The following is a 115343-nucleotide window of genomic DNA, read 5'->3' as shown; positions in this document are numbered from 1 at the left end:
CGCTTCGCCGCGACCCTTCGCCTGCGCGGGGGGCTCGGCCGCGGCCGCTCCGCCCTTCGGGCCGGCGGCCGCGGCGCCGTTCGCCGCGGCGCCCGCGCCGGCGCGGGAGATGCCGTGCTTCGCGAGGACCATCGACTCGATCTTCTCGAGCGCCGCCGGGTGCTGCTCGAGATAGGAGCGGGCGTTCTCCCGGCCCTGGCCGATGCGCTCGCCCTGGAACGAGAACCAGGAGCCGCTCTTCTCGATGATGCTCGCCTCGGTCGCGAGGTCGATGACGTCGCCGCTGTGGCTGATGCCCTGGCCGTAGAGGATGTCGAACTCCACCTCGCGGAAGGGGGGCGCCATCTTGTTCTTCACGACCTTGACGCGGGTCCGGTTGCCCACGACCGCCGGCTCCTTGCCGCCCGCGGCCGCCTCCTTGATGGCGCCGATGCGGCGGATGTCGAGCCGGACCGAGGCGTAGAACTTGAGGGCGTTGCCGCCGCTCGTCGTCTCGGGGCTGCCGAACATGACGCCGATCTTCATGCGGATCTGGTTGATGAACATCAGCAGGCACTGCGAGCGGGAGGTCGTCCCGGTCAGCTTGCGGAGCGCCTGGCTCATCAGCCGGGCCTGGAGGCCGACGTGGCTGTCGCCCATGTCGCCCTCGATCTCCGCCTTGGGGACGAGCGCGGCGACGGAGTCGACGACGATGATGTCGACGGCGTTCGAGCGGACCAGCATGTCGGCGATCTCGAGCGCCTGCTCGCCGTAGTCGGGCTGCGAGATGAGCAGCTCGTCGGTCTTCACGCCGAGCTTCTTGGCGTAGTTCACGTCGAGGGCGTGCTCGGCGTCGATGAACGCCGCCGTCCCGCCCGCCCGCTGGATGGCCGCGATGGCGTGGAGGGTGAGGGTCGTCTTGCCGCTCGACTCCGGCCCGTAGATCTCGACGATGCGGCCGCGCGGGTAGCCGCCGATGCCGAGGGCGATGTCCAGGCCGAGCGAGCCGCTCGGCACGGCCGCGACCTCGTCGTGCAGCGTCTGCCCGTCCTTGAGGCGCATGATCGCCCCTTTGCCGTACTCCTTCTCGACGCTCGCGATCGCGAGCTCCAGGGCGGCAGACTTCTGCTTGGTGTTCTTCTCGTCGCTCATGCGTACCTCGGGGCGGGGGGCCGAAGGGAGGGGAGACCGAAGGGGATCACGCTGCCGGATCCCCGACGTGCGGGGCAACAGTTTCCGGCAGCTTTACTGTCCGGTTGTTCAGGAAGCAAGACCCCCGCACCCCGGATAGGACCGAAAACGTCCGCGCGCCGGCCCGGCCGGGCCGGGCCGGACGGCCGTCGCGCGCGGCCGCCGCGCCGGGCGCCGCGACAGCCTCGCGCCCGGTCGGACCGACGCCGGACGGGGCGAGGACGTCGCGGTCGGAAGGGCCGTTTCCCGGCTGCCGTGGAGTCTCACAACCCGGGCAACAATCGTGATCGTCGCACACCGGGAACGCTGGCGGACTCTTCATGTGTGGGCCACACCTTCCACGTGGGGGGCGGGGGCCGCTTTTTCCCGGGGTTTTCCCTGGGCCGGTACGAGTTCGTCCTGCGGGTGGCCGCAGGCGAGACGGGGGAGGTCTGGGCGGGTCGGCTCAGGCGCGAGCACGGGTTTCAGAAGCTCTTTGCCATCAAGGTGCTTCACCCCGAGCTCTCGCCCGACCCCGACGCCGTGCGGATGTTCCTCGAGGAAGCCGCGCTCGCGGCGCGCATCCGGCACCCGAACGTGGTGCCCGTCGTGGATCTCGGCGAGGAGGGCGGCACCCTCTTCTATGTCATGGAATGGGTCAGCGGCGAGCCCCTCTCGGCGGTGCTGCGCGCCGCGCGCCGGCGCCCGGCGCCGGTGCTCGCCGCGGCCCGGCTGGCGTACCAGATCTGCGCGGCGCTCGACGTGGCGCACGAGCTCCGGGACGAGGTCGGAAACCCCCGGGAGCTCCTCCACTACGACGTCTCGCCCGACAACGTCCTCATCACGTCCGAGGGGCTCGTCCGCCTGGTCGATTTCGGCATCGCGAGGTTCGAGGAGGAGCGGCTGTCGGAGCGCCGGCCTTCGCTCCGGGGCGACGGCGGGCGCGCCTTCGCCGCGGCGGCGGGCGGCGAGGGGGGCGCGCTCCTGTTCAGGAGCAGCGCGCCGTACATGGCGCCGGAGCACATCCGGGGGCAGCCGTGCGACCGGCGGGCCGATCTCTTCGGGGTGGGGGTGCTGCTCTACGAGCTCCTCTCGGGCGCGCACCCCTTCCAGGCCGACGACAGCGAGAGCACGATGACCCACATCGCGAGCGAGCGGCCCGCCGCGCCGCTGTCGTCGCGCGCCGTCCCGTCCCGCCGCGGGTTCGCCGAGCGGCTGAGCGCGGCGCCGCCGCCCGAGCCGATCCCGCCCGCGCTCGATCGCCTCGTCTCCGAGGCGCTCGCCAAGTCGCCCACCGCGCGCACGGCGACGGCCGCGCAGCTGATGCGCGCGCTCGAGGAGGCGGTGCCGGGCGCCGCGCACCCGGGCAACGACGCGCTGGTCGCCGCCTGGATCGGGCAGGTGCTCGGGAACGCGTCCCACCTCCGCACGCAGCAGCTGCGCGCCGCGCTCGAGTCGCTCGATCCGGGGGACGGCGCGGCCGACGAGGCGGAGCCGCTGCCCGCCTGGCGGCGGTGGGCGCAGGCGGCGTGGGCGTTCGGGGCCGCGGTCCTCGGGGTCGCGCTCGCCGGGACCACGGCGGTGAGGGACAGCCCGCTCCCGCCGGCCTCGTTCGCCGCGCCGGCCGGGCCGCGCGCGGACAGCGCCGCGAGCAGCCTCGGCGCGCCCCCGCGCCGCCGAGGCGCGGCGAGCACGCCGCACCGGAGATGAGCCGGCGCCGGCGCGAGGTCCCGCGCCGTCGAGGGAGCGGGGCCGCGCGCGTCAGGGGTCGACGGTGCCCTCGAGGATCGCGCGCGGGCCGTCGATGAGCATGAAGGTCGCTTCCTCCTCGCCGACCCTGGCGAAGAGGGCGTCGATGCCGCCGCGGACGTCGGCGACGTCCCTTTCGGCGTGGGCGTCGCTGCACGCGGCGTAGTAGTAGCCCTCCTCGAGCAGCTGCTCCGCGGCGCGGCGGGGGGTGCGCCCGTACTTGCCGGTGAGGGCCGCGACGTCGAGGAGGAGGACGGCGCCGGCGTCGAGGAGCGGATCCAGCGAGGAGCAGTCGTCGAAGACGGGCTCGTAGCGCTCCGGGTGGGCGATGACGGGGCGGAGCTTGCGGCGGCTGAGGTCGAAGAGCCGCTCGGCGACGCGGACGGGGAAGCTCCGGGTCGGGAGCTCGACGAGCGCCGCGCGGCCGCCGGGGTAGGGGAGGGCGCTGCCGTCGAGGAGGCGCTGGAAGACGACGTCATCGAAGAAGTGCTCCGACGAGAGGTCGAGCGCGGGCAGGCCGCGCGCGTCGTCGGCGCGGCGCAGCGCGGCGCACGTCGCGTCGTAGGCGGCGCGGAGGCTCTGCCGGGTGTTGTCGAACATCCCGGGGCGCATGTGCGGCGTGGCCACCACGGTGTCGAACCCGGCGCCGCGGAGCGCGGTGAGGAGGGCGAAGCTCTCCTCGACGGTGCGGGCGCCGTCGTCGATGCCGGCGACCCAGTGGCAGTGGAGATCGATGAAGCCGCGCATCGTGCGCTCGAACTTAGCAAAGTTGGCCGCCCTCGTGCGCTGCGACCATCCTTCGCGTGGAGGAGGTGTTCGTGTCGCTCTCGTTATCGAACCAGCAGCTTGTGCCGGAGCCCGGGTCGAATGGCGGTGCAGGGGGCCAGCGCGGCGACCAGCAGGGGAGCCGCGCGGAGCGGCCCGAAGGCCGAGGCGCGCTCTCGGCCGAGGGGGACGCGGCGGCCGCCGGGGAGGGGGCTCCCGCCTCCGAGCGGCGGCGCCGCCGCAGCGACGACCCGATCACCGCGCTGCACTATCAGCTCTCGACGACGCGCTCGGAGGCGAACCTGGACGTCGTGGTCCTCGTGGACGACAGCGGCTGCCTGGTCGCCGGGGCGGGCGCGTGGCCCGCGTGCGAGGAGCTCGCCGCCTACGCCCCGCTCCTCGCCAACCCGGACGCCGTCCAGAGCGCCGCGGTCGGCTCGCGCATCGCCGCGCTCACCGCGGAGGTCGAGGTGCAGAGCCTCGCCGTGGCGGGCGGGGAGGTGCTGCTCTGCGGCCGCGGCGGCACGGCGGAGCGCGGCGCCTCCATCGCCCGGGCCGCCGCCGGGTGCCTGCGCATCCTCCGCGCCGCGGCCTGAGCGCTGCGTTCACCGCGGGCCGAGCGCATCGTTCATCCACCGTGGGCTGAGCGCTCGTCGGGCCGCGGGTCGAGCGCTCGTCCATCGCGGGCACCGCGGGTCGAGCGACCGTCCGGCCGCAGCCGGAGCGCTCGCCGCGCAGCCGGACGAGCGCTCGCGCCCCCGGTTCGTGCTACAAGGGGCCGCGACCTCAGGTCGCGCGCCATGCCCGGCCCGCTCGCACCCCCTCGAAACACCCCGCCCGCCGCCCACGCACCCCTCCGGGCGGACGACGCCGGCCTGGCCTCGCTGCTCGCCTCCCGCAGGGTGATCCTCTGCGTCGGCTGCGGCGGCGTCGGCAAGACGACCACCACCGCGGCGCTCGGCCTCGCCGCGGCCCGCCGGGGCAAGCGCGTGCTGTGCCTGACGATCGACCCGGCGCGCCGCCTCTCCCAGAGCCTCGGGCTCGAGGAGATGAAGACCGAGGCGCAGACGATCGAGCCGGCCCGGTTCGCCAGGGCGGGCATCGACGTGCCCGGCTCGATGACGGTGATGATGCTCGACACGAAGTCGACGTTCGACGGCCTCGTCGCCTCGCTCGCCCCGTCGCCCGAGCAGCGCGACCGGATCCTCGGCAACGTCCTTTACAAGTACATCTCCACGTCGCTCGCGGGCACGCAGGAGTACATGGCGATGGAGAAGCTCTACGCCGTGAGGAGCGACCCGAGCTACGACCTCGTCCTGCTCGACACGCCGCCCACGGCGAACGCGCTGGATTTCCTCGACGCGCCCGAGCGGCTCGTCGGCGCCATCGACAGCGCGGCGACGCGCTGGTTCGTGCAGGCGTTCCAGAGCTCCGGCAAGCTGTCGCTCAACCTGCTGGCGCGGTCGACCGCGGCGGTGCTGCGCGGCATCGGCAAGCTGACCGGCAGCGGCTTCCTCGAGCAGATCGCGGCGTTCATCAGCGAGATGAACGCGGTCTTCGGCGGCTGGAAGCAGCGGGCGGACGCGGTGGCGTCGGCGCTGCGCGGCCCCGACGTGGCCTACGTGCTCGTCACGACGCCCGATCCGCTCTGCGTGCGCGAGGTGCTGTTCTTCGCCGATCGCCTGCGCGAGCAGGACATGCGGCGCGACGCGTTCGTCGTGAACCGCGTCCACCCGGTGTACGGCGCCCTCCCCGGCGCCGCCGAGGTCGCCGCCGCGCTCGACGGCAGCGGCCTCGCGCTCGGCCCCGGCGCGGCGGCGCGCCTGCTGCAGGCCGCCGAGGACGAGACCCGCATGGGCAAGCTCGATCAGCTGAACCTGATCGCCCTCGAGGCGGCGCTGGAAGACGAGCAGACCGGCGGCAGCGTCCGCGTCGACGTGCCGGCGTTCCCGTACGACATCTACGACGTGGCCGGCCTCGCGAGGATCGCCGACGTGCTGGCGCCGCTGCCCGGGGCGGCGGGCTGACGGCTGCGCCAGCACGGGCAGGCCGCGGTCCGCCGGGGCGGGGGCGCGGCCAGCGGCGGGTGGAGCGGCGAGGAATCGGGTCAGCAGGCTCGAGGAGCCGTACCAGCAGGTCCGGGGAGCCGTACCAGCAGGCTCGAGGAGCCATACCAGCAGGCTCGAGGAGCCATACCAGCAGGTTCGAGGAGCCATACCAGCAGGCTCGAGGAGCCATACCAGCAGCTCCGGGGAGCCATACCAGCAGGCTCGAGGAGCCATACCAGCAGCTCCGGGGAGCCGTACCAGCAGGCTCGAGGAGCCGTACCAGCAGGTGCTGGCAAGCGACCTGGGACCGCCGGCACGCGAGCCGGGTCTGCTGGCAAGCGCCCGGGGGGCTGCTGGTGCGCACCCCAGGTCTGCTGGTCGACGTCCCGGATCGGCCGGCGGGCACCGCTCCCGCGGCAGAGCGGTGCGGGACCGCTGTCCGGCCGCCCGGGCGCGCGGGGCGGCCTACCCCCGCCGGCGGCGCTCCTTGTACTTCACCCGGACCGGCACGCCCTCGAGACCGAACGCCTGCCGGAGCTGGTTCGACACGTAGCGCCGGTAGCTGAAGTGGAGCTTCTCGGGGTCGCTCGCGACGACGACGAACAGCGGCGGCGACGTCTCGGCCTGCGTGACGAAGAACAGCCGGGGCGCGCGCCCGCCGTGCGTGGGAGGCGGGTGCGTGAGGAGGATCTGCTCGAAGAAGCGGTTGAGCTCCCCGGTGGGCACGCGCTTCCGGTAGGCGTCGGCCACCTGGCCCACCGTCTCGAGGAGCTTCGCCACGCCGCGCCCGCTGCGCGCGCTCACGTGCACGATCGGCGCCCACGGCACGAACGCGAGCTTGTCGCGGGCGTCCTGCTCCGCCTTCGCGAGCGCCTTCCGGTCGAGGAGATCGATCTTGTTCAGGCCGATCACGATGCCGCACCCCCGGTCGACCGCGAGGCCGAGGATCTTCGCGTCCTGCTCGGCCACGCCCTCGGCGGCGTCGCAGAGCAGGAGCACGACCTCGGCCCGCTCCATCGCGCGGATCGCGTGCATCACGCTGACCGCCTCGACGGCGCTGTCCTCCTTCGTCACCTTCGACTTGCGCCGGATGCCGGCCGTGTCGATGAGCAGGAACCGCTTGCCGTCGCGCTCGGCCAGGGTGTCGATCGGATCGCGCGTCGTACCCGGCTGCGCGTCGACGAGCATCCGCTCCTCGCCCGCGACGCGGTTGACGAGCGACGACTTCCCCGCGTTCGGGCGCCCGACGATGGCGATGCGGAGCGCCCCCTCGGCCGACTCCTCGGGCGCCGCGGGCTCCTTGGGGAGCGCGGCCTCGATGGCCATCTCCAGATCCGAGATGCCGCGGCCGTGGAGGGCGCTGATCGGGATGAGCCGATCCATCCCGAGGCGGTACAGCTCCGCCGCCTCGGCCTCGGCGCGCGGCGAGTCCGCCTTGTTGGCGACGTAGATCACGGGCTTGCCCGCGCGGCGCAGGAGGCCGAGCTCGGCGTGCTCGGACGGCGTGACCGGCGTCACGGCGTCGAGCACGCACACGATCACGTCGGCCTCGGCGATGGCGAGATCGATCTGCCGCTTGATCCCCTGCCGCATGGGGTCGTCGCTCTCGGGGTCGAACCCGCCCGTGTCGACGAGCGTGAAGCGCCGTCCCCGCGAGGTGACGTCGCCGTAGTGGCGATCGCGGGTCACCCCGGGCTCGTCGTGCACGATCGCGACGCGCTTGCCGACCAGCCGGTTGAACAGCGTGCTCTTGCCGGTGTTGGGCCGCCCGACCAGCGCCACGATCCCGGCCGAGGGCGGCGGGGCAGGCGCGCCGGCCGCGGCGTCCTCGGCGGCCGCGAGGGCCTCGTCGGCGAGCTCCGCCGCGAGCTCGTCCCTGTCCTCCGTCGGATCGTGGCTGCTCTGCTCGAAGGCATTGCGCCCCTTGCTCAGCCCCGAGCCGCTGCCCTTCTTCGCGCCCGCTGCGGCCTTGCCGGATGCGGCAGCGGCCTTGCGGGGCACGGCAGCGGCCTTGCGGGGCGCGGCGGCCTTGCCGGGCGCCGCAGCGGCCTTGCCGGGCGCGCTCTTTCTGGAGGCGACCGCGCTCTTGCCGGAGGCGGCAGCGCCCTTCCTGGGAGCGACGCCGCCCCTCTTCTCGGGGCGATCGCCCGTCTTCGTCGCCCGGCCACCGCCGGCGGCGGCGGCCTGGCCGCGCCTGGTCCCCTTGGAAAGAGCTGGTTTCGCCGCGCTCACGAGGTCTCTCCCTTGTTGTAACCGAGCTCTTCCAGCCTCTGGAGCGACTCGCGCCACTCCGGCGTCACCCGCACCCAGAGCTTGAGGTTCACCTGCCGGCCGACGAGCTCCTCGATCCGGAGCCGGGCCTCCGTGCCGATCCGCTTGAGCTGCTCCGCGCCGGCGCCGATCAAGATCTTCTTCTGCCCGGGCCGCTCCACGTGGATCGTCGCGTCGATGTGCAGCGCGCCGTCGCCCGTCGGCTCGACGTAGCGCTCGATCTGCACGGCGCTGGCGTGCGGCACCTCGGCCTTCGTCGCGCGGAGGATCTGCTCGCGCACGTACTCGGCGGCGAAGAAGCGCGTGGGCCTGTCGGTGAGCTCATCGGGCGCGAAGCCCCAGGCCCGCTCGGGGCACAGCTTCGCCACCTCGTCCAGCACGCGCTGGACGCCGTCCTCGCGCAGCGCCGAGATGGGGACGATCGCCGCGAACTCCCGGATCTTCGCGAACGCGTCGAGGAGCGGCAAGAGCCGCGCCTTGTCCCGCACCCGGTCGACCTTGTTGAGGACGAACACCACCGGCGACTCGCTCCCGAGGTCCGCGAGCAGCGTGAGGTCGCCCGGGTGCGGCGCGAACGGCGGGCCGTCCTCGCCTTCCGTCGCGCGCCGCGGGAGGCGCGCAGGATCCGGGGCTTCGGTCACGAAGACGATGACGTCGGCGCTCCGCGCCGCCTCGCGCGCCGCCTGGTTCATCACGCGCCCGAGCTCGGTGCGCGGCCGGTGCAGCCCGGGCGTGTCGAGCAGCGCGATCTCCGCCGGGCCGTGGTGCACGACCCCGAGGATCGCGTCGCGCGTCGTCTGCGGCGTCGGCGAGACGATCGCGAGCGGGTGGCCGAGCGCCGCGTTGAGCAGCGTCGACTTCCCCACGTTCGGCCGCCCCACCAGGGCCACGCGCCCGGATCGCCGCGGCAGATCGAGAGACGCGTCGGCCTCCTCGCTACGCCTCGGCTCGGCGCGCTTCCTTCGCTGCTGCTGCCCGCCGCCGAGCGCGCCCGCCGCGCGCTCCGGGAGCGGTCGACCCTTCGCTTCGCCCTCGGGGCGAGGCTCGCGCCCCGCCTGGCCGCGGGCTGCGCTGGAGGAGCGCGCCGCGGCGCCGCGGTTCTTCCTGGCGCCCCGCTCCGCATCCCCTGCCTTGGCAGCGCGCTCGGCGCCGCCCCGGTCCGCCGCGCCTCGCCTGCCAGCGCGCTCGGCGCCGCCCCGCTCCGCACCCCCCGCCTTGGCAGCGCGCTCGGCGCCGCCCCGCTCCGCACCCCCCGCCTTGGCAGCGCGCTCGGCGCCGCCCCGGTCCGCCTCGCCTCGCCTGGCAGCGCGCTCGGCGCCGCCCCGATGGCTCGCGCGACGCGACCTGTCGTCGGGGGGCGCCTCGTCTTCGCGTCGGGGCGGGCGCGCTCGCGGGATCGCCGCGTCGCCCGTCCGGGGATCGTCGCCGGACGATGCTCCCGGGCGGCCGACGCGGCGGCCACCGTTCCTGGCAGGACGGGGGCCAGCGGCGGCCTGGGAGGGCTTCGGCGCCTGCGGGCGCGTTCTCGCGCCCTGGGGCGCGCTCGGGGGACGGCCTTTCACCACGCCGCGCGCGATAGCAGACGCCCAGGGGGGCTACAAACGCTTCCCTACGATCCGTGGTCAAGCGCGCGCGAAGGCGGTAAGGGGATGCCTCGCATGTCGAGCGCCCACCGAGGGGATCCACGAAGCGGAGCCCCGCCCGCCGCCCCCGACCCGCACGCGACCGGAGCCCCGTCCCATGACGAGGGGAGGCCGCGCGACGACCGCTCGGCCGAGGCCGGCGGCGCACCGGCCGCGGGCCGCGCGGGCGCGGTCGACGGCGACTTGCGCGGCGGCCTCGCGCGGCTCGCGGCCCTCGCGCTCGCGGCCCTCGCGCTGCTGCCCCTCCTCGGCAAGAGCGGGATCTGGGACCCCTACGAGCTCGACCGGGCCGACCTCGCCCGCCGCATCGCCCTCCACGTCTTCCACGCCCCGCCCGCGCCCGGCGTGGATCTCGCCGAGCCCGCCGGGCAGCTGCCGACCCTGACCGACCTCGGCATGGGCGAGCTCGGGTTCACCTCGATGGCGCTCGGCTTCCGGCTGCTCGGCCTGCACGACTGGGCCGGGCGCCTCCCGCTCGCGCTGTGGGGGCTCGCCGGCGCGCTCGTGCTCTACGAGTTCCTCGCCCGCCTCGTCGACCGCAAGGCCGGCCTGTACGGCGTCGCCGTGCTCGTCACGATGCCGCTCTACGTGATGCAGGCCCGCACCATGCTCGGCGACATCGTCACCATGGCCGCGCTCACGATGGCGTTCTGCGGGCTGACCGGCGCCCTGCTCGAGGGCGGGCGAAGGGCGCAGCGCGGCGCCCTGCTCGCGCCGGCCGCGTGGATCGCGGTGGGGCTCCTCGGCCTCGCCGCCGGATACCTCAGCCGCGGCCTGCTGATCGGGGTCGCCGTCCCCGCGCTCGGCGCCGGCCTGACGTGGATCGTGCTGCGCACGTCCGGCGCCTGGCCCGCGCCGGAGCGCCCGCGGCCCACGCTCGGCGATCTCGTCGGCGGCGCCGCGCTCCTGCTCGGCGTCGCCGCGGCGGCGAAGGGCCTCCTCGTGCTCGCGAGCGCGAGCGCCGACGCGCCGCTCCCGCGCGCCCTCGGCGTCGCGCTCCTCAAGAAGCCGCCGGTCGAGTCCACGTTCGATCTCACGCTGCGCCAGCTCGGGCACGCGCTCTTTCCGTGGAGCGCCTTCCTGCCGTTCGCCGTCGGCCGGCTCTTCCGCGCGCCGGCCGCGGCGCGAGGGGCCGCGGCGGGCCTCGATCGCGAGGCCGGCGTCCGGATCGCCCTCGTCGTCACGTCGGCGCTCGCCTACGGCGCCTTCGCGCTGCTCGCGCCGCACGCCGGGGCGCTCCCGTTCAGCGGCCCCGCGCTCCTCGCCGCGATCGCCGCGCTCGCCGTCCGCGATCTCGAGCGCGGCGCCCCGTCCTCGCGGGCGCTCGCCGTCGGCTGCTCCGTGCTCGCCTTCGTCCTGTACCGCGACCTCGTCCTCTCGCCGGACCGGGCCCTCAGCGTCTTCTCCGTCGACAAGCCGGTGTTCCCGAAGAGCTTCGAGGAAGAGGCGGCCTCGGTGATGCGCCTCGTCCTGATCGCGTTCGCGGGCCTCGTGGCGCTCACCTGGTTCGAGGAGCAGCCCCGCGAGATCGACCGCGGCCTCAAGGCGTGGGCGCGCCGCCTCGAGCGCGACGTCCACGCCGGCGCCGCGGAGCTCGCGCGCATCTGGGGCGGCAACCTGCTCTTCCTGCTGATCGTCCTCGAGGCGGCGCTCGTCGGCGTCGGCGCGATGATCTTCGTCGGCAAGCGCATCGGATGGGGGACCGTCGCGCGGATGCCGAACCACCTCGCCACCTACGGGATGAACGCGTGGTGGGCGCTGCCCTTGCTGCTCGCGGTCGGGCCCGTTGTGCTCATCGCGGTGCGCGACGCGTTCCGCTTCGTCGTCGCGCGCGCCTCCGTGCCCCGCGCCCTCGGCACGCCGCTCGCCGGCCTCGTCGCCGGCTTCGCGCTGAGCTTCTGGTACTACCCCGCGCTCGCGGCCCAGCTCTCCCCGAAGGAGGTCTTCGAGTCGTACGCGTCGCTGCGCAAGCCCGGCGAGCCGCTCGCGATGCTCGGCGTCCGGAGCCGCGCGGCGGCCTACTACCAGGGCGGCGAGGTCGCGTCGTTCAACGACGCCCCGCAGGCGTTCGCCTGGCTCACCGCGCCCGCCGCGGAGGGCGCCGCCGACAGCGCCGCCGCTCCCGGCGCTCGCCGCTGGCTCGTCGTCAAATCCGACGAGCTGCCCAGGTTGAACAGCCTCTTCCGCAAGCACCACCGGCGCAACCTGCCCGTGCTCGACGGCCGATCGAGCCAGATCCTCCTCGCGTCGAACGAGCTCGGCGGCCAGCCGAACGAGAGCTGGCTCGGCCGTGTCGTGCTCGACGAGCCCGTCGCTCCCGCGAACCCGCTCGACGCGATGTTCGACGATGAGCTGGAGGTGCTCGGCTGGGAGCTGACCGACGACGAGGGCCAGCAGGCCTCGAGCGTGGTCCCGCAGAAGATCTACCACCTGCGGACCTTCTTCCGGGTGCACCGGCCGATCACCGGCAACTGGAAGATGTTCGTTCACATCGATGGGTTTCAGCGCCGTTACAACGGCGACCACGCCGTGATCGAGGGGCGCTACCCGATGAGCCTGTGGCAACCGGGCGACGTCATCGTCGACGACCACGAGCTAAAGCTCGAGCCCAACTTCACCCCGGGCGACTACGCGCTCTACTTCGGCTTCTTTGCCGGGGATACGCGCTTCGAGGTGACCCGCGGACCTGAACACGAGAACCGCATCCGCGGCGGCGTCATCCGCGTGCGGTGAGCCGCCGGTTGTGGGATTCCCGACGCATGCCGCGGCGCGCGCGTCCTCCTGTGCGCCGGGCGACCCACGCGCGGTCCTCGTCGTCGAGCGCCCTCGACGCGCGTGCGGAAAGCGGCTAGTCGCAGAAACATGACCGGGGGCCGTGGTGACTCGAACCATCCGCCCGACACGCCTGGCGGTTCGTCGGCCACCCCCGCGCAGAACGGCGCTTACGGGGACGCCGGCCATGCCGTCGAGGATGCCGAGTGCGAGCTCCCCCCGGATTCGCTCAACCGACGCTCGTCCGAGCGCCTCGACGTCACCTGGCTCGTGGACTGCGAGACGGATGACACGTTCCTCTACGCCTCCATCACCAACATCTCGGAGATGGGCATCTTCGTCCGCACGACGCAGCCGCTCTCGATCGGCACGCGGCTCACGCTCCGCTTCTCGCCCCCGGGGTCCGAGGGCTCGTACGTGCTCGAGGGGACGGTGCAGTGGGTCAACGAGGTGCGCCCCCTCCACGACAACCCGAACCCGGGCATGGGGATCCGCTTCGTCGATCTCACGCCCGACGATCGCGAGCGCATCGTCGACACGATCAGGACGATCGCCTACATCCGCGACGCGCCGGTGAAATCGAACTGACGCGGCGCCGGCGCGCGCCCGCGGCCGTCAGCGCCCCATCACGGCGTCGGGAGGTGCCGCCTGCGCGGGCCCCTGCTCGTCGGCGCGCGGCGGCGCCGCGGGCTTCGCGGCGGGCCGCGCCGCCGATGCCGGCGCGGGGGAGGCGGCCATCGGGACCGCGTTCTGCGCCTGCGAGCGCGCGGCGTTCGCCTCGAGGCCCGCGAGCATCTGCTCGGCGCGGTCGCCGTAGCCCTTCGCGGAGCGGAGCGCGAGCAGCAGCTCCCGCGCCTTGCCCGTCTCCCCGGCCGCCTGGTAACACCGCGCGGCCTCCCACATCGCCGCGTGCGCGGCCGGCGTGCCCGGGTACTGCGCGCCGACCTCGTCGAGCTTGCCGACGGCGGCCGCGCAGCCCGACGTCCGTTGCAGCGCCTGCGCGTCCCGGAGCGCCTGCCTCGCGCCGTCCTCGGGGGCCGCTGCCCCGCGCGCGCTCTTCTCCTTCGCCGCCTCCGCCGTCGGCCTGGGCGGCTCGCTCGCCTTGGCCTCGGCCATGCGCCGGCCGTCGCCCTCGTCCGCCGGCGCGGTCAGGGCGGTCGGCGCGGGGGCGCTGGGCGGCTCCTGATGATCCGACGCAGGCTGGCCCCACTCGGTGACCCGCACGGGGGCCACGCCCGTCTTCGGCCGCAGCAGCAGCAGGCTCGAGCCGATGACGAGCACGAAGAGCGCCGCCATCGCCAGCTGCGGCCGCATCGCGTGGCTGCCGGCCCAGGCCAACGCGCGGAGCGCCTTGCGCCGGAACGGCGTCTTCTTCTGCGCGACCTCGACCGCCTCGAGGATCCGCGCCTCGAGCTCCTCGCTCGGCTCCTCGAGCGGCAGCGGACCGGCGTCGCGGGCCGCGCGCAGCCCCGAGAACGCCGAGGCGCACCGGGCGCAGCTGTCCATGTGGCGCTTCATGGCCGCATGCGTCAGCTCGTCGAGCTCGTCGTAGAGCGCGTCCATCACGTGCTGGTCGAACTTCTCGCAGTCCATAGACAGCTCTTCCGGCGCGCTAGCGCAGCGCCCTCGCGTAATCCTCGTACTCCGAGAGGGCCTCCTGGAGCCGCTCCAAGGCGTAGCGCATCCGGCTCTTCACCGTGTTCTCGGGCACCCCCACGATCTGGGCGATGTCCTTGAAGGGCACGTGCCCGATCTCCCGGAGCAGGAAGACCTCCCGCTGCTCGTGCGGGAGGCCCTCCACGGCGCGGACGATGAGCTGCCCCATCTCGGCCCCGATCGCGACGCGGTCCACCGCGGCCTGGGGCGCCGGGTCCGCGGTCCGCTCGCCGAGCGTGGGGCCGTCGCCGTCGCCGGAGCCCTGGTCGAGCGACGGGTGGCGCCGGAGCGACATCTTGCGCAGGTGGTCGATGCAGACGTTGCGCGCGATCGCGTAGGCCCACGTGGTGAACCTCGCCTCGTGCTTGAAGTCGGAGGCGCTCTGCACGATCTTCACGAACACATCCTGCACCAGATCCTCGGCGACCGCAGGCCCGCGGACCTGCCGCAGGATGAAGTTGTAGATGGGCGTCTTGTGCCGCCGGACGAGCCCGGCAAACGCCGCGCGGTCGCCGCCCTGAAAACGCATCATCAGGGCTTCGTCGGTGACCTCCTCTCGAGAAATCGGGACCATCCTAGCTCCCGGAGCGGCCGAGCCTCTGCGGCGCTCCTTCGGCGGCCCGATGGGCGGGGTGTTCGTGGCGACGACCGCGACGTCGGATCGGACGCGCGGCGTGGCTCGAAGATCTGAGGCGCTCTCCTTCCCCTGACACAAGCGCACCTTAGCGGATCCGCCCCCGAGCGAGCGAGCCCCCTTCGCCCGCGTCGATGGGAGGGCCGCTGGCGTCGGGAGGCGCGCCCGCGTTCTGCCCCGCGGCGCCCTCGTGGCAGCGCACCGTCGGCCAGCTGAGGACGCCGCGGGCGCGCGCTGTGGGAAGGCGGCAGCACGTTTTCCTCTGCACGTTTCTGCACTTTTTTTGCATGGTCCGCGCCGCCGTCGCGCCGCCAGCGGCGGGGCGCTGCGCCGGGAGAGCGGAAGCCGCCCAGGTCGTTGCGCTCCGAAGCCCGCCGCCACTAGACTCGCCGGCACCGGGCGTGAGGTCGCCCCCCTCTGCTGACGAGGGTAAAACCACGAGGTTACCTTTCGATGCGACTTATCAGGATGCTGGCTGTGGGGGTGGGGGCCTCGTTCTTGATGGCCGTGCCGGCCTTCGCGCAGAGCCCGGGCGCCGCGTCGGGCAAGGCCGCCGCTCCTGCCGCCTCGGTGGCGCCGGCCGCCTCGGCGCCCGCGAACGCAGCGCAGGCCGCCCCCGCGACGGGCGCCGCGGCTGCATCGCCCGGCACCACGGCGGCGCCGGCCGCGGGCGCCGCCGCATCGCCCGGCGCGACGGCGGCGCCGGCCGCGGGCGCGGCCGCATCGCCCGGCACGACGGCGGCGCCGGCCGCATCGCCCGGCGCGACGGCGGCGCCGGCCGCGGGCGCCGCCGCCCCGGGGATGGATGGCCCGACGTACGCGGTGCGGCTGCGCGATCTGGAGCAGCGCATCGACGAGCTCAAGGAGCAGATCCGCCGCAGCCATACGCGGCTCTCGCTCCTCAGCGACACGATCCTCTCCGGCGGCGGCGCCGGCTCGCGCGCCTCGATCCGGTTCAACAACGAGCTGTCGAGCGCGTTCCGCGTGACCCGCGTGCTGATCGTCCTGGATGGCGCCGTCCAGTACAACAAGACCGATCAGTCGGGCGCCCTGGCGGAGCAGACCGAGATCCCGATCTTCAACGGCTCGGTCCCGCCGGGGGATCACACCCTCCAGGTGCTCGTGAACCTGCAGGGCAACGGCTACGGGGTGTTCTCGTACCTGCGCGGCTACCGCTTCGAGGTGCGCTCCAGCCATTCCTTCACGGCGGTCGAGGGCAAGACGATCAACCTCCAGGCGGTCGCCTTCGAGAAGGGGGGCGTCACGACCCCGCTCGAAGAGCGCCCGGCGGTCCGTTTCGTCGAGAAGATTGTGAGCGGCCTCTCGGACGCTTCCGGGCAGCCGGCCGCCGCCGCTGGTGGCAAGTAGGTTCGAGCTCGTTAGGACAAGTCGCCATGACCTGGGACTCCGGATCGCGGGTTACCCCTGCCTTGCTTGGCCTGCTCCTGCTCGGCGCGGCCACGACCGCGGCCCCTGCCGACGCGTGGGCCCTAGACAGCGAGCGCGCCTACACGAGCGCCTCGCAGCAGATCAGCAGCGTCTCGTCCGGGCTGGGCGCCATCCAGTCGGCGATCCAGAAGTCCCGCGGCGAGCAGCGCACCCCGGAGCAGCGCATCGCGGACGCCGTCCTGCTGATGGGGTCCAGGGACTACGAGCGCGCGGCCAACGTGCTGAACCAGGTGGTCGAGAAGTACCCCGACCATCCGACGGCCTTCCCGGACGCGCTCAACCTGCTCGGCGAGACGTACTTCCGCTCGAAGCAGTACCTCTCGGCCCGCCGGGTGTTCCAGCGGATCGTCGCGAGCGGCGCCGAGCCGCGCTTCGCCGCCTACCAGGAGAAGGCGCTCGGCCGGCTCGTGGACATCTGCCTCCGGATCAAGGACTACGACGCCCTCGACGCCGTCTTCGCCTCGATGAACAACGTCCCGTCCTCCGCGGCGGGGAGCGCCCTCTCGTACGCGCGCGGCAAGGGCCTCTACGTGAAGAGGGACTTCGCCGGCGCGAAGGCGGCGCTCGGCGCGGTCGACCCGCGGAGCGAGTACTTCCACCAGGCGAGGTACCTGCTCGGCCTGATCGCGGTGAAGGAGGCGACGCCCCCGCCGGAGCCGCTCAAGGAGGGCGACGTGCCCCCGGCGGTGCCCAAGACCCGCTACGTCGCCGCGATCGACCTGTTCCAGAAGGTGACGCAGCTGCCGGCCGACACCCCGGAGCACCGGCGCGTCATCGATCTCGCGTGGCTCGCGATCGGGCGGCTCTTCTACGAGGCCGACCAGTGGGCCCAGGCCGTGCAGGCGTACGGCCACATCGATCGCGTCTCGCCCGAGTTCGGGACCATGCTCTACGAGCTCGCCTGGGTGTACGTCCGCCTGGGCGACGTGGATCGCGCCCAGCGATCGCTCGAGATCCTCGCCATCGCCGAGCCGGACAGCCAGAACATCGCCGACGGCTCGCTGCTCCGCGGCGACCTGATGCTGCGCGCCGGCCGGTTCGAGAAGGCGCTGAAGGTGTACGAGGGGGTGCGCGCCACCTACGACCCGATGCGCGCGCGCGTGGACGCCTTCCTCGGCTCGACGAGCGATCCCGCCGTCTACTACGACAAGCTGAGCCAGGAGCAGCTCGAGGCGCTCGACACGAACGCCTCGCTCCCGCCGCTCGCGGTCCAGTGGGCGCGCGAGGCCGAGGACGGCCCGGCCGCGTTCGCGGTCATCGACGACATCCACTACTGCCGCGAGCTGATCAAGCAGTCGAACGAGCTGATCGAGAAGCTGAACGCCGTGCTCAGCTCGCCCAACCGGGTGCGCGCGTTCCCGGAGCTCAAGGCGGGCGAGGAGAAGGCGCTCGCGCTGCTCAACCGGGTCGCGCTGGCGCGCCTCGCGCTCGGCCAGGGCATGGACGACGTGGAGGACGATCCGCTCTCGGGCGAGATCGGCAGCGCGCGCGCGCGGCGCCGCGCGCTCGAGAAGCGCCTCTCGCGGGTGCCCGTCACCGACGCCGATTTCCAGGACCGGGAGGCGCAGGCGCTCAAGCAGTGGAACACCCAGTCGCAGCGCCTCCAGCAGCTGACGCTGCAGATGGACTCGCTGCAGGCGACGATCAACGGGCTCCGGCGGCTGCTCCGCGAGGGGCCGCACGCCGGCGTCGTCCGGGATCCCGCGAGCATCGCCCGCTTCGAGCACGAGCTCGCGCAGAACGAGCGCGACCTCGCGCTCTACCGCCAGCAGGCGGACGCGCTCCGAAAGCAGGTGAGCGCGGGCCGGGTCCAGGTCGGCTTCGGCGATCAGCGCTTCATCGAGGACGCGCAGACGCGCAAGGCCCACCGCGACGCCCTGACGCGGGAGGTCGAGCTGGCCGCGGCGGGCGCCGGCGGCGCGGATCTCGCGGCGTACGCACAGCGGATCGCGCCGTTGCTCCGGTCCGGCGATGCGGCGGACGCGAGGGTCGAGGCGGCGCTCCGCGAGATCGAGGGCGAGGTCGCGCAGAAGTCCTCGGGCCTCCGGCAGATCGTCAGCCGGGAGACGGCGAGCGTCGTGCACTACTCGGTGCAGCTCGACGCGCTCGACCGGGAGGCGCGCCTCGTCGTCGGCGAGGTCGCGATGCGGAACTTCGGCCTCGTCCGCGACCGGCTGAAGAACATCATCCTGCGCGCCGACGTCGGCATCACCGAGGAAGCCTGGGAGGTCCGCGAGGAGCAGATGACGCGTGTTCGCAGCCTGCAGGTCGAGCGCGCCCGTGAGGATCGGGTCCTCAAGGAGGAGCTCAACGAGGTCCTCGACGACAGCGGCGATCCGGAGGATGAGAAGTGAGCAACGAGCAGGGCGGCGCGAGCGCGCCGCAGATCGCTGATGCGTCGCGCCGAGGGGCGCAGATCCTCGGACCGGCGGGGGCGCGCGGCCCGCTCGGCGACGTCGTGAGGACGAGGCGCCGTCGCCCGCGCGGCGCGCTCGGGGTGGCCAGCCTCGCCTTGGTGCTGGCGGTCGCGCCCCTCGCGCTCTCCCAGCCGGTCGCCCAGCCCGCGCCCGCGCCGGCGGCCTCCGCCACGCCCGCGCCGACGACCGCCGCGCCGGGGGCCGCCGCGCCGGCTCCGCAGACCGGAGCCGCCCCTGCGCCGGCGGGCTTGCCGCCGGTGCAACCCTTCGCGCCGCCGATGTCCGTCGGGCGCAAGCAGGCGCCGCCGCCTCCTCCTCCGACGCCCGCCCAGCTCGCCGCGCTCGCGGCGCTCGAGAAGGAAGCGGCCGCCTACGAGAAGGCGGCCCGCGACTACCGGAGCGCCATCACCCGCATCGTGCAGCACCACTACGAGGACAGGCGCCGGCGCATCCTCTCGTCGCTCGACCGGGAGATCGAGACGGAGCGGAAGGGCCTCCGCGACGCCCGGGAAGAGGCGATCCGTAGGCTCGAGGCGTTCGTCCAGCGCTACAGCGGCCCGAACGCTCACCCCGAGAACACGCCCGACGCGATGTTCCGCCTGGCCGCGCTCTATGAAGAGCGCGCGCGCACCGACTCCGACGCGAGCGAGGATCTCAGCGTCGCGCTGCTCCCGGCCATCGCGCTCTACAAGCGCGTCATCCACGAGTTCCCGCAGTACCGCGAGCTCGCCGGCATCTATTACTACCTCGGCCACGCGCTGAACGACTCGGTGCGATTCCCCGAGGCGCAGCAGGTGTGGCGCTCGCTCGTCTGCCACAACAAGTACCCGTACCCCGTCGCGCCCGACCCGAAGGACCCGACGCGCGACACCATCGGCAAGCTCCCGCAGGACCACGACGCCGACTACTGGACCGGCTGGGAGGCGCGCCACCCGACGCCCATCGGCCCCACGCCGGGCCGGGCGGCCCAGCCCGCCCGCAGGCCCGCGCGGGGCAAGGCCCCCGTCGTCGAGGACGAGACGGGCTACATCGATCCCTACCCCGACGATTGCCAGCCGATCCCGCAGAAGACGGCGCTCGGCGCCGAGCCCCGTTACGTCGCCGAGGTCTGGTGGCAGATCGGCGACTACCACTTCAACGAGATCGACCGCGCCGGCGGCCCGTTCAACTACAACAGGGCGGGGTCGGCGTACCGTCAGTCGATCCAGTACAAGAAGCCGCCTGTCCACGGCGTCGCGATGTACAAGCTCGCCTGGACGTACTTCAAGCAGCAGCGCTACGAGACCTCGGTACGCCAGTTCATCGAGCTGCTCCGCTACACCGACGAGCAGGAGAAGCTCACGGGCGATCCTGGCGCGGATTTCCGGGCGGAGGCGTACACCTACATCGCCGGCTCGCTCACGTACCTCGACTTCGTCGGCCCCGGGCCGGAGGAGCCCTACATCCCGCGGAACGACGTCCTCGACATCGAGACCGACCCGCGCATGGCCGAGCAGAAGATGCGGATCGCGATCGAGCGCGTCCAGGATCCCAAGCTGATCCCGCAGGATCAGAAGTGGACGGTCGAGATCTACAAGGCGCTCGCGCTGGAGTTCAAGGAGCTCAACCAGTATCGGAACACGATCGAGGTGAGCGAGATCATCCTGCAGAAGTGGCCGATGCACCGCGACGCGCCCGTGATCCAGAACCAGATCGCGGACATCTACGACACGCTCACGTCGCAGTCGCGCGAGGGCACGGCCGAGCGGGCGATGAACTCGGCCAAGGCGCTCGAGGCGCGGACGAAGCTCGCCCAGTACGTCGGGATGACGCCGTGGGTCGAGGCCAACAAGGACGATCCCGAGGCGATCCAGACCGCCGAGCGGCTCGTGCGCGGCGGGCTCCGCCGGGCCGCCGCCGATCACACGAACGCGGGCAGCGCCCTCGTGCAGCAGGCGCTGACGATCGAAGAGAAGGAGACGCGCGACCCGATCTTCGAGCGGGCGCTCGGCGAGTATCGCCTCGCCGCGCAGGGGTGGGCCGGCTACCTGGCCCAGGACGAGAACGCCCCGGACGCGTACGAGAGCCGGTACTGGCTGGCCGACGCGCACCACATGGTCGTCGTGATCACGGTGGCCATGGATCGCTCGCCCACGCGGCAGGAGGTCGAGCTGGCGAGGAGCTCTGCGGTCGGCGTGCGCGACTCGAACGAGGACGACAAGTACCTGCAGCCCGCGGCGTACATGGTGGTCGACACCGCCCACCAGGCGCTCCTCGATAGGCACAAGCTCTTCCAGCGGACGAAGGGCGCCGAGGGGCTCGAGCCGCGGGAGAAGGTCAAGATCGTCGGCGAGGGCGACGAGCAGCGCGTCGTCACCGAGCCGCTGCCCCCGGAGGTCCAGGCGGCCGTCACCGCGCGGGACGAGTACATCCAGCGCGTGCCCCCCGCGCTCGACGCCCCGAAGAACATCGATCTCTACGCGTTCCAGGCGGCGGACTACTACTTCCTCTACGGCCAGTTCGCCGAGGCGCGCAGGCGGCTCGAGCCCATCTACGACGCGCAGTGCGGCAAGACCGAGTTCGGCTACAAGGCGTGGGAGCGGCTCACGACGATGTCGAACCTCGAGAACAACGTCGAGCAGAGCCGCAAGCTGGCCGAGGCGGCGCTCACGCGGAGCTGCGCTGTCAGCGAGGAGCAGAAGCTGAAGGAGGGCGACATCGCCCGGCCGACGATCTCCCGCGGCTACTACCTCGACGCGGCCCGCGCCTTCGAGAAGGCCGAGAAGATGCCGGACGGCCCGGCGCGCGTCGCCGCCTGGCGCGAGGCCGCGGCGCTCTACAAGGTCGCGCTCGAGAAGGCGCCGGCCCGCGACGAGGCGCCGGAGGCCGCCATGAACGGCGCCTACTGCTACAAGCAGGTGGGCGACTACGACCAGGCCATCGCGATGTACTCCCTGTTCATCAAGGAGTACGGAAACGAGGAGAACCTGGCGAAGCTCGAGAAGGGCGACCCGGGGGCGAACCCGCCGAAGAACCCCGATCCGAAGCGCTACGCCGAGCGGGTGAAGTACCTGAAGCAGGCCTACGACGCGCTCTCCGCCGCGTACGTCCTCTTCTTCAACTACCGCAGCGCGGCCGAGACCTACGACACCATCGCTCGCAACACGCGGTTCGAGCAGGCGGCGCGCCGGGACGCGGCCCGGAACTCGGTGCTGCTCTACGCGAACATCGGTGAGCGCGACAAGATGACGGCCTCGCGCGCCACCTTCATGAGCCTGAACCCGCCCCCCGAGCAGAAGGCCGACATCGACTTCCTCGTCGCGTCGGCGGACCTGAAGGCCTGGGACGAGCAGGGGCCCGACGAGGGCCCGAACCGCGCCGCGCGCACCAAGGCCATGCAGTCGATGGAGGCTTATTACGCGGCCAACAAGAACAACCCGGCCGCGAGCGGGTATGTCGTCCAGGCGGCCTACCACGCGTCCAAGATGCGCGGCGCCGCCGGCGATCCGAAGGCGCGGGAGTGGTGCAAGAACACCATGACGTCGTTCACGTCGTTCCGGAGCTCGGCGGCCGGCGACAAGAAGGCCCTCGGGTCGGTGCAGGCCGACATGGCGGCGGAGTGCGCCTACAAGGCCATCGAGGACCGCATCAAGGCCGAGTTCGACTACGACACGGGGCACCACCGCTACGAGGGGGTCATCGATCAGGTGAAGCGGGCCTTCGAGGCCGACATCGCCAAGGCCAACGATCGGTACTGGAAGGAGCTCCAGGAGGTCATCACCGCGTACGAGTCGCGGCCGTGGTCGGTCGCCGCGCGCGCGCGGCAGGGCTCGCTCTACGACTCCTGCCGCACGGGCCTGTACAACGCCCGCCCGCCGGGCCTCCGGCTCTACACGGACAAGGAAGAGAAGCTGCTCAAGCTCGCCGAGACGAGCGATCGCGAGGATCTCCAGGAGACGGCCGACGCGCTCCGGCAGAACCGCCGAGAGCAGTGGCGCGCGGCGCGCGAGCGGCTCCTCAACGACGCCGACAAGGCGATGGTCAAGTTCTACGTCGAGTCCGTCGTCTGGGCGAAGGCGTGGAAGGTGCGGAATCCGGCGGTGGACTATGCGATCCAGCGGCTCGCGTTCTTCACGGACATCCTCGGCGACGCCAAGCTCCGCGAGTGGAGCCAGGGGATCATCGATCCCGAGACGAAGCGTCCGTTCGAGTACAAAGATGGCATCTTCCTCCGGACGCGGCCCGGCATGACTCCGCCGCTCGCCCCCGACGGCCTCCCCCTGCCCCTGCCGGTCGTGCCATGAAGCGCCGCCTCTCCATCAGCCTCTTCGTCAGCCTGCTCGCGGTCGTGTCGCCGTTCGCCCTCGCGTCCTGCGGTGAGGAGGCGACGCCGCCGCCCAAGGCGCCCACCCGCCCCGTGACCGGCCCTGCTGGCGCGGCCCCGCCCGTCCAGGCGCCGTACGGCATGAACGACGCGCCGAGCTCGATGCGGCCGTACGACCAGCCTGCCCCGGGGGCGCCGGTGGCCATGAACGCCCGCGCGGCGACCATCTACCAGGGCGGCCTGCAGGCGTTCGCGAACGGCGACCTCGCGAGCGCGAAGGCGCAGTTCACGCAGGCGACGCAGGCCGATCCGCGCGCCCACCAGGCCTTCTACTCGCTCGGCGTGGTGCAGGAGCGGCTCCGCGACGAGGGCGCCGGCGCGAGCTACCGCCAGGCGTTCACGCTCGTGCCCGACTACGAGCCGGCCATCGTCGCGTACGCGATGCTCCTCGCCCGGAAGGGCCAGCTCGGCGAGGCGGAGCGGCTCCTCAACGAGAAGCGCGGCCAGATGCCGAAGTCGGCGGCCGTCGCGGCGACGCTCGCGGAGATCAAGTCGCTCCAGAGGGACACCGGCTCGGCCCAGCGGCTCGCGCAGGAGGCGCTGAAGATCAACCCGGACTACCGGCCGGCGATGGTCATCATCGCCCGCGATCACTACAGGAACCGGCGCCTCGATCTCGCGCTGTACGCGCTCCAGGCGATCCTGGACGGGTTCGAGCCGGTCAGCGAGAACCCGCCGCGCGACAGGGACAACGCCGAGGCGCTGCTGCTCCGCGGCCTGATCTACCGGGAGCAGGGGCAGCGCGCCGCGGCGCTGGAGGAGTTCCGCAAGGCGGTGACGCGCCGCCCCGATCTCGTCGAGGCGCGGGTGCAGCTCGCGACCTACCTGCTCGAGGCGGGCAACGCCCAGGAGGCGCTGCCCCTCCTCGAGGGCGCCGTCCGCTTCGACGCCGAGCACGTGGCCGCGCACCTGAACCTCGGGGACGCCTACCGCCTGCTCGAGCGCTACGCCGAAGCGAAGCGCGAGTTCGACTGGGTGCTCGCCCGGAACCCGAACCTGCCCCAGGTCCACTACGACCTCGGCCTGCTGTACCTGTTCGCCCCGAGCGTCCCCGGCATGACGCCCAAGCAGCAGGTGGCGGAGGCGATCAAATCGCTCACGCGGTTCCAGGAGCTGCGCAACAAGGGCCAGCGCGACGACTCGGAGGAGCTCCTGAACCGCGCCAAGCTCAAGGAGGGCGAGCTCAACGCGGCTGCGGCCGCGGCGCAGCCCGCGGCTCCGCCAGCCGCCGAGGCGGACGGGGGCGTCGCCGACGCCGCGACCGACACGTGAGGGAGACCATGAGCATGTACAAGGCACTTGCGCTGGGTTCGGTCCTGCTCGCGATCCTCTGCCACGGCGAGCGCGCCAGCGCGCAGGAGAAGGGCAAGCAGCGCGGGGTCATCACGCTCGCCGAGGTGACGATCACCGGCCGCATCCAGAAGCCCATCGCGGCCGTCGACGTCAGCCGGATCCAGCCGAAGCTCACGCTCGCCGAGCTGCGCCAGCCCTTCCTGGACCGCATCGAGCAGGCGATCTTCAAGGAGCCGTTCTAGTGCCTCGGGCCGGAGATCTCGCCGGATTTCCGGGCGCGCATCGCGGGCGCTAGGCGGCGGCGTGTCCGCCGCGCTCTTCATCGCGCTGTCGATCGCGGCGAGCGGCGCCTGCGCCGCGATCTCGTGGAAGCACCCGGCGCAGGTCGCGCGCGCGACGGGCGGCGACCTGACGGCGCTCGCGCGCTCGCTCCGCGCGCTGCCCGCCGAGGCGCGGCTCTCCGAGCTGGCGAGGCGGTCGCCGCCGGAGAGCTGGGAGCGCCGGCTCGCGCTCGAGGTCATGTCCGCCGCGGACCCGCGCGCGAAGATCGCGGCGGCGAACGACCTCCTCGCCGAGCTCGAGCAGCGGCTCGACGCGGGCGCGGGGTGGCCGCGCGCGGCGGCGCGCCTCTCGGCGCTCGCCGCGCTGCTCCTCGCCACGATCTCTTTCCTCGCGCAGGCCGGGCCCTCGGCCATCGCGCTCGTCCTGGTCGCGGGCGCCGCCGGCGCGATCGCGTCCGCGGCGGCCGGGCGCGCCGGCCGCGCCGCGGCCTCGCGGACGCGCGAGGCCGTCGACGCGCTCGTCGTCGTCGCAGTGGGCCCGCTCGACGGCGCTGCCGGAGCTCCCCGCGCGCCTCGCGCATCACCGCGGCGAGCGCGCCGCGCGCCCCCCTGAGCGCGGCGCGCTCTCCTGGACCGCCCCCAGCTGTCCGTGTACCCTCGCGGGCTGTGGTGCCCTCCGCTGCGCAGCGCTCCTTCCGCGGATCCAGGCCCGGGGCCCGCCGGGCCCTCGGGCGCGGCTCCGCCCGCCGCGCGCGACCGGCGTCGGCCCCTGCGTCGTCCCCTCTCTCCCGGAGCCCTTTGGAATGACCCAGCAGCACCCGCACCCCACCCCGTCGCGCCCCGGCCAGCCCGGGCAGATGACCGCGGTCATGCGGGCGGTCGCACCGGTGACCGGCCCGAAGGTCCTCAGGATCGGCCTGGTCCAGGGGGGAAAGGTGATCGAGGAGCGCGTCATCAAGCAGCGCACCCACGTCAGCATCGGGCCCAGCGAAAAGAGCATGTTCGTCATCCCGAGCAAGAGCATCCCGCCGAGCTTTCGGCTGTTCGAGCTCGTGGGCGGCGAGTACTTCCTCAATTTCCTGGACGGGATGACCGGCCGGGTCGCCTTCAAGGCCGGCGTCTCGGAGCTCTCCGCGCTCAAGTCGTCTGCCAAGCGCGTGGCCGTGGGCAATGCCCAGGCCTATCAGGTCCAGCTCAGCGAGGAGGCGCGCGGCAAGATCGTCGTGGGGGAGACGACGTTCCTGTTCCAGTTCGTCGCGCCGCCGCCGGTGCAGCCCAAGCCGCAGCTGCCCGTCTCGGTGAAGTCGGGGATTGCGAACGACATCGACTGGACGACCACGATCATCGCCGCGTTCTCGTTCCTGTTCCATTTCGGCGCCGTCGGGTCGATCTACTCCGACTGGATGGATCCGGTCGTCGACGATGAGGTCGATGTCGCGGCGCTGCTCGAGTCCGTGAAGCAGCTGCCCCCGCCGCCGGTGGTCGAGCAGCCGAAGGAGAACGCCGAGGCGCCGGCCGCGACGGCGGCGCCGACCGCCGAGGCGCCCAAGGCCGCGAGCGGCGGCGGGAACAAGGGCGCGGCTGCCAGCGCGGGGAAGGGCTCCGGCGGGATGAGCGACGCCCGCGCCTCGGCGCTCACCAACGAGCTCGCGCAGCTCGACATGCAGATGCTGGGCGCGCTCAACTCGAGCGGAAACGCCACAGCCAGCGTCCTGAGCTCCGGCGATGTGCCGACGGGCCTCCTCGAAAACGCGGCCGCCTCCGGGTCCGGCGTCGGAAAGGGGGGTGTGGCGGGATTGAACATGGGGGGCGCCGGTGGGGGCACCGTGCGACCTGGCGCCGCCGGCGGCGGCGGTCTTGCGACCATCGGCAACACAGGGACCAGCGGTCCGGCGACCGCCGGTTCGGCGCAGCAGGTCAAGGGACCGGTCGGCAACGCCCAGGTGGGCGGGGCCGCGGTCTCCGGCGGGAGCGTCTCGAACGCGCCTTCCGTCGTGGCAGGGATGACCGCTGGGTTCCGTCGTTGCTACAATAAGGGGCTTCAGGAGGACCCGAGCATGAAGGGGTCGGTCCGGATCACCGCGAAGATCGGCCCGAACGGCGAGGTGCTCTCGGCGACCCCCTCCGGCGGCTCCGGCCTGTCCGGGACCGTGGTCTCCTGCGTGGTCGCGCGCGTCCAGAGCGCGCAGTTCGCGCCGCCCGAGGGCGGCGGCGCGACGGTTGTGATTCCTGTCACCTTCGTGAGCCAATAGGCCCGACGCCACCCAGATTCGTGGACAAGACGCAATCCTCCCCCTTCGCCAGAACGTGAATGGCGTGATGCCGTCGCGCATCCAATGGGGAAAAACCTGGTACGGGGCCTCCCGACAGGTCGAGCTGCTGGCCGTTCGGCATGTTCATTGCGTTTTGACAACCACGTCTGCCCGCACTTATACTGCGCGGGCCTGACTTCGGAGGCTTCGATGAAACGTGAACAGATCCCCGGCTTCGCAGCAGTTGCGCTGGTCTCGGTCGTCATCGGCCACGGCATCGCTGCTGCGCAGGCGCAGACGGCGCCTCCGCCGGATGCGTCCGCGGGCCTCGCGCGGCAGGTGACGCTCTCGCCGGCCGAGCAGCTCGCGCAGAGCGAGACCTTCCTCGCTCGGATGGATGGGGCCCGGACGTCCGTTCGTCGCCAGCTCGAGACGGCCCGTTCGCAGCGAGACGTCGTGAAGACGCTCTGCTTGAACGACAAGCTGAATCAGATCGACGTCGCCATCCGCTCCGCCCGCGAGCGGCGGCAGGGCCTGGAGCTCGCCGTGAATCGGCGAGACGCCGATCTCTCCAATCACGAGTTCACGATCCTGACGGTCCTGCGCCAGCGCTCCGAGCAGCTGACGGCCGAGGCCAACCAGTGCATTGGCCAGGAAGCGGGCTATATCGGCGAGAGCGCCGTCAAGGTCGATATCGATGAGAACCTCCCCAAGGAGGATCCTTCCGAGTATCCCGTCAGCCAGATCATCATCGAGCCGCCTGCGTGCAGCAGCTGTTTTCGGTAGGCGACCGCCTCTCTCGGATTGCCACTGCCCAATAGGCGATGAAACCTCGTGACACCATAGTCGCTGCCGTATTCACACTAACTCTGTCCCCGGCGTCGGCCCTCGCGCAGGATCAGCCCTGGCTCAAGGATCGCCGCTACACCGAGGGCATCGGGATTCGTGCCGGCGATCTCGAGCTGCACCCGGGGATCGCGGCGGAGTTCGGCTACGACTCCAACTTCTTTCGCAGGGACGAGGAAGACGTGGCCAGCGTGGACGACATCGGGCCTGTCGGCTCGATGCGGCTCCGGATCACGCCTTCATTCTCGCTCTCGACGCTCAGCCGGCAGCGCCAGGAGGTGACGCCCGACGCGCCGCCGCCGGACGTCGAGTTTCGCGCCGGCATCGCCGCGACCTATGATGACTTCTTCCCGGTCTCCGGGCCGGAGCGCGGGCAGGAGCGGCTCGGTCAGCAGCGGAACATCGGCGGCTCGCTCGACGCCAACCTGACGATCCTGCCCCAGCGCCCGTGGTCCGCGGTCCTCGACGCGTCGCTCGGCCGGACCATCGCTCCCTCGGACATCGGGATCTCCAACCAGAGCTTCCGGCGCGTCCACGCGGGCGCGGGAGCAGAGCTCGTGTGGACGCCGGGCGGCGGGCTGCTCGATTGGCGGCTTGGCTATCGCTTCGCGGGCACGTTCTTCGAGCTCGACGAGTACGACAGCCTGACGAACATGCAGCACATCGTCCGGACGCGGGGGCGCTGGCGCTTCTTGCCGCGCACGGCGCTCATCTACGACGCGTCGCTCGGGTTCGTCGATTACCCGAATCCAGGCGCCCAGCTCTCCTCTCACCCGCTGCGCGCGCAGCTCGGGATCAACGGCCTCGTGACATCGTCGTTCGGCCTCCTCGCGATGGCCGGCTGGGGCGCGAGCTTCTACACGCCGAAGAATGACAACGACGTCGTGCACGACTTCGACAGCGTCATCGGCCAGCTCGAGCTGAAGTGGTTCCTGACGCCGAATCCGTCGGCCGACCCTGCGGCGGCGACGCTCGCGCTCTCATCGCTCTCGGCCGGCTTCACGCGCGACTTCCACGACAGCTTTCTCGCGAGCTACTTCGAGCGCGACCGCGGGTACCTCAAGCTGACCTATTTCTTCGGCGGTCGGTTCCTGCTCATCCTCGACGGCGGCGTGGCTGCCCACGTGTTCCCCGGGATCCCGGCGGATGACGGGCGCCTCGTCGCAGCCGAGGAGCCCTGGACGGACGTCCGTATCGACGCCTCTCTGTTCGGCGAGTACCGGTTCGCGGACTCTCTGGGGATCAACACCACGCTGCGGTATGGCAACAACATCAGCAGCACCGCGCTGAGGATCCTCGACGAGTCCAACGTCCAGAACCATCTCGGATGGCAGCAGTTCGAAGCCTATCTGGGCGTGCGCTGGTTCATGTGATGCGACGCTCGGGTCGGTGGGCCGCCGCCATCCTCGCGCTGGTGATCGCCGCCTGCTCGTCGCGCCAAGCCGGGCCGGTGAACCTGCCGCCTCCGGTGGAGGCGACGACGATCGGCGTCGGAGACGTGTTCGAGCTCCGCATCGTCGGGGAAGACAAGCTGCCCACGACGTTCACCGTCGCGCCGGACGGCACCGTCGACGTCCCCTACGTGAAGCGGCTCAAGGTGGCGGGCCTCGAGCCTCAGGAGGTGGCAGAGCTCGTCCGCGCGAAGCTCATGGAGGGGCAGGTCCTCACCGACCCCAGCGTGAGCGTGAGCATCAAGGAGTACAACTCGAAGCGGGTCGAGGTGCTCGGCGAGGTGCAGAAGCCTGGATCCCTGCCGCTCCAGCCTGGCATGACGCTGCTCCGCGCCATCTCGATGGCGGGCGGGTTCAACAGCATCGCGGACAAGGATCGGGTCACGATCCGCAGGAAGTCCCAGGGCAAGACGGTGTTCGCCACCGTCTCGGTCGAGGACATCATCGACAACAAGATCCCCGACGTGCCCCTCCAGGCAGGGGACTCGATCAACGTCGCCCAGCGCGTCTTCTGAGCGACGACGCGCCCGAGGGGCGGCGCGCCGTCCGCCGCCCCTCGATCGACGCAGCGCGCCGCGCGCTCAGTTCTTTCGCGCGAGGCGGAAGTGCTTCCGGCCCGTCGCCGGATCCACGGTGGGAGGCTCGATGCGGAGCATCGTCAGCGAGACCTCGCGCACGCGCCCGTCGCGCTCCTGGCGGAGGCGGATCCGCTCGCCGTCGGAGCTGATCACGGTGCACTCGCCGAAGTGGAAGTGGGTCACGCTGTCGCCCACTTCCGGATAGATGTCCTCCTCCTGGCGAGGGCGGACCGGGCGCTGCGGCAGCGGCACGGCCGCGGGCTCCATAACCGAGGCCGCCGCGCGGGCGGGCTCTGGAGCGAGGGCCGGCGCGCGGGGCGGCTCGGCGGCCGGCGGCGGCGCGCGGGGCGGCTCGGCGGCCTGCGCCGGAGGCGCCGCGCGCGTCGGCTCGGCGGCTTGCGCCGGAGGCGCCGTGCGCGCCGGCTCGGCGGCCTGCGCCGGAGGCGCCATCCGGGGCGCCTCGCTCGCGATCGCCGGGATGGCGGTCGACTGGGCGACGAGCTGCATGAGGCCCGTTCGATCGTCGAACGCCCGCGCGAGGGGCAGGTCGTCGAACGCCGTGACGCGGAGCTCGAGCCCGTAAACCCGAGCCCAGACGAGCTCGCCGGCGGCGAGCTGGAGACCGACGCCAGACTCGCGGGCGAGCGTGGCCGACAGGCGAAGCGAGGTCTCGCCCTGCTGGAGCGCGATGCTCCCGGAGAGCGCCACCACGTCGCAGGGCCCCTCGAGGACGCGCGTCTTCGCGTAGGCGCGGGATGCTTGATCGAACAGCGCGACCTCCGCCTTCTCGAGCGAGCCGATCCCCTCGATCCAGCCGGCGCGCGCCTCGGCCTCGTCAAGGGCGCGCACGAGCGCCGCTGGGAGCTCCTCGCCCCGATCGAGGCGGATGATCAAATGACGGGCACGGCGTGCCTCGAAAACATTCATCGCAGTTTCTTCTCTCCGGTCGTCGAGGAGGCTGCGCCCGGAGCACGGCGTGCTCCTTCCGAGCGCCGAGCGCGGGTCGCCGTCACCTCGATCTGGGGCGCGTCTTTCGCGCGCATGGCTGATGTGTCGCCAGCGGCGGCCGTGATCCGGTCCGCCGGGATACCTGCGCTGGCGAGGAGCTCCTTGACGGCGCTCGCGCGCGCGCCGGCGAGCTCGATCGCGCGCGCCGACGAGTCGCCCTGGCGATCGGGGTAGGCCTCCACGATGACGACGTCGAGGGGCATGCGCCCGCGCATGAGCTGGGCGATCATGCCGATCTGCGCCGCCAGGGCCGGCGGTACCCGCGCGCTGCCCGCGGGGAAGCGGGCCAGGCCGTCGAGGAGGATCCGATCGCCCGACCACTGCGGCAGCGACCTGGCTCCCGGCTCCGGGCAGCCGTCGGCGTCGTTCGCGCCGTCGATCGTCTCGGCCGTCACGGGGCACGCGTCGGCCGCGTCGACCACGCCGTCCTCGTCGTTGTCGGGATCGGGGCAGCCGTCGTCGTCCTGGAAGCCGTCGCGATCCTCGGGCTCGTCCGGGCACCGGTCGTCGGCGTCAGGGACCTGGTCGATGTCGTTGTCGGGATCGGGGCAGCCGTCGTCGTCCTTGAAGCCGTCGACGTCCTCCGCGCCGTTCGGGCACGTGTCGCGCTCGTCCGGGATCCCGTCGCCGTCGTTGTCGGGATCGGGGCAGCCGTCGCTGTCCTGGAAGCCGTCGCGGTCCTCGGCGGCGTTCCGGCAAGCGTCGGCGTCGTCCGGGATCCCGTCGCCGTCGTCGTCGTCGTCGGGGCAGCCGTCGCCGTCCTTGAAGCCGTCGATCGTCTCGGCTTCGTCCCGGCACCGATCGCGGTCGTCGGGGATTCGATCGCCGTCGTTGTCGGGGTCGGGGCAGCCGTCACCGTCCTGGAAGCCGTCGCGATCCTCCGCGACGTTCGGGCACGCGTCGTCGCGATCCAGGACGCCGTCGGCGTCCGCGTCGCGCCCCATCGGCGCATAGCGCAGCCCCAGGTTGAACCGGAAGCGGGGCGCGGTGAGCGTGCCCTCGGCGGAGAACGGGATGGCGCTCCCGCCGCCGGCGGACAGCGAGACGTCGCCGGCGAGGAACGGCGCGCTCGTCGCCGAGAGGATCCACTCCGCCGGCACCAGCGCCGCGCCGCGGGCGGGCTGCTCGGCGAGCGTGTAGAGGGCGAACGCCTCTGCAGACGCCGTGAGCCAGCGGCCCGGGAGCACGTCGACCGCAGCGCCGAGGGCGCCGAGGAGCTGCGAGCCGATCTCGACGCCGAGCAGCGCGCTCGAGCCGCGGATCCGGGCCCCGACCTCGGCCGCGAGGCGGAGCTGGCCGAGCTGGTACGCCGCGGCGGCGGTCGGCGCGAGCGTGACGGTCCCGGCGCTGGCGAACGCGGTCCTGTCGCCGGTGGGCAGGCCGAGCTCGAGGCGCGCCGCGAGCGAGAAGCCGTCGAGCGGGCCGCTCCGGGGCGGCGGCACGATGGCGAACGCCACGCCGAGGCGCGCGTCGCGCATCACGCTGCGGTGCAGCACCGCGTCGGTGCCGAGGACATCGGCGAAGCCCGCGCCGTCCTGGTACAGCGTGACCGGCGCGGCGACCGTGACCTCGAGGCGATCGGTGAGCCCGAGCGACCACAGGAAGGTCGCGTCGATCATGTTGTCGAGCACGTGGACGACCGTGCCGTCAGGGTCGGGCGAGGGGACACGCAGGCCCGCCGGCCGCGAGAGGTAGCTCGCCACGAGGCCGAACGAGGCCTTCGCGCTCGGCGTCGTCGCCGTGCTCCCCACGGCGAAGAAGGGGCCGCCGCCCGCGTGGGGCCAGAGGTTGTCGGCGTCGATGCAGCTCGACATCCCGTGCGCCGGCGCGCACTCGTCCGCGCGCGCCGGCGCCGGAAGGACCGCCGCCATGAAAAAACCGGAGGCCACCAGCAGCGGGAGGCTTGATCGTGCCGGCACCCTCCAGTTGGCGCGCATCGCGCCCGACCCTCTACTACTGCCGGGGTGAGAGTCAAAACAGCAATCGTCTCGGCGCGATCCGGGGGCGCCCGACGCTCCGGCGGCGCGCTGCGCTCCGCGGTCGGTCCCGCGCCGTGCTACGACCACGCCCGGCCGGGGCCGGCGCCGCCGGCGCCCGCACGACCATGATCGACGACGCGCACCCGCTCCTGCTCGGCTCCGGCTCGCCGCGCCGGCGAGAGATCCTGACCACGCTCGGCCTGCCTCTCCGCGTGGCGGCGGCCGAGGTCGACGAGGCGGGTCGCCCCGGGGAGGGGGCTGCGGCTTACCTGGAGCGGGTCACCCTGGCGAAGCTCGCGGCCGCGCGGCGCCTGCAGCAGGCGGTCGGGGCCGGCGCGATCCTCGTGGCCGACACCTCGGTCATCCTCGGCGACTCCATCCTCGGCAAGCCCCGGGACGAGGGCGACGCGCGCGCCATGCTCCGCGCCCTCTCGGGCCGCGAGCACCAGGTCTGGACCCGGTTCGCCATCGCCGGCGCCGAGGCCGAGCTCGCGCCGGCGGCCACCCCGGGCCGCGCCGAGGCCCTCCACGCCGAGACGGTCGTGACGCGGGTGCGCTTCCGCGAGCTCGACGACGACGAGGTGGCGTCGTACGCGGCGACCGGCGAGGGGCTCGACAAGGCCGGCGCCTACGCGATCCAGGGGATCGGCGCGTTCGCCGTCGCGGGCATCGAGGGCTCGTATTCCAACGTGGTCGGCCTGCCGGCGTGCGAGGTCGTCGCGGCGCTGCGCGCCGCCGGCTTGCTCGCGCGCTTCCCGCTGTCGCCCGCGCGCTCGTCATGAGCGACGACCTCGCGATCGCCGCGCGCCGGCGCGACGGGGGCGCGATCTTCGCCCTCGCCCTCGCCGTGCGGATCGCCGTCGTCGCCTGGGCGGCCGGGCGCTTCCCGCCCACCGCCGACGGCACCTACTACCACCGCATCGCCGAGCGGATCGCGGCGGGGCTCGGCTACACGTGGCTCTGGCCCGACGGCGTCGTCACGTACGCCGCGCACTACCCGGTCGGCTATCCGGGCGCCGTCGGCGCGCTGTACGCGGTGTTCGGCGCGCGCCCTGCCGTCGCCATGGTGCTCAACGCCGTCGTCGGCGCGCTCGCGGCGCTCGCGGTTCACCGCCTGGCGATCCGCGCTGCGCCGCGCTCGCGCGCCGTACCGGCGCTCGCGGGCGCGCTCGTCGCGCTCCACCCCGGGCTCGTCGCGTACACCCCGGCCGTCATGACCGAGGGCGTCACCGGCTCGCTCGTCGCCTGCGCGGCGTGGGCGTCGGCGCGGGCGCGCGAGCGCCGCCCGGCGCTGGCCCCGTTCGCCGTCCTCGGGCTGCTCGTCGGCGCCGCCACCCTCGTCCGCCCGCAGGCGCTCCTGCTCGCGCCCCTCTTCGCCGGCCTCGCCCTCCTCGGCTCGCCGCCCGGCGACGCCGTGCGCCGCGGCTCCTTCGCCGCGCGCGCGGCGCGACGCGCGGCGCCCGTCCTCGTCACCGTCCTCGCGGCGCTCGTCGTGTGCGCGCCCTGGACGGCGCGCAACTGCGCGCGGATGAACCAGTGCGCGCTGGTCAGCGTGAACGGCGGCTGGAACCTCCTCATCGGCGCGGACCCGGCCTCCACCGGCGCCTGGGCGCCCATCCAGGTGCCCGAGGCGTGCCGTGAGGTCTTCGACGAGGCCGGCAAGGACGCGTGCTTCGGCCGCGAGGCGCGCCGCTACATCGCGGAGCACCCCGGCGCATGGCTCGGCCTCGTGCCCCGGAAGCTCGCGGCGACGTTCGATTATTGCGGCGCGGCCGGGTGGTACCTGCACGCCTCGAACGCGGCGGCCTTCACCGAGGACGACAAGGTGGCGCTCGGCGCCGTCGAGACGGTCTTCGAGCGCCTCGTCCTGCTCTGCGCGCTCGCGTGGGCAGCGCGCATGCCCGCGCCGACGCCCGGCGCTCTTCCTCCCCCGCACCCCCTCCCTCACCCTGACGACCGCGCCCGCGGTCCGTCGCTCGCGCAGCGGGCGCTCGTGCCTGCCCGGCTCGCGCTGTTCGCGCTGGGGGTCGTCGCTGCGCTGCACGTCCACGCATGGGTGGGCTACCTCGCGCTCCTCGGCCTGGCGCTGCTCCAGGGGCGCGCGCTGCTCCGGGCGCCGATGCTCGCGCTCTCGGCGCTCGCCGTCCTCGCCGCGACCGCGGCCACGCACGCCGTGTTCTTCGGGGCCGGGCGCTACGCGCTGGTCGTCTTCCCGCTCCTCTCGGGGCTCGCCGCCCTCGCCGCGGCGCGCCAGAGCCCGGAGCCGCCGCGCGCCGGCGCGCCGCACCCCGCGAGCCGCGCGCCCTCCGCTCCGGCGCGGGTCGAACGACGAGCTACTTTGACAGCGCCGCCTGGGCTGCTGCATCCTAGGCGCCCGTCGGCTCGGGAGCGCGTGCCCCCGGCCGGCGAACCTGGAGGAGAGACGGATGCCCTTGATTGAAACGGAAGAGGCCGCGCGCCGCCTCGCGCGCGCCATCGCAAGCGATCTCTCGCTCTACAACGAGGAAAAGATCGTGCAGGGCATCCAGCAGGATGACCTCTTCACGGTCCTCTCCGAGGAGATCGAGGAGGGCCGCGCCCTCTACAAGAGCCGCGTCTCGCCGGATCTGTACCAGAAGAATTTTTACGACCGCGCCCTCGTGGACATCCTGATCAAGTCCAAGGGCCACATCAAATCGAAGATCTGGTAGCGAGCCTCCGCAGCTGGTCGAGCGCCCTGCGCATGTCCGCGGGCAGCGCGCTCTCCCAGCGCACCGGCCTCTGCGTGGCGGGGTGGATGAACCCGAGCACGCGCGCGTGCAGGGCCTGCCGCCCGAGCTCCTCCGCGACCGCTCGCACCGCCGGCTTCTTCGGCGGCTTGCCGTAGAGGGGGTCGCCGAGGATGGGGGTCCTGCCGCGCTCGGCGAGGTGCACCCGGATCTGATGGGTGCGGCCCGTCTCGAGCGAGCAGGCCACGACCGTCGCCGCGTCGCCGAGCCTCTCGAGCACGCGGACGTGCGTCACCGCGCGGCGCGGCGCGGCGCCGCCCGCGCCGGCGTCGCTGCGGATCCACGACGTGAAGCGGAGCCTGTCCGTCGCGTGGCGGCCGTGCAGCGTGTCGTAGGTGGCGTCTCGCGCCTCGCCCGCCACGATCGCCGCGTACTCGCGCTCGATCTCGTGCCGCGCGAAGCGCGCCTTCAGCGCCTCGCGGGTGGGCTCGTCCTTGGCCACGACGAGCAGGCCGCTCGTGCCTCGGTCGAGCCTGTGCACGATCCCGGGGCGGACGTGGCCCATGGGATCGCGCGGATCGGCGGGCGCCAGGGCGAACCCGGGCAGGGCGAGCAATCCGTTGACGAGCGTGCCCGACGCGTGCCCGCGCGCCGGATGCACGACGAGCCCCGCCGGCTTGTCGATCACGAGCAGGTGCTCGTCCTCGTACACCACCGCGATGGCCACGCCGGGATCGGCCGCCGCTGCGGGGGGCGACGGCGCTTCCGGCCGGATATCGACCAGGGCGCCCGAGCGCACCGCCACCGACGCGCGCGCGGGCTCCCCGTCGACGAGGACCCGGCCCGCGGCGATCCACCGCTGCACCGCCGCGCGCGAGGTCGCGCGGCCGGCGCGCTCCAGCAGGTGGACGACGAGCTTGTCGAGCCGGTCGTGCGGGTCGACGTCGTCCACCCGAAAGTGGAGCGCTTCCGCACCGGCAGCCATCGCGTTCGTCACGGGCGTCGTTCACGGCCGAGCGGCGCCAGCCCAGCGGCGTCGCAGCCGCGCGATCAATACTCCGTATCGCCCTCGTCGTCCTCTTCGGCGGTCCCGAGCTCGGGGTTGAGCGCGACGTGCGACTCGAGGTCCTCGAGCCGCTGCGCCTCGGACAGCCTGGCGAGGCCGCACTGCTCGACGAGGTACAGGTCGAACGCCGTGTAGCGCGGGAAGACGCGGACGTTCGTGTCCTCGTTGTCGAGGCCGAGGATGACGAGCTCGCCGTCCCGCCTGGCCTCGCCGAGGTAGAGCGCGTTCCACGGGTGACCGGGGAGGTTGGGCAGCCGCACGACCTTGCCCCGGAGGCGCGACTCGGTCCAGCCGAGGTCGGTCTTCGCCTCCGCCAGCTTGCGGACCGAGGTGAGCTTCGGTCGCGGCGCCGACGGATCCTGGCCGAAGCGATGCCGCCCCTTGAACCGCGGGCCCAGGCTATCGAGGGTGAAATCGAACTCCAGGAACGCCCGCAGCGTGGGCGGCAGCTCGACCATCAACTTCGACTCGAGCGCATCGAGCGCCGCCTGGCTCGCTCCCACGGCGGCATGGCTGGAAGGGCGCTTCTTCAGTTGCGCGATCACCCGATGCACAAGCTCAACGCCACGTTCGATCGATGCCATGGCTCCACGGGCCGCAGTTGCGCGGCGTTCTTCAGGACCCAAAGGGCCTCACTGGGGCCGCGTTCTCGGCCCCGGCTGTTGCGGGCTCGTCGCGCGCTCGGGCGGCACTCTACATCAGCCGACCGGGAGCGCGTCCCTCTATGGTGCCTACCGGTCCGGTCCGCTCGGTGTCAACCCGCGATCGCACTTGCTGTCGATCATTCATCCGCAGGAAGCGGCCGAGCGGGCGCCATCCTCGGTCACCCGCGCGCCCGTCACCCACGCCTCGAAGAACGAGGGCCGCCTCGCTCCCGTGAGCGGAGGGCACGCCGCGCCCGCCAGATCAGGAAGACGACCGCGCCGAGCACCACGGCCGCGCCGACCGCCAGGATGACCCATTGTGGCGCAGGGTAACGGCCGCGCTGCAGGCCAGGAGGCGGCCGCTCGACCTCGATCTGGAGCTGCGCGCCCACGGGGCCTCGTTACACGCGGATGCGTCGACCCGCAACTGATCCGCGGCGCGAGCCGGCCGGATTCGGCGCGTCGCCCCACCCGCCGGCCGGCACCCCACCTCCCGGTGTCCAGCCGCGCAGCGCGAGGCGACAGGCCGCCCGGGGACCTGCAGGCAGCCGGTCGGCGTCAAGGGATCAAAACTTGCCTCCATGGAAACTCGGGCGTGTACATTGAAGCGACGCGTGGGCACCCTGCGGCCGGTGCGAGTGGGTGAGCGATGAAGCCGGGCTCTTCAGCATGGGTCGGGGAGGCGCGTCGGCGGTCCCCAGGGATTCGACGGTTCCTCTTCGCGATCGGGGCGTGGGCGGCTCTCGGGGTGATGGCGGGAGCGTGCGGCCGGACGAGCCTGCTCGAGCTCCCGGACACCGGCGTCGGCGGGCTCGGAGGCGGCGGGGGCGGCACGACGAGCGCGAGCGCGTCGACGTCGTCGAACGGCGGCGGCTTCGGAGGCTCCGCGCCGTGCGGCGGCGACGCGGACTGCGACGACGGCGACGCCTGCACCCGCGACACCTGCGTCGACGAGCGCTGCGAGCACGCGCCCCGCGACGATGACGGCGACGGCGTGGGTCCGACGATCTGCGGCGGGAGCGACTGCAACGACTTCAACCCGTCCGTCTTCCCGGGCGCTCCGGAGATCTGCACGGACGCGGCGGACAACGACTGCAACGGCGTGAGCGACTGCTTCGATCCCGCGTGCGCCGCAGGGCAGGACTGCGGCTGCACCCCGCGCCCCGGCGGTGAGCGCTGCGACAACGGCGTCGACGACGACTGCGACACGCTCGTCGACTGCTTCGACGCGGACTGCTCGGGGACCCGCTCCTGCAGCTGTTCCGCCTCGGAGAGCGGGGCGTGCGGCAACGGCGTCGACGACGACTGCGACGGCGCCTTCGACTGCGACGACGGCGACTGCGGCTCCGACCCGCGGTGCGTCTGCAGCGCGAACGGCGAGCGCTGCGACAACGGCGCGGACGACGACTGCGATCTCCTGGTCGACTGCGCCGATCCGGACTGCCGCAGCAGCTTTCCTTGCGTGTGCCAGCCGCCCGTCTCGCTGGAGCGGTGCGACGACGGCCGGGACAACGACTGCGACGGGCGCGTCGACTGCGCGGACCCGGACTGCATCACCGCGCCGGCCTGCAAGGCTTGCGTGCCGGAGGTCTGCGACGACGGCGTCGACAACGATTGCGATGGGCGCATCGACTGCGCCGACGCGGCCTGCGTGTTCGCGCCGAGCTGCGCGCCGACGCCGGAGCAGTGCAACAACGAGCTCGACGACGACCGCGACGCCCTGATCGACTGCCAGGATCCGGACTGCGCGAACAACCCGGTGTGCGTGCTCGAGCAGGCGAACTGCCTCTCGCCGAAGCGCATCCCCGGGACCGGCACCTACACGGGGGACACCACCGGCCACGTGAGCGAGACCCGGGGCGCGTGCGGCGGCGACGCCGGCGAGGCGGTCTTCTACTTCGTGCTCACCGCGCCGTCGCGCGTGCACCTCGACACGCGCGGGTCGAGCTTCGACACGACGCTCTACGTCCGCACCGGCATCTGCAACACCGGGCGGGAGATCGGCTGCGATGACGACAGCGGCGGCGGGTCGTGGGCCTCCCGGCTCGACTTCAGCATCCTCTACCCGGGCAAGTACTTCGTCTTCCTCGACGGCTTCACGGTCGATCCCTTCGGCGGCGCGAACGAGGGCCCCTTCGCGCTCAACGTCGAGATCGTCCCGAACCCGAGCGAGATCTGCGACGACGATCTCGACAACGACGGCGACCACTACGTCGACTGCGCCGATCCGGACTGCGGCGCCTTCGGTCCCTGCCGGGGCTGCGCGGGCGGCGCCGCGCCCGGCCCCGAGTTCGGGACCGCCGCGTGCACCGACGGGATCGACAACGACTGCGACGGCACGCTCGACTGCGCCGACGAGGACTGCAGCGCAAGCGACTTTTACGTGACGGAGTGCTGCGACGGCCGCGACGACAACGGCAACGGGATCCCCGACGATTTCAGCTGCCGGTGCGCCTCGGACGCGGATTGCGACGCGGGGCAGATCTGCTACACGCACACGTCGTACACGTGCGGCTTGCCCTGCAACAGCTTCTTCGGGAGCATCTGTCCCTTCGTTGCGCCGGGCTCGCACTGCAACGACGCGACCAGCCAGTGCGAGTTCTGAGGGCCCGCGGGCCTGCGCCTCCGCCGGCTGCGCGCGCACGGCGCTCCCCTGCTGGCGGTCGCCCGGGCTAAGTTCACGCCATGGAGATCCTCATCATCCGCCACGGCCAGGCCGTGGACGACGCGCCTGACCTCGGCGACGCCGGTCGCTGGCTCACGGGCAAGGGTCGCAAGGTGACCCGGCGCGTCGCCAAGTGGCTCGCGAAGCAGAAGGGCCGACGCCCTGCGGCGATCTGGACGAGCCCTCTCGTGCGCTCGGTGCAGACCGCGGAGATCATCGCCGAGGCTGCCGAGCTGACCGACGACGTCTCGGTCATCGCCGAGCTCTCTCCCTCGCGGGACACCGCCGAAATACTCCGCCTGCTCTCGCAGTATCAGGGGGCTCAGCCGCTGGCGCTCGTGGGGCACGAGCCCTCGCTGTCGGCGCTGGTGACATCGCTGCTCGGCGACGTCGGCTGGACGGGCCTGAAGAAGAGCGGCGTCGTCGCCGTGAGCTGGGACGGGCGTGGGCCGGGTACGCTGCGCTTCGCCCTGGATCTGAAGGCCATGAAGGCGGTCGACCCGGTGAAGGACGCACAGCAGCAGGCGCCTCGCCCGCGCTGAGCGCCGTCCGCGCCTCGGCGCCGCTCAGCGCACCGACCGCTCCACGGCGCTCAGCACGTCGACGTCGCGCACGCCGTCCGCTTCGGCGCGGTACGACAGCACGATCCGGTGCCGCAGCGCCGGGATCAGCAGGGCCCTCACGTCGTCCACGTCGGCCGCGGCTTCGCCGCGGAGCGCCGCGCGCGCCTTGGCCGCGATCACGAGCGCCTGGCTCCCGCGCGGCCCCGCGCCGTAGCGCACGTAGTCCCGGACCTCCTGCGCGGCGCGGTCGGTCCCCGGCCGCGTCGCCCTCGCGAGGCGCACCGCGAGGTCCACGGCCTCGTCGGTCACCGGGATCCTCGGGATGAGGCGGCCGATCGCCCGCACCTCGGCCGCCCTGAGCACCGCCTCGATCGCGGGCGGCTTCCCCGAGGTCGTCCTCCGCGCCACCTCGCGCTCCTCGGCCTCGCTCGGGTAGGTGACGTGGATCTCGAGCAGGAAGCGGTCGAGCTGCGCCTCGGGCAGCGGGTACGTCCCCTCCTGCTCGATCGGGTTTCGCGTCGCGAACACCTGGAAGGGGTCGGGGAGGGCGTGCGTGGCGGTCCCGACGGTCACCTTGCGCTCCTGCATCGCCTCCAGCAGCGCCGCCTGCGTCTTCGGCGGCGTGCGGTTCACCTCGTCCGCGAGGACGAGGTTGTGGAAGATGGGTCCGGGCTGGAAGCGCAGGCTCCGGGAGCCGTGCTGCTCGTGCAGCACGTCGGTCCCCGTGATGTCGGCGGGCAGCAGGTCCGGCGTGAACTGGACGCGCCCGAAGCTGAGGTCGAGCGCCTTGGCGAGCGACGACACGAGCAGCGTCTTGGCCAGCCCCGGGACGCCGACGAGCAGCGCGTGCCCGCGCGCGGCGAGCGTGATCAGCATGGCCTCGACCACGTCGTCCTGCCCGACCACCGCCGCCGCGATCGCCGAGCGGAGCCGCTTGGCTCCTTCCGCTGTGCGCTCGAGGAGCGCGGCGTCCGAGAGGGAGCTCGACTCCTCGTCGGCGGTCGTCTCGGCGTCGTTCCTGTGCTCGGGATCGCTCATAGGGGCAGGGCTCGTACCCCGAGGCCGCGATGCCGACAAGGACCCGGCGGAGCCGGCGCTCACCGCGGCGGATCCTGCTCCGTGGAGGTTTGCTCCGACAGGTGAGCAGGTGTTAGCAATCGATCGCAATGGCGCAGAGCTCTGAGGCCCGGGAGAGGAGGGGGCCGCGCGCGGCGGACGTGGAGGCGCAGCGCGAGGTCAAGGTGAGCGAGCCAGCGGACGAGCCGTACAGCGGCGGCGCCGGCGCGGCGGAGGACGGCGCGGAGGCCCCTGGGGCGGGGGGGCAGGGCGTCCCTGACGAGGTCGGCGGGTCGAACGGGGAGGCGCCTTCGGCGCCGCTGGAGTCGCTGAGCTTGCGCGACGGGCCGATCCCGCACGCGCCGCTGTCGCCGGTCGCTGGGCCGTGGCGTTCCTACAAGGAGATCCTCGCGAACCTGGCCCAGCGCGTGCTCGAGGCGCAGCGCCCGATCCGCATCCTCCAGGCGCTCCGGTGGGAAGCGGACGTCGAGGAGCAGTTCCTCCGCGCGAAGCAGCGCGAGCTGCCCAGGGTGACCTACGCGGACGACCTCGGGTTCGATCCGGCGGCGAAGCAGCGCGAGCTCGAGGAGATCCTCCGCGACGCCGAGCGGGACCTCGGCAAGCGCGATCGGCTCGGCCAGATCCTCCGCGCGACCGCGGACGAGTACAGGAAGGTCGTGAGCATGCTCATGGGGCGGGGGACCAAGGCGTTCTACGACCTGTCCCGCGAGCTCTACGGCTCCCCGAAGGACAAGCTGCCCGACGGAAAGACGAGCGTGCGGGACATGGGGTTCGTGCTCTACGACCTCCTGACGGCGATCGGCGGCGAGCGGCTCGGCCCGTCGCAGCAGCGCGAGATCACGGCGGAGATGGCGGCGCTCGAGCTGAACGCCCGCTTCGACCGCTTCTTCGGCGGCGCCTCGATCCGCGTGCAGGTGGACGATTCGCTCCTCGCCGATGCCGCCGCCGGCAGCGACTACGTGAAGATCCGGAGCGGCGCGATGTTCTCCAGGAGCGACGTCGACATCCTCGAGGCGCACGAGGGGTGGGTGCACGTCGCGACCAGCCTGAACGGGCAGGCTCAGCCCGTGGCGCGCTGGCTGGCGAAGGGGCCTCCGCGCACCACGGCGGTTCAGGAAGGGCTCGCCGTGCTGGTCGAGATCCTCACCTTCAGGAGCACGCCGCGTCGCGCGAAGAAGCTGAACGACCGCATCCTCGCGGTGGACAAGGCGGAGGACGGGGCGTCCTTCCTCGACGTGTTCGAGTGGTACCGCACCGAAGGGTACGAGGAAGAGGAGTGCTTCCAGAACGCCCGCCGCGTCTTCCGCGGCGGCGTGCTCGCGGGAGGGGCGCCGTTCACGAAGGACGCCTGCTACTGCAAGGGGATCGTCCTCAATTATGCCTTCATGCGCGCCGCCATTCAGCACGATCGGGCGATGCTCATTCCCTTCCTGTTCGTGGGGAAGGTCGCGCACGAGGACGTCCCCGTCCTCCACGCGCACGTGACCGACGGGATCATCCGCCCGCCCCCGTATCTCCCGCCGATGTTCGACGACATGAACGGGCTGGCGATCTGGATCTGCTACTCATCCTTCTTCTCGCGCCTCGGCGGGACGGCGCTCGCCGAGCACTACGGCAGGATGCTGGAGCGCTGATCGCGGCCGCCCGGCGCGCCGCGCCCGGCGGCGCGCCTCTCGACCGCTCGGCGCTCGCTCACGCGGGCGGCGGGGCGGAGGCCTGCGCGCTCGGGCCGGCGGCGCGCGCGTGGGCGATCGCGTGCGCCACCGCGATCCAGAGCCTGCGTCGGATCGCGTCCGGCACGTCGGGGACGAGCCTGGCCGCGTCGAGGAGCGACTCTTCGTCCGCCGCGCGGGACCGCTCCGCGACCGGGAGGCTCAACGGATCGCGGAGCGCGCGCCGGTCCTCGGCGTTCATGCGCTTCACCGCCACGCGGAAGTCCTCGCGGGCGAGCCGGAGGCGGTTGCGCACCGTGTTCTCGTTCACGTCGAGATCGCGCGCGATGTCGGCGCTCGTCATGTCGAGCAGATCGTGCATGATCAGGACGACCCGCCGTTCGAGGTCGATCGCTCCGAGCAACCGGCCGACGAGCTGGCCGCTCTGCTCGCGTGCAAGCAGCTGTTCCGAGCTCAAGCCCGGGTCGGCGAGATCGAACGGCCAGCTCGCCCCCGCGCCGACCGCGATCTCGCGGCGGCGATGGGCGCGCCCGCGGTAGTGGCCGACCTGCCGCCAGGCGATGCCGAACAGCCAGCGCCTGAGGGGCTCGCCGAGCGGGCTCGGGGCCTGCGGAGCCCTGCGGCCCGCGCCCGGCGCGCGGCCGGAAGGGGAATGACCCGCGCGCGCCCCGTCGGTGCCGCGCCTCGGATCGAAGCTCTCCAGCGCGTGGTACGCAGCGATCATGACGTCTTGCAGGACGTCGTCGACGTCGCGCTCTGCCACGCCGAGCCATCGGAGCGCTTGCCGGAGAAACGACAGGCCAACCGTGTACACGGTCTCGAAGCTGGGCCGCTCCAGAAGCGGCACGTGCTCAAGAGGCTGTTGCATGCCTGAACTTACGTGCAGCAGCCCAAGCTGATTTGAAAATCGTCAGACCATCCCAAGGAAGCTGTCTGTTGTAATGGGCATTACGTGCGCAACGCTGCGCGTGCTTCGCGCGTTCACTTGCCCTGGAACACGGGTTTCCGTTTCTCCATGTAGGCGGCGAGCCCCTCGCGCGCGTCCTCCGACGCGAACAGCTCGGCCTGGAGCTCTCGCTCGAGGGCGAGCCCCTGTTCAAGCCCCACCTCGAAGCCTGTCTGCACGGCGCGCTTGATGCGTCCGACCGCCAAGGCCGCGCGACCCGGCAGCGTGAACGTGTGGCCGTACGCGAGGATCCGGTCCATGAACTCGTCGTGGGAGGCGGTCTCCCAGACGTCGTTGACCAGGCCGACCGCGAGGGCCGTCTCGAAATCGAACGTCTGGCCCTCGCACATCAGCTGGATCGCCCGAGATTTCCCGATGAGCCTGGCGAGGCGCTGGGTGCCGCCCGTGCCGGGAAGGACGCCGAGCGCGACCTCCGGGAGACCGATCTTGCCGGCGTTCTTGCGGGCGATGCGGAGGTCACAGGCCATCGCGATCTCGAGGCCGCCGCCTACAGTGTGGCCGTTCAGCGCCGCGATGCAGAGCTTTGGCGTGTGCTCGAGCCGGCTCAGCGTCTCGTTCGCGTGGAGACAGAAGTAGTATTTGAACGTCGGATCCGATTCGCGGAGCATGTTGATGTTCGCTCCGGCGCAGAAGAACTTTTCGCCGTGCCCGGTGATGACGATGACATGCACATCGTTGTCGAAGCGGGCCTCGAGGATGGCCGCGTCGAGGTCCTTCATCATCTCGTGGGTGTACCCGTTGACGGGCGGATCATTGAGGGTAAGCAGCGCGACGCCTGCAGAGGTGGCGTAGTCGACGAGAGCCATGGGCGCTCTTTACCAAACCGTCAGAAAAAGCGCTGCCCCCTGGTAGAAAGGCGCGGAATTGTGCTACCCCGCAGGGACGTGCTCATGAACGCGCAGGACGTGCGGCAGAAGTTAAAAGAACTCATGGTCGAGGAGCTGAACCTCGAGGGGAAGACGCCGGCGGACATCGACGACGCCGCGCCGCTGTTCGGCGAAGGGCTGGGCCTCGATTCGCTGGACGCGCTCCAGCTCGCCATGAGCGTGGAGGAGCGCTTCGGCGTCCGCATCCCGGAGGGCGACGAGGCGAGGCCGATCTTCGCATCGGTGGACGCGCTCGTGGCCCACATCATCAAGTCGACCGCGGCCGCGTGATCGCGCCGCAGAGAGCCGTTCGAGCGTGCGAATCTGGGTGACGGGCATCGGGGTCGTCTCGCCCCTGGCGCGCGGGGCGAGGGCGACGATGGACCGGCTCATCGCAGGCGAGCGGGCCTTCGCGCCGCTCTCCCTGTTCGAGATCCCCGGGACGCGCGCGCGCATCGCCGCGGAGGTCCGCGACCTCTCCCCGGAGGACGTCGCCCCGCCGGGCGAGGCGGAAGGGTGGTCCCGGACCGACGCGATGGCGGTGCTCTCGGCCCGCGAGGCGCTCGCGCACGCGGGCGTCGACCCCGGGGCGATGCCGGTCGATCTGGTGGTCGGCGGCACGACCGCCGGGATGTTCGAGACCGAGGAGCTGCTCGCCTGGCTCTCGCACGATCCCAGCGCGATCGCTCCCTTGAAGCGGATGCTCTCGCACCCGCTCTCGTCGACGGCCGACCACGTCCGCGCCGCCGTCGGCCCGTTCCGCCGGGTGAGGAGCGTCTGCAGCGCCTGCTCGAGCGGCGCGAACGCCCTCTTGCTGGGCGCGGCCTGGCTCCGCGCCGGCCTGTCCACCCGCGTGCTCGCGGGGGGCGCCGACGGCCTGTGCCGGCTGACGTACACCGGCTTCGGCGCCCTCGCGGCCGTCGATCCGGATCCGTGCCGCCCGTTCGATCGGCGGCGCGCCGGGCTGAACCTGGGCGAGGCTGCGGCGTTCCTGCTGCTCGAGTCGGAGGACGCCGCGCGCGCGCGGGGAGCGGAGCCGATCGTCGAGCTCCGCGGGTGGGCGACCGGCGCCGAGGCGCATCACATCACGAACCCCGAGCGCGAGGGGCGCACCGCGGCGCGCGTCATGCGCGACGCGCTCCGGTGCGCGGCGCTCACGCCCTCGGATCTCGACTATGTCAACGCGCACGGCACCGCGACGCCGCTGAACGACGTCATGGAGAGCGCCGCCCTGCGCGCCTGCCTCGGCGCCGAGGTGAGCCGCATCGCCGTCTCGTCGTCCAAGGGGCAGATCGGGCACACGCTCGGCGCCGCGGGCGCGGTCGAGGCGGCGATCGCCGCGCTCGCCGTCGCGCGCGGCGTGATGCCGCCGACCGGCGGCCTCGAGGAGGTCGATCCGGAGTGCCAGCTCTTGCACCTCAAGGAGGCGCGCGAGGCGCCGATCCGGGCGGCGATGTCGAACTCGTTCGGCTTCGGCGGCACGGACAGCGTGCTCGTGTTCGCGCAGCCCGATCGGTTTCCGCCGCCGCTCGGCGCCGGCGGCGCGCCCGTGCGGCGCTCGGTGGTCGTGACGGCGGCCGCGACGATCGGCCCGCTCGGCGTCCTCGCCACCCGCGGCGGCGCCGCGTACCTCGAGCCCGGCCCTCCGCCAGCCGAGGGCGCCATCGCCTTCAACACGGGCGCGCACCTCGATCTCGCGCGCGCGAGGCGGCTCGATCGCGCCGGCCGCCTGACGACGGCCGCGATCCTCACCGCGCTCTCGGACGCCGGCCTCGGCGGCGCGGCTCCGGGCGACGCGGGCGCGGGCAACCCGGCGGCCGACGTCGCGCCGAGCCGCACCCTGCCCGGCGCCATCGTCGGCGCCTCGTTCGGCAGCGTCGACGCCTCGACCGCCTACATGCGGCGCATCTACGACAAGGGGGCGAAGTACGCGAGCCCCGCCGATTTCCCGAACCTGGTCCCCTCGTCGCCGGTCGGGCACGCCTCCATCTACCTGGGCCTCCGCGGGCCGGTGTTCGCCATGGCCGACCTCGGCGCGACCGCGGAGTCGGCCATGGTCACGGCCATCGAGCTCATCACCGCCGGGGAAGGGGAGGCGCTCGCCGCCGGCAGCGTCGAGGAGGCGAGCCCCATGATCGAGCGGTGCCTCGGTCCGATCTGCTCGCAGGTCGTCAGCTGCGGCGCGCGCAGCGAGGGCGCCGCCGTGCTGCTCTTCGAGAGCGCCGCGCGGGTGCGCGAGCGGGGCGCGCGCCCGGTGGCGACGGTGGCCTGGTGGAGCTCCTGGCGCGGCGACGGCGCGGGGATGCTCGCGGGAGCGCCGGCGCCGGCGCCCCTCGGCGCTCCCGGGGAGGTCGCGCAGCGCGCGCAGCCCAGCGCTCCGTCGCCCGCCGCCGTGTTCGTCGGGCGGAACGAGGAGCGCTTCATCGCCTGCCTGCGCGGCTCGCCGTGGGCCGAGGTGCCGTGCTCCACGCTGGCGCCGCGCGCGGGCGATCACGAGGGCGCTGGCGGGTTCGCCGCCGCCGCGGCGGTCGCGGCGCTCGCGAGCGGCGCCCTCGCGAGCGTGCTCGTCCTGGGCGGCGCACCCGACCGCGGATACGCCATCCTGCTGGTCGCTCCCGGCGACGCGTGACGACATCGCTGCCTGCGCCCGGCCATCGTGAACGCCGCCTCGTGAGCGCCGCGTGCCTCCTGCTCTCGCTCGCGTGCACCCCCGCTTGCGCCGCCAACGTCGCGCGGCGCGGCAGCCCGCTCGACGCCGAGTTCGCGCGGATGCTGCCTCGGCCGTCGCCGGGCACGCCCGCCGCGCGGCACGATCCGTCGGCGTGGCGCGAGGGGCGGGAGCGCCTCTCGGCGCTCCGCCGCGAGGTCGAGGGGGCCGGCCCGCGCACGCTCCGCGTCCGCCTTTCGCTGCGGGAGCCGCGCACCGGCCAGGTGCTCGAGGCGCGCGGGGCGATCGCGATCGCCCCGCCGGCGATCGACGGGCGCGCGCCCGCCGCGGGCGGCGCGGTCCTCGCGCCGGAGGGCGCGCTCCGGATGATCCTCCTCGGGCCAGGCGGCACCACCGCGCTCGATCTGTGGGCGCGCGGCGACCGCTTCCGCTTCGCGGTGCCCGCGCTCGACCTGCTGAAGCGCGGCGACGCCTCGACGCCGCGAGCGTCGCTCCGCGGCCTGCCGGTAGATTTCCTGCGCTGGTGGATGCTCCACCCGGCGGCGGGGACGCTGCTCTGGTACGAGCGCGCCGCGAGCACGGCCTCGTTCGTCCTGCGAGACGGCGACGCCGTGATCGATCTGCGGATCGACGACCGCGGCCTGATCGGCGCGCGCCGCACGACGTGGGCGGCGGAGGGCGCGCGCCGGCGCCAGCTCGACGAGGAGGTCGTGATCGCCGAGGGCATGGGCTGCAGCCATGTCCGCTACGCGCAGGCCTCGACCGGGCTGCTCGTCACCGTGACCTGCGAGGCCGAGGAGCGGGATCGCGCGCCGGACCCGCGCGCCTTCGTCGATCCCGACGCGATCGGGACGGAGGACGGCTCATGAGCGACGCCTGCGTCATCGCCTCGGGCGCCGTCTCTGCGCTCGGCCTCGGCCCTCTCGCCTACCGCGTCCCCGACGCCGGCGAGCCCGCGCCGGTCGCGATCGCGCGCGACGAAGAGCTCGCGCGCGCCGGTCTCCTGCGGCCCTTCGCCGCCCGCGCGCCCGCGGCGCTCGACGTCGCTCCGGGGGCCGATCGCGCCACGGATCTCCTGAAGGCGGCGCTCTCGCAGACGCTCGCGGCGCTGGAGCGCGTGCGGCCGGGCTGGCGCGGCGAGCGCATCGGCATCGCCCTCGGCACGTCCAGCGGCGGCATGCTCACCGCAGAGCGGTTCTTCGCGGCCCGGGCCGAGGGCGCCGACGCCGGCTCGCTCGCCGCGCTGGCCTCCGGCGCGACCTACTTCGCGCCGTTCAACGACGCGCTCGCCGCGTTCGGGCTGGAGCGGACCCCGCTGCGCACGCACCTGCTCGCGGCGTGCGCCGCGAGCACCCTGGCCATCGGCCTCGGCCTCCGCTGGCTCGATCGCGACGCCTGCGATCTCGTGCTCGCCGGCGGCTACGACGCCCTCAGCACCTTCGTCGCCGCCGGCTTCGAGGCGCTCCGCGCGACCACGGCGTCGAGATCGCGCCCGTTCCGCCTCGGCCGCGACGGCATGGCGCTCGGCGAGGGCGCGGCCGTCGTCGCCCTCGTGCGCGAGGATCGCCGCCGCGGCGCCCCGGTGATGGTCCGGGTCGCCGGCTTCGGCGCCTCCACGGACGCGGTGCACATCACCGCCCCGGATCGGACGGGCGCGGGGCTGATGCGCGCCGGCGCTGCCGCGCTCGCCGACGCCGGGTGGCCTGCCTCGCGCGTCGGCCTCGTCAGCGCCCACGCCACGGCGACGCCCTACAACGACGCGATGGAGTCGCGCGCGATCGCCGCGCTGTTCGCCGCGCCCCGCCCCGCGGAGGGCTCGGGCGCGCCGCCGGGCGCCGAGCGCCCTCCGCCCGTGGTCCACCCGTTCAAGGCCCAGATCGGGCACACGCTCGGGGCCGCGGGCGCGCTCGAGACGCTCGCGGCCGCGGCCGCCCTCGCGGCGTCCATCGCCCCGCCGGCGGCGTCCGAGGGCGAGCTCGACCCCGACGCCCCGGCCCTCCTGCTCGAGCGCGCCGAGCCTCGGCCGCTCGACGCGGCGCTCAAGCTCTCGGCGGCCTTCGGCGGCGCGAACGCCGCGCTCCTGCTCACGTCCTGCGCGAGCGGGCGGAAGCCGCGGCGCGCTCGCCCGGTGCACCTCCGCGCCGCGGCGCGCGTGACGGGCTTCGATCTCGGACGCCTCGCCGAGACCACCGGCATCCCGCGCGACCGCCTCGCGCGCCTCGACGCGCTCTGCCGGCTCGGGCTGACCGCCGTGGCGGCCCTCGCCGACGTCGTCGGCGAAGGCGCCTTGCGCGGCGCCGGCATCGTCGCGGGCCACGCGCTCGCGACGATCGACACCAACGACGTCTACGACGCCCGCCGTCGCGCGCGCGGCGCCCGCTTCGTCGAGCCGCGCCTCTTTCCCGCCACGTCGCCGAACGCGATCGCGGGGGAGTGCGCCATCGCGTACCAGCTCACCGGGCCGAGCTTCGCGGTCGGCGCCGGGCTGGGCGGCGCGCTCGAGGCGCTCCGCGCCGCGGCAGAGCTCGTCGCGTCCTCCGACGCCGATCGCATGGTCGTCGTCGCGGCCGACGACGCCGGGCCGGTCGCGCGCGAGCTCCTCGGTCTGACCGTCGCGCAGCACCGCGCGGTCGCCTGCGGCGCCGTCGCGCTCCTCCTCCAGGCGGAGCCAGGCGACGCCGGGCGCCTGCGCGAGGTCGATCTCGACCTCCCCGTCGACCATGACGGCCCGGTCGGCCACCTCGCCCTCCTCCGCTGGCTCGACGAGCACGGGTAGCGGGGGGCGCCCGTCCGTGTCATCCGCGGCGGTCCTGATCGCTTCGCTTGCCGATCCGCACCCCGATCTGGCAAGGTCCCCGGCTGGAATCAGCTGCTTCCCCTGAGCGTTGTCCTGCCCGCGTATGCTCTGCCGCCAAACAAAAGCTGTCGCCTCGTTCCTCGTCGTGGCTTCGACCGTCCTCGCCGGCTGCGCGACCCACTACATCCCGAACACGGACGTCGTGGACAACGACGACAACCGCAAGATCATCTCGTTCTGCGAGAAATACCGGAACGCGGTGGAGAGCAAGAACGTCGGCGCGCTGCTCCAGCTCGCCTCGCCCAAGTACTACGAGGACGGCGGCAACATCGACGCCTCGGACGACCTCGATTACGCCGGCCTGCGCGAATACCTCAACGGCAAATTCCAGGAGGCGCGCGCCATCCGCTACGAGATCCGCTACCGGCGCGTGCTCCGGGAGGATGACGTCATCTACGTCGACTACACCTACAGCGCCAGCTACCGCATCCCGGGCCGCAAGGGCGAAGAGTGGCGCCGCAAGGTCGACGACAACCGCCTCGAGCTGGTGGAGCACCAGAACGAGTACCGTATCGTCGCGGGGATGTAGCGCCCGGCCGCGCCGCCCTGCGACGGGGGTGCGGCGCTAGTTCAGCGCGCTCTTGGAGGAGGGCACGTCGAAGACGCCCTTCTCCTTCGCGGCGGCGAGCACGCGGAGCGCCGTGCGGTAGCCGCGCAAGACGAGCGGCTTCGCGGCGAACCGGTTCATGTAGCTATAACGGCCGATCGCGGGCGCCACGTCGAGGAAGGTGACGTTCGGGTAGAGCTTCGAGAGCAGCTCGACGCCGCGGCGCTCCTTCTCGGCCAAGAGGATGCTGAGCGACTGCCGGACGACGCCGGGCGCGCCGCTCCTCGCGATCGAGCGCTGTGAGTCGTCGCGCTCCTCGGGGCGGTAGATGTTCGAGATGATCACGATGTTCGCGCCGGCGTTCACGGCCACGTCGGCGGAGAGCGTCCGGATCACCTCGCCGCTCAGGTGATAGCGGCCGTTGATGCGGTAGGGCCGGAACAGGCCGGGTACGCAGCAGCTCGCGGCCACCGCCTGGCTGATCGGCGTGGCCTCGTCGTAGCCCGGGCCGAACACGACGCGCTTGGCGCTGTCCACGTCGACGGCGGTGACGTAGACCGCGTGCGGCAGCTGCCGGAAGTCGTTGATCGGCAGCGTCCGGCGCACGTAGCGCTCGAGCCGATCGATCGAGAACACCCCCGAGCAGAGGTACCCCGGGTCGAGCAGATCGCGCAGGGCGGGCGCGCCGAAGAAGCTCGACACGTGGAGGCGAGGCCCGCGGTGCCGTCGCCTCCACGGCAGGCGGTACGCGTCGAGCAGCACGTCGAGCGGGATGTCCTGCCCGTACGTCGCGCTGACCAGCGCGCCGGCCCCCGCGCCCACGTAGATCTCCGGATGGATCCCGAGCTCCTCGCAGGCCTTCAGCACGCCGAGGTGCGCCAGGCCGCGCGCCGCCCCCCCGGAGCCAACGAACGCGATCTTGAGGCGGCTCATCGAGCCCTGATCTTGTCGGAGATGCGGCACGAGCGCAAAGCCTACTGTAGCTGGAAGTCCTCGAGCAGCCGATAGATCTTGAATCGCGGGCCGTCTCGCCGCAGCCAGACCACGATCTCGTCGCCGAGCAGCCGGTCCGCCGCGATCCGTGCGGTCATGATCGGCACGCGGATCACGATGTCCTGGTCGTCGAGCGTCTCCGGCTGGATCGCGGGGTGTTGCGGCGTCGCGAGCACGTCCTCCGCCCGGAAGATCTGCAGCTCCGATTCGCGGTAGACCGGCTCTCCGGCGAGCTTTCCGTACTCGAGCCGCCGGAACCGCTGCTCCCAAAAGAGCCCGGCGCTCGGCGGCTGCCCCGATCCGCCGGAGCCGGTGTGGATCGCGAGGGCGTCGCGCGTCAGCAGCTCGCCCAGGGCCTCGCTGTCCTCGGCGATGATCCGCTTGAAGAACTCGGCCACGACGTCCAGCGCCACGCCGACGCCGAGCGGCGTCCGGAGGGTCACGACGCTGTCCCTCACGTCCGCCTGGTTCGCGGGTCGCGGCGGGGCGCTCGCCAGATCGATCGCCACGCCGTCCGGACGGCGACGATCGTCGGGGAGCTCGGAAGCGGCGGGGAACGAGGCCGGGCCTCCCAGCCCGCACCCGAGGAGGGACGAGCCGAGGAGCGCGGCGAGGAGCAGCGAGGGGAGCGCCGGCGGCGCTCGCGAGGTGTCGGGGACGCCGGCCGGCGCTGCGTGCGCCGCGGCCCGTTGCGGGCCGTGGGGGCGTTCAGATCGGCTCGATCGCTGGAGCATCGGCGCGCGTGAACGTCACGATCGCACGCTCGCCGACGTGGGTCCACCCCGCGGGGCACTGGTCGTCGTCGAAGTCCGACGCGACGAGCGTGAGCCGGCTCGCGGCGTAGTCGGGCATGCGCATGCGGCCGAGGCCGCCGTCGCTCAGGAGCCGCTCCATGTCGTCGCTGCCCTGGTAGATGCGGTACGCCATCGGCGTGCCGCCGTGGGCCGCGAGCAGGTACTCCGGGTTGGTGACCACGATGTTCATCGCGCTCGGCCCCGCCCCTTCCTCCGCGCAGAGCCGATCGACGAGCGCGATGGAGGACCGGAGGGCCGCCCGCGCGCTCGCCGCGTCCACGTTGGGCCGATCGAGCTGGCCGCTGTCGTGGAGGAACGAGAGGAACAGGTGGAAGAGGATCTCGCTGTCCGTCTCGCCGCGGACGTCGCGCTGGAGGAACTGCGGCAGCGAGTCGCTGAGCTGGCTCCGCAGTCGGGCGAACCCTTCGACCGTGCCCGTGTGGGCGAACAGCCACTGCCGGTAGCGGAACGGGTGCGTGTTCTCGGTGCGCAGGCTGCCGACCGTCGCAGCCCGGACATGCGCCACGAGGATGTCGGCGCGCACGTCCTTGGTCATGTCGACCAGGCTGATCTCGGGTCGATCGTCGATCGGCCGGCGCTTGAGGAGAATCTCTCCTCCCTGGTAGAAGCCGACGCCCCAGCCAGGGATCACGCCCTCCTTTCGGCGAACCGTGAGGGCACGGTCTTCAAGCTCGATCGCACGCGCGCCGAGATCCGGACGGTTACCGATGAAGCCGACGAGACGAGCCATAGCTTTGTCCTCGCGAGTTGGGCCGGGGGCAGGGTCCGGCTCGCCGGTAGAGCGCTCCCTCATCTGCAAGCAGGGGTGGCTCCGTCGGTCGGCCGAGTGAGCGTGGGTCGCGCGTTGCGCCCTATGCTTTCTTGATACGACAGAGTCGCCCTGCAAGCGGAGCAAAAACGGATCCCCAGCGGCGACGCTCGTCGCGGGCACGGCCTGACCACACTGCCCGCCGCTCGTCGCGGCGGTCGCTGGTCGCGTTACCTCTCACTCATGCTCCTCGTCCCACGGAGCGCTCCCACCCGCTCCTCCTCCCCGCCTCCCCCCGCCTCCCCGCGCGCAGCGGCGAGCCTCATCCGCTTCTGCGCGTCGGCTCGTCGCGTCGGCACCGTGGCGCATCGCGCCGTGGCGCGCGCCCTCCAGCGCTCGGCCGCCCCGCCGGTAGCTCTCGCGCCGGTCCCGCGACGTGCGGCCGGCACAGGCGGTTGCTGCACAGCGGGCAGCGGCGCAGCGGCAGTCGCGCAACGTTTGCGGGGCAGAGCGCGGCGGGGGCGAGGTCGGCCCCGCGCGGCGCGCGAGGTGAAGGTGAGACAGCGCGGCAGCCAGAAACCCGGCAGGATCTCTGACGCGCGGCACTACGGCGAGAGCCGATTCAGCATCCGCGGGAACGGGATGGTCTCGCGCACGTGGGGCAGACCGCAGATCCAGGCGACGCTCCGCTCGACGCCCAGCCCGAACCCCGCATGCGGGAAGGTGCCATACCGGCGCAGGTCCAGGTACCAGCTGAACGCCTCGGGGGGCAGCTTGTGCGCCTCGATTGCCCGCTCGAGGGTGGCGAGATCGTCCTCGCGCTGCCCGCCCCCGATCACCTCACCGTAACCCTCCGGCGCCAGGACATCGACGCAGAGCGCGAGCCGGTCGTCCGTCGGATCGCGCTTCATGTAGAAGGCTTTCACCTGGGCCGGATAGCGGTGGATCATGACGGGGCGATCGTACCGGCTGGAGATGATCGTCTCGTCCTCGCCGCCGAGATCCTCGCCCCAGGGAAAATCGGGAATTCCAGTCTCTCCGGCCGTCTTGCGTTTCTCCGCGCGCGCCTCGTTCAGGATGGCGACGGCCTCGTCATAACGGATGCGCGGGAACGGCTTCTTGACGGCCTCCAGCTTCGTGACGTCGCGCTCGAGCACGGCGAGCTCGGGCCGGCGCCGCTCGAGGACGCGCTCGACGATGAAGCAGAGGAAGTCCTCCGCGAGGTCCATGTCGCCCTCGAGGTCCATGAACGCGACCTCGGGCTCGACCATCCAGAACTCGGCCAGGTGGCGGCGGGTCTTCGACTTCTCCGCGCGGAACGTGGGCCCGAAGCAGTACGCCTTCCCGAACGCGGCCGCCGCCGCCTCCATGTAGAGCTGCCCGGACTGGGTGAGGTACGCCGGGTCGCCGTGGTAGTCGGTCTGGAACAGCGTGCTCGTCCCCTCGCACGCGTTCGGCGTGAAGATGGGCGCGTCGACGAGCGTGAACCCCCGCCCGTCGAAGAAGTCGCGGATGGCCTGGATGATGGTGTGACGCACGCGCAAGATCGCGTGCTGCCGCCTCGAGCGCAGCCAGAGGTGGCGGTGATCCATGAGGAAATCGGTCCCGTGCTCCTTGGGCGAGATGGGGTACTCGCCCGTGGTGGGGCCGAGCAGGCGGAAGCCGGACGCGACGACCTCGAACACCCCGGCGCGCTTCGGGTGCGCCTTCACCTGGCCGGTGACCTCGATCACGCTCTCCTGGGTGACCTTGTCGGCGGCCGCGAAGACCTCGTCGCCGACGTCGCTCTTGGCCATCACGCACTGGACGGTGCCGAAGCCGTCGCGCAGCTCGAGGAAGTGGAGCTTGCCGCTCGAGCGCTTGTTGTAGAGCCATCCGCGGAGCACGACCTTGCCGTCGACATGCGCGCTGAGGTCGCTGGTAGCGATCACGGGCGAGTCCTGCATGGGTGCCGGAAATAGCACGGTTTAGTTGCGGCTGACGCCGGCTCCGGCCAAAAATGGCGCCATCGTGGCCCTCCGAAAGCCTCGCGCGCTCTGCATGCCTGCGTTGTCCAAGCTGCTCGCCGCAGGGGGCAAGCTGCTCGCCACAGGGGGCATCCTGCTCGCCGCAGGGGGCTGCTCGTTCCTCTACCCGGAGCTCGCGACCCGGCTCCGCGAGCCCCCTCCAGAGCTCGAGCTGCATCCGCCCCCGCCTGAGGACGTCCGGTGGCTCCGGGTCGTCCGGGCGAGGATCCCGGAGCGCACGCGGGACGGCCGAGCCTGGGATCCAGAGGCGGGAGGCCTCCCCGATCCGTATGCCCGCGTCCTGGTCAACGGCGAGGAGATCTTTCGGACCAAGGTGCAGGAGGACACCGTCGACCCGACGTGGCCCGATGGGCCGAGCGGAAACTTCCACGTCTCGCCCGAGGATCGGCTCCGGGTGGAGGTCTGGGAGTCGGACGCGCTCGTCGACAAGCCGATCGGGGTGCGCGACATCGGCCGCCCGACCGACTCTCAGCGCGCCGCCGGGGAGATCGAGGTCGAGCTCGACGGGGGCGGCTGGCTCACGCTGGCGTTCGAGCCGGCCCACGCCAAGCTCGGCCTCGGCTTCTGGTACGAGCTGCACTCGGGCGCCGCGTTCATCTCGCGGACGGTCGAGGGGGGGCCCGCCGAGCGCGCCGGGCTCCGCAAGGGCGACGAGGTGCTCGAGATCGCGGGGCGGCCCGTGCGACGCCTGTCCGTCGCCGCGATCCGGGGCGCGTTCGACGCCGCGCCGCGCGCCGGGCTCGTGCTCCTGGTCAAACACGCGACGGGCGCCACCGAGCAGCTCAGGCTCCACGAGGGCCCCATCTATCCGCTGTTCGATCGCTACGCCGCCGCCGAGTAAGGAAGCCAGCGCGCCGTGAAGATCCCGCCGTTCGGGCTCACCACCCAGGAGATCCGCGAGGAGCTCTCCCCCCTGCGGAACGACTTCTCGATCGCCGTCTGCCGGGCGAAGAACCCGTTCAACATCGGCGCCATCATCCGCGTCGCGCACTCCTTCCTGGTGCGCGAGATCTTCTTGATCGGGACCGAGCCCTATTACGAGCGCGCCTCGATGGGCATGCAGAAGTACGAGACCATCGTCGAGTGCCCCGACGAGGCGGCCTTCCTCGAGGCGGCGCGCGGCCGTCCCCTCATCGGCGTCGAGCGCGACCACGCGCGGCGGACCCTCTGGGAGGCGCCGTTTCCCCGAGGGCTCGTCTTCCTGTTCGGCAGCGAGGACGACGGGCTGCCGCCGGCGCTGCTCGACGCGTGCGAGGACGTGATCGCGATCCCCATGTACGGGATCAACCACTCGTACCCGGTGGCGATCGCCGCGGGCATGACCATGTGCGAGTGGGCTCGGCGCCACGACCCGCGCGGCGGCGTCAGCCGCGCCGGGGCCTGAGGCGCGCTTCCGCGGGCCCGCCGCGCGCGAGCGGCCGCTACTCTCGGGAGCGCTCGAAGACGAGCAGCTCGCCCAGGAGGGCGTGGTCGAGCGTCCCGGCTGGGCGCATCCCGAGCTTCTCGATCACCCGGAGCGACGCGCGATGCCAGGCCGGCGTGGTGGCGATCACGCGCCTCACGTTCGCCTGCTGCAGCGTCCAGTGCAGGACGGCGCGCGACCCCTCGGTCGCGTAGCCCTGGCCCTGGGACCTCCCCTCGACGCCGTAGCCGATCTCCACGGTGCCGGTCGCGTCGGGCCGGCCGTTCAGCACCACGCTGCCCACGACGACGCGCTCCTCCTGCCCGCGCGTCACCATCAGCCGCGTGCCCCACAGGAAGGCCTCCGGATCGTCGCGCAGCCGGTCGAGCGGCGAGCTGAAGGCCCGCTCGACGAGCGCGCGCCCGGGCCAGGCGTCGGGGAAGCGCGCGCCGGACAGCGCCTCCGCCTCGAGGCGATCTCCGCGGATGACCGCCTCGAGCAGGGGCAGCGAGACCGGGGTCAGATCAAGGCGCTCGGTAGTCAGGGTGCTCATCGCGAACCTACGCGGATCAGATCACGCGTCGCGGCCTGCCGGAAGTCGAAATGGAGAAGGGCCGGCTTCCCCAGGGGGAAGCCGGCCCTCACCCGACGGGCTTAGCTGCCCGCGCCGCGATCAGAAGTCGTGGCCGTGGCCCGCGTGGGCGCCGCCGGCCGCCGCCTTCTCCTCCTTCGGCCGCTCGGCGATGAGCGCCTCGGTGGTGAGCATCAGGCTGGCGACGCTGGCCGCGTTCTGGAGCGCCGACCGGACGACCTTGACCGGATCGATGACGCCCATCTCGAGCAGGTTGCCGTAGTCGCCCGACGCCGCGTTGTAGCCGAACGAGTCCTTGCCCTCGCGCACCTTCTGCACGACGATCGAGCCCTCCTCGCCGGCGTTGGCGGAGATCTGGCGGAGGGGCTCCTCGATGGCGCGGCGGATGATGTTCACGCCGAACCGCTGCTCGTCGTTGACCTGGATCTTCTCGAGCGAGCTCTGCGCGCGGATGAGCGCCACGCCGCCGCCCGGGACGATGCCCTCCTCGACGGCCGCGCGGGTCGCGTGGAGCGCGTCCTCGACGCGGGCCTTCTTCTCCTTCATCTCGGTCTCGGTCGCGGCGCCGACCTTGACCACCGCGACGCCGCCCACGAGCTTCGCGAGCCGCTCCTGGAGCTTCTCGCGGTCGTAGTCGCTCGTCGTGTTCTCGATCTGGGCGCGGATCTCCTGCTGCCGGGCCTTGATCTTGTCCTTCTTGCCCTGGCCGCCGACGATCGTGGTGTTGTCCTTGTCGATGATGACCGTCTTGGCGCGGCCGAGATCGCTGATCGTGACGTTCTCGAGCTTGAGGCCGAGCTCCTCCGCGATCACCTGGCCGTCCGTCAGGACGGCGATGTCCTTCAGCATCTCCTTGCGGCGATCGCCGAAGCCCGGCGCCTTCACGGCCGCGCAGTGCAGCGTGCCGCGGAGCTTGTTCACGACGAGGGTCGCGAGCGCCTCGCCCTCGACGTCCTCGGCGATGATGAGGAGCTGCTTCTGGCTCTTGGCGATCGCCTCGAGCACGGGGAGCAGGTCCTTCATGTTGGAGATCTTCTTCTCCGAGATGAGGATGTAGCAGTCCTCGAGGTTCGCCTTCATCGCCTCGGGGTCGGTGACGAAGTACGGCGAGAGGTAGCCGCGGTCGAACTGCATGCCCTCGACCACGTCGAGCGTCGTGTCGGCGCTCTTGGCCTCCTCGACCGTGATCACGCCCTCCTTGCCGACCTTCTCCATGGCGTCGGCGAGGAGCTTGCCGATCGTCTCGTCGCCGTTCGCGCTGATCGTGCCGACCTGCGCGATCTCCTTCGCGTCCTTCGTCTGCTTGGCGGAGCTGTGGAGGTGCCCCACGATCGCCTCGACCGCCTTGTCGATGCCGCGCTTGATCTCCATCGGGTTGTGGCCGGCCGCGACGAGCTTGGAGCCCTCGCGGTAGATCGCCTGGGCGAGCACCGTGGCCGTGGTCGTCCCGTCGCCGGCGATGTCGCTCGTCTTCGAGGCGACCTCGCGGACCATCTGGGCGCCCATGTTCTCGAAGCGGTTCTCGAGCTCGATCTCCTTGGCGACCGTCACGCCGTCCTTGGTGACCGTCGGCGAGCCGAAGCTCTTCTCGATGACGACGTTGCGCCCCTTCGGGCCGAGCGTGACCTTGACCGCGTCGGCGAGGGCGTTGACGCCCGCGAGGATCATGCTGCGGGCGGACTCGTTGTAGATGATTTCTTTGGCTGCCATGGTGTCTCTCCTAAGTTCCTGCTGTCGCCCGCGTCACTTCTCGATCACGCCGAGGATGTCGTCCTCGCGGAGGATGAGGTGCTCCTCGCCGTCGATCTTCACCTCGGTGCCCGAGTACTTGCCGAAGAGGACGCGATCGCCCTCCTTGACGTCGAGCTTGCGCACGGTACCGTCCTCGCCGACCTTGCCGTTGCCGACGGCGATGACCGTGCCCTCGATCGGCTTCTCCTTCGCGGTGTCCGGGATGTAGAGACCCCCCTTGGTCTTCTCTTCTTCCTTCACGCGCTGAACGATCACGCGGTCCTGGAGCGGTCGAATCTTCATGTTTGCGAATCCTCCGGGGACGAGCGGCCGCGTCCCACGAGACGGCAGGACCCAGACGGCCTGTCTGAGCGGCCGCAAGGTCCCATACGATTGCAGTCTGGGCACTTTGCTAGCACTCACCTCAGGGGAGTGCTAGCGAGCGCGCCGAAGATAGCCACCCCCTCCAGGGTGTCAAGCGCAGGCCAGTCCGGCATTTCGGGCGTGGCAGCCAGGCGTCCGGGTGGCTGTAAGTTCTGGAGATTGCAAGGGAAGGCGCGGGGCGTGCGGCTGGGCTTGGCCAGGTCCCTCGGCTAAAGTGAGCGTATGAGGGCGGAAATGCAGCAGCACCGTGACGCGACGCCCTCACGGTCCCCTGCCCGAGGGAGGCCGACAGGACGTGTCTGGTTGACCTGAGCGCGTGGTGGCCCGGGTTCCTTCGGTATCCAGGGTGCCCGCGCAAGTGAGGTGCCCCCGTGAGCCAAGCGATCTCTGTGTCCCCGAGCATGACCCGCTACTTCCAGGAGGTTGTGGACGAGGCGCTCCGAGTTCGGAACGTCGCCGCGACCGAGGCGGCGTCGAGTTATCTGGTCGGTCTGCTTTGTGCCTTCGCTCACCCGGACGAGCACGCCGAGTCCACCTTCAACCAGCCCCTGACCTTTCTCCTGCGCGACGCCCTGGAGGCCTCCGGCGCCGAGCGCTTCCGGCGGCTGCGCAACCTCGGCGACGGCGTCCTCTACGTGGTCGGCTTCTTCGGCGGCCACATCGAGCTCAAGGGCATCGATCGAGGCTACGTGGTCGGGGTCGGGTCGACAGCCTACCACCACGCCGCCGCGATGCTGCGCCTCAACGCGCGCGGCGGCCAGGGCCCCGACGTCCTCGCCGAGATGGCCGAGAAGTTCGAGCGCTTCGTGAGCGTCTTGAACGATGTGGCCGACGGCACGCTCGCGTCCGGCGCTCGGGACGAGCGCTCGGTGCTCCGGATGTACGAGCGCTGGGCCCGCACCGGCTCCAGCCGGCTCGCCGAGGAGCTCGGGGCGCGCGGGCTCGTGCCGAGCCGGGGCACGGGCGGGCTCAACTGATGCGGGGCGCGACCTTCCCCGCCCGGATCCAGCAGCACCTCGCGCGCACCTACGCGCTCGACGACGCCCCCGCCGTCGACGATTTCATCCGGCCGACGGACGGCGGCGCGCGCGAGGCGCTGCTGATCCGGCACGCGGACGGGGACATCGAGGTGGCGCTGCACCTGCCCCGCCGCGCGATCACGCGCGGGCGGGAGGGGACGTTCGACGAGATCTGCCAGATCGTCGAGGGGGTGAGCCACTTCCTCTACGTGGCCGAGCGGGCGCGCAGGGAGCTGCCGGCGACCCAGCTCGAGCTCGAGCTCCAGGCCGAGGTGGACAAGTACGTGCTGCTCGTCCACGGCGGCCTGGCCGACGAGGTCGAGCTCCCGGGCCCGCCGCTCCGGCGCCGCGAGGCCGCGCCGCCGGGGCCAGCGCGCTTCGAGCCCGAGCGCGCCGCGCGGATCCGCGCCCACCTGTTCGAGCGCGTCACCTTCATGGATCCGCCGGGCACCGAGACCGGGGATCGCTACCGGATCGCGAACGAGCTGGCGGCGCGGTTCGTGGGCCGGCTGGAGGCCGAGCTTGCCCGCCGCGGCCGGCACGCCGAGCTGCTCGCCACGCTGCGGCGCTTCTACGCGGCGGGACAGACGGAAAAGATCGCCCTCGCGCGAGCGGCGTGATCGCGGCCTCGCCGGCGCTCGGGGTCGCCGCGGGAGGGCGGCTCCGAGCGCACGTCGCGTCCATGTGGGCTCGTTCTCTCTTGACCGGTTCGCGCGCACGTACTCTCATCCGCATCCACGATGCCTTCCGCGAGCATGACGCCGCCCCGTGTGCTGGTGGCCGAAGACGAACCGGCGATGTTGAGCCTCGTCGCGCGCCACCTGAGGAACCTGGGCTTCTCCGTGATCGAGGCCTCCGAGGGCGATGCCGCCTGGGAGCTCGCGCGCGAGCACCAGCCGGACCTCGTGATCCTCGACGTGATGATGCCCGGCATGAGCGGCTGGGAGATCTGCAAGCGGCTGAAGAGCGACGCGTCCGACGGCCGGCCGTTCGCGAGCACCGGCGTCATCATGCTCACCGGGATCGGCGAGAACCTGAACGAGATGACGTCGCCGCTCTTCGCCGCCGACGCCTGGCTGAACAAGCCGTTCGATTTCGCCGACCTCGACGCGCGGGTGCGCGAGACGCTCGCGCGCTACGCGAAGCCGCTGCCCGACGCGAACGGCAGCAAGGGCCAGCCGAGCGCAGCAGGCGAGGAGCTCGAGGCGGAGCAGCCGTCCGGAGAGCGCGCGACGGGGGCGAAGAGATCCGCGGCGAACGGCGCTGCGACGGTCAGGGCGGCCGCGAAGACGTCCCCTGCGAAGAAGACCGCCGGGAAGAAGGCCGCGGCGAAGCCGGCCGCGAAGAAGGTCGCCGCGAAGCCGGCTGCGAAGAAGACCGCCGCGAAGCCGGCTGCGAAGAAGGCCGCGGCGAAGCCGGCCGCGAAGAAGACCGCCGCGAAGCCGGCCGCGAAGAAGGCCGCGGCGAAGCCGGCTGCGAAGAAGACCGCCGCGGCGAAGAAGCCGGCCGCGAAGCAAGCGGCGCCCAAGAAAGCCGCGGCGAAGAAGCCGGCAGCGACGAAGAAGGCGGCCGCCAGCAAGGCGGCACCCAAGAAGAAGACGAAGTAACCTAGCCGGACGCCTGCGCCGTGCGCGCGGGCCCGGTCAGGACGTTTCCACCGCATCCGTCGAACGCTCGTGCTCGTCTGCTGGCGCAGCGGCGCCGGGGATCCATGCGGTCGTAACCCGGAGGGAGGGCCCTCACGCGCGCCCGGCAGCGCGATCGACGCCGGCGGTCGCTGAGCGCTGAGGCTTCCCCGCGCGGGAATGATCGGGGTTCGCCGCGCGTCATGCCCTCACGCGTCGCGCGCAGCCTCCCAGGAACTTTCGGGCGTCCGACCCGTCAGCAGGTACAATGCTGCGACGTTTCCTCTTCGAGGGGCCCCGCGGGGGGCGTCCGGAGCGCTGGGCACCGTGAGCGACTCTCGCACGAAGCATCTGGACCGTATCCGTAGCGCCGCGCTCGCGGTCGAGCTGCGGCTCCGGGTCGCGCGCGCGCTGCGCGCGCTGCCGACCGCGCTGACCCTCGCGCTCGCGATCGCGGCCGGGACGCTCGCCGTCCACAAGGCGCTCCCGGCGCACCTGAGCGAGCCGCGCGCCCGGCAGATCCTGCTCGGCGCGGGGCTGCTCGTGCTGGCCACCGTCGCGCTGGCGATGCTGCGCCGCCTGCCCCCCCGCGCCGGTACGATCGCCCTCGACCGGCACCACGGCCTCCACGACCGGCTGACGAACGCCCTCGCCTTCGACGCGCTGCCCGCGGCGCAGCGGACCGCCCTGATGGAGGCGGCGATCGACGACGCCTGCGAGCACGCGGCCAGGCTGCGCCCCGCCGGCGCCGCGCCGCTCGCGCTCCCGCGCGAGCTCTGGGCCTCGGCCGCGGTGGGCCTCGGCGTGCTCGCGGTGGCGCTGCTCGAGGTGCGCACCCCGCGGAAGCAGGCGCCCGTCGCGCAGACGATCGACGCGCTCACGATGTCGCCCGACGACATCGAGCTCTTCAAGGACGCGGCCAAGGCGCTCGACCGGCAGGATCAGAGCCCGGAGATGAAGTCCGCGGTCGAGCGGTTCAACCAGCTCATCGAGGACATCGCCAACAAGCGCCTCGACCGGACCGAGGCGTTCCGCCGCATGGAGGCGCTCGAGCGCGAGCTCCTCAAGGGCGCCGAGGCCGACCTGAAGGCGCTCGAAGAGGCGCTGAAGGAGACCGGGCTCGACCTCAAGCGGAGCGACCTGGCGAAGGGCGTGGGGGAGTCCCTCGAGAAGAAGGACCTCGAGCAGGCGAAGAAGGAGCTGAAGCAGCTCGCCGAGAAGCTCCGCGACAAGAAGCAGAAGCTCGACAAAACCCAGATCGAGCGGCTGCGCAAGGCGCTCGCCGACGCGGCCTCGCGCCGCAAGGAGGCCCTCGCCGCCATCAACGAGAAGCGGGCCGAGGTGCGCGAGCAGCTGCTCAAGCAGAAGCAGAAGGCCTCCGCGAACGAGCGGCAGAAGTCCGAAGAGGAGCGGCTCCTCAAGAAGAAGGAGCGCGAGCTGGAGCGGCTCGACCGCGACGCCGAGCAGAAGGAGCGGACCGGGCGCCAGCTCGACCGGCTCGACCGGGAGCTCGCCAAGGCCGCCGAGGATCTGATGCGCGATCTCGGGATGTCAGCGGACGATCTCGAGCAGGCCGCCGAGGACATCAACCGGATGCAGCAGGAGGAGATGTCCGAGCAGGAGAAGGAAGAGCTGCGCCAGCGGCTCGAGGAGCTCCGGGAGCTCGTGCGCCAGCAAGGGCAGGGGGGCAAGCAGCGGATGGCGAGGATGCTCCGCTTCGGCAAGCGCGCGCGCGGCAACCAGGGCAGCGGCGAGCAGCAGCAGGGCCAGGGCCAGCAGGGGCAGGGCGACGGAGAGCAGGAAGGGCAGGAGGGCCAGCAGGGCCAGGGCGGCCAGGGCAAGGGCGGGCAAGGCCAGGGTCAGGAGCTGGTGATCGGGCCCGGTGGGAAGAAGATCCTGATGCCCGGCGGGCAAGGTCAGGGGCAAGAGGGGCAGGGGAGCGGCCAGGGCAACCAGGGCGGCGGCAACCAGCCCGGAGGCGACGGCGCCGGCTCCGGCCGCGGCGGCGAGATCGCGGGAAAGCGCACGGACCCGAAGCTGGGGACCCAGGACGTCCAGGCGCAGGGGCTCGACACCCAGCAGGGGCCCTCGAACAGCGAGGTGATCCTCAGCGCCGCCGAGCGGGGCTTCAAGGGGACCGGCTACAAGAAGGTCTTCACGGACTACCACACGGTCGCAGAGCAGCAGATCAACAAGGATCAGATCCCTGATGGATACCGGTTCTACGTGAACCGGTATTTCCAGCTCATCAGGCCGCGCGAGTGAGTCGAGCCGTCGGCTCGATCGTGACCGCGCCTCTACAGGCGCTCCGCGGCAGCGGGCGCGAAGCAGGAAGCTATGGCCGAGAAGACGAAGGAAGCAGCGCGGGCCGAGGTGGACGAGTTCCGCGCGAGCGTCGGAGAGCTGCGCGAGGAGGTGGGGAAGGTCATCGTCGGCAACCGCGACGTGGTCGACGGCGTGCTCACGTGCATGCTCGCGGGCTCGCACGCGCTGCTCGAGGGCGTGCCGGGGCTCGGCAAGACGATGCTCGTCCGCACCATGGCCGAGGCGCTCGACCTCCAGTTCTCGCGCATCCAGTTCACGCCCGACATGATGCCCGCCGACATCATCGGCACCACGGTCATCGACGAGAGCGCGGGCGGGCAGCGGTCGTTCTCGTTCCGCAAGGGGCCGATCTTCGCGAACATCATCCTCGCCGACGAGATCAACCGGGCGACGCCGAAGACGCAGAGCGCGCTCCTCGAGGCCATGCAGGAGCACCGGGTCACGGTCTCGCGGCAGAGCTACACGCTGGAGGAGCCGTTCTTCGTCCTGGCGACGCAGAACCCCCTCGAGAGCGAGGGGACGTACCCGCTGCCCGAGGCGCAGCTCGATCGGTTCTTCTTCAAGCTGCACGTGCCGTTCCCGAGCCGCGACGAGCTGAACGCGATCCTGGAGCGGACCACCGGGACCGACGCGCTGGCGGCGCGGCCCGTCCTCAACAAGGAGCGGATCATCGCCATGCAGCGGCTCGTCCGCGAGGTGCCCGTGGCCAAGCACGTGCAGGACTACGCGGTGCGGCTCCTCCAGGCCACCCACCCCACCGAGGGCGACAGCCTCGACGAGGTGAAGCGGTTCGTGAAGTTCGGCGCGTCGCCGCGAGGGGCGCAGGCGCTCCTGCTCGCCGCGAAGATCAGGGCGCTGTTCGAGGGGCGGTTCGCGGCGTCGGTCGACGACGTGCGCGCGTGCGCGCTGCCCGCGCTGCGGCACCGCGTGCTCCTCAACTTCGAGGGGGAGGCCGAGGGCGTGAAGACCGACGAGGTGCTGCAGGCCATCCTGAAGCGCTTGCCGGAGAGCAAGTGAGGCGCCGCCGAAGGTAGCATGGGGCTCTTCGACGCGTTCAAGCGGGCCGCCGCGCCGCTGCGGCGGCTCTCCGCGGTCTCCGCCGGCGCCTCCGACGAGGAGCTCTTCGACGACGAGTTCCAGCGCAAGCTCGACTACCTCGCGATGGTGAGCCGCCGCGTCTTCTCGGGCGCGATGCGCGCGGAGCGGCGGACCAAGAAGACCGGCTCCGGCGTCGAGTTCGCCGATCACCGCGACTACGCCCCGGGCGACGACTTCCGGTACCTCGACTGGGCCGCGTACCAGCGCTTCGACCGGCTCCTCATCCGGCTCTACGAGGAGGAGGAAGACCTCTCGATCTACTTCATCCTCGACACCTCGGCGTCGATGGCGTTCGGCGACGGCGCGAAGCTCAGGCACGCGAAGCGCCTCTGCGCCGCGCTCGCGTACGTCGGGCTCGCCAACCTCGATCGGATAGCGATCGTCACCGCGACCGACGAGATCAGCGGGCGCATGCAGTCGACCCGCGGAAAGGCGCGGATCTTCAGGATCTTCCGCTTCCTCGGGCAGGCGCGCGCGGACGGCGCGACCGACCTCGGCGAGGCGATGAAGACGTTCGTGGCGCAGCACAAGCGGCGCGGCCTCGCCGTGATCCTCAGCGATCTCTACGATCCGGTCGGCTTCGAGCGCGGCATCAACGTGCTCCGGTACAACCGGTTCGAGCCGTTCGTGCTCCACATCGTCGACCCGAGCGAGGCCCGGCCGGCGCTGCGCGGCGACGTGCGCGTCTACGACTGCGAGACCGGCGACGAGCGCGAGGTCACGGTGACCGCGAAGGTGCTCGACCGCTACGCCGAGGCGTACGAGCAGTACCTCGACGAGATCCGCCGCTTCTGCACGTCGCGGCAGGTGAGCTACTTCCGCGCCGACGTGTCCGTCCCCTTCGACGAGCTGATCCTGCGCGTGTTCCGCAGAGGCGGCTTCCTCCGGTAGCGATGCTGCACTTCACCGGCGTCCCGCTCGCGACCCTGCTCCAGATCGGCGCCCTCGCCGGGGCGGTGGTCGTCGTCTTCTACATCCTCAAGCTGCGCCGGCGGCCCGTCGCGGTCCCCTTCTCGAAGATCTGGGAGCGCGTCCTCCGCGACAAGGAGGCGACGAGCCTGTTCTCGCAGCTGAAGCGGCTGCTCTCTCTCCTCTTGCAGCTCGCGCTCCTCGCGCTGCTCCTGCTCGCGCTCGGGGATCCCCGCCCGCAGGCGAACCTCGTCGAGGGGCGCAACATCGTCGTCCTCATCGACGCGAGCGCGAGCATGCAGGCCGTCGACGTCGCGCCGTCGCGCCTCGAGCTCGCGAAGGAGGAGGTCAGGAAGATGGTCCGCGGCCTGTCCGGCAGCGACCGCATGCTGCTGGCCCAGATGGACGCGGCCGTCACGCCGCTGTCCACGCTCACCGGCGAGATCTCCGACCTCGAGGCCGCCCTCGCGGCGGTGAGGCCGACCGACGCCACGGCCGACTTCGCGCGCGCGCTCCGCTTCGCCGGCGACACCCTGAGCGGGCTCCCGTCGCCCGAGGTCATCGTCGTGAGCGACGGCGCGCTGGGCGAGCCGGCCGACGCCGGCGGGCCGGTGCGCCTCGGCGACGTCAAGCTCTCGTTCCTGCCCGTCGGCAAGGGGGCGCGGAACGCCGCCATCACCGAGTTCTCGGTGCGGCGCTACCCGCTCGACAAGAGCCGCTACGAGGTGATGCTCGAGGTCACGAACACGAGCGACGAGCCGCTCGACCTCGAGCTGTCGCTGCTCGGCGACGGCCAGCTCACGGACCTGACGCGCCTCCGGCTCCAGCCCAAGGAGAAGCTGCCCCGCTTCTACCCGAACCTCTCCGGCGCGTCGAAGACGCTCGAGGCGAAGCTCGCGCTGGCCGACGGCGGCTCGGACGATCTCCCGGCGGACAACCGCGCCTACGCGCTGCTCCCCGAGCGGCGCCGCGCGCGCATCCAGGTCGTCTCCGCGGGGAACATGTTCCTCGAGGCGGCGCTGCTCCTCGACGAGTACCTCGACGTGACGTTCGTCGAGCCGCAGCGCTACCCGGCGGCGTCCTCGTTCGACGTGACCATCTTCGACGGCGTGGCGCCGAGCGTCGCGCCCGGCAGCGGGAGCCTGCTCTACCTGAACCCGACCGGGACCAACCTCCCGTTCGAGGTGGGCAAGGAGGTCCTCGACGACGATCCGAACTACGGCCTGGGCTTCGACGAGCTCGACGCGAAGCACCCGCTCCTGCGCTACACGGCGCTCAGCGACGTGAACATCGCGCGCGCCCACGTGCTCAAGGGCAACAAGGAGGACAGGGTCGTCGGCCGGAGCCACAGGGGCCCGCTGCTCATCGAGGGGCGGCGCGGCGGCGTGAAATTCGTCGCGCTCGGCTTCGACGTCCGCGAGAGCGATTTCCCCCTCCGCATCGCCTGGCCGCTCTTCCTGCTCAACGCGATCAACAACTTCGTCGAGGAGGACACGAGCTACATCTCCTCGTTCCGCACGGGCGCCGTCTGGCACATCCCGGCGTCCTCGTCCGCGGAGTCGGCCAGCCTGGAGCTGCCCGACGGGACGAAGCGGGCGGTCCCGATCCAGGACGGGCGCGCCGTGTTCCTCGGACAGCACGCCGGCTTCTACACGCTGCGCGTCGGGGCCCCCGGCGCGGAGGAGGTGAGCATGTTCGCCGCGAACCTCTCCGCGCCCGAGGAGAGCGCGATCGCCCCCGCCGCCGAGCTCAAGGTCGACGGGCGCGGCGCGGGCGCCGTGGGCGAGTTCAAGATCGGCGTTCGCCGCGAGCTCTGGGTCTACCTGCTCGCGGCGGTGCTCCTCGTGACCGCGATCGAGTGGTTCACGTACCACAGGAGGGTGACGGTGTGAGCGCGTTCACTGGCCGCAAGTTCCGCGTCGTCGCGTGGGCCATCACCTGCGCCGCCCTCGGTGGGATCCTGTTCTGGGCGTACCGGAAGTACGTCCTGCTGCATCCGGATCCGACGCTCACGTGGGTGCGCGAGGGGGTGAAGTACGAGCTCCTCAACCCGAAGATGCTCGGCGCGCTCCTGCTCGCGCCCTGGTTCGTCGGCGTCCTCGCGGGCTCGCTCGCCGACCTCCCCCTCCCGCAGCGCGTGCTCTCGGTGCTGCTGCGGATCGCCTTCGTCGCGCTGATCGCGCTCGGGCTGTCGCGGCTCGCGAGGACGGCGACCACGGAGAAGGTCGCCACCATCTACCTCATCGACGTCTCGGAGTCCGTCACCGACGAGTCGCTCGACGACGCGCGCGCGGCGCTCGACAAGGCGTTCGCCGAGAAGCCGGAGGACGGCGTCATCAAGGTGATCACCTTCGCGCGGCGGCCGCGGCTCGTCGAGCGCGCCGCCGGCGAGGCGGCCGGCGGCGACGCGGAGCGGCGCGCGCCGGTCATCGGCCGCCACCTCGACGAGAAGGGGCAGCGCGGCGACCTCGGCGCGGGCTCGAACCTCCAGGCCGCGCTCCAGCTCGCCTACGGGCTGTACCCGCCCGGCTACCTGAAGCGCGCCGTGCTGATGTCGGACGGCGTCCAGACCGACGGCGACATCCTCGCCGAGGCCAACCGGGCGCGCGACTTCGGGGTGCGGCTGTTCTCCATCCCGTACCGGCGACCCGCGCCGCCCGAGGTCGCGGTGCGCGAGCTCAGGATGCCGGACCGGGTCAAGGTCGGCGAGACGTTCGAGATCCACGCCGACATCTACGCGAGCCGCGCCACGAAGGCCCGCGCGCGGCTGTTCCAGGGGGAGGCGCTGAACGGCCTCGAGGGCATCCGGGATCTCGAGCTCAAGGCGGGGCCGAACGACGTCGTGTTCAAGAGCGTCGTGCGCATCGCGGGGCAGGTGACCTACGCGCTCGAGCTCGATCAGATCGCGGACGACAAGTTCAAGGAGAACAACCGGTACGCGACCACCATCGACGTGCCCGGGCGCCCGTCGGTGCTCTACATCGAGGGGACGCCGCAGCACGCCGGCCCGCTCTCGAGCGCGCTGACCGCGCAGCAGCTCGACGTCGACGTCAGGCCGCCGGCCGGCTTCCCCGGCTCCCTCAAGGAGATGGAGCGCTACGACTTCCTGATCGTGTCCGACACCCCGAAGGAAGCGCTCAGCCTGCAGGGGCAGGAGATCATCGAGAGCTACGTGCGCGATCTCGGCGGGGGGTTCCTCTTCGCCGGCGGCGAGTCGGGCTACGGCCTCGGCGGCTGGTACCGCACCACCATCGAGCGGATCCTGCCGGTGCGGATGGACAACGAGCGGAAGAAGGACATGCCGAGCGTCGCGATGGCGCTCGTCATGGATCGATCGGGGTCGATGACCGGGCTGCCCCTCGAGATGGCCAAGGCGGCGGCGAAGGCGACCGCGGGGGTCCTGTCGTCGGACGACCTGATCGAGGTCATCGCGTTCGACTCGGCGCCGACCCGGTACGTGAAGATGCAGCCCGCGCGCAACCGCTCGCGCATCGCCGGCGAGATCGCGCGCATCCAGCCGGGCGGCGGGACCGAGATCTTCAGCGCGCTCGACGCCGCCTACCAGGACATGACCGTGACGCAGGCGCGCAAGAAGCACGTCATCCTCCTCACCGACGGCAAGGCGTCCACGGGCGGCATCCGGGACCTCGTGTCCGCGATGATCGCCGAGTCGATCACCGTGACCACGGTGGGGCTGGGGAACGATCTCGACGAGCAGCTGCTCAAGATGATCGCCGACGTGGGCGGCGGGCGCTTCCACGCGGTCCCGGACCCGAACAACCTGCCGCGGATCTTCACCAAGGAGACCGAGATGGTGGCGCGCGCCGCCGCCGTCGAGGAGTGGTTCCCGGTCACGCAGGTCGGCGACGCGGCGTTCCTCCGCGGCATCGACGTCCGCACCGCGCCGAACCTGCACGGCTACGTCTCGACCAAGCTGAAGCCGCCGCCCGCCCAGGAGCTGCTCACGAGCGACGCCGAGGAGCCGATCCTGGCGCGCTGGCGGGTCGGCCTCGGGTGGACGCTGGCCTGGACGAGCGACGTCAAGGCGCGCTGGGCCGTGGAGTGGCTCCGGTGGCCGGGCTTCGAGAAGTTCTGGGGGCAGCTCATCCACGAGCACATGCGCCAGAAGCACCGGCGCGAGCTCGACATGAAGGCCGAGATCGTGGACGGAGAGCTGCGCGCGTCCGTGGACGCGTTCGGGGCGGACGACCGGTTCGAGAACAACCTGACCTCCCGCCTCAGCATCATCGGGCCCGAGCCGGGCGGGGCGACGCGGGTGGTCGACATGCGTCAGACCGCGCCGGGCCGGTACGAGACGGCGCTCGCGCTGGATCGGTACGGCTCCTTCCTGCTGCGGGCGGAGCACCTGCGCGAGGCCGAGGACGGATCGCTCCGGCCCGTCGCCGTCAGCTACGGCCACGTCTCGAACCCGTACCCTCGCGAGTACGCGAGCTTCGAGCCCGAGCTCGCGACCCTCGAGAAGGCCGCGACGTCGACCGGCGGCGCGGTCGATCCGAGCGGCGTGGCGGCCATCTTCGACCCGGCCGGGGAGAAGGTGACCTTCCACGAGGAGCTCTGGCAACGGTTCATCTACGCCGCGATGGTCGTCTTCCTGCTCGACCTGTTCGTCCGGCGGGTGCGGCTCTTCGACCGGAAGTTCGTCGCGCGCCGCGGGCGCGGGGTAGGAGGCCGGAGCCTCCCCGCCGTATGACGGCCCGCGGCACGGCCGAGCCCTGCATGAGCGCTGATCCTGCGTTCCGCCCAGGTGTCGCGCCCAGCGCCGGCGAGCGAGCGTCAGGTTGTCCCCGACTCCGCTGCATGAATCGCTGTGCCCCAGACCGCTGGTCCGCACCATTTCGCGACGCGGAGGGGCTGTCTTGGGCTAGTTTCCCCTTATAGACCGGTGGTAGAGGAGCCCTGGAAAGCAGCGAAGGACGTGAACGCGCTCGAGGCCTCCACCTCTCGGCCTCCGGTAGGTCGTCCGCTCATCATCAGCGGCGATCCGCTCGCCTCGCTCCGCGGCCGTGGGGCCTCGGTCTCGTCCAACACCGCCCTCGGCCGGCTGCTCCGTGAGTCGCCTCGGACGATCGCGGAGCTGCACGAGCAGGAGATCGCGCTGGGGATCGACGTGGTCCGGGCCCTCACGTCCGCGACGACGACGCGCGCCCTGGCGCCCATCGGCATGGCGTTCCGCGCCGCCGCGCTGACCGGGACCGCGGTCGAGCTCGCCACGGAGGCGGCGGGCGCGGCCGCGCGTCGCGTGGCGGTGGCCGGTATCCTGGGCCACACTGCCGCCGCGCCCATGGCCGATCGGATTGCGGAGGATTACGCGGTCCATGCGGCCAGGCTGGCGGCCGCCGGCTGCGAGATCCTCGTCGCGTGCGGCTTCGATCCCGCGCAGGCGGCGTGCGTCTCCCCCGCGGTCGCGCGGCTCGCGCGCCGCGCGGCCGTGGTGAGCGCCAGCACGACGCAGCTGGCGACGTGGGCGCTCGTGGAGCTCGACGGGGCCGGGCGCACCGCCGACGGCGAGGGGTTCGAGGAGGTCGCCCGGGGGGCGCTCGACAGCGGCGCGGACGCGCTGCTCTTCGAGGTCGCGTCGATCGACCTCGGGCTGAGCATCCTCCGGCGCCTCGAGGGCGTCGCCCACGAGGTCCAGGTCGGCGTGCTGCTCGGCGTCGAGCCCGCGCAGGCCGACGCGGCCGAACGCCCGGCGCCCGCCGAGGCGTGCGACGCCTGGGCCGCGTCGGCGGTGCGCCTCATCGAGGCGGGGGCGCGAATGCTTGGGGGAGGGACGGGGACGACGCTGGCGCATCTCGGCGCGCTCGCGAAGATGCTCCGTACGACGCAGCGCGCGCCCCTGCTCAGGCGCGCGCTCTAGGCGAGAACGAAACCAACCGGAAACGTGATGATGGCCGACGCAAGCCACGCGAGTGAGTCGAAGTCTCAACCGTTGAAGACGTTCGACGACCTGCTGTTTCCCTTCCACGAGGCCGTGAAGCCCGAGGCGCTCCACCGGATCGGCGCCGAGGCGGAGAAGTTCGGGGTCGACGCCAGGACGGGCGCCGCCATTCCGTACGAGGGCGCGCGGAGCGTCCTGTCCGTGCTCCAGGCGCTCGTCGAGCGGCACGGCTGGACGCCCGAGCACGAGACCCCCGGCGGTCCGCTGATCGCGCTCGCCCGGGCCGGCGCCTCGGTGACCCTCGAGCCGGGCGGGCAGCTCGAGCTGTCCGGGGCGCCCCTCGAGAGCATCCACCAGATCTGTCTGGAGATGAGCGGGCACCTCGCGGAGCTGCGCGACATCTCCGCCGAGCTCAACTTCGCCTGGCTCGGCATCGGGTTCCACCCGTTCGCGTCGCAGGCCGAGCTCTCCTGGGTGCCCAAGGCGCGCTACGCGATCATGCGGCGCTACCTGCCGACGCGCGGCGCGCACGGCCTCGACATGATGCGCCGCACCGCCACGGTGCAGGCGAACTTCGACTACGCCAGCGAGGAGGCGGCGATGCGCGCGCTCCGCGTGTCGCTCCGGCTCTCCCCGCTGGTGACGGCGATCTTCGCGAACTCCCCGTTCTACGAGGGCGCGCTGTTCGGCGGGCGGAGCTACCGCGCCAAGGTCTGGCTCGACGTCGACCCCGCGCGGCAAGGGCTGCTCCGCAACGTGCTCGAGCGCGGCCGCCGCTTCTCGGACTACGTCGCGTGGGCGGTGGACGCGCCGATGTTCCTCATCAAGCGCGACGGCGAGGTGATCGAGAACACGGGGCAGACGTTCCGCGAGTTCCTGGAGCACGGCTTCCAGGGGCACCGGGCCACCCGCGCCGACTGGGAGACGCACCTCAACACCCTGTTCCCGGAGGTCCGGCTCAAGCGGACGCTCGAGGTCCGCGGCGCCGACTCGCAGCCGGCCAACCTGGTCTGCGCGCTCCCGGCGCTGTGGACCGGGATCCTGTACGACGCGCGCGCGCTCGACGAGGCCGACGCCCTCTCGGAGAGCTTCAGGTTCGACGAGCTCGAGGCCGCGCGCCCGATGATCGCCGAGCGCGCGCTCCGCGCTACATTCCGCGGCAAGCCGCTCGCGGCGATGGCCGAGCGGCTCCTGTCGATCGCGGCGGGCGGCCTCGAGCGGCGCGCGCGCCTGAACAAGAACGGCAAGGACGAGCGCGTCCACCTCGACCGGCTCAGCGCGCTCATCGCCAAGGGGCAGTCCCCAGCCGATGCTCTCGTCGATGGACTCAGCAACGACGACCCGGACCTGCGCAGCAAGATCCTCCATCGTGCGAGGATCTGAGCGCCCATCGTCGCCGAGGAGGCGAGGCGTGGCAGGCGCACCCGGGGGAGGACGAAGGCCGGCATGACGTTCGTCTATCTCCTGGGCACCGCGCTCCTCGTGCTCCTCAACGCGTTCTTCGTCGCCTCCGAGTTCGCCATCGTCAAGATGCGACCGACGCGGCTGGAGCAGCTCGTGCGCGAGGGGGACGCGCGGGCCCAGCTCGCGCTCCAGATGTCGCAGCGGCTCGACGCGTACCTCTCGGCCAACCAGCTGGGCATCACGCTCGCGTCCCTCGGGCTCGGCTGGATCGGCGAGCCGGCCATCGCCCACCTCATCGAGCCGCTGCTCGCGCCGCTCGACGCGTGGTCGGGCGTCGGCGCGCACGCCATCGCCGTGGGCATCTCGTTCATCATCATCACGTCGCTCCACACCGTGATCGGCGAGCTCGCGCCGAAGTCGCTCGCGATCCAGCGGACGGAGAAGGTCACGCTCTGGGCGGCGCGGCCGCTGCACGGGTTCTTCGTCCTGATGTGGCCGGTGATCTGGGCGCTCAACTCGATGGCGAACGGGTTCGTCCGGCTGTTCGGGCTCCGGCCGGCGGGCGAGGAGGAGATCGCGCACACGTCGGAGGAGCTCCGGCTGCTCTTGACCAAGAGCCCCGCGGGGCTCGACCCGGCGCTGCGCAGCATGCTCGTGCGCATCTTCGACCTGCGCCGGCGCACGGCGAGGCACGTGATGTCGCTCCGCTCCGACGCGGCGACGCTGCGCGCGAACATGACGATCGAGGAGGCGGTGCGGACCGTGGCGGACGCCGGGTACTCCCGGTACCCGGTGCTCGACGAGCAGGGCAAGAACGTGCTCGGCTACCTGCACCTCCGCGACCTGTTCGACGTCCTGAGCCACCGCCGCCGCGCGACGCGCGTGGCCGAGCTGCTCCGCAAGCCGATCTTCGCGCGCGAGAACACCTCGGTCGAGCGCCTCCGCCTCGAGATGCAGGCGCGCCAGGTGCCGGTGGCGATCATCACCTCGGCGTCGGGCGAGTTCATCGGGCTCGTCACGATGGAGGATCTCATCGAGGAGATCGTCGGCGAGATCCGCGACGAGAACGACGAGGAGGTGCCGCCCATCCACCGCCGCGGCGGCGGCATCGTCGACGTCGACGGCCGCGTGCTGCTCGCGGACCTGGAGCGCGACGCCCATATCGTGCTGCTCCCCGAGGTGAAGACCGTGGAGACCGTCGGCGGGTATATGCTCGGCCGGCTCGAGCACCCGCCGGAGGCCGGCGAGCGCGTCGAGTGCGAGGGATACACGCTCGTGGCCATGGACGTCGCCGGCCGGCGGGTGCGCCGCGTCCGCATCGTCCCGACCGACGCGGCCGGGGGCGAGCGGTCGTGACGATCGCCGCCCCCTGCGCCGCGGATCCGCGCGCCGGCGCCGTCCGTCGGGGGCGCCGCCCGGGCGGGCGGTGCACGCCCGGGCGCGCACCCCGGAGCTGGGCGGTTCGGGGGCGAGCTGCACGCGGATCCAGGTACAAACTTCGTCAGACCGGTACTACGCTGGCTTCGTAAGTGGAAACGCTTGCAACTCGGATCTTGCGCGATGGCCCGCTGAACGAGCTCGATGCCGTCGGCTGGGCCATCCGTCTCGCGAAGAGGATCGAGGCTCTGCACGCCCTCGGCGTCGCGCACGGCGCTATCTCGCCCGAGTGCGTGCTCACGACCGCGGTCGACCGCACCTCGAAGGCCATCCTGGCCGATCTCCGGCAGACGCCGAGCCGCATCGCCTACCAGTCGCCCGAGCGCGTCGCAGGCGGGACGCTCTCGCCCGGCGACGACGTGTGGGCGATCGCGGCGACGCTCTACGAGGTGCTGACCGGGACGAGCGCCTTCGGCGGCGGGAGCGACGCCGAGACGCGGCAGCGGATCGCGGGCTCCTCGCCGGCGCCGCTCGCGGTCTTCGACGTCGGCGACGACGATCTCCAGCGGGTCCTCGACGACGCGTTCCAGCGCGATCGCTCCCTCCGCACGACGAACGCCGCCGCCTTCCGGCGCGCCCTCGAGGAATGGCACCCCGACCCCGCGGTGCGCACGCTGCTCCCGCTCGACGACGAGGACTCGACGAGCGACGAGGACGACGACGAGGTGCGCACGCTGATGCGCGTCGCGCCGCTGAGCTCGAGCCAGCTCGACGCGATCATCGCGCAGCGCGCGGCGGCAGCGGCGGCTGGGCAGCCGCCGCCGCCCCTGCCGCCCGAGCGCCCGCAGCCGCCCGCGGCGTACCAAGCCGCGCCGGCGCCGAGGCCGGGCGCCGCTCCTGTCCCCAGGGCGGCCGCGGCCGCGCCGGCCGCTCCCGCAGCGCGGGGCCCCGCGCCGGTCGCGCGGGGGCGGCTCGCGGGCATGGGGGCGGTCCCGCTGACCCAGTCGTTCGGCGATGACGGCGAAGGCGAGGAGCACATGACGCTCATGCGGGAGGGGTCGCTCGACGCCCGCGGAGCGGCTGGGCCGGCCGCGGCAGCGCCCCCGCGCCTCGGAGGAACGGCGTCCGTCGCGCACCGCGTGGGCGGCGTCGCGCGGCCCGCGGCGGGCGCGGTGTCGCCGGCCGGAGGCCCTCGCGAGGCGTCGGCGCTCGGGGTGCCGGCCGCGGCGCTGTCCGGGCGCGAGCGTCCGGGCGCGGCGCTCGGCGCGCCGGCCAGGCCGCAGGCCCGGGGCGACGACATGCCCTTCCTCGGCGATCTCGACGACGGCATCCACGACGAGCCCACGCTGGATGCGCCCACGGTCGTCGATGACGACGACGACGACGACGACGTCCCGACGCGGACGAGGGAGGCGCCCCAGGGCACGTCGGACGTGCCGCTCCAGGTCGCGGCGGCGCCCCTCGGAGCGGCTGCCCCCGGAGCGGCGCTCGCCGATGCGGCGGCGAAGGGCCGCCCCGCTGGAGCGCCGCTCGATCGCGCGCCGGGGTCGCCGCTCGCCCCTGCGCCCGCGGGCGCCGACGCCGGTGGGCTCCGCGAGCCGAGCGCCGCTGCCGCCCGTGCGGCGGGCTCGCCGCAGCCAGCGTCGCCGCCTCCGCAGAAGGCCTTCCCCGCGCAGCCGAGCGCCGCGCCGGCGCAGTCGGGCGCCGCGCCGGCGCAGTCAGGGGCCGCGCCGGCGCAGCAGGGCTCAGCCGCGCCGGCGCCGTCGCCCTTCGGCAAGGTCGACGACGCCATGCTCACCGACGCGCCGCCCGACCGCTCGGGGCGGCTCGGGATGATCATCGCGGTGATCGTGGCGCTCCTCCTGGCGGCGGGGGCGATGCTGTTCGCCGCGCAGCTCGGCCTGCTGGGGGCCGCGCCCGGCGCGCCCGGGCCGCGCGGGATCCAGCCGGTCCCCGCGGCGGCCGTCGCCTCGGCCGCGGCTCGCCTGCGGCCGGGCCTCCGCCTTGTGGAAGCTCTGGATCTGCGCGTCGAAGCCGCCCATGTCCACGCGCTGCAGCGCCTCGGGCCGGAGGCCTGAGCGGCGCGCCGTCGCCTCGGTCCGCTCGGCGAACGGCGAGATCCACACCAGCCTCCCGCCGGGCGCGAGCGCGCGCGCGGCGCCCTCGACGAAGCGCTCGAGCTGGGCCTCGAGATCCCCTGTGCGCTCGACGCGCCGCCCGAGGGGCGGGTTCGTCAGGATCAGCGTGGGGGCGTCGCCCGGGGGCGGCGCGCCGTGCGCGTCGCGCTGGAGGAGCTCCGCGCCGCGCGCGCCCGCGGCGTCGAGGTTCTCCCGCGCGACCGCGAGCGCCCGAGGATCGCGATCCGAGCCCACGAGCCGCCGGTACGGCCCGAGCAGGGCGCGCTCGCAGAGCTCCAGGCCCGAGCCGACGAACGGATCCCAGACGACGTCGTCGGCGCGCGCCCCCGCGATGCGCGCGAGCGCCGCCGCGATCGTCGGGTGCGACGCCGCGGGCACGTCGCCCCGGCGGTACGCGAACCGCGGGTCGGGCAGGCGCGGGGCGAGCTCGACCCGGACGCGGCCGGCGCCCTCGTAGACGACGACGTCCCACGTGCTCTGGGTCGGATCGTTCACGAGCTCCGGGGCCTCCGCCTCGACCGCCGCCGCGGCGCGGAACACCGCGGCCCGGCGCTTGCCGCCGCCGGCCCAGTCGATGCGGTAGCGGACGGCGCCGTTCGTGAAGCGGCCCAGGATCTCGCGCGACTCCCGCGAGAGCAGCCGCTCGGCGACGGCCGCGGCGAGATCGGCGCCCGGATCGAGCTTCCGCAGCGGCAGCGGCAGCGCGAACGACAGCATCGTGCGGGCCCCGAACAGCGCGTCGAGGCGGCCGCTCAGCATCACCTCGACGCGCGTGCCGCCGCACGGATCGATCCGGAGCTCGGGGACGAGCGCCCCGCCCGGAGCGCCCCGGTCGAGCGCCGCGAGCTCCTCGGCGAGGATCGCCTCGAGCCCGCGCCGGCAGCGCACCGCCACGCGCACCGGGCGCTCCGGCGCGCGATCGCCGGCGATCTCCGACGGCTCGCCGCGCGTGAGGGTCCTCCTGGCCAGCAGCTCGGCGCGCGCGCGCACGCCGGCGGTGTCGTCGTCGCCGCCGAGCTCGGCCAGCACGTCGAGCGCGGCGCCGCCGCCGACCTTGCCGAGCGCGTCGATCAGCGCGCGGCGGACGTCGGGCGATCGCTCGCCGCGCGCCGCCTCGGCGAGCGCCTGCTCGACGAGCGGCCGATCGACGTCCGCCGCGGGCGGCTTGCCGAGCGCGACCGCCGCCATCCGGCGCGTGCGGCGGTCGTCGTCGCGGAGCCGCGCGACCAGGTAGTCGCGCGCCCGCCCGGCGATCTCGGGCTCGAGCGGCGCGGCGGCCATCAGCTTGCCGACGAGCCGGGTGAGCGGCGCGCGCAGCGACGGCGGCGCGGCGGCGGCGCGATCGAGCGCGGTCGGCAGCGCGGCCGCGCCGGCGCGCCGCAGCGCCCGCTCGGCCAGCTCGGCGGGCTCGCCGGCCGCCTCGAGCAGCGCGATCAGGGCGGCGAAGTGGCGGCGCCCCGGCGTGAAGCCCGGGTCCGACAGGGCGCGCTGGAGGTCGGGATCGGGCGTGGCGGGGGAGCTCATGGGGTCTCGGATCTCCACGTTTTCATTGAGGATCCCGCCGGTCGTCGCCGGCCGGGATCCAGGGGGCGCCTGCGCCGCTCGCCGCGCGGGCCCGACTTTCGCGACAAGCGCGGCGTTCCGGCAAGCTCTTTCGGCGCGGGCGCACTCGGCGCTCTCGTTTTCGCTCCCCGGGTCGCTAGAGTTCCACCATGCCGGATCTGAGCCAGGTCATCCCGCGGACGGCGCTGCCGCACGACGTGCTGCGCGCGGCGCTCGGCGCGCTCGAGGCGGGGCGGCGGGTGGTGCTCGCCTCGGTGGTGGCGCGGCACGGGTCGGCGCCGTCGACGCCGGGGCAGAAGCTCTGCCTGTTCGAGGATCTCACCGCGATCGGCACGATCGGGGGCGGCGCCGTCGAGCGGGCGGCGCTCGGGATCATGGGGCGCGCGCTCGACGAGCTCGCCACCACCCCGAAGCTCGAGACCTTCCGCCTGGGCCCGAGCCTCGGCATGTGCTGCGGCGGCTCGGTCGAGGTCCTCATCGAGCCGATGCTGCCCGCGGTGCACGTCCTCGTGATCGGCGCCGGGCACGTGGGCGCGTTCGCGGCGCCGCTCCTCGCGTCGCTCGGCTTCCGCGTCACCCTCTGCGACGCGCGCGCCGCCGCCGCCGACCCCGCCCGCGTGCTGCCGTCCGCGCCGCTCGCCGGCGTGTCGCCGCCGCACGACGGCGCGCAGCAGGGGCCCCTGCCGGCGCTCGCCGAGCAGGTGCGGCTCGTGCTCGCCGATCACGACGACCCCGACGTGACGGCGGGCCTGCCGGGGGATCTCGGCGAGGCCGCGGCGCTCGTGATGACGCACGACCACGGCCTCGACCAGGAGGCGATCGCGTGGGCGCTCGCGCGCGGCTTCGGCTACGTCGGCGGGGTCGGGAGCCGGGCGAAGGCGGCGCGCACGCGCGCGCGGCTCGAGGCGAAGGGGGTGCCGGAGGGCGATGTCGCGCGGGTCAGGATGCCGATCGGGCTCGACATCGGCGCGCGCTCCCCGGCCGAGATCAGCGTCGCCCTCGCCGCGGAGCTCATCGCCTGGCGCTCCGGGCGACAGCGCGCGCGGTGGTCGTTCGCGTCGTTCGCGTCGTCCGCGTCGCCCGCCGCGGCCGCGCCGGCAGGGGAGGAGCAGGCTCGATGAAGACCGTGATCACGATCGTGCTCGCCGCGGGCGCGGGCAAGCGGCTCGGGGGGCCCAAGGCGCTCCTCGCCTGGCCCCCGGCGGAGAAGGGCGGGGCCGAGCGGCCGCTCGCGATCGCGCACGCGGAGGCGCGCCTCGCGGCCGAGAGCGCGCGGGTGCTCGTGGTGGTGCGCACCTCCGTCTTCCACGCGCTGCTCGCCCACGTGCGGCCGGGCATCGACCTTGTCTCGTGGACCGCCCCGGACGACCTCGGCCCGGCGGGCTCGCTGGCCGTCGCCGCGCCGCGCATCGGCGACGCGGACGCCGTCGTCGTGACGCCGGTCGACGTGCCCCCCGCGAGCGCCGCGACGGTGGCGCGGCTGCTCGCCCGGCTCGACGCGGGCGCGCCGTCCGCGGCGCCGCCGCTCGCGGTGCGGCCGCGGCACCTCGGCCGCGGCGGCCACCCGGTGGTGCTGCGCGCCGAGGCGCTGCAGCGCTACCTTGAGGCGGATCCACCGCCGCTCCGGGATCACCTGAGGGCGCTCGGCGACCGGTGCGTGGACGAGGAGGTGGACGATCCGGGGGTGTTGCACGACCTGAACGTCCCGGTCGACGTGATCCGCGTGCTCGGCGGGCCGCCGCGCTTTCTGGCCTGACGGACGCCGGCGCTGCGGCGCTCGCCGACGTCGCGCGCCGGGCTTGGGGGCGCGCGGCGCCGGGTCGACGTCGCCCGGGCGACCGGGCTATCGTCGGTGAGGAGGAGCAGAAGAATGGCGACGAGCCCTCCAGCCTCAGCGAGCGCCGTGGGGAACAGCGTGCCCCGCGCCGACGGCCCCCCCAAGGTCACGGGGGCGTCGCGCTACGTCGACGACATCCCGGCGATGCCGGGCGAGATCTTCGGGCGCACCGTGCGGAGCCCGGTGCCGCGCGGGATCCTCCGCGAGGTGCGGTTCGACCCCGCGTTCGACTGGAGCGACGTCACGGTGGTGCTCGCCGAGGACGTCCCGGTCAACGTGGTCGCGCTGATCCTGGACGATCAGCCGATCCTCGGGGCGGGGAGGGTGAACCACGCCTACGAGCCGATCGTCCTGCTCGGCTGCGCCGACCGGCTGAAGCTCGCGCGGGCGGTCCAGGCCGTCACGCTCGACATCGATCCGCTGCCGCCGGTGCTCGACATGCGCGCGTCGCTCGAGGGCAAGGAGATCCTCTGGGGCGCCGACAACGTCATCAAGCGGTACCTCATCACGAAGGGGCGCCCCGACGTCGAGCGGGAGCGCGGCGAGGCCGCCATCGACGCGGCGCTCGCGCGCTGCGAGGTGGTCGTCACCGGGACGTACGCCTCGCACCACCAGGAGCAGCTCTACATCGAGCCGCAGGGGGTCATCGCCTGGTGGGACGAGGCGGGCGCGCACGCGACCGGCTCGATCCAGTGCCCGTTCTACGTGCACAAGGCGTTCCTGAGGGCGTTCGGGCTCCCGCCCGACCGGATCCACATCACCCAGTCGGTGACCGGGGGCGGCTTCGGGGGCAAGGAGGAGTACCCGTCGATCATCGCGCTCCACGCGGCGCTCCTCGCGAAGAAGAGCGGCCGGCCGGTGCGGATGATCTACGACCGGACCGAGGACATCGAGGCGACGACGAAGCGCCACCCGGCGTCGTGCGAGATCACGAGCGGCTGCGATCGCGACGGCACGCTCCGCGCGCTGAAGATCCGGATCCTCATGGACGGCGGCGCGTACGCGACGCTGTCGCAGGTGGTCCTGTCGCGCGGCGCCCTGCACGCCTCGGGCGCGTACCGCTGGGACGACGTGTGGATCGAGGCGACCGCCGTCGCGACGAACACGCCGCCGAACGGCGCCTTCCGCGGCTTCGGCGCGCCGCAGACGATCTGGGCGATCGAGCGGCACCTCGACCGCGTCGCGCGGGAGCTCGGCCGCGATCCGCTCGACCTGAAGGCGAAGAACGTGCTGCGCCCCGGCGACTCGACCGCGACGGGGCAGGTGCTCCACGCGAGCGTCGCGGGCGAGGAGTGCATCGCGAAGGCGATCGAGGCGAGCGGCTACCGGCAGAAGCGCGCGGCCGGCCCGGTCGTGCGCGGGCGCGTGGCGCGCGGGATCGGGCTCTCCGTGTTCATGCACGGCGCGGGGTTCACCGGGTCGGGCGAGCGCTACCTCAAGGGCAAGGTCGCGCTGGATCTCGCGCCCGGCGGGCGCCTCCGCATCCGCACGGCGTCGACGGACATCGGCCAGGGGACGGAGACCGTGTTCCGGCAGATCGCCGCGGACGCGGCGGGGCTGCCGCTCGACCGGGTCGAGTTCGCGGTGCCGTGCACGACGACGGTGCCCGACTCGGGCCCCACGGTGGCGTCGCGCACCGTCATGGTGGTCGGCTCGATCCTCGAGGCGGCGGCGCGCGAGCTCGCGGGCCGCGTGCGCGCGGAGCAGGAGGCGGCGCTGCAGCGCGCCGCGGAGGAGGGGCGCGCGGGCGCGGCGGCGCCGAGCTTCGAGGAGGCGGCCGACCTGCTGCTCGCCCGCGAGGGGCAGGTGACGTCGCTGAAGCAGTACGAGCCGCCGGGCTACGTGCGCTGGGACGACGAGGCCTACAAGGGCGACGCGTACCCGTGCTTCGGCTGGGCGTGCGACGTGGCCGAGGTCGAGGTGGACCTCGACACCTTCGAGGTGACGGTGGTCGACTTCTGGTCGGCCGCCGACGTGGGCAAGGCGATCCACCCGGTGATGTGCAAGGGGCAGATCGAGGGCGGCAGCCTCCAGGCGATCGGCTGGGCGCTCTCCGAGGAGATCGTCTGGCAGGGCGGCAAGATCAGGAACCCGCGGATGACCAACTACATCATCCCGACGTCGCTCGACGCGCCGCCGTTCCATGTCGACCTCGTCGAGGCGCCGTTCCCGTTCGGTCCGGGCGGCGGGGCCAAGGGCATCGGCGAGATGCCGATGGACGGCGGCGCGCCCGCGATCGCCGCGGCGGTCGAGCACGCGACGGGGATCGCCGCGTGGGCGCTGCCGCTCACGCCGGAGCGCCTGTTCGAGGCGGCGCGCGGCGCCGCGGCGCCGCGGCCGGCCGCGGGGGGAGGGGAGCGCGCATGAAGGTATCGCTCGTCGTGAACGGCTCGCCGCGCGAGGTCGACCTGCCGCCGCTCTCGCGGCTGCTCGACGCGCTCCGGGGGCCGCTCGGGCTCACGGGCACGAAGGAGGGGTGCGCGGAGGGCGAGTGCGGCGCGTGCACGGTGCTGATCGACGGCGATCCCGTGAACGCGTGCCTCGTCGCGATCGGGCAGTGCGAGGGGCGGCGCGTGACGACGGTCGAGGGCCTCGGGGCCGCCGGGCATCTGTCGCCGCTCCAGCGCTGCTTCATCGAGGAGGGCGGCGCGCAGTGCGGGATCTGCACGCCCGGCATGCTCATCTCCGCCGAGGCGCTGCTCGCGCGGAACCCGGATCCGTCGGAGCTCGAGGTGCGCGAGGCGCTCGCGGGCAACCTCTGCCGCTGCACCGGTTACCAGCGGATCGTCGAGAGCGTCCGCGCCGCGGCGGCGCTCCGCCGCGGCGGGGGAGGGGAGGCGCCGTGAGCATCGCGGATCTCGGGTTGTTCGAGATGCGGCGCGTCTCGGGGCTCGGCGCCCTGTGCGAGCTCGTGGCGGAGCAGGCCGCGCGCGGCGCGGCGGTCGCGCTCCTCGCCGGCGGCACCGACTGGGTCGTCGAGCAGGAGCTCCGGCCGCCGCTCGGCGCGCCGGCCCCGGGGGGCGCCGGCCCGGCGGCGCCGCCGCTCGTCGTCGACGTGTCCCGGCTCTCGGACCTGCGCGGCATCTCGATCGACCGCGACACGCACGGCGACACGCTCCGGGTGGGCGCCGCGACGACCTACCTCGAGATGCGCCGGAGCGACGCGATCGTGGAGCGGGCGCCGCTCCTCGCGCGGATGAGCCGCGACGTGGGCGCGGTGCAGATCCAGGCGCGCGGCACGCTCGGCGGCAACCTGGCCACGGCGTCGCCGGCGGCCGACGGCGTCGCCGCGCTCGCCGCCTACGACGCGACCGTCGTGGTGCAGAGCGTCCGGGGCGAGCGGCGCATCCCGATGAGCGCCCTGCAGACGGGCTACAAGCGCACGTCGCGCGCGCCGGACGAGGTGATCGTGGCCGTGGAGATCGCGCTGCCGGAGCGCGGATCGCCCTGGTACTGGCGGAAGGTCGGCGCGCGCCGGGCGCAGGCGATCTCGAAGGTCGCGCTCGCGGGCGTGGCCGAGGTGCGATCCGGGCGGCTCGCGCGGCTCGGGCTGGGGATGGCGTCGGTCGCGCCTACGACGGCGCTCCTGCCGACCGTGCGCGCGCTGTGCCTCTCGCGCCCGCCCGGCGAGCTCACCGCGGCGGAGGTCGACGCCGCGGTGGTGCAGGACATCTCGCCCATCGACGACGTGCGCTCGACGCGGGCCTACCGGGAGCACTGCGCGCGCGGGGTGGTGCGAGAGCTCCTCCGGCAGCTCGGCGCGCCGGTCTGATCACTCCATCCAGTCGAGCTGCGCGGCCTCGGGCCGGCGGCCGCGCCCGCCGGACCGCGCCGGCCGCTCGCGCGACGGCGGCGCGGGCGGAGGATCCATGTCCACGTCGTCGCAGCGGGCGCACCGCCGCGGGGTGTTGGTGCCGGCCTGGAAAATGGTGACGCAACCGCAGGCCTGACAGATCATGCCGATGTCGTAATTCATGAGCACTCCTCGACGACGAACGCTCCGGGGCGGCCCGAGCGGCGGGAGGATGCGCTGAAGGGGCGACGCGCGCGCGACGGCGCTGCAACATCGCGCGGAAGGGTCGAAGCGTGGATGCCGGGGCTGCGGGGGTGTCCAGAACGAGCGAAGGGACGACCTCGACATGGCGGCCGGTTCGTTCCGGGCACCTGAGGTGCCGTGGAGGGATCCGAGCCGGGCGGGACCAAGCCCGGGCGGGTGCGCCGAGCCGCGCGCCGGCGGGGGGCTATGCGCGGCGGCGCGCGGGAGGGCGCTCGGCCATCCGCCAAGGCGGGGGCCGGGGAGCTTGCGCATGCAACACCACCCGGCATGTCTCACTTCGGGCCATGCCTTCTGAGACGTCTCGTCGCGCGCCACACAAGGCGCGCCTGAGACGTAGAGTCCCCTGAGAGCTTATGGCACCTCGTTCGGTGCTCGATCGCGCCCACCCGCGCGCCGCCGCGCATAGCCCCCCGCCGGCGCTCACGTCGCCTTGCGAGGAGGGCCGACATCGAGACGCCGAGCTGCAGGGCGCGCGGCCCTGAGGCTGTTTCGGAGCTCCGGACCCTCGACGGCGCGCGTGAGCGAGACGCGCTCGATTCGTATCGGCACCTGGGTGTACCCTCGTTTCCATGCCGGATCCGAGACCTCCTGCGAACTGCGACGAGCTCATCGACGACGCGGGCCGGGCCGAGCTCGGGGGACGGACGCGCGACTCATGATGGAGAGCGCCAAGAAGACGGGGCACGCCATTCGTGTTCTGGCCGCGACGGTTTTGCTCGTCCCTGCCTTTGGCTCCGGCGTGCTGGTCGGCAGATCGATCCTGGACCGGAGGCCACCGGCGACGGAGAAGAGAGAGGAGCCTACTTCGGATCGCTCGACGCGGACAGACCGGAGAGAGCTCGCTGTATGTCAAGAAAAACTGGCAGCTCGTTCGGAGCCGCAAGCGATCGCCTCGGCCGCCGATGCTTCTCCAGGGGAAGGGCAACAAGACGCTCCCGAGAAAGCAGCCACCGTCGAGGAGCTCGAGGTGGAGCTGAAACGGTGCAGGAAGAGCGAAATCCTGGTCAACGCGGAGGTTTGCAGCGCCGCGGCTCGTCAGTTCAGGGCGTTGATGGCTTTACCGAAGGATGGGTTGATGTGCGGGCCGAAGTCCAGGTCTGCCGATCTCATCGAGCAGAACTTCGAGAGCTGCGCGGCGCTCTCGGACATTCCCGCGGATTTTCGCTTGGGCGACCTCACGAAGGAAGAGTCGAGCCTCGTCGCGGAAGCGATCCGGATTCGTGAGACGCTCACGGAAGAAGAGCTGCTCCGCAGCCTGAAAGAGTTCGTCTGGACGTGCACGGAGACGCCCCCGAAGCTCCCTCCGATGCCGAAGCAGGCACCGAAGCCTTAGGAGATTGACACATGAGCGAACGCCCCAAGAGCGCTGGCCTCGTAGTTCGTCTCCTTATCGCGGTGGCCATGCTCGGCCTCGTCTTTGGTGGTGGCGTGCTGGTCGGCTGGGCGACGCGGGAGCGCAGACCTCCGGCCATGGAAAAGAGCGCGGCGTCGATCCCTGATGCTGAGGTGAAGCGGGAGCTCGCTGCGTGCCGACGCGCAGTGAAAGCGCGCGCGAGAGCCACAGCCATCCCGCCGGCCACGGCGACGGCTCCTCCGGGAGAAACGGACGACGCCGGGGTGGAGAAAGCCGCCGCCAAGGTCGAGGCACTGCAAAAAGAGGTAGAAGAATGCAGAGTCCGAGAGACCTTGTCCAATGCCTACGTTTGCGGCACCATTACAGATCACAGCAACCTGCTGTTCGTCTTGACATACAGCGCATCATGCGTGGACGAGGCGGGGGTTGGAGAGTTTCTCGTCAATAGTGTCGAAAAATGCACAAACTTCGACGACTTTTCAGCGCATCTGGACGAAGACGAGCTAACGCAAGAAGAAAAATTTAGAGTCGCACAGTCAGAGCAAAACCGCGCATTGAGGACAAGGGACGACTTGATACGTAATGTGCAAGAGACATTCCGCAGGTGCCGCAAAAGGTTCGGACTGTCTCCCGAATGAACGAACGCGTTCATAACGTCATCTCCCAGACCGTCTGGGTGGGTGGGGCTTCGATGGGTGAACCGACCAGGTCGGAGGAAGACCAGGGCGTTTGCGTGTCGCGCGCGTGGTCGCTCCTCCCATCGTCCAGCTTGTCGAGCGCGAAGGTCAAGGCACCCCAGAGCCGCCACCGAACGGGTATCGGGCCGCCAGAGAACTCGATGGGTGAGCGGAGCTCTAATCCCATCGCGACTTTATGACCCCATATCGCCAGGTCGCTGCCCCGGACCGCGAGCGAGGGAACGGCGCTGACGACACCATTCTTGCCGCCGACCATGAACCCCAAGTTCGCTTGCGCGCGCTTGCCATGAAGAGCGTAGAACCGCACGCCGCCGAGATACGCAATCGACAGGGGAACGTCCGAGGGCTGCGGCATGATGGCCGCCGACGCCGCCCCCGTGAGCTGGATCAACGGCAGCGCGGTCTCCCAAAGGTTTATGTGACCCGCGGTGGCGGGTGCGCTGGTGATGACACCGCTCACGGGTTCGCTCGGCCTCTGCGAGCCCTGCCCCTTGGCGGTCATTTGCAGAAGCCACCCGCCGCGCCGGTTGTCGAAGACAGGGACCCCCACGCCAATGCTCGCTTCGCCGATCCCGAGAGGGAGCACGGGCATCCCGCCGGCGCAGGGAGAGTATCGTATCTGCCTGTACGAAAAGCGCGTCATGGCGAGGAGCGGAATTCCCGCCACGCGTTGTCTCACTTGGAACTGCCCAACACCCCAGAACCCGTTGAAGGGCTCGGGGGCCGCGCAGGGGCCCGCGTGAGCGAACACCTTCGAGGGGCGGACAAAGGCGGAGACGACGATAATGACGGTCGCGAGGATGCGCGCAGGCAGGACCATCACTACCACCCTCACTCCTCGGGGATGAGCTCCACATCCTCCATGGGGTGCGCCGCTGGCTGTCCCCGCGGCGGGCAGACCAAGAAGCTCAATCTCGCATACACGGGCTGTCCATCGGGCCCGAACTCTTTGATGACGTCGGGGGGATTAACGACCGCGCAGTACCCCGACTCGAAGTAGGTAAAATCCTCAGTGCACCAATTCTGCTCCAGTAACATCAAATAAACGTACTCCGAATAAGCAGCGCTCTTTTTCCGGATTTCCTCGCACTGAGGACCATGCCATCTTCTTCCGCGGAGGAGCGGATCTCTATTATAATTCCACCCCTGACAACATTCGAACAAGCACTCCGCGGGGATGCAGTTCTGATCGAACCAGTTCCCGACGACGGGCTGAGCTCTCTGCGGGTCATCGCCGAACGTGCAGCCCGCGAGGGCGAGCCCCGCGACAGCAGCGGCGATGACCATCGGTGCCGTTCGAACCGCCGTCCGGGTGTTCCAGGCAGGCACCCAGCTCCTCAATTCATGGCGCCTCATGTGAAGATCTCCTCGAGGGGACGGCACTCTGGAGCTTGGCGTGCGTCGCGAAGGGACTCTCAACGCGTCCGACAAGCGCCGGCCACCCGAGGAAGGCCCCTCCCAGACATAAACTAATGGCTCGGCCGCCGCAACGTTTGTGGCAGATGTCGTCGAACTCCTCAACGACATCGCCGTCGCGGCCGGGGCACATTTCGGGACGAGCTCGCGTCGCCGCGCGCAGGTGCGTCGTTCGCCACGCGCTCGGCAGCGGCGCTCTACGCCCCGCAGTCTGTGGAGCGCAGACGGACGCCGGGCACCACAGCCGCTGGCCCCAAGGATTTCGTCCAGATAGAATCGTGCGTTGTTCGCCTTGCTGCACCCGATGGGGACTCTTCGCCGCCCCGCCCGGACAAACTCAAGAACGCCGTCGTCGAGCGCCACGGCGACGCGATCCGGTTCCGTCCCACGCGGCTTCGGTGTCACGAGCGGCGGCCGGTACAGCGCCTCGGCGCTGACCGCTTCGCACGCCTGCGTCCACTCCGCCGTCGTGCGCACCGCTGCGCGTGACGCCCGCGACGTGCCGCGCCGTGCCCAGCATCGGCCGGTGGGCTGCCAGCACCTCGCGGCTCCCTGCCAGCACCTCCCGGCGACTCCCCCAGCAGCCCCGGGATGCCTGCCAGCGTCCGCTGGTACGGCTCCTCGAACGTGCTGGTACGGCTCCTCGAATGTGCTGGTACGGCTCCTCGGACCTGCTGGTACGGCTCTTCGAACGTGCTGGTACGGCTCCTCGAATGTGCTGGTACGGCTCCTCGAACGTGCTGGTACGGCTCCTCGAACGTGCTGGTACGGCTCCTCGAACGTGCTGGTACGGCTCCTCGAACGTGCTGGTACGGCTCCTCGGACCTGCTGACGCGATTCCCGGCCGTCTCGGCGGCGCTGGCCGCGCTCCCGGCCCGCTGGGCCCACGCGCCGGTGCGCAGGGGCGCCCCCCGGGCGCGCTGGCGCAGCGCCGCGGAGACGCAATCGTGCTCTCCGGAGCGCCGGAGCCCACGTGGGTCGTTGCGAGCTCTGCCGTCGTGCTACGTCTGCCCGCTCGCCACCCCAATGGAGGTAGGTTCATGGGAATCGAATTATCGCAAGAGCAGCACGCCGTCCTGAAGGAGACCCGCGCGGTCGCCACCCCCGCGGCGTTCCGGACCCTCCTCGATACCGCGCGCCCCGAGATGGACCGCATCGTCCGCGAGGTCATGGAGCCGAGCCAACCCATCTCGACCACCCTCACGGAGCTCCGGGATCTCTACCTGTCCGTCGTCCAGTACGAGGCGCCGCTCGCCAGCAAGGCCTACGGCCCCGAGCGCCGCGCGCTGCTCCGCGGCGCCATCCAGCTCCTCGACACGGCGAACCTCTGGTTCGGCGAGGGCAAGCGCACGGGCGCCTACCAGGTGCGGCCCGTCGACCAGGTGATCAAGGCGAGCCGGCCCTGGCGCGCGCGGCTCAAGGCGTTCGCCGACCAGGCGTTCGCGTTCGAGCCGGACGTCGCCGACCAGTTCGCCGACGTCAACACGAGCGGCACGCTCACCGAGGAGACCAGCGACCTCGCCATGCTGCTCCGGCTCGCTGAGCAGCACCGGACCCGCCTGTCGCCCGTCGGCCTCACCGAGGAGTTCCTGCGCGAAGGCAGCGCCTTGCTCGACGAGGTGAGCGGCCGCGACCTGCTCGGCATCCTCGGCCTGCGCAACCGGGAAGAGGCGATGGTGCTCCGCAACTCCATCGTGACCTATGCCACGCTGCTCGGGCACGAAGCGCGCGCCGCCGGCGTCAACGCCTGCTGGGACATCCCCGAGGGCAAGCGCCGCTTCAGCGCCGCCTCGTTCCGCAACGCCCTGCGGCGGCTCCGCCCGAAGCGCCGGGGTACCGCCGCCGCGCCGGACGAGCCGGCGCCGCCCGAGCCTCCGTCGGGCGAGTCAACAGGCGCGCCGGTCTGAAGCCGCGCCGGCTCGATAACGCGGCGCGCTAGCGCTGCGGGCCCGCCGTAACGCTCCGTCATTCCACTGCCTCGGCTCACGCCTGCCCGCCCAACGACATGCCGGTCTGCCGCGGCGCGAAGCGCCGCCGACAGCAGCGGCTTGCTGGGCCGTATTCGTACCGCACGGCGTCCTGAGTACCCTGCGGGTTCATAAGATAGGCTCTCTCCAGTTCTCGAGCATGAGCGGGTACCCCGCATCTTGGATCTTGACGAAATGGCGCGTGTTTCCCGTTGCGACAGGAAGTCCATGACGGATCGCCGTCGCTGCAATCAGAGTATCCTCGATCGTCAATTGGCTTCCCAGGCGCTCAAGATCGGCTCGGATCCGGCCCGCGAGCTCGGCTACCGTAGGGTCAAGCCACAAGACCTCTGCTCGCGCCAGCAGCGACAAGAATTGTTGAATCCGATCGTCACGACCCACGCGCGAATAGCCGTAAACTACTTCCATCACGGTGATCACTGAGAGCGTATAGCGTCCTAGCTCTGCGTGATACTTGCGCGCCCTCTCTGCGATGGTCGGATCCTTCGCCTTGAGGATCTCGGACCAGATGTCCGTATCAAGAATGGTTCTCGTCGCCATTGAAAGCCTCGCGCCCCTGGTGGCGCGACGTGATCGCGACCTGGTGGATCTCGTCGGCGAGCTCCGGCTCGTCGGCGAGCAGTCCTAGGAACGGATCGTCCGGTGGGTTCGCCAGCCCCGCCGGCTCGCTCCGGGTGCCGCCCAGCTCCCGAACGATGCGTTCGATGAGCGTGCGCCGCGCATCGGTCGGAAGACTACGGATCTCCTGGAAAATTCGCTCGGCGTCCATCATGCCCAACCTCCACTTCCGCCGCTGTCCAGTCTACCATGTCGCGCCGTTCCCGCCGTTCCCGTCGCGGCAGCCGCTCTGGGGACGCAGGCAGCGCCGGAGGTGGGGCCTCCGTCAAGGGCAGCCTCGGAGCGAACGGTGGCGCAGGGATCGCAGGAGCAGGGGCTGCAGCCGCGCCCGACTGCACCCCACCCCTGCCCACAGTCGAGCGCGATCCCTGGCGGACGGAGCGCCGTCGTACCGAGTGCCGTCGTCATGAGGCCCCGCGCATCCTGGCCGTGGAAGCGGGCCCCGATCGAGAGCGAGGCAGGCACCGGTGGATTGCGCTCCCGCTGCGCACGTGTCCACAGCTCTCCTTCGTCGGGCCTGGGAGGCCGCGGTCACGCAGGCCCACCCGTGCAGCATGACGCCCGGCGGCCCAACGCCTCGCCAATCTGCTGCGGGGCGGGCTGCCGCGCGAAGCGCGGTTGCCCGAACCGGCAGCCGCATTGGCTTGTTCGGCGCCCGGTCAGGAAGAACGAATCACGCGACCACCACCGCGGCTTGCGTTCTCCCGTCGTCATCTCGAAGGGCTGCGCGTCTTTCGTCGGCGCGCGGGCTGCCGCCCCGATGCCGCCCCGAGGCGCTTCTGAATCGCCGCTTGCGTTTGGCGGGGCAGCGTCGCGAGGTACTCCTCCGACAACGCACGAAGCATCGCGTCCGGCAACGCGAGCACCGCCTGCGCCTCGGTGAGCCCGGCGAGGCGCTGCTCGGGCGCGTACGCCTGCAGCACCTGCTCCGGGGCGAGCCCCGCGAGGCGCTGCTCGGGCGCGTACGCCTGCAGCACCTGCTCGGGGGCGAGCCCCGCGAGGCGCTGCTCGGGCGGCAGCCGCGCAACGAGGCGTGCCAGCGCCTGCTCGAAGCTCTCGACGACCCGCTTTTCGTCCTTCATGTGCCGCTTCCTCTGCCCCGGGAGGGGGTGCCGAACTTGCTCGACATGCTCCAGGAGCGCCCAGAACACCGCGACCTCCGCCGGGGAGAGCGCCGGGATGCCGCCGGGGTCGGCGACCATCCCAGGGGTCACAGTGTACAGCAGATGCTCGCCCTCGCGAGCGTTGGCGGGCACCGTCTCCACCACCCGCAGCGGGAAGACACCGAGCCGCCCCTCGTGCGTGCCCGGCCCGGTCGGTGTGAGCGTGCAGCCGAGCGACATCAGCGCCTCGGTGAAGCGCGGGGTGAGGCTGGGCGCGAGCACGCGAAGGGCGACCGCGGCGGGAGCTTCGATCTCGGCGACCACGAGGTACTGGAGCGCATACGCGAGGAGCATGCGCGCGTCGTCGCGCTCGAGCTCGTCGGTCGGCCCCTTGAAGTGCACGAGCGTGTGCTCGGCCAGCTCGCCCACCACGCTCGTGAGCAGGCGCGGCCTGGGTGGGGCTCCGCGACGGCTGCGACGGAGGATGACGATGTCGACGCGGAGGGGCTCGCGGGCGAGCTGGAACTCCGAGATGCACTGGTACCAGCCCTCGGGGAGCACGTGCTCCAGGAGCGCGACGAGCACCGGGTGCCAGGCGGTGTAGACGCGAACACGCCGCTGTCGCTGCGAGGATCGAACCTCGCGCGTCGCCGCCGTGCGGTTGCCCTTCGCCATCAGGAGCAGCGCTACCACGACCGTCGCCCGCCGGCGACTTCGTGGCGTGGCGCGGTGACATCGGCGACGACGTGCTTTGCCCCGCGGCGTTCCCGCCCCGCATCAGGTGTTGGGCGACAACAATCGTCGGCTATGCGCTCTGGCGCCGAACGCCTTGCCGCTGAGCCGCCGCGCCGCAGGCGCGGTCGGATCCAGCGGCTTGTTCGGCGGCGGATGACGCCTGGCAAACATGCCCTCAGATGATTCAACGGGTGTGCTCCCTTGGAAGCGTCCACAGCAGAGCGCAGCTATGCCACGAGAACCGCCGGGTTCACGCGAGCCAGTCTCCGTTCTCATCGACCATTCGGATGCCGGTCGCCTTCTCTATATCGCGGAGGAGCCACAGCCCCGCAGACGAGTGTCTTTGCTCGTCGAGCATCTCCCGTATCACACTCAGCGGATGCACTCGAAGAACACCCGCGAGTTTTTGCGACGTGTGTACATCGTTCGGCGACTGCGTGAAGTATCGCGAAACGAGGCACGCGTGGAAGCGTCGATTCGCGGGGTCATTGGACGCCTCCACGGCCGAGAGCAGCGCATGGAACTGTCCGTCGGAGAGCGCCTTGTTCAGGAGTTCGATGAGCGCCTGCTGAGGGAACTGGCTGAGAGCCGTCCCGAAGATCTCAAGAATGTCATTGAATCCGCCCTGACTCGCGAGCAGCATCGACACCGCGGCCGCGTGGTAGCGTCCCAGCGGAGCCGAGATGCGGACGAACTTACGCAGCGAGTGGTCCCCCGCTGCCCATGCGTCGAGTACGTCGTCAGACACTGGAAGCGCGGCGCTGACGAGGTAGTGGCCCACCAGCGAGTCCGATTGGTCGGTGCTCCAGCGCTCTAGCCGAATCCATTCCCCGAAGTCTCTACTCCCCCGCTCGTCCTTGACTTGCACGCTGAGACCTGTGTCGCTCTCCCACTTGTAGTACTCTAGCAAGAAGCGGTTGAAGCTGAGGTTGGGAAGCGCTCTGATGTTGCGTTGCTGGAAGGCGATCAGAGACGGGATTCCCTTGAGACGAACCCTCGCAAGAGCACGGATTACATCTTCTATCGCGATCGGGGTGATCGTCCCGCGAACTCGCTTCCAGATTTCGTCGACCAGGTACTCGGGTGGGTCCTCGAGATCTGCCATCGCGCGGAGCGGGGGGATGGTATTCAAGTTCGAGAACGAGTCCGGCAGAGCTTTGATCATCTCTTCCAGGACGGCATTTCCGTGGCGCCTCACGAGGACCCTCCACCCGAGAACCTCGGGTCCCTTCTCTACCCATGTTCGCGCGATTTCGTCGTCTATGTCATTGGATACATAGTTGTAGAGCTTGTGAACGTTCGGCAGGGGGTGATGGTCGGCGAACGCGACCTTCTGGAACGCCCCGACCCAGGGATCGCCCTTCTCGACGATCGCATATGAAAGCGCATCGTGAGCGTCGCCCGAAATGTCCCAAAAGCGAGAGAGCAGGTCCGCGAAGACAGCGTCATCGGCGCATGAGACTAGGATGCCATTGAGCTCGATGAACAGCGACGAGTTCAGTCGTTTGGCCAGTAGCTCTGCGTAGTTGGCAGCCACCCAGCGCGCGAGTTCAACGTTCGCTCCGCGGCGGGCCGCCGGTCTGAGTAGCCACGCGTGCTCGAAGAGCGTGGACAGGTGCGGCTCGACCCAGCCAGGTATCGATCGGCAACACGCGATGGCCGTTGCAGCAGCGATATGTGCCGGAGCGCGCCGTGACGAGGCAAGTCCCTGGAGCCACGGGAGCCAACGGTCGTCTCCGCGTTCCGCGACAGCCTCGAGCAACTCGGTCACGCTATGACCATCGGCCCAGGCGGCTATCTCAGCACGATGGTTCCACAAAGAATTCATGTCCAGCGCATCATCGATATCGAACAAGCGGTCCTGCGCCAGGAGTTCGCTGCGAATGCGAAGCGCCTCACGGAACACGCGTCCGTCTCGGCAACGGAGGCCTGCGATTACGCCGCGCCTTCTAATCGCGTCGTTGTCATGCACGAGCATCGCCCCAATCTGGGTAGCCAGCTCCGCAGGCTCGGCTGCGACCGCCAGTCGCGTCGCCCACTCGATGTCGCGCGTCCTGAGCGTCTGCAGCATCGCGTCGTCGACTCTGGATCCGGATTCGACGGCAAGGTCCAGGGAGTCTCGCAGATCGAGCCGCGGGAGCGCGCGAAGGATCTCAGCAGACTCGATCAAACCGACGCCCACCAGCCAGTTCCAGTAGAGGTCATGCACCGGCCTCGGCTCTCGCAGGTCGCTCCCCAGCGCGCCCAGGCTCCTCGTGAGGTCGAGCGCGTTCGGAATCTTGAGCGTCGCTGCGGCGCTGCGGAGCTTCGATTCGAAGACACCGCGCCGTTGCTCGCTCCCTTCGAGCGCCGTGCGGGCAGCCGCAGTAGCCAAGGCAGAAGTCAGCGCGTCTGAACGTGTCTCGAGCAGTCGCTCGTGGAGCCGCGCAATCATGTCGCCCCTCGCGCCGGCCTGGCCTCCGAGGAGTATGTGCAGGAGCAGGGCGATCGGTAGCCTCAATAGCTCGAGAAGCGATGCCGGTGGAGACGGTTGGCTTGGGAAGGCGGTCACGAGGACCGACTGAACCATGTGGCCCGGGAGAGGCTCCAGGGTAAACGACTCGAAGCGTGCGTCATACGGCGCGCTATGTCGGCCGGTAGCCACCATCGTGGCATTCGCGAGGCCCAGGAGCGCGTCACGGTGAGCGTGCGAATTGCCGGCGCCGAACTCAGTCCATCCGTCGACGAATACAACGACTCTTCCGTCACTGAATGTAGCGACTGGGTCGAGGCCGCATTCGGAGAGATACTCGAGAATGGCTGCCCAAGACCCGAAGCGCCCCCCTGTCACGTAAATCGGTATCAGCCCCGGCGCATGCAACATGGCGTCGGCGGCGTGCCATAGCGCGTGTGTCTTTCCAGAGCCAGGTGGAGCGAGGATTAGGAAACGACCTCTCCGGGCCGCAAGCTCGGCGAGCGAGAGGGAGATCTCGTCCTTGGAGGACTTCTCTTTGTCGGGTGGGAGTAACCGCCTTACTCGTCGCGGGAACCGACTCAGTTCGTCGATTGCCGTCCGCACCGAAGGCGACGCACCTGGGAATAGCAGTTGGAGCGATCCAGGACGAGCGTCGTCGAGCAGCACGCGAGCGATCTCGCGCAAGGTGGACTCGGGTTGTGCTACGCGTTCGCGACGAAGTGGTGACTGAGTTGAAGTCGTGGCCTGGTTCACCTCCCAACTTGCGGAGGGCGGCTCCGTCGGCGTTCCGGTTTCAGGCGCCTGAAGTCGCTCCAGGGCCCGCTGGAAGACCTCGACCTCCTTGCGGGGGCCGGCCAGGGCGACGGCGTTCTTCAGCCAGAGCGCCAGAGGCGCGGTGCCGTCCACCAGCGCGGCGGTCGCGTTGAGCGCATCCAGATCGGTCAGGATCTGCTCTCCCGGTGCTGCAACTTGCGGCAGGCTGGCGACAAACCTCCCGTCGAGGCCTGCCAGAAGCGCGGCACGGCTCCCCGAGAGCTGCGCCGACACGATCGCCCCGTGCACATCCAGGATCTCAGCGTGGCTCAGCTTGCCCACGGCCGGCAGGGTAGATCATGCCCGTCCCAACGGGAAGGTGCGCTGGTCACCTCCCGGGCGCGCCCCAGGTGTCGCCGAACCGACCCGAGTTGGGGTCGGCGCGTTGGCATGACACTCGCCCGCCGAACGTCGCAATCAGTCGTGATGCGCGATATATCTACGCATTTCACATGTAGGCCGCGAGCCGTGGCACCCTATCTCCATATTCCCGAGGATAAGTCGCGGCCCATCATGGCCTATCTCCGCAATCCCGCAGATAGGCCACGGCCTTCCGCAGCCTATCTGCGGGATTGCGGAGATAGGCCGCCGCTGCGTACCTACGTATTCCCGTTGCTAGGTCTCGGACGGCGACGGCGTGTCGTCGCGCAAGATTCGCGCCGACGGCTGGGTACCCATCCGCTTCTACAGCGGCAAGCCCCCACGGCAGATGGGCGCGGAAGAGGTCACGGCCTTCCTTGACGAGCTTGCGGTCGCACGCCGCCCCGCGGCATCCACGCAGAACCAAGCGCTGTGCGCGCTCCTCTTCCTTTACAAGCGGGTTCTCGACCTGCAGATACCCCGGCTCGAAGCGCTCGAACGGGCACGCCGGCCGGAGCACCTCCCCTCGGTCCTCTCGCGGCTCGACATCAGGACGATCCAGACGCTGCTCGGCCACAACGATGGGCGGACCACGATGATCGACGCCCACATCGTCGACCGCGGCCCTCTCGGCGCCATCAGCCCCCTTGGCCGCTGACCGCCGCGTCAGCGGGGAGCGCCTTGAGCTCCGACCCCACCCCGTCGTCCCGGCCCCACTCATCGTGAAAGGTAGCGTACCTGACGGCTGCGCCGCCTTGTCAAGGAGACCAACGCGTGCTCGTGCGGGCTCCACACCGGACGACTCGAGCTCGGCCGCGGCGTCCACGCCGCGCGCTCGCAACGGGCATCCCCCTCGCCGATCCCGTCATCGTCACGCCCACCGGGGCAGCTCCGTCCCGAAGCAGGCGGGCGGCCCAGGATCTGGGCGCCGGCGTGCCATGGGCGATGCCGCGCGCCACGCACGTGACGTGGGCGCCGCCTCGTTCCGCAGCGGCCTCGAAGCGCGAAGCGCTTGCCCAACGTTCGGGGTCACTACGCGCGGGGTCGTGCCTTGCGTGGCCGGCCCCGCTTGACCGGCGGAAGCTCCCGCTGGCGGAACAGCACCCCAGGCCGGACGCCGAGCACGTCGGCCAGCCTCACAAGGACGGCCACCCCGACGTTGGTCTTGGCCCGCTCGATCTGCTGGAGGAAGCGGAGGGCGACACCTGCTGCGTCGGCGAGCTCTTGCTGCGTCATGCCGCGCTTCAGGCGGATCCGGCGAACGTTGGCCCCGATGAAGCGGAGCACCTCCTCCAGCCGAGCATCAGACATGACGAAAGCGCAGCTTCTCGTGCGATCTTGAATAACGCAAATTCGATCGCATTTGCGTTGCCGTGAGCGCCTGCACCACCTAAACTCCCCGCAAACAAGTGCTGCCCGCGACAGCGCCAACTGTCCGGGCAGCGTGGCCGAACCCCGCGAAACCGAGGTCCGACATGAGAACAGTACGTCCGCGCCCCGAAGAGGGCCAAGAGATCGATCCGCCCTCGCGCCGCCGCCGGCGCACCGCCGCCCGCGGCCGGCTCGGTCGCCCGCCCGAGCCCCGTCACGCGTCGTCTCACCCCGCCGTCTATCTCGAAGCCACGGCGCTCCTCGAGCACCGCCCGCTCATCCGGAGCACGCTGCGCGCCCGTGGCGTTCGCGCCGCGGATCTCGACGACGTCACGCAGGAGACCGTGCTCGGCGCCTTTCGCAGCATGCGCGCCGGCCGCTTCCGGCCGTCCCTCGATCAGCCGCCGGGCGACGCCCTGCGCGCCTGGTTGACGGCGGTTGCCTCGCGGCAGGCTTCGCACTACCGCGACAAGGCGTACCGCCGATATGAGGTGGCCGCGGTCGAGCCTCACCGGCTCGCGGCGTTCGCTGCGCCCTCTCCGGAGCCGCGCCTCGTGGCGCGCGGGCTGCTCCGCGCCTTCCACCGCCTCCGCGCGGAGCTGCGCGACGTCCTGGCGCTCACCGCCACGGGCCTCACGATGCGCGAGATCGCCGAAGCGCTCGCGATCCCGAGGCCGACCGTCGCCACGCGGCTCCGCCTCGCGCGGCGTCTCTTCGCCCGAGCCCTCACACGCCGGCGGAGGTGGCCCCGATGAGCAGCGCCCCCGTCGACGCGCCCGCCGAGACGGCGGCCGAGATCCCGACCGCGACCGAGGCCGGCCTGATCGAGATGGTGCTCGGCATCCCGGCCGTGGGGCCGCGCATCCTCGGCACGGCCGCCCTCCCGTCCCTCGGTCGCCTCTCTCCCGCGGCGCTCGCCGAGCGAACCCAGATCGCGCTCCTGGACGCCACCCGGCTCGCCGCGGCCTTCGAGCTCGGCCGCCGCGCCCACGCCGCGCGCGCTCGCCGAGGCGCGCTCCTCACCGACGCCGCGCGCGTGGCGCGCTACTTCGGCCCGAAGCTCGCTTCCCTCGTCCACGAGGAGCTCTGGATCGCGTCGCTCGACAGCCACGGCCGCGTGCGCGAGACGCGCATGCTCGCCCGCGGTGTCGACGACGCCCTCTATGCGGGCCGCGCGACCATCCTGCGCGCTGCGCTGGACATGGCAGCCGTCAGCTTCGTCCTGGCCCACAACCACCCGAGCGGCGATCCGACGCCGACCGGAGAGGACCATGCGATGACCCACGAGCTGCGCCACCTCTCCCATGAGCTGAACGTCCCGCTCCAGGCGCACGTCATCGTCACGCCCAGCGGTCGATACGCCGCCGTCCTGGAGTAGCCATCGCGGGTCGCAGCGCGCCAGCCTGGTCCTCCCCCGCTTCCGTCGACACCCCCGACGGCACCAGGAGGCAGGGATGGGACGGAGAAAGAGGAGGGCGTTCACGCCCGAGTTCAAGGCGGAGGCGGTACGGCTGGCGAAGGCGAGCGACCGGAGCATCGGCCAGGTGGCGAAGGACCTCGACCTGACCGAGACGGCGCTGCGCGACTGGATCAAGCGCGCGGACACCGACGCGGGCCACGGCCCGCCGGGGGCGCTGACGACGCCGGAGCGTGAGGAACTGCAGCGGCTGCGCCGCGACGTGAAGCGGCTGGAGATGGAGCGCGAGATCTTAAAAAAAGCGGCGGCCTTCTTCGCGAAGGAAAACGAGTGAGGTTCGAGTTCATCGACGCGGAGAAGGCGCACTACCCGGTGCTGGTGCTGTGCGCGGTGCTGCTGGTCTCGCGCAGCGGCTACTACGGGTGGGCCAAGCGCTCGGAGTCCGCGCGGGCCAAGTCCGACGCTCAACTGAGCGTGCAGATCAGGGCCGTGCACCACAAGAGCCGTGGCCGCTACGGCAGTCCGCGCATCCACGCGGAGCTGCGTGCTCGCGGCATGCGTGTCGGCAAGAAACGGGTCGAGCGGCTGATGCGCGCTCAGAGGCTCGCGGCTCGGAGGAAGCGGCGCTTCCGCCGCACCACCGACTCGCGGCACAACGGCCCGATCGCCCCGAATGTGATCGAGCGGCAATTCGATGCTCGAGCGCCCAACCAAGTCTGGGTGACGGACGTGACGTACATTCCCACCGGCGAGGGCTGGCTGTACTTGGCCGTGATCCTGGACCTGTTCTCGCGCCGCGTGGTCGGCTGGGCCGCGAGCGCGTTCAACGATCGCGCCCTGGCGCTCACCGCGCTCGCGTTCGCCTTGGGAACGCGGCGGCCGGCGCCTGGGCTGGTGCACCACTCGGATCGCGGCAGCCCCTACGCCAGCGACGACTACCGGCTCGTGCTCGGGGCCCACGGGCTCATCCCGAGCATGAGCCGCGCCGGCGACTGCTGGGACAACGCCGTGGCCGAGAGCTTCTTCGCGACGCTGAAGGCGGAGCTGGTCGAGCACGAGCGCTACCCGACGCGAGCGGCCGCCATCGCATCGATCGGAGACTACATCGAGAACTTCTACAACCTGAAACGACGGCACTCACGGCTCGCCTACATGAGCCCGATCGAGTTCGAATTGAAGACCTACGTGACCGCGCGCGCGGCATAGTGAGACTGTCCGCGGAACCGGGGGAGGACCAGCCTCGCCTGAGCTCCTGCTGAGGGGAGCGGGTGGCGTCTATGCGCGGGAGGAGCGCAGAGCTCGCGCCCGAGCTCGGCCAGCCCGCCGTCTGGGTCGGCGGAACGAGCTCGCCCTAGTACCGCGGGTCAGAACTCCCGCCAGGGATCTGCCGCGCGAGCGAAGAGAAATTAACGCAAAGGCGCAAAGGCGCAAAGGCGCAAAGGCGCAAAGGCGCAAAGGCGCAAAGGCGCAAAGGCGCAAAGGCGCAAAGGCGCAAAGGCGCAAAGGCGCAAAGGCGCAAAGGCGCAAAGGCGCAAAACTACAAACCTTTTTTTGCGCCTTTGCGCCTTTGCGCCTTTGCGTTGAAATCTCTCTCCGGATCCCTGGCGGGCGGAACTAGGAACGCGGGTCGCGGCGAGGCCCGCAGCGCGCGGGCGCCGCTCCGGCCACGTCAGAGCAAGGTCAGGAGGCGCCGGGCGCGGGCCTCGGCTGCCTGGATGATCGGCTCGGACTCGGCCTCGGGGATCTCGAGCTTCTTGCACAGGGCGGCGATGTACTGCTTCTCCGCCTCGTGCTGCTCGCCGTCGACGAAGGTGAGCAGCACCGCGTGCTGGAGCAGCGCGCGGCGGTCTTCGCCGCCGAGCTCGCCGAGCGGCACGTCGTCCAGGGTCCTCCGCTCGGCGGCGTAGGCGCGGATCTCCTTGGCCTGATCCTCGTTCGCCTCGAAGGCCGCGATCAGCCCCTCCACCATCTCGCGCTCGGCGTCGTGGAACTCGCCGTCCGCCCACGCCACGCTCACGAGCGACTTCACGATCGCCATGCTCTGCTCTTGCATGGCGACGAGTGTCGTCGCTCCTCCGGGGCAACGTCAATCGCGAGGGGGCGGCGTCCTCGCCTCGGCGTGCGGCACGACGTGGAGGGCGCCGCGCGCGAGCGGCTCGGCCAGCGAGGCGAAGAGCTCCGGCCGCAGCGTCCCGGCGAGCCCGGCGCAGAGCAGCGCGAGCGCGACGAGCGCGAGCCACAAGGACAGACCTCTCCGGCGCGGGGTCACCACGGGCGCAGGCGGCCTGCTGTCCTCGTCCAGCGCGAGCGGCTCGACGTCGGGCGCGGCGCGCTCGGACGGAACGGGACGGCTCGCCCCGGAGAGCGGCGAGCGCGCGCCCTGGAGGGCGAGCGCGGAGCTCGCGGAGAGGGATGCGACCGGCGGCGGCGTGAGGGTGAGGTCGAGGCCCGCGAGCGCCTTCATGCTGCGCGCTGCGCGGCGCTGCGCGCTGTGCTCCGACTGCGCCACGAAGCGCGCGACGAGCTCGTCGACCCGGGAAGCGCCAGCGCCGGCGCCGTCCGCCGGGGGGCGCGCGCTCGGGGACCGCCGCGAGGCGCTCCACACGATGGCGTCGATGGGGCCGAGGCCCGCCGGACACGGCTCCTCCGCCGGTGCCGCGTCCGCGGGCGGATCGGAGGGAGCTGCGTGCGCGGGCGGGTCGGCCGGGGCGGCGTCCGCGGGCGGGTCGGCCGGAGCGGCGTCCGCGGGCGGGTCGGCCGGAGCGGCGTCCGCGGGCGGCACGACGTCGGGCGCCGACACCGGGGCCACGGCCTCCACCGCGAGCGATGCCTCGGCTGGCAGGGCAGGAGCCGCCAGGGGCGCGGAGGCCGGCGCGGGCAGAGCGTCGTCGCTGCGCGGCGCCGGAAGCGGCCAAGGCAGCGTGTGCCGCGCCGCCGGCGTCTCTTCGACCGCCGCTCGAGGACCCACGGGCAGGCCGCCGAGGTGCTCCCGGCCGAGGTGCTCCCGATGGACGAGCGGCCAGCCGCCGTACGCCGGGGTGACCTGGAGAGCTGCTGCCTCCTCGACCTTGTAATGAATGGCGGGCGCGCGCGCGGTCTCGACCGCCTCCGGCGGGACGTCGGTCACGTCGGCGGTCGCCTCCGCCGGAGGGGCCGCCACGGCGCCCTCGGCCGCCATCATCTCGGCCCAGACGGCCGTGGCCACGGTCGGCGTCGGCTCCTGCGAGAGCGGGACGACGCCGGCAGGATCCGGCGAGAACTCGACGAGGATGGACTGGGTCGGCGTCGGCTCCCGGGGAGGCGACTCGACGACGGCGGGGGCAGGGGAGACGTCGACGAGGAACACCTCGATCCCCTCCGGGCTCGTGAGCGCCTCCCCGTACGCCGAGGCGCCGCAGACGACCGGCGAGGAGGCGACGACGGCGCGCGCCTCGGCAGGCGCAAGCGCTTCCACCGCCGGCGCGATCGGCGAGCTCGACGCGATCGGCGCCACGGGCGCGATCGACCGCACTGGCTCGATGAGCTCCGGGATCAACGGGATCTCGGCCGGCGCTCCGTCCGCCTCGACCTCCACGACCGCCTGCACGACGGTCGGCGTAGGCTCCGGAAAAGCCTCCGCTTGCGCGGCGGCGTGTGCGGGAGGCTCGACCGCGTCGGTCTGCGCGGCGGCGTGGGTGGAAGGCTCGGGCGCCCCGGCATGCTCGTCGGCGCCCGCGGCGCGCTCGGGCGACGGCTCGACGGCGGCGGTCCCAGTGACCTCGCCCGCGATCGCGGGGGAAAGCGAACGCCCCGCGGTCGCGCACGCGACCAGCCCGGGGCTGAGGGTGAGCTCCACGATCGCAGGCGCGACCGGCCCCGGGCTGAGGGTGAGCTCCACGATCGCCGGCGCCGGCGCCGGGGCCTCGGCGCGCGCCGCGGCGGCCTCGGCGCGCGCCGCGGCGGCCTCGACGCGCGCCGTCACGGCGGCCGGCTCGCGCGCCGCGACCGCGGCCTCGGCGCGCGGCGCGCGCTCCGGTCGCGCGGGCGGCGGCCGCACCCCGTCGCTCGCCCCCTGGGCCGCGGGCCTCTCCCGGACCTCCGCCCGCGCGCGCCTCAGCCGGCCGGCCTCCTTGGCGCGCAGCGTCTCGCGGGCGAGCCGCGCCAGCGCGCGCCGGGCCGCGTTGCGGTTCACCGGGATCAGCGCGGCCTCGAGCTCCCGCGCCACCGCGTCCGGGTCCTGCTCGGACGCGGGGCGCGGGCGCGCCGTCGCCGCGAGGTTCGGCATGCTCCCGGCCGACGCGGAGAGCAGCCGCGCGAGCAGATCGCGCAGCAGCCGCGCCGCCTCGGCGGGCGCCACCGGCTCGCCGCGCGAGCGCACCGTGACCGTGCCCTCGGTCGTGAGCAGCACCGCGCGATCGTCCAGCCGCAGCGGCAGCCGCGACGTCGCGTCGCCGACCGCCAGCGCGAGGTAGCCCGAGGTCTCCGGCACCAGCGACGCGCACCGCGCGTGCGCCGCCGCGAGCACCTCCTCCAGCGTGACGCAGGCGCTCACGAGAGCCCCCGCGCCGCCGCGCCGCTCGACCCGCCCGCGCGCGCCGGCCTGACCGGCACCCCCGCCGCCTCGAGGTACGCCTTCGCCTCGCCGATCGTGTACTCGCCGTCGTGGAAGATCGACGCGGCGAGCGCGGCGTCGGCGCCGCCCTCCACGAGGCCGGCGCGCAGGTGATCCAGGTTCCCCACGCCGCCCGACGCGATCACCGGGACCGGCACGGCCCGCGCGATGGCGGCCGTCAGCAGGAGGTCGTATCCGTCCCGCGTGCCGTCGCGGTCCATGCTCGTGACGAGCAGCTCGCCGGCGCCCGCGCGCGCGATCTCCTCGGCCCACGCGACCGCGTCGCGCCCCGTGTCCCGCCGGCCGCCGTGGGTCACCACCGTCCAGGCCACGCGCGAGGGATCCGGGATCCGGCGCGCGTCGATCGCCACCACGATCGCCTGCGTGCCCCACCGGTCCGCGGCGCGCCGCACGAGGTCGGGATCGTTCACGGCGGCGGTGTTGATCGCCACCTTGTCGGCCCCGGCGTGGAGGAGCGCCTCGATGTCCTGCTCGGACTTGACGCCCCCGCCGACCGTCAGCGGGGTGAACAGCACGTCCGCCGTGCGCGCCACGACGTCCAGGATGATGCCGCGCTTCTCGTGCGACGCGGTGATGTCGAGGAACGTGATCTCGTCCGCGCCCTCGGCGTCGTAGCGGCGGGCGGCCTCGACGGGATCGCCGGCGTCCCGCAGCCCCACAAAGCGGACGCCCTTCACGACGCGGCCGTCCTTGACGTCGAGGCACGGGATGATGCGCTTCGCGAGCATACGTCCGCGTTAGCGTACCTTCCGGCCGCGGGCCAACTGTTGCGCGGCGCGCCGGCGCCGGCGCCGCGGGCGCGACCTCCCGTGGTTTCGCCGTCGTTTCTGCCGCGAGGACGGCGCCGCGCGCGCGCCGGATCGCCCGGAGCCTGACCGCGCCGCGGTTCCTCGCTACCATGGCGCCCATGCACTGCCCGCACTGCGGGAAACCGATCCCCGAGGGCGCGAACGTGTGTCCGCACTGCGGCGCCGCGCTCGCGCCGCCGGGCGGAGCCGCGGGCTATCTGAAGCCCGCGGCCCGCACCATGGTCGGCGTCGCGCTCCCCGATCTGCTCCGGCAGGGGTCGTCCGCTCCGGCCGATCCGGGCGGCGCGGGCCACGGCAAGGCCGCGCTGCCGCCCGTGGCCGGCGCGTCGGGCGCCGCCTCGCGCACCATCGTCGGCATGCCCGCCGCGATCTTGGGCCAGGCGCCCGGGCGGGCGGACCCGCGCCTGTCCGGGGGCGCGCTCGCCGTGGGGACGCCGGGGGCAGCCGCGCCGCGAGCGCGCTTCGATGCAGCGGCGCCGCCGGGCGCGCCGGTGCACGCGGCCCCGGGCGCGCCGGTCTACCCGCCGCCGGGCGCGCCGGTGCACGCGGCCCCGGGCGCGCCGGTCTACCCGCCGCCGGGCGCGCCGGTGCACGCGGCCCCGGGCGCGCAGCCCCTCGATCACACGGTCCCCCTCGCCCCGGGCCTCGCGGCGCGCGGTCCGGCGCCGCCGCCGGGCGCGTCCCGCACGCTGGTCGGCGTCGCCCGTCCCGGCATCGCGCCGCTCGCGCCCGGCGCCCCGGCCGACCCCGAGCCGGATCCCGACCTCGAGGCGCGCTACCAGCCGGCCGGCGAGCTCGGCGCCACGATCGCCCCGATGCGCTTCCGCGCCCCGGAGCTGCGGAACCCCGTGCTCATGCGCCCGCACCGCCTGAAGCAGCGGCTCGCGCCGGCGCCGCCGCAGCGCCGCGCGCGCTCGTCGCGCCGGGCCGTCGTGGTCGTCGCCGCGGGCGGCGTGCTCGCGCTCGGCGCGGTCCTGTTCGCGCTGCTCTGGCCGAGCGCGCCCCCGGTGACCGCGCGCGCCCGCGCCGACGCCGGCGGCCGCGAGGTCATCGAGCTCCGGTGCGACAGCTGCCCCGACGGCACGGCGGTCTCCATCGGCGAGGGCCGCGCGACCATCGCCGGCCGCGTCGCGCAGATCCCGCTCGCGAGCCCGCTCTCCGTCGGCGAAAATCACATGAAGGTCGCCATCGACCGCCCCGGCAGCGGGCGCGATGAGACGGTCGGCGTCTCCATCCACGTCGCGTACCGGATCCGCCCCGACCTCGGCACCCTGCAAGGGGAGCGCCCCTCGATCCAGGTCGTGGTCGAGGCGAGCAAGGGCACGCAGGTGACGCTCGACGGCAAGGAGGTCGCGCTCGCGAGCGGCCGGGCCATCGAGTCGATCGACGTCACCGAGGCGGTCACCGGGCTCTCGGACGAGACGAAGACGCTGAGCCGGCAGGTGCCGTACACGGTCGCGCCGCCCGATGGCCCGCGCGAGCAGGGCGTCGTGAGCGTCGCGGTCGGCATCGTCCCGCTCGGCATCGAGGCGCCCGGCCCGAGCGTGGTCATCGACAAGGAGAGCTTCGTGCTCGCCGGGCGCACGGCCCGCGGCGCCCAGCTCTTCGCCGGCGCGCACCCGATCACGGTCCGCCCCGACGGCACCTTCGCGCACGTGATGAACGTCTCGTCCGTGGGCGCGACCCAGTTCGAGGTGCGCGCGAAGATGCAGGGCATGGCCCCGCGCATCGCGAAGATCGCGGTGCGCCGGGTCGACCGGCTCGAGACCGCCGCGAAGGAGTTCGCCGGCCGCAACCCCATCGGCTACGTCGAGCTCGCCGCGGGCGGGAAGGACGTCATCGGCAAGCCGATCGCGCTGACCGGCGAGGTCCTCGAGGCGCGCCGGCAGGGGTACTCGACGCTGATCCTGCTCTCGATGCCGCGGACGTCCGGCTGTAAGCAGGCCGGCGCGGCCGCCGCCAGCGCGGGCCCCGGCGCCGCGGCGCGCTCGCCCGAGACCTGCAAGGTCCGCCTCGTCCACGGCGCCGACAACCCCGCCCAGCGCGGGGACGTCCTCACCGCCTACGGCAGCGTCGCGCCCCCGTTCGTCGCGCCGGGCGGCGCCGAGATCCCCGAGGTGTGGGTCGAGTTCACCGTGAAGGGCGCTCGATGAGCGCCGCGCGCGCGACAGAGCGCCGGCCGCGCCGGCCGCGCCGCCTCGCGAGGGCGGGCCTCGCCGCGGCCGCGGCCCTGCTCCCCGCCGCGGCGCCGTTCGCCTTCGCCGACGCGGTGGACACGAGCCGGCCGCACACGATCGTGGTCGGCGCGCCCCGCGGCTTCGCGCCGAGCGAGCGGCTCGACGCGCGCCGCACCGGCCGCTCCGCGGCGCGGCTGCCCTTCCCCGCGCGCGAGGTGTGGCGAAAGCAGCTCCGCGGCGGCATCGACGCGGCGCCGCTCGCCGACGCCGAGGGCGATCTCGTCCTCACGCTGACCGTCCCCGAGGTCGTCAAGCTCGGCGCCGACGGCCGGGAGCGCTGGCGCGTGCGCATCGGCGACAGCGCGCCGCTCGCGCCCGCCGCGATCACGAGCGACGGCACCATCGCGCTGATCACCTCGTCCGGCCTCGCCGTCGGGCTCACGCCGGCGGGGGGCGTGCGCTTCGCCGTCCCCCTCGGCCTCCGCGGGCGCGACGCCGACGTGACGCCGCTCGCGCTCGACGACGGCGGGCTCGTCGCGGCCGCGGGGCGCTCCCTCGTCGAGCTCGCCGCGGACGGCGGCGTGCGCGCCCGCGCCGAGCTCCCGGATCGCGCGACCGGCGCCCTGCTCGCGGGCCCCGACGGCACGCTCGTCACCACCGAGTCGGGCGCGGTGCTGACCTGGCGTCCGCCCAGCGCGCCGAGGCGGCTCGGCTCCCTCGGCGGCCTGCCCCGGCGCGGCGCCGCGCTGGCCGACGCCCGCACCCTGCTCGCGGTCGTCGACGGCCGCCGCCTTGTCGCGCTGGATCTGCCGACCGGGACCACCGGCGTCCGCGCCGGCGGCGCCGCCTTCGGCGCGCTCGACGGGCCGCCCGCCGTCGGCGCCCGCGGCGTGGCCGTGGTCCTCTCGACCGCCGGCCTGCTCGTCGGGGTCGACCCCTCGGGCAACGAGGCGCTCCGGGTCGCCATCGACCGGCCGCTCGCGGCCCCGCCCGCCGACGGTGGCCTCTCCGGCTTCTTCGGGCCGGTGGACGCGAAGCCGAGCCCGCCGGTCGTCATCGACCGCGCGGGCCGCGTCGGCTTCGTGCGGGCGAGCGGCCGCGCCGGCGTGGTCGAGGCGGACGGCAACGTCTCGATCGCCGCGGAGCGCGTCTGCGCGGCTCCGGTCGCCGTCGTCCCCGCGGGCGAGGAGCGGATGGCGATCGCCTGCCGCGACGGCACCGTGGTGATGCTGGCGCGCTGAGCCGCGCCGCGCGGCCGTGGCGCGCTCGACGACCGGCCTGCCGCGCTGCCGCGCGAGGGCTGCGGCCGGCGCGCCAGCGCGGCGCGCCGGGGCCGCCGTGGGTCAGCTGCCTTCGCTCGCCGTGGCCGGGCTCCACTTCTTCCAGGTGCCCTCTTCTTCCTTGTACAGCTCCGACCCGCCCGTCGTCTTGAACCGCACGATCGTGATCTGGCCGTCGAGCGTCGCCTTGTCGGCCTCCTCGTACAGGGGCTTCGCGAGCGCGTCTGCGGGGAGCATGTGCATGCTCACGACGAACTCGTCGGCGTTCGCCTCGGCGATGCAGAACCCGTTGCTGCTGGCGTTGCTGAAGGCGAGGTAAGGATTGACCGTGTCGACGAGGTACGTGTCGATACCGACGGCGATGCTCTCCGCGCCCATGGCGTGCTTCAGCAGCGGATGGCTGGCCATCTGCCTCTGCAGCCGCGATTGGTACGTGTCCGACGAGAGCGCCGCGCCGACGAACTCCACGATCTTCGCCGGCTCGGCGTCGATGCGGTCCACCGCCGGCGTCCCTGCGAGGAAGGCGCCGAGATCGCCGGTGATCGCCACCACGTTGCCGGCCGTCGCGATCTCGCTGAGCAGCGCGTTCCGCTGCTCACGGAAGCCGTCCCAGCCGTCGCAGCTCAGGTAGAAGCGCCGCTTGAGCGGGTCGTCCGTCGCGAAGGACGGCGTGAGATCGATGGCGAGCTGCGAGAGGCAGCATTCGTTGCCCCACACCTTCCACGTGCTCTTGGACTCCTTGATCGTGTCCTTGAACCAGGCCAGCTGCGCCTCCCCCATGACCCTGGCGTCGGGGCTCCCCTCCGTGGACGCATACGCGAACCGCGAGGCCGCATCGAAGGTCTCCTTGACCACGAAGTAACGCGACCCGAACGCGCTATAAAAATCGGGCTTCTCGAGCGTGAAGTCGACGTACTTCCCGAGATCGACGTAGGCGATCCCGCGGTCCCAGAAGATGTAAGCCGCTTTGTCGAGGACGGTCAGCTGCTCTTCTGCTGCCCGCTTCTCGTTCAGCTTCTCCACGATCGCGTTGACGAAGGGGACGCTGACGGTGTGGGTCCCCTCGTCCTGCGCGAACCCGAGGCTCGGATCGAAGCCGAGCACGGGCGCGGCCTCCTTCAGTACGTTCGCGTAGTAGCCGTCCTCGTAATCATCGATGTCGTCGAAGTAGTTGCTCCCTTGGTCGGGCACGTTTCCGATCCCGAGATCCCCCTGCCTCGCGAAGACCTTCCCCGGGAAGCCGTCCTCCGGGATCAGGTGATCCGCGCGGTAGGTGCGGAGATCCGTCATCACGAGGTGGACGTGCTTCCCGAAGGTGAAGTCCCGGTAGATGGTGATGTCCTGGGGGTACTCGGCCGTCCTGTCGTAGCTGAAGTCGTCGCCCGCCGGGTAATCGACCGGCATGTACTCGAACCACGCCTGGTTTGCCGCCTTGCGCCGATCCACGTCCGTCTCCGGCTGCCGGCCGTTGAAATAGGTCGCGGTCGCGCCGTAGCACTCGCTGGAGAACTCGTGATCGCCCCAGATGGCGATCATGGGAAACAGCTCGTGCACCCGCTGGAGCGCCCGATCCGACCGGTACGTCTTGTAGAGCTCCCGATAGTTGCTCAGCGACCGGGCGGCGTGGTACGGGGCGCCCTCTGCCGGCTCGAAGGCGATCGCGCCTTTCACGTCGGAGAAGGTGACCTTGCGCTCCTCCGAAGGGGTCTGGATGCTCGGATCGCCGGTCGTCTCGTAGATGTAGTCCCCGAGGTGGACGACGAAGTCGAGCTGCTCTCTCGCCAGGGCCGCGTAGGCGTTGTAGTAGCGACCGACATAGTCCTGACACGACACGAAGGCGAAGCGCACCGGCACGTCCGCGTCGGGCGTCGGCGCCGTCCGCGTCCGCCCGATACGCGAGCTGACACAGCCGTCGGCCGTCGTGTAGAAGAAGCGGTAATAGTACGTCGTCCCGGGGCTCAGGCCGCTCACCTTGATCTTGACGCAGTGGTCGAACTCCGCCCGGGCGATCACGGGGAGCCGCGTGCTGGTCGACCCAACGGTGGCCGCGCTGCCGGACGTCGGCGTGAGCGTCACGAGCTGCGTGAACGCCTCGTCGAGCGCGATGACGAGCGCCAGGCTGACGTCCGCCGTCTGCTGGCTGTCGGCGAGCCGGGTCCACAGCACGACGCTGTCGGGCCTCGGGTCTCCGGAGGCCACCGACTGGGGAAAGTAGGCGTCGTTCTCGTGCGCGTCGCACGCGCCGGCCACCCCCTCGTCCTCGGAGCAGGCCGTGGGCACGACCACCGAGCCGGCAGTTACCAGGGTGGCGCGAAGAAAGTCTCGGCGTCGCATCATCGATTGAAGCCCTCCGACGACGGATACACCCCGGGCGCTGCGCGCGCAACGGCGGCGCCGGGCCCGCCCTCGCGCCCGAGCGCCCCTCGGGCTCGCTCGGGCGCCGCGGCCGCGCATGGCGTCTCGCCGCGACGGCGCGAGCGCGACTTGACGTGCCGAGTCAGGCGGCCTCTCGTGTGCGTCCCACCTGTCGCGCCACCCACCCATCACCCATCACCCGCCACGTGCACGCCATGTTCCAGACCAGCCTCTCCCCTGATGCGCTGCGCGGCGCCCTCGCGCGCCTCCGCAGCGGCCACCCTGGGCTCGACCGCGCCGGCGCGCGTCAGCCGGTCCATACCGTCTACGGCGGCGCTCACCTGTTCAAGGCCGATACGGCCCGCAAGCTCGGGGCCGTGGCGCTCCGCGCCGTCGAGGAGCACGCGCCCGACTTCGCCGCCTTCGCGCGGGCGCTCGGCCTGCCCGGGGCCGACGGGCTCCCGGAGGACCGCGCCGGGGCGCTCGCGCTCTCGGCCGCCATCGAGGCCGGCGGCGGCGCGGCGGCGGGCGCCTCCGGCCCGGCGCGGCTCGCGCACGCGGTGCACGCGCGCGTGCTCGACAAGCTCCGCCGCGAGCCCGTGGAAGATCTGCGCATCGACTTCGAGGACGGCTACGGCGTGCGCCCCGGGCACGAGGAGGACGCGCACGCCGCCGCCGCCGGCCGCGAGGTCGCCCTCGGCATGGCCGCGGGCGGCCTGCCGCCGTTCCTCGGGATCCGGATCAAATCGCTCGGCGACGGGTGCGCCGAGCGGGCCCTGAGGACGCTCGATCTCTTCCTCTCCTCGCTCGTCGCCGCTTCGGGCGGCGCGCTCCCGCCCGGCTTCGTGGTGACCTTGCCGAAGGTGGTCGCGCCCGAGCAGGTCTCCGCGCTGGCGGACGCCCTCGACGCGCTCGAGGCCGCGCTGAGGGTGCCCGTCGGCTCGATCCGGATCGAGCTGATGGTCGAGACGCCGGCCTCGATCATCGGCCCGCGGGGCGAGATCGCGTTGCCCGGGATGGTCGAGGCGGCCCGCGGGCGGTGCGTCGCGGCGCACTTCGGCGCTTACGACTACACGGCGAGCTGCGAGATCACGGCCGCCCACCAGCACCTCGCGCACCCGGCGTGCGACTTCGCGCGGCACGTGATGCAGGTCGCGCTGGCCGGCTCGGGGGTCTGGCTCTCCGACGGCGCGAGCAACATCCTGCCGGTCGCGCCGCACCGCGCGCGGCCCGGCGGGGCGCCGCTCTCGCCGCAGCAGGTGGAGGACAACCGCCGCGCGGTCGTCGGCGCCTGGCGGCTGAAGTACGAGCACGTCCGTCGCGCGCTCGCGAGCGGCTACTACCAGGGCTGGGATCTGCATCCGGCGGAGCTCCCGGTGCGCTACGCGGCCACCTACGCGTTTTTCCTGGAGGGCGTCGAGGCGACGGCCGCCCGGCTGCGGAGCTTCATCGAGCGGGCCGCCCAGGCGACCGTCGCCGGGACGGTGTTCGACGACGCCGCGACGGGGCAGGGGCTGCTGCGCTTCTTCCTGCGCGCGGTCAGCGCGGGCGCGATGACGGAGGGCGAGGCGGCGGAGCGGACCGGCCTCACGCCGGACGAGCTCAGGGAGCGCTCGTTCCCTGCCATCGTGGCGCGCCGGAGCGCGTGATATGGGAGGCTCGGAACGGACGGCATCGCGCTCGGGCCCGAGCCCCGAGCCCGAGCGCGGGCCCGAGCGCGAGGAGGATCGATGAGCGCGATCACGACGCACGTGCTGGACACGTCGCGGGGCCGCCCGGCGAGCGGCGTGCTGGTGGTGCTGGAGGTCGGCGACGGCGGCGGCTACCGGGAGGTCGGCCGGGGCGCGACCGACGACGACGGCCGGCAGCGGGGCCTGCTCCCGCCCGGCGAGCGCCCGGTCGAGGGCACCTATCGGCTCACCTTCCACACCGGGGCTTATTACGCGGCGCTCGGGTCCGAGAGCTTCTACCCCACGGTCTCGGTGCTCTTCGAGATCCGGGACCCGGCGCAGCACCATCACGTCCCGCTGCTGCTCAGCCCTTACGGCTACACCACGTACCGCGGCAGCTGAGCGCGCGCCCGGCGACGCGGGCGAGAACGAGGCCGAGCCGATCCGCTGCGTGAGCTGGCTCGTTGCGTTCGCGCCCTGCGCCTGAGGCGGCGGGCGGCTCCCGATGGAGGGAGTGGAACGATGCGTCGGCCGGTGGGAGCGGGCAGCGAGGCGGCTGTAGCGCCGGGCGCGCTGCCCGAGGCGGCGCTGGCCAGCGCCGTGCGCGCCGTCAGGGGGAGATGAGATAGATGATCGTGAAGGCCACGGTGAGCGTCGCGGCCGCGAGCGCGATGAGCTTGGGCATGGTCCAGTCGTCTTCGATCTTCGGGTTCTCTGTGCTCATCGGGTGCCTCCGCCGTGCTCTCCGCGCGCGTCGCGCGCGCCCGTCTCCTGGCAGAACGCGGGCTCGCCGTCAACCCTGACCCCCCGGCCGCGGCGGACCGGGCGCCCTCAGGCGGGCGCCTCCGCCGCCGCTTCGCCGGCGCCCTGTCCGCCCGCGTGCAGCATGGCCAGCCGCACCACCTCGGGCAGCAGATCGGCGAGCAGGTCGCGCAGCGACGCCCGGTCGAGCTCGTGGCGCTCGATCCAGTCGAGGCTCGTCGCCTCCACGAACCCGATCCACCCGCGGAGCGCCACCCGGAGCGCCGGAGGCCGCTCGGCCACCGGCGCATCGGCGAGCAGCTTGTCGAGGAACCGGCTGCGCGTCTCCTCGATGATCGCCAGCACCTCGGCGTCCGAGCCGATGCCGCCCCGGAAGACGGCCGCGTAAGAGATCCCCTGTCGCTCGACGTAGGCCAGATAGGCGTCCAGCCCGGTGCGCAGCCGCTCCGGCACCGGCACGTCGTCGACGTCCAGCGACCGCTCGACGAGCTCGCGCGCCGCTTCACGCAGGACGGCGATGTAGAAATCGCGCTTGGTTGGAAAATAATGGTAGAGAAGCCCTTTCGAGATGCCTGCGGCCTGCGCCACCTCGTCGATGGACACGTCGTCGTAGGCTCGCTGGCTGAAGAGCTCGAGCCCCAGCGCGAGCAGCTGCGCGCGGCGTGCGTCGAGGTCGAGCCGCTGCCGGGGCGGCTTGCCCTCGCCGCGCCTGGGCGTCGCGGCGCGGGACGGCTTCCGGGTCGAGATCATGAGTGGCGGACACTCTACGCTTCCGTCGATCCGGGTTCAATCGCGGCAGAAGCGGCGACTTGGGTCCATGCATTGGGCCGCTCCTGTCCGCTTTCGTCCTCGACTCAGCGCGCCGGGCGCGACCGATGGAAGGGCCGTGTCCATCGCAGCCCTCCTCGCCTGCGCCGCCGTGCTGCGGCGCGCGGGCCGGCGTCGTCTTTGCTCTTCGTGGCGCCCTCGCGTGGCGCATCCCCGGGATGTGCAGGAGGGAGACATGCCGCATCTCACGATGTCCGCTCTGGGCGCCGTCCTCTTGGCGGCGGCGCCTGCGCGCGCGGCGTTGCCGGAGCGCCCGCTCCGGCCGCTCACGGCCGCGCTGACCGGGCAGGACGAGGCGCCCGGTCGCGGCGATCGGCGGGGGAGCGGCACGGCCCGCCTCACGCTCGATCTCGTCCTCGGCGAGGTCTGCTTCGACCTCACGGTCTCCGGGATCGCGCCCGCGATCGCGGCGCGCGTCCACGAGGGCTCTTCCGGCCATGCGGGCCGCGTCGTCCTCACGCTGATGCCGCCGATGGGCGGCAGCTCCACGGGCTGCGTCGGCGCGTCCCCCGACGACCTGAGCGCGCTGCTCGCCGCGCCGGAGCGGTATTACGTCGACGTCCGCACCGCCGATTTCCCCGACGGCGCCTTGCGAGGCCAGCTATCGCGCTGAACGATCGACATCCCGACAACCGGCGTCCCGGACAGGGGTCGTGCCGCCGCCAAAGCCCTCTGGCGCTCCACCCTCCTCGGCGGCCGTGCCCCGGGATCTACGCGCCCCACAGCAGCTTCTTCAGCCGTATCCCCGTGATCTTCCGCTGCTCCTCGGCGGCGATCTGCAGCTCCTCTTCCGGCGTGTGCTCGATCCGCTCGCGCAGCATCTCCAGCATCTCGTCCGCGCTCTTCCCGGTCGCGCAGACGATATAGATGAACCCGAACTTCTCGTCGTAAGCCCGGTTGTAACGCGCGAGCGCCTCCCGCGTCTCCTCGGCCGCCGCGCTCATCCCCGCCTGCTCCTGGCTCGAGAACCGCCTCGCCGTCGCGCTCGCCTCCGCGGCCTCGGCCTGCGGCCTGGTCTCTCCGATGCGGGGGTGCGCGCGGAACGCCTCGAGCCAGTCCTCCGGGCCGAGCCGCGCGAACACCTGCGACGCCGCCGCGTGGAGCTCCTCCTCGCCGCGGAACGGCCGCGCCGCCGCCATCTGCGACGCCCACGAGGACGCCCCGCACGCCACGCGGAGCTCCGCCTCCGCCTCCCGGTCGGTGAGCGCGTTGAGCCAGCGGAGCCGCTGCTCCGCCGCCCCGCTCCGGGTCGCCTTGCCGAAGATGCGGAGCCGGCTCACCCCGCCGTCGGGATAGATGTTCAGCCGCACGTGCGTGAACGGCCCCGCCGCGCGGAGCTCCTCCTCGAAGAGGTGCCGCGTGTGCGCCTGGAGCTTCGTCTGCGGGACGATCTCCCGGAAATCGCCCGCGCCGGCGAGCTCCGAAAGCGGGCGCCCCGCCGCGTCGATCCCCTCGATCATGCAGCTGTCGGGGTAATTGCCCTTGAAATGGTTCGTGTCGACCTCGATCCGGTGGATCTCGCCCTGGGCCGCGAGCGCGACGAGCGCCCAGTCGTACCCGGGCCCCCTCCGGCGGCGCGTCTCCCAGCCCTCTCCCATGTTCGCCGCCCGGCCGGGCATGATGAGGTTGTGGCGCACCCCGAAGAACATGTCGCTGCACGAGAGCACGCGGGCG

Annotated in this window: 91 protein-coding genes (2 of these 91 only partly in view); 56 read left to right on the top strand and 35 right to left on the bottom strand. The window is 72.4% G+C overall.

The genetic code is table 11. From position 1 onward, the window contains the following. Positions 1 to 1131, bottom strand: the 5' portion of a protein-coding gene (recA, locus tag WMF20_RS34875; protein ID WP_437606135.1) for a recombinase RecA. The gene continues 48 nt to the left of window position 1, outside the view; 1131 of the gene's 1179 nt are visible here — the first part of the coding sequence; it begins with the start codon at positions 1129 to 1131; its stop codon lies off the left edge, out of view. Positions 1132 to 1494: 363 nt separating this feature from the next. Between recA and WMF20_RS34870 the strand changes: the two genes are divergently transcribed. Then, positions 1495 to 2859, top strand: a complete 1365-nt coding sequence (locus WMF20_RS34870; protein ID WP_437606133.1) for a serine/threonine-protein kinase — start codon at positions 1495 to 1497, stop codon at positions 2857 to 2859. A gap of 51 nt (positions 2860 to 2910) precedes the next feature. On the opposite strand, the gene WMF20_RS34865 is transcribed toward WMF20_RS34870, so the two are convergent. Then, the gene (locus WMF20_RS34865) at positions 2911 to 3645 is read right to left on the bottom strand and encodes a tyrosine-protein phosphatase (protein ID WP_437606132.1); all 735 of its coding nucleotides are present in this window, start codon (positions 3643 to 3645) and stop codon (positions 2911 to 2913) included. A 71-nt stretch (positions 3646 to 3716) separates the two neighbouring features. Between WMF20_RS34865 and WMF20_RS34860 the strand changes: the two genes are divergently transcribed. Both WMF20_RS34860 and WMF20_RS34855 read left to right on the top strand, forming a co-directional pair. Then, positions 3717 to 4259: a hypothetical protein gene (locus WMF20_RS34860; protein WP_437606131.1), complete on the top strand. Its 543-nt coding sequence runs from the start codon at positions 3717 to 3719 to the stop codon at positions 4257 to 4259. Between the two features lie 204 nt (positions 4260 to 4463). After that, positions 4464 to 5690, top strand: a complete 1227-nt coding sequence (locus tag WMF20_RS34855; protein WP_437606130.1) for an ArsA family ATPase — start codon at positions 4464 to 4466, stop codon at positions 5688 to 5690. A 486-nt stretch (positions 5691 to 6176) separates the two neighbouring features. Here the strand turns inward: WMF20_RS34855 and der are convergent, their stop codons facing one another. Together der and era are read right to left on the bottom strand one after the other, a co-directional pair. Then, positions 6177 to 7943: a ribosome biogenesis GTPase Der gene (gene der, locus WMF20_RS34850; RefSeq protein WP_437606129.1), complete on the bottom strand. Its 1767-nt coding sequence runs from the start codon at positions 7941 to 7943 to the stop codon at positions 6177 to 6179. Further along, positions 7940 to 8872, bottom strand: a complete 933-nt coding sequence (era, locus tag WMF20_RS34845) for a GTPase Era (protein WP_207217584.1) — start codon at positions 8870 to 8872, stop codon at positions 7940 to 7942. Before era ends, der begins: the two co-directional genes overlap by 4 nt. Before the next feature lie 768 nt (positions 8873 to 9640). Between era and WMF20_RS34840 the strand changes: the two genes are divergently transcribed. Both WMF20_RS34840 and WMF20_RS34835 read left to right on the top strand, forming a co-directional pair. Beyond that, positions 9641 to 12358: a glycosyltransferase family 39 protein gene (locus WMF20_RS34840; protein WP_437606128.1), complete on the top strand. Its 2718-nt coding sequence runs from the start codon at positions 9641 to 9643 to the stop codon at positions 12356 to 12358. A gap of 129 nt (positions 12359 to 12487) precedes the next feature. Next, positions 12488 to 12985 (top strand): TIGR02266 family protein, encoded by a 498-nt coding sequence (locus WMF20_RS34835; RefSeq protein WP_437606127.1) that lies wholly within the window; start codon positions 12488 to 12490, stop codon positions 12983 to 12985. Between the two features lie 27 nt (positions 12986 to 13012). Here WMF20_RS34835 and WMF20_RS34830 read toward each other — a convergent pair whose 3' ends face one another. Both WMF20_RS34830 and WMF20_RS34825 read right to left on the bottom strand, forming a co-directional pair. Next, positions 13013 to 13990, bottom strand: coding sequence for a zf-HC2 domain-containing protein (locus WMF20_RS34830; protein WP_437606126.1), 978 nt, complete (start codon positions 13988 to 13990; stop codon positions 13013 to 13015). A 19-nt stretch (positions 13991 to 14009) separates the two neighbouring features. Next, positions 14010 to 14627, bottom strand: coding sequence for an RNA polymerase sigma factor (locus WMF20_RS34825; protein ID WP_129578376.1), 618 nt, complete (start codon positions 14625 to 14627; stop codon positions 14010 to 14012). A 513-nt stretch (positions 14628 to 15140) separates the two neighbouring features. On the opposite strand from WMF20_RS34825, the gene WMF20_RS34820 reads away from it, so the two are divergent. From WMF20_RS34820 to WMF20_RS34775, 10 genes are all read left to right on the top strand, one after another. Then, positions 15141 to 16055 (top strand): hypothetical protein, encoded by a 915-nt coding sequence (locus WMF20_RS34820; protein WP_437606125.1) that lies wholly within the window; start codon positions 15141 to 15143, stop codon positions 16053 to 16055. Positions 16056 to 16081: 26 nt separating this feature from the next. Then, positions 16082 to 18490, top strand: a complete 2409-nt coding sequence (locus tag WMF20_RS34815; RefSeq protein WP_437606124.1) for a tetratricopeptide repeat protein — start codon at positions 16082 to 16084, stop codon at positions 18488 to 18490. Further along, on the top strand, positions 18487 to 22836 hold the full coding sequence (locus tag WMF20_RS34810; protein WP_437606123.1) for a tetratricopeptide repeat protein: 4350 nt from the start codon (positions 18487 to 18489) through the stop codon (positions 22834 to 22836). Before WMF20_RS34815 ends, WMF20_RS34810 begins: the two co-directional genes overlap by 4 nt. Beyond that, positions 22833 to 24188, top strand: coding sequence for a tetratricopeptide repeat protein (locus WMF20_RS34805; protein WP_437606121.1), 1356 nt, complete (start codon positions 22833 to 22835; stop codon positions 24186 to 24188). The genes WMF20_RS34810 and WMF20_RS34805 overlap by 4 nt, the downstream gene beginning before the upstream one ends. Before the next feature lie 14 nt (positions 24189 to 24202). After that, entirely contained in the window at positions 24203 to 24451 is a 249-nt protein-coding gene (locus WMF20_RS34800; protein ID WP_020738965.1) for a hypothetical protein, read from the top strand. A gap of 61 nt (positions 24452 to 24512) precedes the next feature. Further along, positions 24513 to 25103 carry a hypothetical protein gene (locus tag WMF20_RS34795; RefSeq protein ID WP_437606120.1) on the top strand — a complete coding sequence of 197 codons (591 nt, stop codon included), beginning with the start codon at positions 24513 to 24515 and terminating at the stop codon, positions 25101 to 25103. Between the two features lie 190 nt (positions 25104 to 25293). Next, positions 25294 to 26742 carry an AgmX/PglI C-terminal domain-containing protein gene (locus WMF20_RS34790; RefSeq protein ID WP_437606119.1) on the top strand — a complete coding sequence of 483 codons (1449 nt, stop codon included), beginning with the start codon at positions 25294 to 25296 and terminating at the stop codon, positions 26740 to 26742. 147 nt (positions 26743 to 26889) lie between these two features. Beyond that, positions 26890 to 27528, top strand: a complete 639-nt coding sequence (locus tag WMF20_RS34785) for a hypothetical protein (RefSeq protein ID WP_437606118.1) — start codon at positions 26890 to 26892, stop codon at positions 27526 to 27528. A 38-nt stretch (positions 27529 to 27566) separates the two neighbouring features. Then, entirely contained in the window at positions 27567 to 28961 is a 1395-nt protein-coding gene (locus tag WMF20_RS34780; RefSeq protein WP_437606117.1) for a hypothetical protein, read from the top strand. Next, positions 28961 to 29554 carry a polysaccharide biosynthesis/export family protein gene (locus tag WMF20_RS34775; protein ID WP_129578369.1) on the top strand — a complete coding sequence of 198 codons (594 nt, stop codon included), beginning with the start codon at positions 28961 to 28963 and terminating at the stop codon, positions 29552 to 29554. Before WMF20_RS34780 ends, WMF20_RS34775 begins: the two co-directional genes overlap by 1 nt. Positions 29555 to 29620: 66 nt before the next feature. Here WMF20_RS34775 and WMF20_RS34770 read toward each other — a convergent pair whose 3' ends face one another. Both WMF20_RS34770 and WMF20_RS34765 read right to left on the bottom strand, forming a co-directional pair. After that, positions 29621 to 30511 (bottom strand): PPC domain-containing DNA-binding protein, encoded by an 891-nt coding sequence (locus WMF20_RS34770; protein ID WP_437606116.1) that lies wholly within the window; start codon positions 30509 to 30511, stop codon positions 29621 to 29623. A gap of 29 nt (positions 30512 to 30540) precedes the next feature. Next, positions 30541 to 32562, bottom strand: coding sequence for an OmpA family protein (locus WMF20_RS34765; protein ID WP_437606115.1), 2022 nt, complete (start codon positions 32560 to 32562; stop codon positions 30541 to 30543). A 167-nt stretch (positions 32563 to 32729) separates the two neighbouring features. Here WMF20_RS34765 and WMF20_RS34760 point away from each other — a divergent pair, with 167 nt between their 5' ends. From WMF20_RS34760 to WMF20_RS34750, 3 genes are read left to right on the top strand one after another with little or no spacing between them, the layout of a single operon-like run. After that, positions 32730 to 33386 (top strand): Maf family protein, encoded by a 657-nt coding sequence (locus WMF20_RS34760; RefSeq protein WP_437617198.1) that lies wholly within the window; start codon positions 32730 to 32732, stop codon positions 33384 to 33386. Further along, positions 33383 to 35044, top strand: coding sequence for a hypothetical protein (locus tag WMF20_RS34755; RefSeq protein ID WP_437606114.1), 1662 nt, complete (start codon positions 33383 to 33385; stop codon positions 35042 to 35044). Before WMF20_RS34760 ends, WMF20_RS34755 begins: the two co-directional genes overlap by 4 nt. Further along, positions 35031 to 35294 (top strand): hypothetical protein, encoded by a 264-nt coding sequence (locus WMF20_RS34750; protein ID WP_012238561.1) that lies wholly within the window; start codon positions 35031 to 35033, stop codon positions 35292 to 35294. Before WMF20_RS34755 ends, WMF20_RS34750 begins: the two co-directional genes overlap by 14 nt. Here the strand turns inward: WMF20_RS34750 and WMF20_RS34745 are convergent. Then, positions 35275 to 36297: an RluA family pseudouridine synthase gene (locus tag WMF20_RS34745; RefSeq protein WP_437606113.1), complete on the bottom strand. Its 1023-nt coding sequence runs from the start codon at positions 36295 to 36297 to the stop codon at positions 35275 to 35277. The genes WMF20_RS34750 and WMF20_RS34745 overlap by 20 nt on opposite strands. A gap of 65 nt (positions 36298 to 36362) precedes the next feature. After that, positions 36363 to 36923: an SMI1/KNR4 family protein gene (locus WMF20_RS34740; RefSeq protein ID WP_129578364.1), complete on the bottom strand. Its 561-nt coding sequence runs from the start codon at positions 36921 to 36923 to the stop codon at positions 36363 to 36365. A gap of 850 nt (positions 36924 to 37773) precedes the next feature. On the opposite strand from WMF20_RS34740, the gene WMF20_RS34735 reads away from it, so the two are divergent. After that, positions 37774 to 39627 (top strand): MopE-related protein, encoded by a 1854-nt coding sequence (locus WMF20_RS34735; RefSeq protein WP_437617197.1) that lies wholly within the window; start codon positions 37774 to 37776, stop codon positions 39625 to 39627. Positions 39628 to 39707: 80 nt separating this feature from the next. Continuing rightward, the gene (sixA, locus tag WMF20_RS34730) at positions 39708 to 40229 is read left to right on the top strand and encodes a phosphohistidine phosphatase SixA (RefSeq protein WP_129578361.1); all 522 of its coding nucleotides are present in this window, start codon (positions 39708 to 39710) and stop codon (positions 40227 to 40229) included. A 24-nt stretch (positions 40230 to 40253) separates the two neighbouring features. Here sixA and WMF20_RS34725 read toward each other — a convergent pair whose 3' ends face one another. Beyond that, entirely contained in the window at positions 40254 to 41288 is a 1035-nt protein-coding gene (locus tag WMF20_RS34725; RefSeq protein ID WP_129578360.1) for an AAA family ATPase, read from the bottom strand. Positions 41289 to 41416: 128 nt separating this feature from the next. On the opposite strand from WMF20_RS34725, the gene WMF20_RS34720 reads away from it, so the two are divergent. Next, complete coding sequence (locus tag WMF20_RS34720; protein ID WP_437606112.1) at positions 41417 to 42961, top strand: flavohemoglobin expression-modulating QEGLA motif protein; 1545 nt, start codon at positions 41417 to 41419, stop codon at positions 42959 to 42961. 58 nt (positions 42962 to 43019) lie between these two features. Here WMF20_RS34720 and WMF20_RS34715 read toward each other — a convergent pair whose 3' ends face one another. Next, entirely contained in the window at positions 43020 to 43868 is an 849-nt protein-coding gene (locus WMF20_RS34715; protein ID WP_437606111.1) for an RNA polymerase sigma factor, read from the bottom strand. A 113-nt stretch (positions 43869 to 43981) separates the two neighbouring features. Next, the gene (locus WMF20_RS34710) at positions 43982 to 44773 is read right to left on the bottom strand and encodes an enoyl-CoA hydratase/isomerase family protein (RefSeq protein ID WP_437314251.1); all 792 of its coding nucleotides are present in this window, start codon (positions 44771 to 44773) and stop codon (positions 43982 to 43984) included. Between the two features lie 84 nt (positions 44774 to 44857). Here WMF20_RS34710 and WMF20_RS34705 point away from each other — a divergent pair, with 84 nt between their 5' ends. From WMF20_RS34705 to WMF20_RS34685, 5 genes are all read left to right on the top strand, one after another. Further along, entirely contained in the window at positions 44858 to 45124 is a 267-nt protein-coding gene (locus tag WMF20_RS34705) for a phosphopantetheine-binding protein (RefSeq protein ID WP_044989135.1), read from the top strand. Positions 45125 to 45149: 25 nt separating this feature from the next. Beyond that, positions 45150 to 47462 carry a beta-ketoacyl synthase N-terminal-like domain-containing protein gene (locus WMF20_RS34700; RefSeq protein WP_437606110.1) on the top strand — a complete coding sequence of 771 codons (2313 nt, stop codon included), beginning with the start codon at positions 45150 to 45152 and terminating at the stop codon, positions 47460 to 47462. 41 nt (positions 47463 to 47503) lie between these two features. Further along, on the top strand, positions 47504 to 48370 hold the full coding sequence (locus WMF20_RS34695) for a hypothetical protein (RefSeq protein ID WP_437606109.1): 867 nt from the start codon (positions 47504 to 47506) through the stop codon (positions 48368 to 48370). Further along, a complete protein-coding gene (locus tag WMF20_RS34690) occupies positions 48367 to 50277 on the top strand; it encodes a beta-ketoacyl synthase N-terminal-like domain-containing protein (protein ID WP_437606108.1) in 1911 nt (636 codons plus the stop codon). The genes WMF20_RS34695 and WMF20_RS34690 overlap by 4 nt, the downstream gene beginning before the upstream one ends. 166 nt (positions 50278 to 50443) lie before the next feature. Continuing rightward, entirely contained in the window at positions 50444 to 50887 is a 444-nt protein-coding gene (locus WMF20_RS34685) for a nuclear transport factor 2 family protein (protein ID WP_237244359.1), read from the top strand. 36 nt (positions 50888 to 50923) lie between these two features. On the opposite strand, the gene WMF20_RS34680 is transcribed toward WMF20_RS34685, so the two are convergent. The 4 genes from WMF20_RS34680 to asnS all read right to left on the bottom strand — a co-directional run bounded on the left by WMF20_RS34680 (position 50924) and on the right by asnS (position 55407). Next, positions 50924 to 51838, bottom strand: coding sequence for a patatin-like phospholipase family protein (locus WMF20_RS34680; protein WP_437606107.1), 915 nt, complete (start codon positions 51836 to 51838; stop codon positions 50924 to 50926). A 41-nt stretch (positions 51839 to 51879) separates the two neighbouring features. Next, positions 51880 to 52632, bottom strand: coding sequence for a hypothetical protein (locus WMF20_RS34675; protein ID WP_437606106.1), 753 nt, complete (start codon positions 52630 to 52632; stop codon positions 51880 to 51882). Then, a complete protein-coding gene (locus WMF20_RS34670) occupies positions 52607 to 53344 on the bottom strand; it encodes a class II glutamine amidotransferase (protein ID WP_236644106.1) in 738 nt (245 codons plus the stop codon). Before WMF20_RS34670 ends, WMF20_RS34675 begins: the two co-directional genes overlap by 26 nt. Positions 53345 to 54066: 722 nt before the next feature. Next, entirely contained in the window at positions 54067 to 55407 is a 1341-nt protein-coding gene (gene asnS, locus WMF20_RS34665; protein WP_129578350.1) for an asparagine--tRNA ligase, read from the bottom strand. Positions 55408 to 55501: 94 nt separating this feature from the next. Here asnS and WMF20_RS34660 point away from each other — a divergent pair, with 94 nt between their 5' ends. Further along, complete coding sequence (locus WMF20_RS34660) at positions 55502 to 56329, top strand: C2 domain-containing protein (protein WP_237244358.1); 828 nt, start codon at positions 55502 to 55504, stop codon at positions 56327 to 56329. Positions 56330 to 56344: 15 nt separating this feature from the next. Then, a complete protein-coding gene (locus WMF20_RS34655) occupies positions 56345 to 56872 on the top strand; it encodes a TrmH family RNA methyltransferase (RefSeq protein WP_129578349.1) in 528 nt (175 codons plus the stop codon). Between the two features lie 37 nt (positions 56873 to 56909). Here WMF20_RS34655 and WMF20_RS34650 read toward each other — a convergent pair whose 3' ends face one another. From WMF20_RS34650 to groES, 3 genes are all read right to left on the bottom strand, one after another. Next, positions 56910 to 57443, bottom strand: coding sequence for a GNAT family N-acetyltransferase (locus WMF20_RS34650; RefSeq protein WP_129578348.1), 534 nt, complete (start codon positions 57441 to 57443; stop codon positions 56910 to 56912). Positions 57444 to 57563: 120 nt separating this feature from the next. After that, positions 57564 to 59192: a chaperonin GroEL gene (gene groL, locus WMF20_RS34645; RefSeq protein ID WP_020738935.1), complete on the bottom strand. Its 1629-nt coding sequence runs from the start codon at positions 59190 to 59192 to the stop codon at positions 57564 to 57566. Between the two features lie 33 nt (positions 59193 to 59225). After that, positions 59226 to 59516, bottom strand: a complete 291-nt coding sequence (gene groES / locus WMF20_RS34640; protein WP_020738934.1) for a co-chaperone GroES — start codon at positions 59514 to 59516, stop codon at positions 59226 to 59228. Between the two features lie 452 nt (positions 59517 to 59968). Between groES and WMF20_RS34635 the strand changes: the two genes are divergently transcribed. The 11 genes from WMF20_RS34635 to WMF20_RS34585 all read left to right on the top strand — a co-directional run bounded on the left by WMF20_RS34635 (position 59969) and on the right by WMF20_RS34585 (position 75232). Then, positions 59969 to 60574, top strand: a complete 606-nt coding sequence (locus tag WMF20_RS34635) for a hypothetical protein (protein WP_237244357.1) — start codon at positions 59969 to 59971, stop codon at positions 60572 to 60574. Next, on the top strand, positions 60574 to 61236 hold the full coding sequence (locus WMF20_RS34630) for a hypothetical protein (protein ID WP_437606105.1): 663 nt from the start codon (positions 60574 to 60576) through the stop codon (positions 61234 to 61236). Before WMF20_RS34635 ends, WMF20_RS34630 begins: the two co-directional genes overlap by 1 nt. Before the next feature lie 120 nt (positions 61237 to 61356). After that, positions 61357 to 62223, top strand: coding sequence for a response regulator transcription factor (locus WMF20_RS34625; protein ID WP_437606104.1), 867 nt, complete (start codon positions 61357 to 61359; stop codon positions 62221 to 62223). Between the two features lie 345 nt (positions 62224 to 62568). Further along, entirely contained in the window at positions 62569 to 64506 is a 1938-nt protein-coding gene (locus WMF20_RS34620; protein ID WP_437606103.1) for a hypothetical protein, read from the top strand. A gap of 72 nt (positions 64507 to 64578) precedes the next feature. After that, on the top strand, positions 64579 to 65583 hold the full coding sequence (locus tag WMF20_RS34615) for an AAA family ATPase (RefSeq protein WP_129578345.1): 1005 nt from the start codon (positions 64579 to 64581) through the stop codon (positions 65581 to 65583). An 18-nt stretch (positions 65584 to 65601) separates the two neighbouring features. Beyond that, positions 65602 to 66555, top strand: a complete 954-nt coding sequence (locus WMF20_RS34610; protein ID WP_129578344.1) for a DUF58 domain-containing protein — start codon at positions 65602 to 65604, stop codon at positions 66553 to 66555. 2 nt (positions 66556 to 66557) lie between these two features. Continuing rightward, positions 66558 to 68465, top strand: a complete 1908-nt coding sequence (locus WMF20_RS34605; protein ID WP_437606102.1) for a vWA domain-containing protein — start codon at positions 66558 to 66560, stop codon at positions 68463 to 68465. After that, entirely contained in the window at positions 68462 to 71284 is a 2823-nt protein-coding gene (locus WMF20_RS34600; protein WP_437606101.1) for a VWA domain-containing protein, read from the top strand. Before WMF20_RS34605 ends, WMF20_RS34600 begins: the two co-directional genes overlap by 4 nt. Positions 71285 to 71509: 225 nt before the next feature. Continuing rightward, positions 71510 to 72451 carry a homocysteine S-methyltransferase family protein gene (locus tag WMF20_RS34595; RefSeq protein WP_129578341.1) on the top strand — a complete coding sequence of 314 codons (942 nt, stop codon included), beginning with the start codon at positions 71510 to 71512 and terminating at the stop codon, positions 72449 to 72451. Positions 72452 to 72523: 72 nt separating this feature from the next. After that, the gene (locus tag WMF20_RS34590; RefSeq protein ID WP_437606100.1) at positions 72524 to 73855 is read left to right on the top strand and encodes a glutamate--cysteine ligase; all 1332 of its coding nucleotides are present in this window, start codon (positions 72524 to 72526) and stop codon (positions 73853 to 73855) included. Between the two features lie 63 nt (positions 73856 to 73918). Then, positions 73919 to 75232 (top strand): hemolysin family protein, encoded by a 1314-nt coding sequence (locus tag WMF20_RS34585; protein WP_129578339.1) that lies wholly within the window; start codon positions 73919 to 73921, stop codon positions 75230 to 75232. 1766 nt (positions 75233 to 76998) lie between these two features. Here WMF20_RS34585 and WMF20_RS34580 read toward each other — a convergent pair. Continuing rightward, on the bottom strand, positions 76999 to 78915 hold the full coding sequence (locus WMF20_RS34580) for a HEAT repeat domain-containing protein (protein WP_437606099.1): 1917 nt from the start codon (positions 78913 to 78915) through the stop codon (positions 76999 to 77001). A gap of 188 nt (positions 78916 to 79103) precedes the next feature. On the opposite strand from WMF20_RS34580, the gene WMF20_RS34575 reads away from it, so the two are divergent. The 5 genes from WMF20_RS34575 (at position 79104) to WMF20_RS34555 (ending at position 84563) form a co-directional block, all read left to right on the top strand. Then, the gene (locus WMF20_RS34575) at positions 79104 to 80075 is read left to right on the top strand and encodes an XdhC family protein (RefSeq protein ID WP_437606098.1); all 972 of its coding nucleotides are present in this window, start codon (positions 79104 to 79106) and stop codon (positions 80073 to 80075) included. Further along, entirely contained in the window at positions 80072 to 80710 is a 639-nt protein-coding gene (locus WMF20_RS34570) for a nucleotidyltransferase family protein (RefSeq protein WP_129578336.1), read from the top strand. The genes WMF20_RS34575 and WMF20_RS34570 overlap by 4 nt, the downstream gene beginning before the upstream one ends. 114 nt (positions 80711 to 80824) lie before the next feature. Further along, on the top strand, positions 80825 to 83158 hold the full coding sequence (locus tag WMF20_RS34565; RefSeq protein ID WP_437606097.1) for a xanthine dehydrogenase family protein molybdopterin-binding subunit: 2334 nt from the start codon (positions 80825 to 80827) through the stop codon (positions 83156 to 83158). Continuing rightward, positions 83155 to 83637: a (2Fe-2S)-binding protein gene (locus WMF20_RS34560; RefSeq protein WP_129578334.1), complete on the top strand. Its 483-nt coding sequence runs from the start codon at positions 83155 to 83157 to the stop codon at positions 83635 to 83637. Before WMF20_RS34565 ends, WMF20_RS34560 begins: the two co-directional genes overlap by 4 nt. After that, positions 83634 to 84563, top strand: a complete 930-nt coding sequence (locus WMF20_RS34555) for an FAD binding domain-containing protein (protein ID WP_437606096.1) — start codon at positions 83634 to 83636, stop codon at positions 84561 to 84563. Before WMF20_RS34560 ends, WMF20_RS34555 begins: the two co-directional genes overlap by 4 nt. On the opposite strand, the gene WMF20_RS34550 is transcribed toward WMF20_RS34555, so the two are convergent. Beyond that, positions 84564 to 84767, bottom strand: a complete 204-nt coding sequence (locus WMF20_RS34550; protein ID WP_437606095.1) for a hypothetical protein — start codon at positions 84765 to 84767, stop codon at positions 84564 to 84566. It abuts the gene before it with no gap. Between the two features lie 736 nt (positions 84768 to 85503). On the opposite strand from WMF20_RS34550, the gene WMF20_RS34545 reads away from it, so the two are divergent. Further along, entirely contained in the window at positions 85504 to 86181 is a 678-nt protein-coding gene (locus WMF20_RS34545; RefSeq protein ID WP_437606094.1) for a hypothetical protein, read from the top strand. Positions 86182 to 86192: 11 nt separating this feature from the next. Then, positions 86193 to 86840, top strand: a complete 648-nt coding sequence (locus WMF20_RS34540) for a hypothetical protein (RefSeq protein WP_437606093.1) — start codon at positions 86193 to 86195, stop codon at positions 86838 to 86840. A gap of 10 nt (positions 86841 to 86850) precedes the next feature. On the opposite strand, the gene WMF20_RS34535 is transcribed toward WMF20_RS34540, so the two are convergent. Together WMF20_RS34535 and WMF20_RS34530 are read right to left on the bottom strand one after the other, a co-directional pair. Further along, positions 86851 to 87729, bottom strand: a complete 879-nt coding sequence (locus WMF20_RS34535) for a hypothetical protein (RefSeq protein ID WP_437606092.1) — start codon at positions 87727 to 87729, stop codon at positions 86851 to 86853. Between the two features lie 2 nt (positions 87730 to 87731). After that, on the bottom strand, positions 87732 to 88256 hold the full coding sequence (locus WMF20_RS34530) for a hypothetical protein (protein ID WP_437606091.1): 525 nt from the start codon (positions 88254 to 88256) through the stop codon (positions 87732 to 87734). 1100 nt (positions 88257 to 89356) lie between these two features. On the opposite strand from WMF20_RS34530, the gene WMF20_RS34525 reads away from it, so the two are divergent. Further along, positions 89357 to 90223 carry a hypothetical protein gene (locus WMF20_RS34525; RefSeq protein WP_437606090.1) on the top strand — a complete coding sequence of 289 codons (867 nt, stop codon included), beginning with the start codon at positions 89357 to 89359 and terminating at the stop codon, positions 90221 to 90223. 189 nt (positions 90224 to 90412) lie between these two features. Here the strand turns inward: WMF20_RS34525 and WMF20_RS34520 are convergent, their stop codons facing one another. The 4 genes from WMF20_RS34520 to WMF20_RS34505 all read right to left on the bottom strand — a co-directional run bounded on the left by WMF20_RS34520 (position 90413) and on the right by WMF20_RS34505 (position 96310). Then, positions 90413 to 90844 carry a type II toxin-antitoxin system VapC family toxin gene (locus WMF20_RS34520; RefSeq protein WP_437606088.1) on the bottom strand — a complete coding sequence of 144 codons (432 nt, stop codon included), beginning with the start codon at positions 90842 to 90844 and terminating at the stop codon, positions 90413 to 90415. After that, positions 90822 to 91076, bottom strand: a complete 255-nt coding sequence (locus WMF20_RS34515) for a hypothetical protein (RefSeq protein WP_437606087.1) — start codon at positions 91074 to 91076, stop codon at positions 90822 to 90824. The genes WMF20_RS34520 and WMF20_RS34515 overlap by 23 nt, the downstream gene beginning before the upstream one ends. Positions 91077 to 91632: 556 nt before the next feature. Continuing rightward, entirely contained in the window at positions 91633 to 92718 is a 1086-nt protein-coding gene (locus WMF20_RS34510; protein ID WP_437606086.1) for a hypothetical protein, read from the bottom strand. A 292-nt stretch (positions 92719 to 93010) separates the two neighbouring features. Then, positions 93011 to 96310, bottom strand: a complete 3300-nt coding sequence (locus WMF20_RS34505) for a hypothetical protein (protein WP_437606085.1) — start codon at positions 96308 to 96310, stop codon at positions 93011 to 93013. Between the two features lie 355 nt (positions 96311 to 96665). Between WMF20_RS34505 and WMF20_RS34500 the strand changes: the two genes are divergently transcribed. Further along, a complete protein-coding gene (locus WMF20_RS34500) occupies positions 96666 to 97046 on the top strand; it encodes a site-specific integrase (protein ID WP_437606084.1) in 381 nt (126 codons plus the stop codon). Positions 97047 to 97420: 374 nt separating this feature from the next. On the opposite strand, the gene WMF20_RS34495 is transcribed toward WMF20_RS34500, so the two are convergent. Then, complete coding sequence (locus WMF20_RS34495; protein WP_437606083.1) at positions 97421 to 97699, bottom strand: helix-turn-helix domain-containing protein; 279 nt, start codon at positions 97697 to 97699, stop codon at positions 97421 to 97423. Between the two features lie 164 nt (positions 97700 to 97863). Here WMF20_RS34495 and WMF20_RS34490 point away from each other — a divergent pair, with 164 nt between their 5' ends. The 3 genes from WMF20_RS34490 (at position 97864) to WMF20_RS34480 (ending at position 100382) form a co-directional block, all read left to right on the top strand. Then, positions 97864 to 98514, top strand: a complete 651-nt coding sequence (locus WMF20_RS34490; protein ID WP_437606082.1) for a sigma-70 family RNA polymerase sigma factor — start codon at positions 97864 to 97866, stop codon at positions 98512 to 98514. Then, on the top strand, positions 98511 to 99137 hold the full coding sequence (locus WMF20_RS34485; RefSeq protein ID WP_437606081.1) for a JAB domain-containing protein: 627 nt from the start codon (positions 98511 to 98513) through the stop codon (positions 99135 to 99137). The genes WMF20_RS34490 and WMF20_RS34485 overlap by 4 nt, the downstream gene beginning before the upstream one ends. Before the next feature lie 76 nt (positions 99138 to 99213). Beyond that, positions 99214 to 100382, top strand: a protein-coding gene (locus WMF20_RS34480; protein WP_437606080.1) for an IS3 family transposase whose coding sequence is annotated in 2 segments (ribosomal slippage) — positions 99214 to 99466 and positions 99466 to 100382 — 1170 coding nt in all. Because the reading frame shifts where the segments join, the coding sequence is not laid out codon by codon here. A 463-nt stretch (positions 100383 to 100845) separates the two neighbouring features. On the opposite strand, the gene WMF20_RS34475 is transcribed toward WMF20_RS34480, so the two are convergent. The 3 genes from WMF20_RS34475 to hisF are packed head-to-tail and all read right to left on the bottom strand — an operon-like array spanning position 100846 to position 104516. Beyond that, a complete protein-coding gene (locus tag WMF20_RS34475; protein ID WP_437606079.1) occupies positions 100846 to 101229 on the bottom strand; it encodes a TerB family tellurite resistance protein in 384 nt (127 codons plus the stop codon). Positions 101230 to 101262: 33 nt separating this feature from the next. After that, the gene (locus tag WMF20_RS34470) at positions 101263 to 103707 is read right to left on the bottom strand and encodes a hypothetical protein (RefSeq protein WP_437606078.1); all 2445 of its coding nucleotides are present in this window, start codon (positions 103705 to 103707) and stop codon (positions 101263 to 101265) included. After that, positions 103704 to 104516 carry an imidazole glycerol phosphate synthase subunit HisF gene (gene hisF / locus WMF20_RS34465; protein WP_061621304.1) on the bottom strand — a complete coding sequence of 271 codons (813 nt, stop codon included), beginning with the start codon at positions 104514 to 104516 and terminating at the stop codon, positions 103704 to 103706. The genes WMF20_RS34470 and hisF overlap by 4 nt, the downstream gene beginning before the upstream one ends. Before the next feature lie 179 nt (positions 104517 to 104695). On the opposite strand from hisF, the gene WMF20_RS34460 reads away from it, so the two are divergent. Both WMF20_RS34460 and WMF20_RS34455 read left to right on the top strand, forming a co-directional pair. Continuing rightward, positions 104696 to 106750: a zinc-ribbon domain-containing protein gene (locus WMF20_RS34460; protein WP_437606077.1), complete on the top strand. Its 2055-nt coding sequence runs from the start codon at positions 104696 to 104698 to the stop codon at positions 106748 to 106750. After that, positions 106747 to 108015: a hypothetical protein gene (locus tag WMF20_RS34455; RefSeq protein WP_437606076.1), complete on the top strand. Its 1269-nt coding sequence runs from the start codon at positions 106747 to 106749 to the stop codon at positions 108013 to 108015. The genes WMF20_RS34460 and WMF20_RS34455 overlap by 4 nt, the downstream gene beginning before the upstream one ends. Positions 108016 to 108117: 102 nt before the next feature. On the opposite strand, the gene WMF20_RS34450 is transcribed toward WMF20_RS34455, so the two are convergent. Continuing rightward, the gene (locus WMF20_RS34450; RefSeq protein ID WP_437606075.1) at positions 108118 to 110391 is read right to left on the bottom strand and encodes an alkaline phosphatase D family protein; all 2274 of its coding nucleotides are present in this window, start codon (positions 110389 to 110391) and stop codon (positions 108118 to 108120) included. A 233-nt stretch (positions 110392 to 110624) separates the two neighbouring features. Between WMF20_RS34450 and WMF20_RS34445 the strand changes: the two genes are divergently transcribed. Together WMF20_RS34445 and uraH are read left to right on the top strand one after the other, a co-directional pair. Further along, positions 110625 to 112058 carry a DUF6986 family protein gene (locus WMF20_RS34445; RefSeq protein WP_437606073.1) on the top strand — a complete coding sequence of 478 codons (1434 nt, stop codon included), beginning with the start codon at positions 110625 to 110627 and terminating at the stop codon, positions 112056 to 112058. Between the two features lie 81 nt (positions 112059 to 112139). Beyond that, a complete protein-coding gene (gene uraH / locus WMF20_RS34440) occupies positions 112140 to 112481 on the top strand; it encodes a hydroxyisourate hydrolase (RefSeq protein WP_129578315.1) in 342 nt (113 codons plus the stop codon). Positions 112482 to 112910: 429 nt separating this feature from the next. Here uraH and WMF20_RS34435 read toward each other — a convergent pair whose 3' ends face one another. Continuing rightward, positions 112911 to 113591 carry a TetR/AcrR family transcriptional regulator gene (locus tag WMF20_RS34435; RefSeq protein WP_129578314.1) on the bottom strand — a complete coding sequence of 227 codons (681 nt, stop codon included), beginning with the start codon at positions 113589 to 113591 and terminating at the stop codon, positions 112911 to 112913. 253 nt (positions 113592 to 113844) lie between these two features. Here WMF20_RS34435 and WMF20_RS34430 point away from each other — a divergent pair, with 253 nt between their 5' ends. Beyond that, on the top strand, positions 113845 to 114282 hold the full coding sequence (locus tag WMF20_RS34430; protein ID WP_437606072.1) for a CHRD domain-containing protein: 438 nt from the start codon (positions 113845 to 113847) through the stop codon (positions 114280 to 114282). Between the two features lie 97 nt (positions 114283 to 114379). Here WMF20_RS34430 and WMF20_RS34425 read toward each other — a convergent pair whose 3' ends face one another. Further along, positions 114380 to 115343, bottom strand: the 3' portion of a protein-coding gene (locus WMF20_RS34425; protein WP_437606071.1) for an allantoicase. The gene runs 590 nt beyond the window's last position; the window shows 964 of its 1554 coding nt (coding positions 591-1554); its start codon lies off the right edge, out of view; its stop codon occupies positions 114380 to 114382.

It is taken from the genome of Sorangium sp. So ce834 (genome assembly GCF_051521425.1).
GTDB lineage: Bacteria > Myxococcota_A > Polyangia > Polyangiales > Polyangiaceae > Sorangium > Sorangium cellulosum_D.
Note: the sequence above shows the minus strand (reverse complement) of the source record. Positions and strands in the feature narration are given on the sequence as shown.

What these genes read in the sequence shown, in the direction of transcription:
- WMF20_RS34865 (WP_437606132.1), bottom strand. Translation starts at nt 3,645, where the DNA reads ATGCGCGGCTTCATCGATCTCCACTGCCACTGGGTCGCCGGCATCGAC.
- WMF20_RS34855 (WP_437606130.1), top strand. Translation starts at nt 4,464, where the DNA reads ATGCCCGGCCCGCTCGCACCCCCTCGAAACACCCCGCCCGCCGCCCAC.
- WMF20_RS34840 (WP_437606128.1), top strand. Translation starts at nt 9,641, where the DNA reads ATGTCGAGCGCCCACCGAGGGGATCCACGAAGCGGAGCCCCGCCCGCC.
- WMF20_RS34835 (WP_437606127.1), top strand. Translation starts at nt 12,488, where the DNA reads ATGACCGGGGGCCGTGGTGACTCGAACCATCCGCCCGACACGCCTGGC.
- WMF20_RS34830 (WP_437606126.1), bottom strand. Translation starts at nt 13,990, where the DNA reads ATGGACTGCGAGAAGTTCGACCAGCACGTGATGGACGCGCTCTACGAC.
- WMF20_RS34825 (WP_129578376.1), bottom strand. Translation starts at nt 14,627, where the DNA reads ATGGTCCCGATTTCTCGAGAGGAGGTCACCGACGAAGCCCTGATGATG.
- WMF20_RS34820 (WP_437606125.1), top strand. Translation starts at nt 15,141, where the DNA reads ATGCGACTTATCAGGATGCTGGCTGTGGGGGTGGGGGCCTCGTTCTTG.
- WMF20_RS34815 (WP_437606124.1), top strand. Translation starts at nt 16,082, where the DNA reads ATGACCTGGGACTCCGGATCGCGGGTTACCCCTGCCTTGCTTGGCCTG.
- WMF20_RS34805 (WP_437606121.1), top strand. Translation starts at nt 22,833, where the DNA reads ATGAAGCGCCGCCTCTCCATCAGCCTCTTCGTCAGCCTGCTCGCGGTC.
- WMF20_RS34800 (WP_020738965.1), top strand. Translation starts at nt 24,203, where the DNA reads ATGTACAAGGCACTTGCGCTGGGTTCGGTCCTGCTCGCGATCCTCTGC.
- WMF20_RS34790 (WP_437606119.1), top strand. Translation starts at nt 25,294, where the DNA reads ATGACCCAGCAGCACCCGCACCCCACCCCGTCGCGCCCCGGCCAGCCC.
- WMF20_RS34780 (WP_437606117.1), top strand. Translation starts at nt 27,567, where the DNA reads ATGAAACCTCGTGACACCATAGTCGCTGCCGTATTCACACTAACTCTG.
- WMF20_RS34775 (WP_129578369.1), top strand. Translation starts at nt 28,961, where the DNA reads ATGCGACGCTCGGGTCGGTGGGCCGCCGCCATCCTCGCGCTGGTGATC.
- WMF20_RS34765 (WP_437606115.1), bottom strand. Translation starts at nt 32,562, where the DNA reads ATGCGCGCCAACTGGAGGGTGCCGGCACGATCAAGCCTCCCGCTGCTG.
- WMF20_RS34760 (WP_437617198.1), top strand. Translation starts at nt 32,730, where the DNA reads ATGATCGACGACGCGCACCCGCTCCTGCTCGGCTCCGGCTCGCCGCGC.
- WMF20_RS34755 (WP_437606114.1), top strand. Translation starts at nt 33,383, where the DNA reads ATGAGCGACGACCTCGCGATCGCCGCGCGCCGGCGCGACGGGGGCGCG.
- WMF20_RS34750 (WP_012238561.1), top strand. Translation starts at nt 35,031, where the DNA reads ATGCCCTTGATTGAAACGGAAGAGGCCGCGCGCCGCCTCGCGCGCGCC.
- WMF20_RS34745 (WP_437606113.1), bottom strand. Translation starts at nt 36,297, where the DNA reads ATGGCTGCCGGTGCGGAAGCGCTCCACTTTCGGGTGGACGACGTCGAC.
- WMF20_RS34735 (WP_437617197.1), top strand. Translation starts at nt 37,774, where the DNA reads ATGGCGGGAGCGTGCGGCCGGACGAGCCTGCTCGAGCTCCCGGACACC.
- sixA (WP_129578361.1), top strand. Translation starts at nt 39,708, where the DNA reads ATGGAGATCCTCATCATCCGCCACGGCCAGGCCGTGGACGACGCGCCT.
- WMF20_RS34725 (WP_129578360.1), bottom strand. Translation starts at nt 41,288, where the DNA reads ATGAGCGATCCCGAGCACAGGAACGACGCCGAGACGACCGCCGACGAG.
- WMF20_RS34720 (WP_437606112.1), top strand. Translation starts at nt 41,417, where the DNA reads ATGGCGCAGAGCTCTGAGGCCCGGGAGAGGAGGGGGCCGCGCGCGGCG.
- WMF20_RS34715 (WP_437606111.1), bottom strand. Translation starts at nt 43,868, where the DNA reads ATGCAACAGCCTCTTGAGCACGTGCCGCTTCTGGAGCGGCCCAGCTTC.
- WMF20_RS34710 (WP_437314251.1), bottom strand. Translation starts at nt 44,773, where the DNA reads ATGGCTCTCGTCGACTACGCCACCTCTGCAGGCGTCGCGCTGCTTACC.
- WMF20_RS34705 (WP_044989135.1), top strand. Translation starts at nt 44,858, where the DNA reads ATGAACGCGCAGGACGTGCGGCAGAAGTTAAAAGAACTCATGGTCGAG.
- WMF20_RS34690 (WP_437606108.1), top strand. Translation starts at nt 48,367, where the DNA reads ATGAGCGACGCCTGCGTCATCGCCTCGGGCGCCGTCTCTGCGCTCGGC.
- WMF20_RS34680 (WP_437606107.1), bottom strand. Translation starts at nt 51,838, where the DNA reads ATGAGCCGCCTCAAGATCGCGTTCGTTGGCTCCGGGGGGGCGGCGCGC.
- WMF20_RS34675 (WP_437606106.1), bottom strand. Translation starts at nt 52,632, where the DNA reads ATGCTCCAGCGATCGAGCCGATCTGAACGCCCCCACGGCCCGCAACGG.
- asnS (WP_129578350.1), bottom strand. Translation starts at nt 55,407, where the DNA reads ATGCAGGACTCGCCCGTGATCGCTACCAGCGACCTCAGCGCGCATGTC.
- WMF20_RS34660 (WP_237244358.1), top strand. Translation starts at nt 55,502, where the DNA reads ATGCCTGCGTTGTCCAAGCTGCTCGCCGCAGGGGGCAAGCTGCTCGCC.
- WMF20_RS34650 (WP_129578348.1), bottom strand. Translation starts at nt 57,443, where the DNA reads ATGAGCACCCTGACTACCGAGCGCCTTGATCTGACCCCGGTCTCGCTG.
- groL (WP_020738935.1), bottom strand. Translation starts at nt 59,192, where the DNA reads ATGGCAGCCAAAGAAATCATCTACAACGAGTCCGCCCGCAGCATGATC.
- groES (WP_020738934.1), bottom strand. Translation starts at nt 59,516, where the DNA reads ATGAAGATTCGACCGCTCCAGGACCGCGTGATCGTTCAGCGCGTGAAG.
- WMF20_RS34630 (WP_437606105.1), top strand. Translation starts at nt 60,574, where the DNA reads ATGCGGGGCGCGACCTTCCCCGCCCGGATCCAGCAGCACCTCGCGCGC.
- WMF20_RS34625 (WP_437606104.1), top strand. Translation starts at nt 61,357, where the DNA reads ATGCCTTCCGCGAGCATGACGCCGCCCCGTGTGCTGGTGGCCGAAGAC.
- WMF20_RS34615 (WP_129578345.1), top strand. Translation starts at nt 64,579, where the DNA reads ATGGCCGAGAAGACGAAGGAAGCAGCGCGGGCCGAGGTGGACGAGTTC.
- WMF20_RS34610 (WP_129578344.1), top strand. Translation starts at nt 65,602, where the DNA reads ATGGGGCTCTTCGACGCGTTCAAGCGGGCCGCCGCGCCGCTGCGGCGG.
- WMF20_RS34605 (WP_437606102.1), top strand. Translation starts at nt 66,558, where the DNA reads ATGCTGCACTTCACCGGCGTCCCGCTCGCGACCCTGCTCCAGATCGGC.
- WMF20_RS34585 (WP_129578339.1), top strand. Translation starts at nt 73,919, where the DNA reads ATGACGTTCGTCTATCTCCTGGGCACCGCGCTCCTCGTGCTCCTCAAC.
- WMF20_RS34580 (WP_437606099.1), bottom strand. Translation starts at nt 78,915, where the DNA reads ATGAGCTCCCCCGCCACGCCCGATCCCGACCTCCAGCGCGCCCTGTCG.
- WMF20_RS34575 (WP_437606098.1), top strand. Translation starts at nt 79,104, where the DNA reads ATGCCGGATCTGAGCCAGGTCATCCCGCGGACGGCGCTGCCGCACGAC.
- WMF20_RS34570 (WP_129578336.1), top strand. Translation starts at nt 80,072, where the DNA reads ATGAAGACCGTGATCACGATCGTGCTCGCCGCGGGCGCGGGCAAGCGG.
- WMF20_RS34565 (WP_437606097.1), top strand. Translation starts at nt 80,825, where the DNA reads ATGGCGACGAGCCCTCCAGCCTCAGCGAGCGCCGTGGGGAACAGCGTG.
- WMF20_RS34560 (WP_129578334.1), top strand. Translation starts at nt 83,155, where the DNA reads ATGAAGGTATCGCTCGTCGTGAACGGCTCGCCGCGCGAGGTCGACCTG.
- WMF20_RS34550 (WP_437606095.1), bottom strand. Translation starts at nt 84,767, where the DNA reads ATGAATTACGACATCGGCATGATCTGTCAGGCCTGCGGTTGCGTCACC.
- WMF20_RS34545 (WP_437606094.1), top strand. Translation starts at nt 85,504, where the DNA reads ATGATGGAGAGCGCCAAGAAGACGGGGCACGCCATTCGTGTTCTGGCC.
- WMF20_RS34540 (WP_437606093.1), top strand. Translation starts at nt 86,193, where the DNA reads ATGAGCGAACGCCCCAAGAGCGCTGGCCTCGTAGTTCGTCTCCTTATC.
- WMF20_RS34530 (WP_437606091.1), bottom strand. Translation starts at nt 88,256, where the DNA reads ATGAGGCGCCATGAATTGAGGAGCTGGGTGCCTGCCTGGAACACCCGG.
- WMF20_RS34525 (WP_437606090.1), top strand. Translation starts at nt 89,357, where the DNA reads ATGGGAATCGAATTATCGCAAGAGCAGCACGCCGTCCTGAAGGAGACC.
- WMF20_RS34520 (WP_437606088.1), bottom strand. Translation starts at nt 90,844, where the DNA reads ATGGCGACGAGAACCATTCTTGATACGGACATCTGGTCCGAGATCCTC.
- WMF20_RS34515 (WP_437606087.1), bottom strand. Translation starts at nt 91,076, where the DNA reads ATGATGGACGCCGAGCGAATTTTCCAGGAGATCCGTAGTCTTCCGACC.
- WMF20_RS34495 (WP_437606083.1), bottom strand. Translation starts at nt 97,699, where the DNA reads ATGTCTGATGCTCGGCTGGAGGAGGTGCTCCGCTTCATCGGGGCCAAC.
- WMF20_RS34490 (WP_437606082.1), top strand. Translation starts at nt 97,864, where the DNA reads ATGAGAACAGTACGTCCGCGCCCCGAAGAGGGCCAAGAGATCGATCCG.
- WMF20_RS34485 (WP_437606081.1), top strand. Translation starts at nt 98,511, where the DNA reads ATGAGCAGCGCCCCCGTCGACGCGCCCGCCGAGACGGCGGCCGAGATC.
- WMF20_RS34475 (WP_437606079.1), bottom strand. Translation starts at nt 101,229, where the DNA reads ATGCAAGAGCAGAGCATGGCGATCGTGAAGTCGCTCGTGAGCGTGGCG.
- hisF (WP_061621304.1), bottom strand. Translation starts at nt 104,516, where the DNA reads ATGCTCGCGAAGCGCATCATCCCGTGCCTCGACGTCAAGGACGGCCGC.
- WMF20_RS34460 (WP_437606077.1), top strand. Translation starts at nt 104,696, where the DNA reads ATGCACTGCCCGCACTGCGGGAAACCGATCCCCGAGGGCGCGAACGTG.
- WMF20_RS34455 (WP_437606076.1), top strand. Translation starts at nt 106,747, where the DNA reads ATGAGCGCCGCGCGCGCGACAGAGCGCCGGCCGCGCCGGCCGCGCCGC.
- WMF20_RS34450 (WP_437606075.1), bottom strand. Translation starts at nt 110,391, where the DNA reads ATGATGCGACGCCGAGACTTTCTTCGCGCCACCCTGGTAACTGCCGGC.
- WMF20_RS34445 (WP_437606073.1), top strand. Translation starts at nt 110,625, where the DNA reads ATGTTCCAGACCAGCCTCTCCCCTGATGCGCTGCGCGGCGCCCTCGCG.
- uraH (WP_129578315.1), top strand. Translation starts at nt 112,140, where the DNA reads ATGAGCGCGATCACGACGCACGTGCTGGACACGTCGCGGGGCCGCCCG.
- WMF20_RS34435 (WP_129578314.1), bottom strand. Translation starts at nt 113,591, where the DNA reads ATGATCTCGACCCGGAAGCCGTCCCGCGCCGCGACGCCCAGGCGCGGC.
- WMF20_RS34430 (WP_437606072.1), top strand. Translation starts at nt 113,845, where the DNA reads ATGCCGCATCTCACGATGTCCGCTCTGGGCGCCGTCCTCTTGGCGGCG.